General features: G+C 59.8%; 108 protein-coding genes and 2 pseudogenes (2 of these 110 running past the window's edge). 63 read left to right on the forward strand and 47 right to left on the reverse strand.

Annotated elements, in window-relative coordinates:
* The 6 genes from PSJE_RS18900 to dadA all read right to left on the reverse strand — a co-directional run.
* On the reverse strand, positions 1-1,682 hold the 5' portion of the coding sequence (locus tag PSJE_RS18900; protein WP_090452144.1) for an acetyl-CoA hydrolase/transferase C-terminal domain-containing protein. It extends 241 nt beyond the left edge of the window; 1,682 of the gene's 1,923 nt are visible here — the first part of the coding sequence; its start codon is at positions 1,680-1,682; the stop codon falls past the left edge of the window.
* Positions 1,683-1,953: 271 nt separating this feature from the next.
* Positions 1,954-2,376, reverse strand: coding sequence for a c-type cytochrome (locus tag PSJE_RS18905; RefSeq protein ID WP_090452146.1), 423 nt, complete (start codon positions 2,374-2,376; stop codon positions 1,954-1,956).
* Positions 2,377-2,558: 182 nt separating this feature from the next.
* On the reverse strand, positions 2,559-3,107 hold the full coding sequence (locus PSJE_RS18910) for a cupin domain-containing protein (protein WP_008023455.1): 549 nt from the start codon (positions 3,105-3,107) through the stop codon (positions 2,559-2,561).
* Between the two features lie 127 nt (positions 3,108-3,234).
* Positions 3,235-4,308 carry an alanine racemase gene (gene alr / locus PSJE_RS18915; RefSeq protein WP_090452148.1) on the reverse strand — a complete coding sequence of 358 codons (1,074 nt, stop codon included), beginning with the start codon at positions 4,306-4,308 and terminating at the stop codon, positions 3,235-3,237.
* Between the two features lie 99 nt (positions 4,309-4,407).
* A complete protein-coding gene (locus tag PSJE_RS18920; protein ID WP_090452150.1) occupies positions 4,408-4,761 on the reverse strand; it encodes a RidA family protein in 354 nt (117 codons plus the stop codon).
* On the reverse strand, positions 4,733-6,037 hold the full coding sequence (dadA, locus tag PSJE_RS18925; protein WP_057716537.1) for a D-amino acid dehydrogenase: 1,305 nt from the start codon (positions 6,035-6,037) through the stop codon (positions 4,733-4,735). Before dadA ends, PSJE_RS18920 begins: the two co-directional genes overlap by 29 nt.
* Before the next feature lie 157 nt (positions 6,038-6,194).
* Here dadA and PSJE_RS18930 point away from each other — a divergent pair, with 157 nt between their 5' ends.
* On the forward strand, positions 6,195-6,683 hold the full coding sequence (locus tag PSJE_RS18930) for an Lrp/AsnC ligand binding domain-containing protein (protein WP_007975155.1): 489 nt from the start codon (positions 6,195-6,197) through the stop codon (positions 6,681-6,683).
* Between the two features lie 152 nt (positions 6,684-6,835).
* On the opposite strand, the gene PSJE_RS18935 is transcribed toward PSJE_RS18930, so the two are convergent.
* Entirely contained in the window at positions 6,836-7,189 is a 354-nt protein-coding gene (locus tag PSJE_RS18935) for a YkgJ family cysteine cluster protein (protein ID WP_007975156.1), read from the reverse strand.
* Between the two features lie 147 nt (positions 7,190-7,336).
* On the opposite strand from PSJE_RS18935, the gene PSJE_RS18940 reads away from it, so the two are divergent.
* Positions 7,337-8,644, forward strand: a complete 1,308-nt coding sequence (locus tag PSJE_RS18940) for an NAD(P)/FAD-dependent oxidoreductase (RefSeq protein WP_090452152.1) — start codon at positions 7,337-7,339, stop codon at positions 8,642-8,644.
* Between the two features lie 143 nt (positions 8,645-8,787).
* On the opposite strand, the gene PSJE_RS18945 is transcribed toward PSJE_RS18940, so the two are convergent.
* A complete protein-coding gene (locus PSJE_RS18945) occupies positions 8,788-9,033 on the reverse strand; it encodes a DUF1127 domain-containing protein (protein ID WP_090452154.1) in 246 nt (81 codons plus the stop codon).
* 179 nt (positions 9,034-9,212) lie between these two features.
* On the opposite strand from PSJE_RS18945, the gene PSJE_RS18950 reads away from it, so the two are divergent.
* On the forward strand, positions 9,213-10,646 hold the full coding sequence (locus tag PSJE_RS18950) for an aminotransferase-like domain-containing protein (protein WP_090452156.1): 1,434 nt from the start codon (positions 9,213-9,215) through the stop codon (positions 10,644-10,646).
* A 141-nt stretch (positions 10,647-10,787) separates the two neighbouring features.
* On the opposite strand, the gene PSJE_RS18955 is transcribed toward PSJE_RS18950, so the two are convergent.
* Together PSJE_RS18955 and PSJE_RS18960 are read right to left on the reverse strand one after the other, a co-directional pair.
* Positions 10,788-11,930, reverse strand: coding sequence for an MFS transporter (locus PSJE_RS18955; protein WP_090452158.1), 1,143 nt, complete (start codon positions 11,928-11,930; stop codon positions 10,788-10,790).
* A gap of 185 nt (positions 11,931-12,115) precedes the next feature.
* The gene (locus tag PSJE_RS18960) at positions 12,116-13,609 is read right to left on the reverse strand and encodes an aldehyde dehydrogenase (protein WP_057712751.1); all 1,494 of its coding nucleotides are present in this window, start codon (positions 13,607-13,609) and stop codon (positions 12,116-12,118) included.
* 257 nt (positions 13,610-13,866) lie between these two features.
* Here PSJE_RS18960 and PSJE_RS18965 point away from each other — a divergent pair, with 257 nt between their 5' ends.
* Positions 13,867-14,229 (forward strand): cupin domain-containing protein, encoded by a 363-nt coding sequence (locus tag PSJE_RS18965; RefSeq protein ID WP_057712750.1) that lies wholly within the window; start codon positions 13,867-13,869, stop codon positions 14,227-14,229.
* Between the two features lie 189 nt (positions 14,230-14,418).
* On the forward strand, positions 14,419-14,631 hold the full coding sequence (locus PSJE_RS18970) for a hypothetical protein (RefSeq protein ID WP_057712749.1): 213 nt from the start codon (positions 14,419-14,421) through the stop codon (positions 14,629-14,631).
* 141 nt (positions 14,632-14,772) lie between these two features.
* Here PSJE_RS18970 and rpmG read toward each other — a convergent pair whose 3' ends face one another.
* Together rpmG and rpmB are read right to left on the reverse strand one after the other, a co-directional pair.
* On the reverse strand, positions 14,773-14,928 hold the full coding sequence (rpmG, locus tag PSJE_RS18975) for a 50S ribosomal protein L33 (protein WP_003177274.1): 156 nt from the start codon (positions 14,926-14,928) through the stop codon (positions 14,773-14,775).
* An 11-nt stretch (positions 14,929-14,939) separates the two neighbouring features.
* On the reverse strand, positions 14,940-15,173 hold the full coding sequence (rpmB, locus tag PSJE_RS18980; protein ID WP_007975166.1) for a 50S ribosomal protein L28: 234 nt from the start codon (positions 15,171-15,173) through the stop codon (positions 14,940-14,942).
* Positions 15,174-15,619: 446 nt separating this feature from the next.
* On the opposite strand from rpmB, the gene PSJE_RS18985 reads away from it, so the two are divergent.
* A complete protein-coding gene (locus tag PSJE_RS18985) occupies positions 15,620-17,206 on the forward strand; it encodes an ABC transporter substrate-binding protein (protein ID WP_090452160.1) in 1,587 nt (528 codons plus the stop codon).
* 135 nt (positions 17,207-17,341) lie between these two features.
* Here the strand turns inward: PSJE_RS18985 and radC are convergent, their stop codons facing one another.
* Positions 17,342-18,016 carry a RadC family protein gene (radC, locus tag PSJE_RS18990; RefSeq protein ID WP_057712747.1) on the reverse strand — a complete coding sequence of 225 codons (675 nt, stop codon included), beginning with the start codon at positions 18,014-18,016 and terminating at the stop codon, positions 17,342-17,344.
* Positions 18,017-18,151: 135 nt separating this feature from the next.
* Here radC and coaBC point away from each other — a divergent pair, with 135 nt between their 5' ends.
* The 7 genes and pseudogenes from coaBC (at position 18,152) to PSJE_RS19025 (ending at position 23,799) form a co-directional block, all read left to right on the forward strand.
* Positions 18,152-19,360, forward strand: coding sequence for a bifunctional phosphopantothenoylcysteine decarboxylase/phosphopantothenate--cysteine ligase CoaBC (gene coaBC, locus PSJE_RS18995; RefSeq protein WP_090452162.1), 1,209 nt, complete (start codon positions 18,152-18,154; stop codon positions 19,358-19,360).
* A 5-nt stretch (positions 19,361-19,365) separates the two neighbouring features.
* Complete coding sequence (gene dut / locus PSJE_RS19000) at positions 19,366-19,821, forward strand: dUTP diphosphatase (protein ID WP_007975171.1); 456 nt, start codon at positions 19,366-19,368, stop codon at positions 19,819-19,821.
* Positions 19,822-20,087: 266 nt separating this feature from the next.
* Positions 20,088-21,464, forward strand: a pseudogene (locus tag PSJE_RS19005) (phosphomannomutase/phosphoglucomutase); the annotation flags it as partial.
* 17 nt (positions 21,465-21,481) lie between these two features.
* Positions 21,482-22,387 (forward strand): acetylglutamate kinase, encoded by a 906-nt coding sequence (argB, locus tag PSJE_RS19010; RefSeq protein WP_053163877.1) that lies wholly within the window; start codon positions 21,482-21,484, stop codon positions 22,385-22,387.
* Between the two features lie 190 nt (positions 22,388-22,577).
* Entirely contained in the window at positions 22,578-22,838 is a 261-nt protein-coding gene (locus tag PSJE_RS19015) for a hypothetical protein (RefSeq protein WP_057712744.1), read from the forward strand.
* An 18-nt stretch (positions 22,839-22,856) separates the two neighbouring features.
* On the forward strand, positions 22,857-23,429 hold the full coding sequence (locus PSJE_RS19020; RefSeq protein WP_057712743.1) for a hypothetical protein: 573 nt from the start codon (positions 22,857-22,859) through the stop codon (positions 23,427-23,429).
* The gene (locus tag PSJE_RS19025) at positions 23,416-23,799 is read left to right on the forward strand and encodes a hypothetical protein (RefSeq protein ID WP_090452164.1); all 384 of its coding nucleotides are present in this window, start codon (positions 23,416-23,418) and stop codon (positions 23,797-23,799) included. The genes PSJE_RS19020 and PSJE_RS19025 overlap by 14 nt, the downstream gene beginning before the upstream one ends.
* Positions 23,800-23,944: 145 nt before the next feature.
* On the opposite strand, the gene pyrE is transcribed toward PSJE_RS19025, so the two are convergent.
* The gene (pyrE, locus tag PSJE_RS19030) at positions 23,945-24,589 is read right to left on the reverse strand and encodes an orotate phosphoribosyltransferase (RefSeq protein ID WP_027616815.1); all 645 of its coding nucleotides are present in this window, start codon (positions 24,587-24,589) and stop codon (positions 23,945-23,947) included.
* Between the two features lie 81 nt (positions 24,590-24,670).
* On the opposite strand from pyrE, the gene PSJE_RS19035 reads away from it, so the two are divergent.
* The gene (locus PSJE_RS19035) at positions 24,671-25,450 is read left to right on the forward strand and encodes an exodeoxyribonuclease III (protein WP_003229491.1); all 780 of its coding nucleotides are present in this window, start codon (positions 24,671-24,673) and stop codon (positions 25,448-25,450) included.
* Positions 25,451-25,623: 173 nt separating this feature from the next.
* Here PSJE_RS19035 and PSJE_RS19040 read toward each other — a convergent pair whose 3' ends face one another.
* Positions 25,624-25,992 (reverse strand): DUF4870 domain-containing protein, encoded by a 369-nt coding sequence (locus PSJE_RS19040; RefSeq protein WP_057712740.1) that lies wholly within the window; start codon positions 25,990-25,992, stop codon positions 25,624-25,626.
* Between the two features lie 28 nt (positions 25,993-26,020).
* The gene (gene rph / locus PSJE_RS19045; protein WP_057395880.1) at positions 26,021-26,743 is read right to left on the reverse strand and encodes a ribonuclease PH; all 723 of its coding nucleotides are present in this window, start codon (positions 26,741-26,743) and stop codon (positions 26,021-26,023) included.
* 268 nt (positions 26,744-27,011) lie between these two features.
* On the opposite strand from rph, the gene PSJE_RS19050 reads away from it, so the two are divergent.
* From PSJE_RS19050 to PSJE_RS19075, 6 genes are all read left to right on the forward strand, one after another.
* The gene (locus tag PSJE_RS19050; RefSeq protein WP_057712739.1) at positions 27,012-27,875 is read left to right on the forward strand and encodes a YicC/YloC family endoribonuclease; all 864 of its coding nucleotides are present in this window, start codon (positions 27,012-27,014) and stop codon (positions 27,873-27,875) included.
* A gap of 12 nt (positions 27,876-27,887) precedes the next feature.
* On the forward strand, positions 27,888-28,508 hold the full coding sequence (gene gmk / locus PSJE_RS19055; RefSeq protein WP_046038947.1) for a guanylate kinase: 621 nt from the start codon (positions 27,888-27,890) through the stop codon (positions 28,506-28,508).
* A 167-nt stretch (positions 28,509-28,675) separates the two neighbouring features.
* Positions 28,676-28,939, forward strand: coding sequence for a DNA-directed RNA polymerase subunit omega (rpoZ, locus tag PSJE_RS19060; protein ID WP_007921129.1), 264 nt, complete (start codon positions 28,676-28,678; stop codon positions 28,937-28,939).
* A 57-nt stretch (positions 28,940-28,996) separates the two neighbouring features.
* A complete protein-coding gene (spoT, locus tag PSJE_RS19065; RefSeq protein WP_008047084.1) occupies positions 28,997-31,102 on the forward strand; it encodes a bifunctional GTP diphosphokinase/guanosine-3',5'-bis pyrophosphate 3'-pyrophosphohydrolase in 2,106 nt (701 codons plus the stop codon).
* A 24-nt stretch (positions 31,103-31,126) separates the two neighbouring features.
* Positions 31,127-31,507 carry a RidA family protein gene (locus PSJE_RS19070; RefSeq protein ID WP_003229509.1) on the forward strand — a complete coding sequence of 127 codons (381 nt, stop codon included), beginning with the start codon at positions 31,127-31,129 and terminating at the stop codon, positions 31,505-31,507.
* A gap of 67 nt (positions 31,508-31,574) precedes the next feature.
* Positions 31,575-32,315 carry a hypothetical protein gene (locus tag PSJE_RS19075; RefSeq protein ID WP_057712738.1) on the forward strand — a complete coding sequence of 247 codons (741 nt, stop codon included), beginning with the start codon at positions 31,575-31,577 and terminating at the stop codon, positions 32,313-32,315.
* A gap of 138 nt (positions 32,316-32,453) precedes the next feature.
* Here PSJE_RS19075 and PSJE_RS19080 read toward each other — a convergent pair whose 3' ends face one another.
* Positions 32,454-33,311, reverse strand: coding sequence for an SDR family oxidoreductase (locus PSJE_RS19080; RefSeq protein WP_090452166.1), 858 nt, complete (start codon positions 33,309-33,311; stop codon positions 32,454-32,456).
* A gap of 188 nt (positions 33,312-33,499) precedes the next feature.
* On the opposite strand from PSJE_RS19080, the gene exbB reads away from it, so the two are divergent.
* The 6 genes from exbB (at position 33,500) to PSJE_RS19110 (ending at position 40,432) form a co-directional block, all read left to right on the forward strand.
* Positions 33,500-34,471, forward strand: a complete 972-nt coding sequence (exbB, locus tag PSJE_RS19085) for a tonB-system energizer ExbB (RefSeq protein ID WP_090452168.1) — start codon at positions 33,500-33,502, stop codon at positions 34,469-34,471.
* Positions 34,472-34,477: 6 nt separating this feature from the next.
* Entirely contained in the window at positions 34,478-34,906 is a 429-nt protein-coding gene (gene exbD / locus PSJE_RS19090) for a TonB system transport protein ExbD (RefSeq protein WP_057712735.1), read from the forward strand.
* The gene (locus PSJE_RS19095) at positions 34,903-35,652 is read left to right on the forward strand and encodes an energy transducer TonB family protein (RefSeq protein WP_015097375.1); all 750 of its coding nucleotides are present in this window, start codon (positions 34,903-34,905) and stop codon (positions 35,650-35,652) included. The genes exbD and PSJE_RS19095 overlap by 4 nt, the downstream gene beginning before the upstream one ends.
* 283 nt (positions 35,653-35,935) lie before the next feature.
* On the forward strand, positions 35,936-36,865 hold the full coding sequence (locus PSJE_RS19100) for a hydrogen peroxide-inducible genes activator (protein ID WP_008047093.1): 930 nt from the start codon (positions 35,936-35,938) through the stop codon (positions 36,863-36,865).
* Between the two features lie 9 nt (positions 36,866-36,874).
* Positions 36,875-38,950 (forward strand): ATP-dependent DNA helicase RecG, encoded by a 2,076-nt coding sequence (gene recG, locus PSJE_RS19105; protein ID WP_090452170.1) that lies wholly within the window; start codon positions 36,875-36,877, stop codon positions 38,948-38,950.
* A gap of 78 nt (positions 38,951-39,028) precedes the next feature.
* Entirely contained in the window at positions 39,029-40,432 is a 1,404-nt protein-coding gene (locus PSJE_RS19110) for an aminoacyl-tRNA deacylase and HDOD domain-containing protein (protein WP_057712733.1), read from the forward strand.
* Positions 40,433-40,572: 140 nt separating this feature from the next.
* Here the strand turns inward: PSJE_RS19110 and PSJE_RS19115 are convergent, their stop codons facing one another.
* The gene (locus tag PSJE_RS19115; RefSeq protein ID WP_090452172.1) at positions 40,573-40,944 is read right to left on the reverse strand and encodes a helicase; all 372 of its coding nucleotides are present in this window, start codon (positions 40,942-40,944) and stop codon (positions 40,573-40,575) included.
* Between the two features lie 202 nt (positions 40,945-41,146).
* On the opposite strand from PSJE_RS19115, the pseudogene PSJE_RS31695 reads away from it, so the two are divergent.
* Positions 41,147-41,407 (forward strand): annotated as a pseudogene (locus PSJE_RS31695) (DUF6124 family protein); the annotation flags it as partial.
* An 88-nt stretch (positions 41,408-41,495) separates the two neighbouring features.
* Here the strand turns inward: PSJE_RS31695 and PSJE_RS19125 are convergent.
* The 3 genes from PSJE_RS19125 to PSJE_RS19135 form a co-directional block, all read right to left on the reverse strand.
* A complete protein-coding gene (locus PSJE_RS19125) occupies positions 41,496-41,771 on the reverse strand; it encodes an HU family DNA-binding protein (protein WP_003195589.1) in 276 nt (91 codons plus the stop codon).
* 194 nt (positions 41,772-41,965) lie between these two features.
* Positions 41,966-43,114: an NAD(P)/FAD-dependent oxidoreductase gene (locus tag PSJE_RS19130; RefSeq protein WP_008045504.1), complete on the reverse strand. Its 1,149-nt coding sequence runs from the start codon at positions 43,112-43,114 to the stop codon at positions 41,966-41,968.
* Between the two features lie 18 nt (positions 43,115-43,132).
* Positions 43,133-43,303, reverse strand: a complete 171-nt coding sequence (locus PSJE_RS19135) for a rubredoxin (protein ID WP_007995385.1) — start codon at positions 43,301-43,303, stop codon at positions 43,133-43,135.
* A 199-nt stretch (positions 43,304-43,502) separates the two neighbouring features.
* On the opposite strand from PSJE_RS19135, the gene PSJE_RS19140 reads away from it, so the two are divergent.
* The gene (locus tag PSJE_RS19140) at positions 43,503-44,066 is read left to right on the forward strand and encodes a chorismate--pyruvate lyase family protein (protein ID WP_090452173.1); all 564 of its coding nucleotides are present in this window, start codon (positions 43,503-43,505) and stop codon (positions 44,064-44,066) included.
* On the forward strand, positions 44,066-44,956 hold the full coding sequence (gene ubiA, locus PSJE_RS19145) for a 4-hydroxybenzoate octaprenyltransferase (protein ID WP_057712729.1): 891 nt from the start codon (positions 44,066-44,068) through the stop codon (positions 44,954-44,956). Before PSJE_RS19140 ends, ubiA begins: the two co-directional genes overlap by 1 nt.
* 121 nt (positions 44,957-45,077) lie before the next feature.
* On the opposite strand, the gene PSJE_RS19150 is transcribed toward ubiA, so the two are convergent.
* Positions 45,078-45,464, reverse strand: coding sequence for a COG4315 family predicted lipoprotein (locus PSJE_RS19150; protein ID WP_090452175.1), 387 nt, complete (start codon positions 45,462-45,464; stop codon positions 45,078-45,080).
* Between the two features lie 153 nt (positions 45,465-45,617).
* On the opposite strand from PSJE_RS19150, the gene phoB reads away from it, so the two are divergent.
* From phoB to PSJE_RS19165, 3 genes are all read left to right on the forward strand, one after another.
* Entirely contained in the window at positions 45,618-46,307 is a 690-nt protein-coding gene (gene phoB, locus PSJE_RS19155; protein WP_003229608.1) for a phosphate regulon transcriptional regulator PhoB, read from the forward strand.
* Positions 46,308-46,387: 80 nt separating this feature from the next.
* On the forward strand, positions 46,388-47,674 hold the full coding sequence (gene phoR / locus PSJE_RS19160) for a phosphate regulon sensor histidine kinase PhoR (protein WP_219733298.1): 1,287 nt from the start codon (positions 46,388-46,390) through the stop codon (positions 47,672-47,674).
* A gap of 124 nt (positions 47,675-47,798) precedes the next feature.
* Positions 47,799-49,139: a hemolysin family protein gene (locus PSJE_RS19165; protein WP_007975205.1), complete on the forward strand. Its 1,341-nt coding sequence runs from the start codon at positions 47,799-47,801 to the stop codon at positions 49,137-49,139.
* Positions 49,140-49,206: 67 nt separating this feature from the next.
* On the opposite strand, the gene PSJE_RS19170 is transcribed toward PSJE_RS19165, so the two are convergent.
* From PSJE_RS19170 to PSJE_RS19205, 8 genes are all read right to left on the reverse strand, one after another.
* Positions 49,207-50,103, reverse strand: coding sequence for a peptidoglycan DD-metalloendopeptidase family protein (locus PSJE_RS19170; RefSeq protein ID WP_090452177.1), 897 nt, complete (start codon positions 50,101-50,103; stop codon positions 49,207-49,209).
* 221 nt (positions 50,104-50,324) lie between these two features.
* Positions 50,325-51,227, reverse strand: a complete 903-nt coding sequence (locus tag PSJE_RS19175) for a response regulator (RefSeq protein ID WP_090452179.1) — start codon at positions 51,225-51,227, stop codon at positions 50,325-50,327.
* 168 nt (positions 51,228-51,395) lie between these two features.
* Positions 51,396-52,157 (reverse strand): phosphate signaling complex protein PhoU, encoded by a 762-nt coding sequence (gene phoU / locus PSJE_RS19180; protein WP_057712724.1) that lies wholly within the window; start codon positions 52,155-52,157, stop codon positions 51,396-51,398.
* A 121-nt stretch (positions 52,158-52,278) separates the two neighbouring features.
* Positions 52,279-53,112, reverse strand: a complete 834-nt coding sequence (gene pstB, locus PSJE_RS19185; protein ID WP_007971742.1) for a phosphate ABC transporter ATP-binding protein PstB — start codon at positions 53,110-53,112, stop codon at positions 52,279-52,281.
* Positions 53,113-53,277: 165 nt separating this feature from the next.
* Positions 53,278-54,948: a phosphate ABC transporter permease PstA gene (pstA, locus tag PSJE_RS19190; protein WP_090452181.1), complete on the reverse strand. Its 1,671-nt coding sequence runs from the start codon at positions 54,946-54,948 to the stop codon at positions 53,278-53,280.
* Positions 54,949-54,963: 15 nt separating this feature from the next.
* Complete coding sequence (locus PSJE_RS19195) at positions 54,964-56,997, reverse strand: ABC transporter permease subunit (RefSeq protein ID WP_191622239.1); 2,034 nt, start codon at positions 56,995-56,997, stop codon at positions 54,964-54,966.
* A 422-nt stretch (positions 56,998-57,419) separates the two neighbouring features.
* Complete coding sequence (locus tag PSJE_RS19200; protein ID WP_057712721.1) at positions 57,420-58,421, reverse strand: phosphate ABC transporter substrate-binding protein PstS; 1,002 nt, start codon at positions 58,419-58,421, stop codon at positions 57,420-57,422.
* A gap of 202 nt (positions 58,422-58,623) precedes the next feature.
* The gene (locus PSJE_RS19205; RefSeq protein ID WP_057712720.1) at positions 58,624-59,922 is read right to left on the reverse strand and encodes an MFS transporter; all 1,299 of its coding nucleotides are present in this window, start codon (positions 59,920-59,922) and stop codon (positions 58,624-58,626) included.
* 362 nt (positions 59,923-60,284) lie between these two features.
* On the opposite strand from PSJE_RS19205, the gene PSJE_RS19210 reads away from it, so the two are divergent.
* Together PSJE_RS19210 and PSJE_RS19215 are read left to right on the forward strand one after the other, a co-directional pair.
* Positions 60,285-60,689, forward strand: coding sequence for an acyl-CoA thioesterase (locus tag PSJE_RS19210; protein WP_007942704.1), 405 nt, complete (start codon positions 60,285-60,287; stop codon positions 60,687-60,689).
* A 69-nt stretch (positions 60,690-60,758) separates the two neighbouring features.
* Entirely contained in the window at positions 60,759-61,658 is a 900-nt protein-coding gene (locus tag PSJE_RS19215; RefSeq protein ID WP_090452184.1) for a D-hexose-6-phosphate mutarotase, read from the forward strand.
* A gap of 138 nt (positions 61,659-61,796) precedes the next feature.
* Here PSJE_RS19215 and PSJE_RS19220 read toward each other — a convergent pair whose 3' ends face one another.
* From PSJE_RS19220 to purE, 4 genes are all read right to left on the reverse strand, one after another.
* On the reverse strand, positions 61,797-62,333 hold the full coding sequence (locus tag PSJE_RS19220) for a DUF3299 domain-containing protein (protein ID WP_090452186.1): 537 nt from the start codon (positions 62,331-62,333) through the stop codon (positions 61,797-61,799).
* 87 nt (positions 62,334-62,420) lie between these two features.
* Positions 62,421-62,666 carry a GlsB/YeaQ/YmgE family stress response membrane protein gene (locus PSJE_RS19225; RefSeq protein ID WP_007928514.1) on the reverse strand — a complete coding sequence of 82 codons (246 nt, stop codon included), beginning with the start codon at positions 62,664-62,666 and terminating at the stop codon, positions 62,421-62,423.
* 106 nt (positions 62,667-62,772) lie between these two features.
* Positions 62,773-63,855 carry a 5-(carboxyamino)imidazole ribonucleotide synthase gene (locus PSJE_RS19230; RefSeq protein WP_090452187.1) on the reverse strand — a complete coding sequence of 361 codons (1,083 nt, stop codon included), beginning with the start codon at positions 63,853-63,855 and terminating at the stop codon, positions 62,773-62,775.
* Positions 63,856-63,866: 11 nt separating this feature from the next.
* A complete protein-coding gene (purE, locus tag PSJE_RS19235; RefSeq protein ID WP_046038893.1) occupies positions 63,867-64,358 on the reverse strand; it encodes a 5-(carboxyamino)imidazole ribonucleotide mutase in 492 nt (163 codons plus the stop codon).
* A gap of 412 nt (positions 64,359-64,770) precedes the next feature.
* On the opposite strand from purE, the gene PSJE_RS19240 reads away from it, so the two are divergent.
* Complete coding sequence (locus PSJE_RS19240) at positions 64,771-65,367, forward strand: zinc metalloprotease (protein WP_090452189.1); 597 nt, start codon at positions 64,771-64,773, stop codon at positions 65,365-65,367.
* 411 nt (positions 65,368-65,778) lie between these two features.
* On the forward strand, positions 65,779-66,342 hold the full coding sequence (locus tag PSJE_RS19245; RefSeq protein ID WP_090452191.1) for a zinc metalloprotease: 564 nt from the start codon (positions 65,779-65,781) through the stop codon (positions 66,340-66,342).
* A 63-nt stretch (positions 66,343-66,405) separates the two neighbouring features.
* Here the strand turns inward: PSJE_RS19245 and PSJE_RS19250 are convergent, their stop codons facing one another.
* Positions 66,406-67,317 (reverse strand): LysR substrate-binding domain-containing protein, encoded by a 912-nt coding sequence (locus PSJE_RS19250; protein WP_090452193.1) that lies wholly within the window; start codon positions 67,315-67,317, stop codon positions 66,406-66,408.
* A gap of 180 nt (positions 67,318-67,497) precedes the next feature.
* Between PSJE_RS19250 and PSJE_RS19255 the strand changes: the two genes are divergently transcribed.
* From PSJE_RS19255 to PSJE_RS19290, 8 genes are all read left to right on the forward strand, one after another.
* Positions 67,498-68,922 (forward strand): aspartate ammonia-lyase, encoded by a 1,425-nt coding sequence (locus PSJE_RS19255; protein WP_046038891.1) that lies wholly within the window; start codon positions 67,498-67,500, stop codon positions 68,920-68,922.
* Positions 68,923-69,423: 501 nt separating this feature from the next.
* A complete protein-coding gene (locus PSJE_RS19260; RefSeq protein WP_090452195.1) occupies positions 69,424-70,875 on the forward strand; it encodes an alanine/glycine:cation symporter family protein in 1,452 nt (483 codons plus the stop codon).
* A gap of 167 nt (positions 70,876-71,042) precedes the next feature.
* Positions 71,043-72,047: an asparaginase gene (locus tag PSJE_RS19265; RefSeq protein ID WP_057712712.1), complete on the forward strand. Its 1,005-nt coding sequence runs from the start codon at positions 71,043-71,045 to the stop codon at positions 72,045-72,047.
* 174 nt (positions 72,048-72,221) lie between these two features.
* Positions 72,222-73,214: an AraC family transcriptional regulator gene (locus tag PSJE_RS19270; RefSeq protein ID WP_090452197.1), complete on the forward strand. Its 993-nt coding sequence runs from the start codon at positions 72,222-72,224 to the stop codon at positions 73,212-73,214.
* 268 nt (positions 73,215-73,482) lie between these two features.
* Positions 73,483-74,511, forward strand: coding sequence for a histone deacetylase family protein (locus PSJE_RS19275; protein WP_090452199.1), 1,029 nt, complete (start codon positions 73,483-73,485; stop codon positions 74,509-74,511).
* Positions 74,512-74,526: 15 nt separating this feature from the next.
* On the forward strand, positions 74,527-75,627 hold the full coding sequence (locus PSJE_RS19280) for a polyamine ABC transporter substrate-binding protein (protein WP_090452201.1): 1,101 nt from the start codon (positions 74,527-74,529) through the stop codon (positions 75,625-75,627).
* Positions 75,628-75,784: 157 nt separating this feature from the next.
* Positions 75,785-80,368: a dermonecrotic toxin domain-containing protein gene (locus PSJE_RS19285; protein ID WP_090452203.1), complete on the forward strand. Its 4,584-nt coding sequence runs from the start codon at positions 75,785-75,787 to the stop codon at positions 80,366-80,368.
* Between the two features lie 377 nt (positions 80,369-80,745).
* Positions 80,746-81,078: a hypothetical protein gene (locus PSJE_RS19290; protein WP_090452205.1), complete on the forward strand. Its 333-nt coding sequence runs from the start codon at positions 80,746-80,748 to the stop codon at positions 81,076-81,078.
* Positions 81,079-81,113: 35 nt separating this feature from the next.
* Here PSJE_RS19290 and pdxR read toward each other — a convergent pair whose 3' ends face one another.
* On the reverse strand, positions 81,114-82,667 hold the full coding sequence (gene pdxR, locus PSJE_RS19295; protein WP_090452207.1) for a MocR-like pyridoxine biosynthesis transcription factor PdxR: 1,554 nt from the start codon (positions 82,665-82,667) through the stop codon (positions 81,114-81,116).
* 92 nt (positions 82,668-82,759) lie between these two features.
* Here pdxR and PSJE_RS19300 point away from each other — a divergent pair, with 92 nt between their 5' ends.
* Genes PSJE_RS19300 through PSJE_RS19310 form a run of 3 tightly spaced genes read left to right on the forward strand, consistent with a single transcriptional unit; the run spans position 82,760 to position 84,528 of the window.
* Complete coding sequence (locus tag PSJE_RS19300; protein WP_090452209.1) at positions 82,760-83,383, forward strand: FMN-binding negative transcriptional regulator; 624 nt, start codon at positions 82,760-82,762, stop codon at positions 83,381-83,383.
* Between the two features lie 10 nt (positions 83,384-83,393).
* Positions 83,394-83,840, forward strand: coding sequence for a GNAT family N-acetyltransferase (locus tag PSJE_RS19305; RefSeq protein WP_090452211.1), 447 nt, complete (start codon positions 83,394-83,396; stop codon positions 83,838-83,840).
* 16 nt (positions 83,841-83,856) lie between these two features.
* Positions 83,857-84,528, forward strand: coding sequence for a GNAT family N-acetyltransferase (locus PSJE_RS19310; protein WP_090452212.1), 672 nt, complete (start codon positions 83,857-83,859; stop codon positions 84,526-84,528).
* Between the two features lie 255 nt (positions 84,529-84,783).
* On the opposite strand, the gene oadA is transcribed toward PSJE_RS19310, so the two are convergent.
* Together oadA and PSJE_RS19320 are read right to left on the reverse strand one after the other, a co-directional pair.
* Positions 84,784-86,592 carry a sodium-extruding oxaloacetate decarboxylase subunit alpha gene (gene oadA, locus PSJE_RS19315; RefSeq protein ID WP_090452213.1) on the reverse strand — a complete coding sequence of 603 codons (1,809 nt, stop codon included), beginning with the start codon at positions 86,590-86,592 and terminating at the stop codon, positions 84,784-84,786.
* An 11-nt stretch (positions 86,593-86,603) separates the two neighbouring features.
* Positions 86,604-88,019: an acetyl-CoA carboxylase biotin carboxylase subunit gene (locus tag PSJE_RS19320; protein ID WP_007971702.1), complete on the reverse strand. Its 1,416-nt coding sequence runs from the start codon at positions 88,017-88,019 to the stop codon at positions 86,604-86,606.
* A 190-nt stretch (positions 88,020-88,209) separates the two neighbouring features.
* Here PSJE_RS19320 and PSJE_RS19325 point away from each other — a divergent pair, with 190 nt between their 5' ends.
* A complete protein-coding gene (locus PSJE_RS19325; RefSeq protein WP_090452215.1) occupies positions 88,210-89,172 on the forward strand; it encodes a LysR family transcriptional regulator in 963 nt (320 codons plus the stop codon).
* Here the strand turns inward: PSJE_RS19325 and PSJE_RS19330 are convergent.
* The 3 genes from PSJE_RS19330 to PSJE_RS19340 all read right to left on the reverse strand — a co-directional run bounded on the left by PSJE_RS19330 (position 89,114) and on the right by PSJE_RS19340 (position 93,480).
* On the reverse strand, positions 89,114-89,323 hold the full coding sequence (locus PSJE_RS19330; protein ID WP_085723603.1) for a PA3496 family putative envelope integrity protein: 210 nt from the start codon (positions 89,321-89,323) through the stop codon (positions 89,114-89,116). The two genes, PSJE_RS19325 and PSJE_RS19330, sit on opposite strands and share 59 nt — an antisense overlap.
* 219 nt (positions 89,324-89,542) lie before the next feature.
* On the reverse strand, positions 89,543-90,409 hold the full coding sequence (gene hexR / locus PSJE_RS19335; RefSeq protein WP_007954250.1) for a transcriptional regulator HexR: 867 nt from the start codon (positions 90,407-90,409) through the stop codon (positions 89,543-89,545).
* A gap of 200 nt (positions 90,410-90,609) precedes the next feature.
* Positions 90,610-93,480: an EAL domain-containing protein gene (locus tag PSJE_RS19340; protein ID WP_090452217.1), complete on the reverse strand. Its 2,871-nt coding sequence runs from the start codon at positions 93,478-93,480 to the stop codon at positions 90,610-90,612.
* A 256-nt stretch (positions 93,481-93,736) separates the two neighbouring features.
* On the opposite strand from PSJE_RS19340, the gene uvrD reads away from it, so the two are divergent.
* From uvrD to PSJE_RS19365, 4 genes are all read left to right on the forward strand, one after another.
* The gene (uvrD, locus tag PSJE_RS19345) at positions 93,737-95,920 is read left to right on the forward strand and encodes a DNA helicase II (protein WP_057712700.1); all 2,184 of its coding nucleotides are present in this window, start codon (positions 93,737-93,739) and stop codon (positions 95,918-95,920) included.
* 138 nt (positions 95,921-96,058) lie between these two features.
* The gene (locus PSJE_RS19355; RefSeq protein WP_090452221.1) at positions 96,059-96,499 is read left to right on the forward strand and encodes an EamA family transporter; all 441 of its coding nucleotides are present in this window, start codon (positions 96,059-96,061) and stop codon (positions 96,497-96,499) included.
* Positions 96,500-96,678: 179 nt separating this feature from the next.
* A complete protein-coding gene (locus PSJE_RS19360; protein ID WP_057712698.1) occupies positions 96,679-97,557 on the forward strand; it encodes a Tim44 domain-containing protein in 879 nt (292 codons plus the stop codon).
* Positions 97,558-97,695: 138 nt separating this feature from the next.
* Positions 97,696-98,103: an SMI1/KNR4 family protein gene (locus PSJE_RS19365; protein WP_003187120.1), complete on the forward strand. Its 408-nt coding sequence runs from the start codon at positions 97,696-97,698 to the stop codon at positions 98,101-98,103.
* Between the two features lie 22 nt (positions 98,104-98,125).
* Here PSJE_RS19365 and PSJE_RS19370 read toward each other — a convergent pair whose 3' ends face one another.
* Positions 98,126-99,889 (reverse strand): cation:proton antiporter, encoded by a 1,764-nt coding sequence (locus tag PSJE_RS19370; protein WP_057712697.1) that lies wholly within the window; start codon positions 99,887-99,889, stop codon positions 98,126-98,128.
* 289 nt (positions 99,890-100,178) lie between these two features.
* Between PSJE_RS19370 and PSJE_RS19375 the strand changes: the two genes are divergently transcribed.
* Positions 100,179-100,661 carry an acyl-CoA thioesterase gene (locus PSJE_RS19375; protein ID WP_090452223.1) on the forward strand — a complete coding sequence of 161 codons (483 nt, stop codon included), beginning with the start codon at positions 100,179-100,181 and terminating at the stop codon, positions 100,659-100,661.
* 126 nt (positions 100,662-100,787) lie between these two features.
* Here the strand turns inward: PSJE_RS19375 and pdxY are convergent, their stop codons facing one another.
* The gene (gene pdxY / locus PSJE_RS19380) at positions 100,788-101,660 is read right to left on the reverse strand and encodes a pyridoxal kinase PdxY (RefSeq protein ID WP_057712695.1); all 873 of its coding nucleotides are present in this window, start codon (positions 101,658-101,660) and stop codon (positions 100,788-100,790) included.
* Between the two features lie 119 nt (positions 101,661-101,779).
* Here pdxY and PSJE_RS19385 point away from each other — a divergent pair, with 119 nt between their 5' ends.
* Entirely contained in the window at positions 101,780-102,193 is a 414-nt protein-coding gene (locus PSJE_RS19385; RefSeq protein WP_057712694.1) for a DUF3301 domain-containing protein, read from the forward strand.
* 4 nt (positions 102,194-102,197) lie between these two features.
* Here the strand turns inward: PSJE_RS19385 and PSJE_RS19390 are convergent, their stop codons facing one another.
* The gene (locus tag PSJE_RS19390; RefSeq protein WP_090452225.1) at positions 102,198-103,169 is read right to left on the reverse strand and encodes a CobW family GTP-binding protein; all 972 of its coding nucleotides are present in this window, start codon (positions 103,167-103,169) and stop codon (positions 102,198-102,200) included.
* Between the two features lie 27 nt (positions 103,170-103,196).
* Between PSJE_RS19390 and PSJE_RS19395 the strand changes: the two genes are divergently transcribed.
* Positions 103,197-103,553 carry an NADH:ubiquinone oxidoreductase gene (locus PSJE_RS19395; RefSeq protein WP_090452227.1) on the forward strand — a complete coding sequence of 119 codons (357 nt, stop codon included), beginning with the start codon at positions 103,197-103,199 and terminating at the stop codon, positions 103,551-103,553.
* Positions 103,554-103,568: 15 nt separating this feature from the next.
* On the opposite strand, the gene zigA is transcribed toward PSJE_RS19395, so the two are convergent.
* Positions 103,569-104,774, reverse strand: coding sequence for a zinc metallochaperone GTPase ZigA (zigA, locus tag PSJE_RS19400; RefSeq protein ID WP_090452228.1), 1,206 nt, complete (start codon positions 104,772-104,774; stop codon positions 103,569-103,571).
* 142 nt (positions 104,775-104,916) lie between these two features.
* Between zigA and PSJE_RS19405 the strand changes: the two genes are divergently transcribed.
* The 7 genes from PSJE_RS19405 to PSJE_RS19435 all read left to right on the forward strand — a co-directional run bounded on the left by PSJE_RS19405 (position 104,917) and on the right by PSJE_RS19435 (position 110,383).
* On the forward strand, positions 104,917-105,294 hold the full coding sequence (locus PSJE_RS19405) for a glutamine synthetase (RefSeq protein ID WP_090452230.1): 378 nt from the start codon (positions 104,917-104,919) through the stop codon (positions 105,292-105,294).
* Between the two features lie 135 nt (positions 105,295-105,429).
* On the forward strand, positions 105,430-106,326 hold the full coding sequence (gene folE2 / locus PSJE_RS19410; RefSeq protein ID WP_090457716.1) for a GTP cyclohydrolase FolE2: 897 nt from the start codon (positions 105,430-105,432) through the stop codon (positions 106,324-106,326).
* Positions 106,323-106,991, forward strand: a complete 669-nt coding sequence (locus PSJE_RS19415) for a metal ABC transporter ATP-binding protein (RefSeq protein WP_057712688.1) — start codon at positions 106,323-106,325, stop codon at positions 106,989-106,991. Before folE2 ends, PSJE_RS19415 begins: the two co-directional genes overlap by 4 nt.
* Positions 106,991-107,857 (forward strand): metal ABC transporter permease, encoded by an 867-nt coding sequence (locus tag PSJE_RS19420; RefSeq protein ID WP_090452232.1) that lies wholly within the window; start codon positions 106,991-106,993, stop codon positions 107,855-107,857. The genes PSJE_RS19415 and PSJE_RS19420 overlap by 1 nt, the downstream gene beginning before the upstream one ends.
* An 11-nt stretch (positions 107,858-107,868) precedes the next feature.
* The gene (locus PSJE_RS19425) at positions 107,869-108,744 is read left to right on the forward strand and encodes a metal ABC transporter substrate-binding protein (RefSeq protein WP_057712686.1); all 876 of its coding nucleotides are present in this window, start codon (positions 107,869-107,871) and stop codon (positions 108,742-108,744) included.
* A complete protein-coding gene (locus tag PSJE_RS19430) occupies positions 108,741-109,301 on the forward strand; it encodes a gamma carbonic anhydrase family protein (RefSeq protein WP_090452234.1) in 561 nt (186 codons plus the stop codon). The genes PSJE_RS19425 and PSJE_RS19430 overlap by 4 nt, the downstream gene beginning before the upstream one ends.
* Positions 109,302-109,495: 194 nt before the next feature.
* A complete protein-coding gene (locus PSJE_RS19435) occupies positions 109,496-110,383 on the forward strand; it encodes a His/Gly/Thr/Pro-type tRNA ligase C-terminal domain-containing protein (protein WP_057712684.1) in 888 nt (295 codons plus the stop codon).
* An 89-nt stretch (positions 110,384-110,472) separates the two neighbouring features.
* Here the strand turns inward: PSJE_RS19435 and PSJE_RS19440 are convergent, their stop codons facing one another.
* Complete coding sequence (locus PSJE_RS19440) at positions 110,473-110,994, reverse strand: DUF3617 domain-containing protein (protein ID WP_090452235.1); 522 nt, start codon at positions 110,992-110,994, stop codon at positions 110,473-110,475.
* Positions 110,995-111,126: 132 nt separating this feature from the next.
* On the opposite strand from PSJE_RS19440, the gene cls reads away from it, so the two are divergent.
* Complete coding sequence (gene cls / locus PSJE_RS19445; RefSeq protein ID WP_093999533.1) at positions 111,127-112,566, forward strand: cardiolipin synthase; 1,440 nt, start codon at positions 111,127-111,129, stop codon at positions 112,564-112,566.
* Here cls and cfaB read toward each other — a convergent pair.
* Positions 112,563-113,172: the 3' portion of a C17 cyclopropane fatty acid synthase CfaB gene (cfaB, locus tag PSJE_RS19450; protein ID WP_090452237.1), read on the reverse strand. The gene runs 575 nt beyond the window's last position; the window shows 610 of its 1,185 coding nt (coding positions 576-1,185); its start codon lies off the right edge, out of view; its stop codon occupies positions 112,563-112,565. The genes cls and cfaB overlap by 4 nt on opposite strands.

Here is a 113,172-nt window from a genome sequence, read left to right on the forward strand (position 1 = left end):
TCTGGAAACAACTGCGGATGCCGCGCCTGAATCTCCTGCAAACGCTGCGGGCTGTTATCGGTAAAGAGCGGATCGAGACGGAAGTCCTTGGGCAGTTTGCCGACTTTCTGTGCCTGCGCGATCAGCCCCGACTGGAAACGTGAGTCGCTGATATTTAACAGTGCTTCAATCACCGCCGCATCGGTCTTGCCCCGCAGATCGGCAATGCCGTACTCGGTGACCACGATGTCCCGCAGATGCCGCGGAATCGTGCAGTGACCATACTCCCAGACGATGTTCGAGCTGATGTCACCTCCAGACTCACGCCAGCTGCGTAGCAGCAACACCGAACGCGCGTCTTGCAACGCATGCCCCTGCACCACGAAGTTGTATTGCCCGCCTACGCCGCTGAGCACACGTCCGTCTTCGAGCTGATCCGCCACCGCGGCACCGAGCAAGGTCACGGTGAACGCGGTGTTGATGAACCTCGCATCGAGACGTTGAAAGCGCTTGAGTTCTTCCTGGCCGTAGAGCTCGTTGATGTAGCTGATGCGGGTCATGTTGAATTCAAGCCGCTTGCTCTGCGGCAACTCACGCAAGCGTTCATAGAAGCTGCGCGGCCCGAGGAAGAATCCGCCATGCACCGAGATGCCATCGGCTTGCGCAGCCTCGTCGAGGGTGCCGGCATTCGCCTGCTGTTGGGTCGCCGCGTCCGGATAAACCTTACGCCGCACGATCCCGGCATCGGCCAGCACCAACAAGCCGTTGACGAACATTTCGCTGCAGCCATACAGGCCTTTGGCGAAGGGCTCGATGCCGCCTTCGCGCTCAATCAGTTGCGCCCAGTGGCTGAGGTTTACGTCTGCCAGCAAAGCCCTGTATCCGTCGTTGTCGGCTTGCCGCGCCAGCAGCGCCGCCGTCAGCGCATCACCCATGGAACCGATGCCGATCTGCAAGGTGCCGCCGTCACGCACCAGAGTGCTGGCGTGCAGGCCGATGAAATGGTCCTGAAAGCCCACCGGCATGTTTGGCGTGGAAAACAGCGTGGTGTTGTCCTTCTCATCGATCAGCAGGTCAAAGGTGTCGATGCCCAGTTCCGCATCGCCGGGCATGTAAGGCAGATCGTTGTGTACTTGGCCGACCATCAGGATGGTTTCTCCGGCGGCGCGGCGCTTGGCGATCATCGGCAATAGGTCGAGGGTGATGTCCGGGTTGCAGCTGAGGCTCAAGCGGTCGGGATGCTCGGCATGGCTGGCCACCAGTTGCGCCACCAGATTCAACCCGGCGGTGTTGATGTCCCGGGCCGCATGGCTGTAGTTGCTGCTGACGTAATCCTGTTGCGCCGTAGCACTGTTGAGCAGGCTGCCAGGCTGCATGAAGAACTGCTGGATGTGGATGTTGCCCGGTAAACCGTCGCGACGCAGGTCGGCGAGAAATTCCAGCTCCGGATAATCGCCGAACACCCGTTCGACAAAGGGTTCGAGAAATCGCTTTTGCAAACCATCGCCCAAGGGTGGGCGCCCCAGACACAACGCGGTGTAGATCGTCAGTCGTCGCTCGGGCGACTGTGCGATTCGTCGATACAGCGCGTTGACGAAGTGATTGGGTTTGCCCAACCCCAGAGGCAGGCCCATGTGGATATGCGTCGGCAACCGTGCCAAGACGTCATCGACCGCTTGCTCGATTGAACACAGCTGCACCATCAGGTCCTCCCTTACATTCCATGACGTGGGGTTAGACCGAGCTTGCCGGGGATTCGCTGCAATGAACAGCCCGTTAATGCCAATCGGCTGCCACAAAAACCTTGTAGGAGCGAGCTCGCTCGCGAAGAACCTGAGAACACCGCGGGGTGCCAGGTTTCCAGCGTTATCGTTGACGACCATCGCGAGCGAGCTCGTTCCTACAAGGGTCAGCGCGGAATTTCAGGCACAAAAAAACCGTCCTGGGACGGTTTTTTGCAAACGATGCGGCGCCTTATTTCAGGCCGGACATCTTCTGGATGGCGCTTTTGAGCTCGGCGTCTGCACAATCGGCGCAGGTGCCTTTTGGCGGCATCGCGTTGATGCCGGAGATCGCCTTGGCGAGCAAGCCGTCAACACCACCTTCTTTCTTGGCACGTTCGCCCCAAGCAGCGGCATCACCGATTTTCGGCGCACCCAACAGGCCTGAACCGTGGCAAGCGTTGCAATGTTTTGCAATCACTTCATCCGGGGTTTTCGCACCACCACCGCCGCCAGCGGAAGCGGCCACTTCCATGCCCTTGCACTCTTTACCCTGAACACAAACCTGGCCGACTGGCTCAAGGCGTTTGGCAATATCGTCGTTGGTCGCAGCCTGAGCGCTGACACTGACAGCCCATAGGGCCAATACGGTTGCTGGTGCAGCCAGCATTTTCATAATTAGGTTCACGCGTTCACCCTCAATGGTGGCTAGTCACGCCTACGGCCACGGTTCGCAGGCGGGCGCAAGTATAGCGGTAAGCCCGCCGCACTGAAACAACCCCAAAGTCGGAGGGGTCTTAGGCCGCGACGGAAAAACAGCCCGGGCACCTCTGCGATGCTGGCAGGACGCCTCTTTTCTTAGAAATTCGCTGGTGTGGCTGCGCTGATTAGTCGCGCCGGCACATCGAACGGATTACGGAAACGGTGTGGCTTGGTACTTTCAAAGTAGTAGCTATCGCCGGCTTCGAGGACAAAAGTTTCGAGACCGACCACCAGTTCCAGTTTTCCTTCGACCAGGATGCCGGTTTCCTCGCCCTCATGGGTGAGCATCTCGTCACCGGTGTCGGCGCCTGGCGGATAGATTTCATTGAGGAATGCGATGGCCCGGCTCGGGTGCGCCCGGCCGACCAGTTTCATGGTCACTGCGCCATCGGAAATGTCGATCAGCTCATTGGCCTTGTAGACGATCTGAGTCGGTTTTTCCTGCAGGATTTCTTCGGAAAAGAACTCGACCATGGACATGGGAATCCCGCCCAGCACTTTACGCAGCGAACTGATCGAAGGGCTCACGCTGTTCTTTTCGATCATCGAAATCGTGCTGTTGGTGACCCCCGCCCGTTTGGCGAGCTCACGCTGGGAAAGGCCTTTGAGCCTACGGATGGATTGCAGTCGTTCACCGACGTCCAAAGCTTGCGCCTCCAGGATTCAGATTGTTGGAATATTGAGCGTTATCATGGCGACAGCGTTCAGTATTTACAACACCTTGACCTGAATCCTGCTCAGCGAGGCGACTTCCGGTCTGGAGCCCTGCTCACTAAGCCCCGGAATAGAGCAGTGGCACTCGGCGCAAGTTGCAGAAGATCTGGTAAGGAATCGTGCCGGCAGCCATGGCCACATCACTGGCGAGGATGTTTTTGCCCCACAACTCGACGGTCGAACCGAGACCGGCCTGCGGCACATCGGTCAGGTCGATACAGAGCATGTCCATCGATACCCGGCCGATCAACTGGCTGCGCTGCCCGGCAACCAGCACTGGCGTGCCGGTCGGTGCCAGTCGTGGGTAGCCGTCGGCGTAACCCATGGCCACCACGCCAATGCGCATCGGTTTGGGGGTGATGAATTTGGCGCCGTAACCGACGGGCTCGCCGGCCGGCAACTCGCGCACACTGATCACCTTCGATTCCAGGGTCATGACCGGTTGCAGCCGCGATGCTACTTCGTTGGCCTCTTCGAACGGCGTGGCGCCATAGAGCATGATGCCTGGGCGCACCCAGTCACTCGGTATCTGCGGCCAACCGAGCACCGCCGGCGAGTTACGCAGGCTGACCTCGGCGGACAAGCCTTTGCGCGCCGCTTCAAATACCGCCACCTGCTCCGCGCTGGCCTGTTCGTGCAGTTCATCGGCACGCGCAAAGTGGCTCATCAGCACCACTTTCGCGACCTTGCCGCTGGCCAGCAGCCGTCGATAGGCCGCTTGATAATCCGTCGGGTGCAGCCCCACGCGATGCATGCCCGAATCGAGCTTCAGCCACACGGTGATCGGTTTGCTCAACGCTGCTTTCTCGATGGCTTCGAGCTGCCACAGCGAATGCACCACGCACCAGAAATCATGCTCGACGATCAGCGCCAGCTCGTCGGCTTCGAAAAAGCCTTCCAACAGCAGGACCGGCGCACGAATGCCCGCTGCCCGCAGCTCCAACGCCTCTTCGATGCAAGCCACGGCAAACCCGTCCGCCTCGGCTTCCAGCGCCTGGGCGCAACGCACCGCGCCATGGCCATAGGCATCGGCCTTGATCACCGCGAGGGCACGAGCCCCCGTGAGTTCACGGGCGATCCGGTAGTTGTGACGCAGGGCTTGAAGGTCGATCAGGGCACGGGCAGGACGCATGGCGGCAGACTTCTGGTCGGGTTATCGGGAAGAAAAACCGGCGCTGGCTGGTAGCGTGAACCGCCAACAGCGCCGGGAGAGGGATCTTTTCTGACAGGCTTATGGCAGAGCGGCGACAACCGACAACTCGACCAGGATTTCCGGTTCGCACAATTTCGATTCAACGGTGGCTCGGGCGGGAGCGACGCCTTTTGGCAGCCACTTGTCCCACACCGCGTTCATGCCTTCGAAATGCGCGTCGATGTCCTTCAGGTAAATCGTCACCGACAGCAGATTGTGCTTGTCGGTGCCGGCCAGATCGAGCAACCGCTCGATGTTGGCGAGAGTTTCACGGGTCTGCTGTTCAATCCCGGCGTTCATGTCGTCGCCCACCTGTCCGGCCAGGTAAACCGTGCCGTTATGGGTGACGATCTGACTCATGCGCTCATTGGTGAGCTGGCGCTGGACTGACATGCTTAGCAGACTCCTGGGTTTTGTTGCCATAACGGGAAATATCGAGGCCTTCGGCGCTGATCTGCGGCTTTCTCTTGGCCATCAGGTCAGCCAGCAAGCGACCGGAGCCACAGGCCATGGTCCAGCCGAGCGTGCCATGACCGGTGTTCAGGAACAGGTTCTTGAACGGTGTGGCGCCTACGATTGGCGTGCCATCTGGAGTGGTCGGGCGCAGGCCGGTCCAAAAGCTCGCTTCGGCCAGATTGCCGCCCTGAGGATAAAGGTCGTTGACGATCATCTCCAGGGTTTCGCGCCGGCGCGGATTCAGCGACAGGTCAAAACCGGCGATCTCCGCCATGCCGCCAACGCGGATGCGGTTGTCGAAACGGGTGATCGCGACCTTGTAGGTCTCGTCGAGAATGGTCGAAGTCGGGGCCATTGCCGGGTTGGTGATCGGCACGGTCAGGGAGTAGCCCTTGAGCGGGTACACCGGCGCCTTGATCCCTAGTGGTTTGAGCAGTTGCGGCGAGTAGCTGCCAAGCGCCAGGACGTAGCGGTCGGCGGTTTCCAGCTTGCCGTCGATCCAAACGCCGTTGATGCGGTCACCGGCGAAGTCGAGGCGCTGAATGTCCTGGCCGAAACGGAATTGCACACCGAGGTTCGCGGCCATCTCGGCGAGCTTGGTGGTGAACATCTGGCAGTCGCCGGTCTGGTCGTTCGGCAGGCGCAAGGCACCGGCGAGGATGTCAGTGACGCTGGCCAGCGCCGGCTCAACGCGGGCAATACCTTCGCGGTCGAGCAATTCGAACGGCACGCCGGACTCTTTCAGCACGGCGATGTCTTTCGCGGCGCCGTCCAGTTGAGCCTGGGTGCGGAACAGTTGAGTCGTACCAAGGCTACGGCCTTCGTAGGCAATGCCGGTTTCGGCACGCAGTTCATCGAGGCAGTCACGGCTGTACTCGGACAGACGGACCATACGCTCCTTGTTCACCGCGTAACGGCTGGCGGTGCAGTTGCGCAGCATCTGTGCCATCCACAGGTACTGGTCGATGTCGGCCGTGGCCTTGATCGCCAGTGGCGCGTGGCGCTGCAACAGCCACTTGATGGCCTTGAGCGGCACGCCCGGCGCGGCCCACGGCGAGGCATAACCCGGCGAGACCTGCCCGGCATTGGCGAAACTGGTCTCCATGGCAGCGGCCGGCTGCCGGTCCACAACCACCACTTCAAACCCGGCACGGGCCAGATAATAAGCACTGGTGGTACCGATGACGCCGCTACCCAAGACCATGACGCGCATTTTCATATCCCTCATCGCGGCTAACCGCTGACGTTTGTTATTCAGAGCTTCAGATGTGCGCAGTGTAAAAAAGATTTGCCAGTGCATTTCACTATATAAGCGCCTATATTTGGCGACAATTCTCGGCAAAAACCCTTTTCGCGGAGGCGCATCCCCTATGCGTACCAACACTCAGACCAAACGTGAGCTGGACAAGATCGACCGCAACATCCTGCGGATCCTGCAAGCGGACGGGCGGATTTCCTTTACCGAGCTTGGGGAAAAGGTCGGGCTCTCGACCACGCCCTGTACCGAGCGGGTCCGGCGTCTGGAGCGCGAAGGGATCATCATGGGCTACAACGCCAGGCTCAATCCGCAGCATCTGAAGGGGAGTCTGCTGGTGTTCGTCGAGATCAGCCTGGACTACAAGTCCGGCGATACTTTCGAAGAGTTCCGGCGTGCGGTGCTGAAGTTGCCCCATGTGCTGGAGTGCCACCTGGTGTCAGGGGATTTCGACTACCTGGTGAAGGCGCGGATTTCCGAGATGGCCTCGTACCGCAAATTGCTGGGCGACATCCTGCTCAAGCTGCCCCACGTGCGCGAGTCCAAGAGTTACATCGTGATGGAAGAGGTGAAAGAGAGCCTGACTCTGCCGATTCCGGATTGAAGATTTTCCGGTGTCTGTTCCGACCCCATCGCGAGCAAGCTCGCTCCCACAATGAACCGGTTTTGAACACAAAATTCAGGCAGACTCAAATACCTGTGGGAGCGAGCTTGCTCGCGATTGAGGCAACTCGGTCCACCTGAAGACCCGCTGTTTTAAACCAACACCTGCCGGGTACTGGCCATGTACTCGAACACCTGCTTCTCCACCCGCGGATGAATCAACTCCACTGGCCCCCGCCCATTGGGGCACGGCAAAGTCTTGGTGGTGCCGAACAACCGGCAGATCAGCGGCCGCTCGTCATACACCGTGCAACCATTGGGCCCCAGGTGCACACAGTTGAGTTCTTCCATGGCGGCATCCTGCTCGGCGCGAGTCTTGCGCGGCAGGCGTGACATTTCTTCCGGCGAGGTAGTCACCGGCCCGCAGCAGTCATGGCAGCCGGGAACACACTCGAACGAGGGAATCTGCTGTCGCAATGTGCGGATTGTCTGACTGTTGCAGCTCATTGAAGCGGTGACCAATAGCGGAATAGAGTGCGATTCTGACGCAAAAGCCCCGATCCAGACAGCAGCAGCCGACCAATGTTGCCCGTCCGGGAAGGTCCGGCTTATGCTCCGTCAAGTTTTCTAAACATCAACACCAGGATCACGCACATGAACCCTCGTGCTCAGCAGCCTGCTCCGGACCACATCGCCTCCTACTACGCCGCCAGCAGCCTGCCGCAGCCCGAACTTCCGGCGCTCAAAGGCGAAGTGCTGGCCGATGTCTGTGTGGTGGGCGGTGGGTTTTCGGGGTTGAACACGGCGCTTGAGCTGGCCGAACGCGGCCTCAGCGTAGTGTTGCTTGAAGCCCATCGAATCGGCTGGGGCGCCAGTGGACGCAATGGCGGGCAACTGATTCGCGGCGTCGGCCACGGCCTCGATCAGTTCACCAACATCATCGGTGTCGAAGGTGTTCGGCAAATGAAACTCATGGGCCTGGAAGCCGTGGAAATCGTCCGGCAACGGGTCGAGCACTTCCAGATCCCCTGCGACCTGACCTGGGGTTACTGCGACCTCGCCAACAAACCCCGTGATCTTGAAGGTTTCGCCGAGGATGCCGAAGAGCTGCGCAGCCTCGGTTATCGCTACGAGACCCGTTTGCTGCAAGCCAACGAGATGCACACCGTGGTCGGCTCTACGCGTTACGTCGGCGGCCTGATCGACATGGGCTCGGGGCACCTGCATCCACTGAACCTGGCCTTGGGCGAAGCATCCGCGGCACAACGACTGGGGGTCCAGTTATTCGAGCACTCGGCCGTGACCCGCATCGACTATGGCCCAGAGATTAAGGTCCATGCCGCCGAGGGCTCGGTGCGCGCCAAGACCCTGGTACTGGGTTGCAATGCTTACCTCAATGACCTCAACCCGGAACTCAGCGGCAAAGTCCTGCCCGCCGGCAGCTACATCATCGCCACCGAACCACTGAGCGAAGAACAGGCCCACGCCCTGCTGCCGCAGAACATGGCGGTCTGTGACCAGCGCGTGGCGCTGGACTACTACCGGCTCTCGGCGGACCGGCGCCTGCTGTTTGGCGGTGCCTGCCATTACTCCGGCCGCGACCCCAAAGACATCGCTGCGTACATGCGTCCGAAAATGCTGGAGGTCTTCCCGCAACTGAGTGCAGTGAAGATCGATTACCAATGGGGCGGCATGATCGGTATCGGCGCCAACCGCCTGCCGCAGATCGGGCGACTCAAGGACCAGCCGAATGTGTATTACGCCCAGGCCTATTCCGGTCATGGCGTGAACGCCACACACCTGGCCGGCAAGCTGTTGGCCGAAGCCATCAGCGGCCAGCACAGCGGCGGCTTCGATCTGTTTGCCAAGGTGCCGCACATCACATTCCCGGGTGGCAAGCATTTGCGTTCACCGTTGCTGGCATTGGGGATGTTGTGGCATCGGTTTAAAGAGTTGGTCTGAAGGTTTAGCTGGGCCTGTACCGACGCCATCGCGAGCAAGCTCGCTCCCACAGTGTTTGGCAGTGTTCACAAAATTTGTGTTCACCACCGTTCCTTGTGGGAGCGAGCTTGCTCGCGATGAGGCCCTGAAGAACACCGCAAAACTCAGATCCGCCAGAAAGGCTTCAGCCCCTCCTCCCGCGCCTGCTCCCGCGTCAGCCCGATGTCCTTGAGCTGGTCAGCCGTCAGGGCCAGCAACGCCTTGCGCGTGTGCAGGCGACGCCAGAACCGGTCCCAGCGATTCAGGCCGGACGACGCATTGCCCATGCCCCCCTCCCGCGTGCCGTTGTTCTGCCCGGTCGCCAGCTCCTGACTGTGTAACGTCAGCCGCACATCGCTCAAACCGTTCATCTTGGATGCTCCTGTTTACTTGGGTAGCCAGAGGTTCCATGATGCGTGGGCGCGCAAGAGCATTACAGATTCAAAACAACTGTATTAACTCCATACAGTTTTGCCGATTCCGCCACTGAATCCCGATTTTTCGCCCGATCTGTACTGGTTAACCGAATCACCCTTATCGAGGCTGCACCATGACCCTTTACGTCAACCTCGCCGAATTGCTCGGCACACGTATCGAACAGGGCTTCTATCGCCCCGGTGACCGGCTGCCTTCGGTTCGGGCGCTGAGCGTCGAGCACGGCGTCAGCCTGAGCACAGTGCAGCAGGCCTATCGGGTGCTGGAGGACAGCGGGCTGGCCATGCCTCGGCCCAAGTCCGGGTACTTCGTCCCGGCCAGCCGCGAACTGCCGGATTTGCCGGCAGTCGGCCGCCCGGCCCAACGACCGGTGGACATTTCCCAATGGGATCAAGTGCTGGAGTTGATTCGCGCCGTTCCACGCAAAGACGTGGTGCAACTGGGTCGCGGCATGCCGGACATCACCAGTGCGACCATGAAACCGCTGCTGCGTGACCTGGCGCGAATCAGCCGTCGGCAGGACATGCCCGGCCTGTATTACGACAACATCCACGGCAACCTTGAACTGCGCGAACAGATCGCTCGCCTGATGCTCGATTCCGGCTGCCAGTTGAGTGCCAGCGAACTGGTGGTGACCACTGGATGCCATGAAGCGCTGTCCACCAGTATTCGCGCGACCTGCGAGCCCGGCGACATTGTCGCGGTGGACTCGCCGAGCTTTCACGGCGCGATGCAGACCCTCAAGGGCCTGGGCATGAAGGCCCTGGAAATCCCCACCGACCCACTGACCGGCATCAGCCTCGAAGCGCTGGAACTGGCCCTGGAACAGTGGCCGATCAAGGTCATACAGTTGACCCCCAACTGCAACAACCCGTTGGGCTACATCATGCCGGAGTCGCGCAAACGCGCGTTGTTGACGCTTGCGCAGCGCTATGACGTGGCGATCATCGAGGACGATGTGTATGGCGAGCTCGCCTACACCTACCCGCGTCCGCGCACGATCAAGTCCTTCGACGAGGACGGTCGCGTCCTGTTGTGCAGTTCGTTTTCCAAGACCCTGGCACCCGGCCTGCGCATCGGCTGGGTCGCGCCCGGTCGCTATCTGGAACGGGTACTGCACATGAAATACATCAGCACCGGATCCACCGCGCCACAACCGCAGATCGCCATTGCCGAATTTCTTAAAGGTGGCCACTTCGAACCGCATTTGCGGCGGATGCGTACGCAGTACCAGCGCAATCGCGACATGATGATTGATTGGGTGACCCGCTACTTCCCGGCCGGCACCCGCGCCAGTCGCCCACAGGGCAGCTTCATGCTGTGGGTCGAACTACCGGAAGGTTTCGACACCCTGAAACTGAATCGTGCATTGCACGACCAAGGCGTACAGATTGCCGTGGGCAGTATTTTTTCCGCCTCGGGCAAGTACCGCAATTGCCTGCGCATGAACTACGCTGCCAAGCCAACACCGCAGATCGAAGACGCAGTACGCAAGGTCGGTACGACAGCGATCAGACTGCTGGCGGAAAACGATCAGCTCAGCGACTGACCTTTCTTCGGGAATCAGCGTACATATGCCTATCTGCGCCGCCAAACGGAGTTGGTGGCGGCGCTTCAATGCCTGGCTGAGCAATTCGGTTGGCTGGGGACGATGTTGTAAGACTCGACCGCCACAGTCCTGCGATGCTCATCAGGCTGGCTGAGCGGTGCCAAACGCCCCTTGCCGCGACACCACAATCAGCACGCCCAAGGCCCCCACTGCCATCAGCAACGGCAACGCATGGCCGTTGATCCACTGGCTGCCGGCACCCGCCAGCAGCGGCCCGACCAAGCAACCAATCCCCCACAGCTGTGCAATATGCGCGTTGGCCCGCACCAGTGCATCGTCGCGATAACGCTCGCCGATCAGGATCAGTGACAAGGTGAACAAGCCACCGGCACTGGCGCCAAACAAGACCCACAGCGGCCAGATCAGCAGCGTGTCGATCAGCATCGGAATCGCCAGGCTCGACACCAGCAAGACGACTGCGCAGCCGGTAAACAACGCCCGCCGCGACAAACGATCGGCCAACGCACCAATCGGCAATTGCAGCACCGCATCGCCGACGACCACCGTACTGACCATCGCCAGAGCGATCTCCGTGGTGAAGCCCTGGCGCAGGCAGTAGACCGGCAACAGCGTCAAAATCATCGCCTCGAACGCGGCGAACAGCGACACCGCCCAGGCAATCGCCGGCAGGCCACGACAAAACTCAAGCAAATCACGCAGGGTCACGCTGCTGGCTTCACTGCTCGGCGCGCCACTGCGGCCCAGCAACAGGAACGGAGCCCCCATCAGCAAACCGACGCCCACCCAAAAGCCATAGTCATGCTCGGTACCGAGGAAGCCCAACAACACCGGCCCCGCCAACTGACTCAATGCGTAGCTGCTGCCATACAGCGCCACCAGCCGCCCGCGCCATTGCTCGACCACCAGTTGATTGATCCAGCTTTCACCGATGATGAATACAAGGGTCAGGATCACCCCGATCATCAGCCGCAGCACCAACCAGATCGGATAGCTCGGCAACAGCGCCAGCAAACCGATCGAAATCGCCCCGGCCCACAGGCACAGGCGCATCAGATTGGCCGTGCCGAATCGCGCCGCCAGATGGCTGGAGATTTTCGCCCCCAGCAGGACGCCGATGGCTGGCATCGCGGCCATCACGCCAATGGCAAACGAGCCGTAGCCCCAGCTTTCCAGACGAAACGACACCAGCGGCATGCTGACACCCAAGGCCAGGCCGACACTCAGGACAGATGCCAAAACGGCGAAATAAGTCGCCCAACGCATGTTCCACGCTCCTGTGGATATTTTTATGTACAACACAAAACATTGTGGGAGCGAGCTGCTCGCGATGACGGAGCAACATTCAACATTGAAGTCGACTGTTACACCACTATCGCGAGCAAGCTCGCTCCCACAAGGGATCTGTGTCGTTCGGGAGGCCTGCTCTACAACAGACCTCCCTTAACGGCTTACAACTTGATCCAGGTCGCCTTCAGCTCGGTGTATTTGTCGAACGCGTGCAGGGATTTGTCGCGACCGTTGCCGGACTGCTTGAAGCCACCGAACGGAGCGGTCATGTCGCCGCCATCGTACTGGTTGACCCACACGCTACCGGCACGCAGTGCGCGGGCGGTGAGGTGGGCCTTGGAAATGTCGGCCGTCCAGACCGCAGCGGCCAGGCCGTACGGTGTGTCGTTGGCAATCGCGATGGCTTCTTCGGCGCTGTCGAATTCGATGACCGACAGTACCGGGCCGAAGATTTCTTCCTGGGCGATTTTCATCGCATTGCTCACACCATCGAAAATCGTCGGCTCAACGTAAGTGCCGCCAGTTTCCTGGAGCGTACGCTTGCCACCGGCCACCAACCTGGCGCCGTCGGCATGACCGGACTCGATGTAGGACAGTACGGTGTTCATCTGCTGGGTATCGACCAGCGCGCCAACATTGGTCGCCGGATCCAGCGGATTGCCCGGCTTCCAGGCCTTCAGCGCCTCGATCACCAGCGGCAGGAATTTGTCCTTGATCGAACGCTCCACCAGCAGGCGCGAACCGGCGGTGCAGACTTCGCCCTGGTTGAAGGCGATGGCGCCAGCAGCGGCTTCGGCAGCATCCTGCAGGTTCGGCGCATCGGCGAACACGATATTCGGGCTCTTGCCGCCGGCTTCGAGCCAGACGCGCTTCATGTTCGACTCGCCGGAGTAGATCAGCAATTGCTTGGCGATTTTGGTCGAGCCGGTGAATACCAGGGTGTCGACGTCGTTGTGCAGGGCCAAGGCCTTGCCGACGGTGTGACCGTAACCCGGCAGCACGTTCAGCACGCCTTTCGGGATGCCGGCTTCGACAGCCAGTTCAGCGATGCGAATGGCGGTCAGCGGGGATTTTTCGGACGGCTTGAGGATCACCGAGTTACCGGTGGACAGCGCAGGACCGAGTTTCCAGCACGCCATCATCAGCGGGAAGTTCCACGGCACGATGGCGCCCACAACACCCACCGGCTCACGGGTCACAAGACCCAACTGATCGTGCGGAGTGGCTGCCACTTCGTCGTAGATCTTGTCGATGGCTTCGCCGCTCCAGCTCAAGGCTTGTGCCGCGCCGGGAACGTCGATGTACAGGGAATCGCTGATCGGCTTGCCCATGTCCAGGGTTTCAAGCAGGGCCAGCTCTTCGGCGTGCTGTTTCAGCAGGCCGGCAAAACGGATCATGGTGGACTTGCGTTTGGTCGGCGCCAGACGCGACCAGACACCGGAATTGAACGTGGCGCGAGCGTTTTCCACGGCGCGCTGGGCATCGGCGGCGTCACAACTGGCAATCTTGCCGAGCAGACGGCCATCGACCGGGCTGATGCACTCGAATGTCTCGCCGGAAACGGCGTCGGTGTATTCGCCATTGATATAGGCGCGGCCTTCGATTTTCAGGTCGCGGGCACGTTGTTCCCAGTCGGCACGGGTCAGGGTGGTCATGCGAGTGTCCTCCTCTTATTGATACGACACCCGCGTTCTTCGCGGGCGCTGTCAGGAATTCTGCCCGGCCAGCCTGCTTTTCGGCCCAAGGCATCCACCACCCTAAACCAGCGGCAGGTGAAGTTTCAATATATTTGACATAACACCGGCAAACGGCCTTGCGATGTTCATTTTAATAAACATAGACTTTGGCGATACCCGTGTCCGGTCTGACCGGACACCCACCACTCGCACCGCAATGACGGGGGAATACAACAATGAGCATCCAGAATATCGTCGACTTCAGCCAGGCCACCACCGCCGCCGAACGCTATCGCCCGGATCCGACCAAAGTACTGAAGGGTGATCCCGAGCAAGCGGTGTACAACCACTACAACAGCCCTTGCGGCCAATTGAACGCCGGCGTGTGGGAAGGGGCTGTCGGCCAGTGGACGGTAAACTTCACCGAACACGAATACTGCGAAATCGTGCAGGGGGTTTCCGTGATACGTGACCTCGACGGCAACGCCAAGACGCTGCGTGTGGGTGATCGCTTCGTGATCCCGGCAGGCTTTCGCGGCACCTGGGAAGTGCTGGAGCCATGCCGCAAGATCTATGTGGCGTTTGAACAGAAGGCTTGAAGCAAGATCATCGAAATACCCCAAAGCCCGTCCCCGGTGACGGGCTTTTTCACGGGCGGGTCCCGGCAAACATCGCGACACAGTACAACAGGTGATAAATGACCGGAGCTGCTCCAGTATTTCTTCACGGCATCCAAGACGGATGACGGGAGCAACTTCGCTCACTCACCAATTGCAAGGAAGCGGTAAATGACCATTGATTTGAAACAACACCTGGATACAGCCATTCAATACATCGGCCGACAATACTCCGAAGAGCTGCGTGGAGAGCTCGCCAACAAAACCGGGCTGGCGGTACGTCCGAGGGGCATCGGGTTCATCATGACCAAAGACTACAATCCCGCACGGATCAATCTGCTGGTTGAAAACGAAATCATCACCCATGTCACCATGGGCAATTGATTTGCGCCAAACCATGCATCGCTCTACTCAGCACTGAAGCGCAATGACTTGATCAGGCTGAAAAGCTGTCCGTTTTTCAAGCACAACAAAAAAGGCCCGTATCTCGCGATACGGGCCTTTTTCGTAAGAGGGAAAAATCAATTACTTGATTTTGCCTTCTTTGTAGATCACGTGCTTGCGAACAACCGGATCATATTTCTTGATCTCGATTTTGTCCGGAGTAGTACGCTTGTTCTTGTCGGTAGTGTAGAAGTGACCAGTACCGGCGCTCGAAATCAAACGAATCAATTCACGCATGATTAGCTCCCTTAAACCTTGCCATCGCGGCGAAGTTCGGCCAGCACGACAGTGATGCCACGCTTGTCGATGATACGCATGCCTTTGGCAGATACGCGCAGACGCACAAAACGTTTCTCTTCTTCAACCCAGAAGCGGTGATGCTGCAGGTTCGGCAGGAAACGACGACGGGTTTTGTTGTTTGCGTGGGAAATGTTATTCCCAGTCACCGGACCCTTACCGGTAACTTGACAGACTCTAGACATGCCTCAGCCCTCTAAAACCACATGCCCAACCCGGCATGGGTTGGCCGCTTAATCTCTCAGTCATTTGGCGCCAGGCGCCGCGTTTCTTTAGAGGTCTTACCGGCTACACCTACAGTGAAGGAACCGGGCCCCTAGAAAAGAGCGCTGCTTTATACCAGAAAGACTAGAGAGCAACAACATTCAGTGTGCGTTGAATTCACAAAAACCCCGTTTTTCTGGCTCCGAGCGCCTTGGACAAAGGCTATCGTCGATGGCGACCGCTCGTCGCAGAAAATCGTTCAGCGAGCCATCCAGGGGGTTTGCTCAACCGCTGCACAGCAAAATCAGTCGCCTATAGTCCCCTTAAAATGAAAAAGGGGATAGTCATTTGCAAAAGAGCCCACTAGGGTAAGCCTTTTCCAGACTGCACTTGCAGATGGGCCTTCGACCTGTATAGGAAGCCGACCATGCGCCTTGCTGCCCTACCGCTGTTGCTCGCCCCGCTTCTGCTGAGCCCACAGGCATTTGCCGCCGCCCTGAGCGTCTGCACCGAGGCCAGCCCTGAAGGGTTCGACGTGGTGCAGTACAACTCGCTGACCACCACCAATGCCTCGGCCGATGTGTTGATGAATCGCCTGGTGGACTTTGACACGGCCAGTGGCAAAGTGGTCGCCAGCCTCGCCGACAGCTGGGAAGTCAGCCCCGATGGCCTGATCTACGTGTTCAAGTTGCACCCGCAGGTGAAATTCCATCGCACCGAGTACTTCACCCCGACGCGTGACCTGAGCGCTGAAGACGTGATTTTCAGCTTCGACCGTATGCTCGATCCGGCCAATGCGTGGCACAAAGTCGCCCAGAGCGGCTTCCCGCATGCGCAATCGATGCAGTTGCCTGCATTGATCAAGAAAATCGACGCCCTCGATCCGCAGACCGTGCGCTTCACCCTCGACCACCCGGATTCGACCTTCCTGGCGACCCTGAGCATGGGTTTCGCCTCGATCTATTCGGCCGAATACGCCGACAAACTGATGAAGGCCGGCACACCCGAGAAGCTCAACAGCCAGCCGATCGGCACAGGGCCGTTCGTTTTCACTCGCTTCCAGAAGGACGCCTCGGTTCGCTACAAAGCCAACCCCGACTACTTCGGCGGCAAACCCTCTGTAGATCCACTGATCTTTGCCATCACCCCGGACGCCAACGTGCGCCTGCAGAAATTGCGCCGCAACGAATGCCAGATCGCCCTGTCGCCCAAGCCTCTGGACGTACAGGAAGCGCTGAAAGAGCCGACGCTGAAAGTCGAAAAGACTGACGCGTTCATGACCGCATTCGTCGGCATCAACAGTCAGCATCCGCCACTGGACAAGCCTGAAGTCCGCCAGGCCATCAACCTTGCCTTCGACAAGGCCAGCTATGTCAAAGCCGTGTTCGAAGACACTGCCGAGGCGGCCAACGGTCCGTATCCGCCCAACACCTGGAGCTACGCGAAAGGCCTGCCGGGTTACCCTCACGACATCGCCAAGGCCAAGGCCTTGATGGCCAAGGCCGGACTCAAGGACGGCTTCCAGACCACCATCTGGACCCGCCCTTCCGGCAGCCTGCTTAACCCCAACCCAAGCCTTGGCGCCCAACTGCTGCAGTCTGACCTCGCGGAAATCGGCATTCAGGCCGAAATCCGCGTGATCGAATGGGGCGAACTGATCCGCCGCGCCAAGGCCGGTGAGCACGACTTGCTGTTCATGGGCTGGGCCGGTGACAACGGTGACCCGGACAACTTCCTCACGCCGCAGTTTTCCTGCGCGGCGGTCAAGTCCGGCACCAACTTCGCCCGCTACTGCAATCAGGACCTGGACAAGCTGATCAGCGCCGGCAAGACCACCGGCGAGCAAGGTGTGCGTAGCAAACTCTACGAACAGGCCCAGGCGCAGATCCAGCAGCAGGCGCTGTGGCTACCACTGGCTCACCCGACGGCCTTCGCGCTGACGCGCAAGGATGTCGAGGGGTATTCGGTCAGCCCGTTCGGCCGGCAGGACTATTCCAAGGTCAACCTCAAATAATCTGACACAACACAAAACCTGTGGGAGCGAGCTTGCTCGCGATAGCGGACTTTCAGGCAACATCAGTGCTGAATGTGCCGACGCCATCGCGAGCAAGCTCGCTCCCACATGGAAAGCGTGCTTCTCACATCCTGCCTACATCCAGCCATACTCCGCCATCGACAACGGGTCGCCATCACCGATGATGAAATGGTCGAGCACCCGCACGTCAATCAACTCCAGCGCCTTTTGCAGGCGCTTGGTCAGCACCCGGTCGGACTGACTTGGGTCGGTGTTGCCCGAAGGATGGTTGTGACAGAGGATCAATGCCGCTGCGTTGTTGGCCAGGGCGCGCTTGACCACCTCTCGCGGATGAACGCTGGTGTTGTCGATGGAGCCGCGGAACAGCGTCTCGAACGCCAGTACCTGATGCCTGGAATCGAGAAACAGGCAACCAAACACCTCGTGTGGCTCGTGGCGCAGCATCGATTTCAGATACTCGCGAACCGCGTGCGGACTCTCCAGTGCCGACTTATGGCGCGCACGCTCGGCCAGATGACGCCTGCTCATTTCTTGCGCAGCCTGCAACTGCGCAAATTTCGCCGGCCCAAGTCCCAACTGCTTGCTGAACGCTTCCTGATCGGCTTCAAGCAACAAACGCAGGCTGCCAAACTGATTCAACAGGTGTCGCGCCAGATCTACTGCACTTTTACCCACCACGCCGGTGCGTAAAAAGATCGCCAGCAATTCGGCATCCGAAAGGCTTCCCGCGCCCCGCTCAAGCAACCTCTCCCGCGGCCGTTCCGCCGCCGGCCAATCGCGAATACTCATAGCACCTCCCTGTCTGTGGGCACCGCTGTTCCGTAGCGGTCGCTGTGATATCGTAGCCCATCTTTTTTGCGGGCGAATTCACCCTGGGGAGGGGGTTTCGCCACGTATGTCACCAACGAATTGAAAGGCAGGCCTATGCAGCGGCTGTATCGGAAACGCATTGTTCTGGGCGTCGGCGGCGGTATCGCTGCCTACAAGAGCGCCGACCTGGTTCGCCGCCTGATCGATCAGGGCGCCGAAGTGCGCGTGGTCATGACCCGTGGCGGCGCAGAGTTCATCACCCCGTTGACCATGCAGGCCCTGTCCGGGCACCCGGTCCACCTGGACCTGCTGGACCCTGCGGCCGAGGCGGCCATGGGCCACATCGAACTGGCCAAATGGGCCGACCTGGTGCTGATCGCCCCCGCCACGGCGGACCTGATCGCCCGCCTGGCCCAAGGAATCGCCGACGATCTGCTGACCACGCTGGTGCTGGCCACCGACGCAGTGGTCGCCGTCGCGCCGGCAATGAACCAGGCCATGTGGCGCGATCCGGCGACCCAGGCCAACCTGCAAACCCTCGAAAGCCGCGACATCAAGGTTTTCGGCCCGGCTTCCGGCAGCCAGGCCTGCGGCGACGTCGGCCTGGGGCGCATGCTCGAAGCCCTTGAACTGGCCCAGTGCGCCGCCGACTGCTTCCAGCGTCAGGCACTGACCGGCAAACACGTGCTGATTACGGCCGGCCCGACCCAGGAAAACATCGACCCGGTGCGCTACATCACCAACCACAGCTCCGGAAAAATGGGCTTTGCCCTGGCCGAAGCCGCTGTGGAGGCTGGTGCCCGCGTAACCCTGATCACCGGCCCCGTGCACCTGCCGACTCCGGATCGCGTCAACCGTATCGACGTGGTCAGCGCCCGCGACATGCTGGCCGCGTGTGAAGCGGCGATCCCTTGCGACCTGTTCATCGCCTCGGCAGCGGTCGCGGATTACCGTCCGGAAGTCGTCGCCCCACAGAAACTCAAGAAAGATCCTACGAACGGCGACGGCTTGTTGCTACAGATGGTGCGTAACCCGGACATCCTGGCCACCATCGCCACCCGCCCCGACCGCCCGTTCAGTGTCGGTTTCGCTGCCGAGACCGAACACCTGCTCGATTACGCTGCACGCAAGTTGAAAGACAAGAACCTCGATCTGATCGTCGCCAACGACGTCGCCAACCCGAGCATTGGCTTCAACAGCGAAGAAAACGCCTGCAGCGTCATCGACCGCGAGCTTCACGCCACACTTTTCGCCCAGACCAGCAAGAGCAAGATTGCTCGCCAGCTGATCACTTTTATCGCCGAACGTCTGAACCAGGTTTAATTTACATGCACGCTTTGCAAGCCAAGATCCTCGACCCCCGCATCGGTACCGAATTCCCGCTGCCGCAATACGCCACACCGGGCTCCGCCGGCCTCGACCTGCGCGCCATGCTGGAACAGGACACCGTGATCAAGCCGGGTGAAACCGTGCTGATCCCCACCGGCCTTTCGGTCTATATCGGCGACCCGAACCTGGCAGCGCTGATTCTGCCGCGCTCGGGGATGGGCCATAAGCACGGCATCGTGCTGGGCAACCTGGTGGGGCTGATCGACTCTGACTACCAAGGCCCATTGATGGTTTCCTGCTGGAACCGTGGCCAGACCGAGTTCACCATGCCGGTTGGCGAGCGCCTGGCGCAACTGGTGCTGGTACCGGTGGTGCAGGCTCACTTCGAGATGGTTGAAGAGTTTGTTGAAACCGAGCGCGGCACCGGCGGCTTCGGCCATACCGGCACCCGCTGATCCAGTCTTGCTCTTCTTGTGGCGGGGGATCTGGCTCCCTCGCCACAAAATTCAAATTGTCATCTGCAAGGTTTAGCTCCGGAAATCAAGGCATTGCCCGGTCAAACCCTTGTCGTCAGGGGCGTCATGGCCCTTTCACACCACGAACTCTCTGTGGAAAACGCCGTCATACCCTTCAGTTTGAACCTGCCGCCGAGTGAATCGGCGGCCTGTCCAGCCACTTTCGAGATGGAGCATTTCCACAGATGAACACCCCGGCCAAAATCGCACCCAAGTTCCCTGACAGCATCTTCCGCGCCTACGACATCCGCGGTACCGTCCCGGAATTCCTGAACGCCGAAACCGCTTACTGGATCGGCCGCGCCGTCGGCTCCCAAAGCCTGGCCCAGGGCGAACCGAACGTGTCCGTCGGTCGCGATGGCCGCTTGTCCGGCCCGGAACTGGTCGCGCAACTGATCAAAGGCATCGCCGACAGCGGCTGCCACGTCAGTGATGTCGGCCTGGTCCCGACTCCGGCGCTCTACTACGCCGCCAACGTACTGGCCGGCAAATCCGGCGTGATGCTCACCGGCAGCCACAACCCGTCGAACTACAACGGTTTCAAGATCGTCATTGCCGGCGACACCCTGGCCAACGAACAGATCCAGGCCCTGCACGACCGCCTCAAGACCAATAACCTGAGCAGCGGCCAGGGCAGCATCACCCAGGTCGAGATTCTCGACCGCTACACCACCGAAATCGTCCAGGACATCAAGCTGGCCCGTCGCCTGAAAGTGGTCGTCGATTGCGGTAACGGCGCGGCCGGTGTGATCGCTCCGCAACTGATCGAAGCGCTGAACTGCGAAGTCATCCCGCTGTTCTGCGAAGTGGACGGCAACTTCCCGAACCACCACCCGGACCCGGGCAAGCCTGAAAACCTCGTGGACCTGATCGCCAAGGTCAAGGAAACCAACGCTGACATCGGCCTGGCCTTCGACGGCGATGGCGACCGCGTCGGCGTGGTGACCAACACCGGCAGCATCGTCTACCCAGACCGGTTGCTGATGCTGTTCGCCCGCGACGTCGTGGCACGCAACCCGGGCGCCGAGATTATCTTCGACGTCAAATGCACCCGCCGCCTGATCCCGCTGATCAAGGAATACGGCGGCCGGTCGCTAATGTGGAAGACCGGTCACTCGTTGATCAAAAAGAAAATGAAACAATCCGGCGCCCTGCTGGCTGGCGAAATGAGCGGGCACATCTTCTTCAAGGAGCGCTGGTTCGGTTTCGACGACGGCATTTACAGCGCCGCGCGGTTGCTGGAGATCCTCAGCAAGGAAAAATCCTCGGCCGAAGAGTTGTTCGCGACCTTCCCGAACGATATTTCTACGCCGGAAATCAATATCCATGTGACCGAAGAGAGCAAATTCAGCATCATTGATGCATTGCACGACGCGCAGTGGGGCGAAGGCGCCGACCTGACCACCATTGACGGCGTGCGAGTCGACTATGCCAAAGGCTGGGGCCTGGTACGCGCATCCAACACCACACCGGTGCTGGTGCTGCGTTTCGAGGCCGATGACGAGGCTGAATTGCAGCGCATCAAGGACGTTTTCCACGCCCAGTTGAAGCGTGTTGCACCTGATCTCCAACTACCGTTCTGATTCACCCGGAGCCCTGAATGACCCTCGAACGCGAAGCCGCCGCCAACACCGCCAAGGTCCTGTCCGAAGCGCTGCCTTACATCCGCCGTTATGTCGGCAAGACACTGGTGATCAAATACGGCGGCAACGCGATGGAAAGCGAGGAGCTGAAAACCGGCTTCGCCCGCGACATCGTGCTGATGAAGGCCGTGGGCATCAACCCGGTGGTGGTTCACGGTGGCGGCCCGCAAATCGGTGACCTGCTCAAGCGCCTGTCGATCGAGAGCCATTTCGTCGACGGCATGCGCGTCACCGACGCCGCGACCATGGACGTGGTTGAAATGGTCCTCGGCGGCCAGGTCAACAAGGACATCGTCAACCTGATCAACCGTCATGGCGGCAGCGCCATCGGCCTGACCGGTAAAGACGCCGAGCTGATTCGCGCGAAGAAGCTCACCGTTACCCGTCAGACGCCGGAAATGACCACCCCGGAAATCATCGACATCGGCCACGTGGGCGAAGTAGTCGGCATCAATACCGACCTGCTGAACCTGTTGGTCAAGGGCGATTTCATCCCGGTGATCGCGCCCATCGGCGTCGGCGCCAACGGCGAGTCGTACAACATCAACGCTGACCTGGTGGCCGGTAAAGTCGCCGAGGCATTGAAAGCCGAGAAGTTGATGCTGCTGACCAACATCGCCGGCCTGATGGACAAGTCGGGCACGGTCCTGACCGGCCTGACAACCCAGCAAGTCGACGACCTGATCGCCGATGGCACCATCTATGGCGGCATGCTGCCGAAGATCCGTTGCGCACTGGAAGCAGTCCAGGGCGGCGTGGGCAGCTCGCTGATCATCGACGGTCGCGTGCCGAACGCGATCCTGCTGGAAATTTTCACCGATACCGGCGTGGGCACCCTGATCAGCAATCGCAAGCGTCACTGATTCAAGAACGTCATAAAGATCGCAACCTTCAGCGGCACCTACGGAAGTATGAATTTTCCGTAGGTGCTGACGAAGTCTGCGATCTTTTTTATGCGTGCAGGAAATGCCTCACTTCAGATAACGAAACGTCCGACATCATTAAGGAATCAATCTGCATAGGATCTTCCCTGCATCCACAGGAGATCTACCCATGCAAAAAGACCATGTTCCATACGGCAGTGACATTTCAGCAGGCACCTACGCCTGCGTAGACTGCGGATTTGAGTATTCAGGCCCGTCGCAAACATCAATGCCACCCTGCCCTGATTTCAAAAAGACCCCTCACACGCGCAAAGCCTGGAAAGTATTGACCGGCCAGGGCGACGCCCCGAATGACCCGTATCCGGAAAAAACCGACAAATCCGTCGAGAACAAAAAGGCCGAGACAACCAGCCCTGCGAGCAAAAAATAGCCACGGAGGCACTGAGCCATGCAGATCTCGTTCACGATCGACGCCCAGGCTTTCGAGCAGGAGCAGAAGGAACCGGTCAAGAAAACCCTGAAGATTTCCGACACGGAAATTGCTCATGCCTTACAGCGTATAGCCAAGGCGAGCCTGACTGAATACTTGAAAATGCTGGTTGAGGGCGGCATGCCGAGCCGGGCCGATGAAGCAAAACAGGACCGTTTGCTGTATCTGATTCAAAGCTACTTCGGGCAGACCCTGCCAACCGAATCGCAGATATCGACGATTTTCCAGCTGACTCAGAGCCAAAGCAAAACCTTGCTGAAAAACACGGTTTCACGCTTCCGCAATCAATTGGACGAGATCCTGCAGCACAGCATGCGAGCCGTGATCGAGTCTGCGGAACACGCGCAGACCGTGTATCTGGTGGTGATCAGCTCGGACGTCATCCGCGATGAACTGAACATGCTGATCACCCAGAACGAGCCGACTTTCAAACCCATCATCAAACGCAAAGGCAGTGCCGGGCAGTTCGAAATCAGCGAGGATTCCCACGCGCTGCTGTGCCGGACACTGGGCCTGAATGCCGTTCAGTGACATCGTCGCGGTCAGTGGTTTGCTGCTGACCCTGACCACATTCATGTTCAACCTGGCATGGCCAAAATTGCATGAAGCGTTGGAACTGGATGAAAAACAACCAGGCCCACTGGCCAGAAAACGTAGCCGAGAGAAGGTTTCAGGCGTTTTGCTCGGTTGCGCCCTGCCCCTGACCGGCGCCTTCACAGCACTTTTTTACGTCAACCTGCCGGCCGCCGCTCGAATCATGCGTGGCAGCAGACTGGATCTGTGGGATTTCGATGTGGACCGCACGCTTTACGTTCTAGTCGTCGTGGCACTGCTGGGGTTCGCGCTATTCAATCTGGGATTGGCACTAAAACTGATAGGAAAATGGCGAAGACTGCACTGACAGCACAAACAAAAAGCCCCTTGTAGGAGCAGCCGGTCGACGCTCGATTGCTCGCGATGGGCGCCAGAGCAACGCGGGCTGCCAGGCACTCCGCATTATCGTTGACGTTTTTCGCGAGCAAGCTCGCTCCTACAGGGTCGGTGTGTCAGACGCCGAACTGGGCGCGGTAGGCTTCCACAGCTGGCAGATGCTGCTTGAGCTGCGGATCGTCCGCCAGGAATTCCAGCACCTGGTTCAGCGAAACGATGCTGATGACCGGGATGCCGAAGTCACGCTCGACTTCCTGGATCGCCGACAACTCGCCGTTGCCACGCTCCTGACGGTTCAGGGCGATCAGCACGCCTGCCGCCTTGGCGCCGTCCTGGGAGGCGATGATCTGCATCACTTCACGGATGGCGGTGCCAGCGGTGATCACGTCGTCGATGATCAGCACTTCACCGGTCAGCGGTGCGCCAACCAGGCTGCCGCCTTCGCCGTGGGCCTTGGCTTCCTTGCGGTTGAAGCACCATGGCAGGTCACGGTCGTGATGCTCGGCCAGGGCCACGGCGGTAGTCGCCGCCAGCGGGATGCCTTTGTAGGCAGGGCCAAACAGCACGTCGAACGAAATGCCGCTCTCGGCAATGGCGGCGGCGTAGAAACGACCCAGCTGTGCCAGGGCTGAACCCGAGTTGAACAGGCCGGCATTGAAGAAGTAAGGACTGGTGCGCCCGGACTTCAGGGTGAACTCACCGAAGCGCAAAACGCCGCGATCGATGGCAAAACGGATGAAATCGCGCTGATACGCTTGCATGAAAAAACCCCAAATACCACGGATTTAGCTAATTAGCTTGACGCCGTGTATCATACACGCACGCGATTTTTGGGGCCATTTATGCGGATCATCAGTGTGAACGTCAATGGTATTCAGGCTGCAGTCGAGCGTGGTTTGCTCAGTTGGCTGCAAGCACAGAATGCCGACGTCATCTGCCTGCAGGACACCCGTGCCTCCGCCTTTGAACTGGATGACCCAGCCTTCCAACTGGATGGCTACTTCCTTTATGCCTGCGATGCTGAAGTCCCTGCCCAAGGCGGCGTGGCTTTGTATTCGCGGCTGCAACCGAAGGCTGTCATCAGCGGTCTCGGTTTCGAGACGGCCGACCGCTACGGGCGCTACCTGCAAGCAGATTTCGACAAAGTCAGTATTGCCACCTTGCTGCTTCCTTCGGGGATGAACGGCGATGAGGACTTGAACCAGAAGTTCAAGCTCATGGACGACTTCGGCAAGTACCTGGACAAGCAGCGGCGCAAACGCCGCGAGTACATTTATTGTGGCTCGCTGTACGTGGCGCAGCAGAAGCTCGACATCAAGAACTGGCGCGACAGCCAGCAATCTCCGGGCTTCCTGGCACCTGAACGTGCCTGGATGGACGAGATTGTCGGCAACATGGGTTATGTCGACGCCCTGCGGGAAGTCAGCCGGGAAGGCGACCAGTACAGCTGGTGGCCGGACAACGAACAGGCGGAGATGCTCAACCTCGGTTGGCGCTTCGACTATCAGTTGCTGACCCCTGGCCTGCGCCGCTTCGTACGCAGCGCACGCCTGCCGCGCCAGCCGCGGTTCTCGCAACACGCGCCGCTGATCGTGGACTACGACTGGACGCTGACCATTTAAGCGTCGTTTCGCAGACACAAAAAAGCCGACTTCAGGGTCGGCTTTTTTGTGGGCGACGCTGGCGCCGCCCTCTGTAGGAGCGAGCTTGCTCGCGATGGTGTGTCAGTTGACACCAATGTGGCTGACACACCATCGCGAGCAAGCTCGCTCCTACAAGGGGATCCTGCTGATCGTTATTTGATCAACCGCCATGTGAACGGATACCGATAAGGCTGCCCTTCATTGGCCTTCACCCCGGCAATGATCGTTAGCACCAGCGCACCGATCGCGATCAGGCCAAACAGGAAGAACCCGATAATCACCAGCATCAGCAAGAAGCAGATAGCCGAGGCGATCGCCACCGTTATCTGAAAGTTCAGCGCTTCCTTGCCCTGGGCATCGATGAACGGGTCCATCTCGCGCTTGATCTGCCAGAGAATCAGCGGGCCGATGATCGTACCGAACGGAATCCAGATCCCCAGCAAGGCGGACAAGTGGCAAAACATGGCCCACTGACGCGCCTCTTGGCTCGGCGTGGGCAGCGGCAGTTGCTCGTCACTCATGGTGTCCTCCTTGTCTGGAGCAGCCCGGTCAGTCGGCCAGGGCGGCCTTTTGCAGTTCGAAGATCTCGTTCATGCCTTTCTTGGCCAGTTCGAGCATGGCGTTCAGCTCTTCAGGCTGGAACGGCGCGCCTTCGGCAGTGCCCTGGACTTCGATGAAGCCGCCAGCGCTGGTCATTACCACGTTCAGGTCAGTCTCGGCGGCCGAGTCTTCCAGGTAATCGAGGTCGAGCACCGGTTCACCCTTGTACATGCCCACGGATACAGCGGCGATCATCTGTTTGACCGGGTCGCCGCCCTTCAGGCCACCACGCTTCTTGATCACTTTCAAGGCATCGATCAGCGCAACCATGGAGCCGGTAATCGAAGCCGTGCGGGTGCCGCCATCAGCCTGGATCACATCGCAGTCGACGTACAGGGTGATATCGCCCAGTTTGGACATGTCCAGCGCAGCGCGCAGGGAGCGACCGATCAGACGCTGGATTTCCAGGGTGCGACCGCCTTGCTTGCCACGGCTGGCTTCACGCTGGTTACGCTCGCCGGTAGCACGCGGCAGCATGCCGTACTCGGCAGTCAACCAACCCTGGCCCTGGCCTTTCAGGAAACGCGGTACGCCCGGTTCAACGCTGACGGTGCAGATGACCTTGGTATCACCGAATTCGACCAGCACAGAACCCTCGGCGTGCTTGGTGTAGTTGCGGGTGATGCGGATCGAGCGGAGCTGATCGGCAGCGCGACCACTTGGACGTATCATAGGGAGTACCTGTACTGGGGACGGAAAACTGCGGAGCATTATAGAGCCGACGGCCGCCACTGGGCACTTCTAAAAAAATCCGCCGACGACCGAGGGCTCTGTACCGCGCGCCGGTGCAGGCCTGCCGCTCTTTGTCACACTGTGTGTTTGGGCGCATCCGCGCCACTGCGCTACAATCCTGCGCCTTTGCTGCCAGTCGGCTTTAATTCATTGATATCGGATTCCCGGAACCTCGGTTCTGTGCCGATCTGCCTTGCGAGGTACCTCCATGGTGCACAGCATGACCGCCTTCGCCCGCGTCGAGAAAGCCGGCGTCCAGGGCACCCTGAGCTGGGAACTGCGCTCGGTCAACAGCCGCTACCTGGAACCCCACCTGCGCCTGCCGGAGTCCTTTCGCGACCTCGAGGGCGCTGTTCGTGAAGCCCTGCGCCAGGGTGTATCGCGGGGCAAGCTTGAATGCACCCTGCGCTTCACCGAAGAAAACACCGGCAAGGCGCTGCAAATCGATCAGGAGCGCGCCGCGCAACTGGTCGCCGCCGCCGAGACCATCGCCAGCCTGATCAAGAACCCGGCAGCGCTGAACCCGCTGGAAGTCCTTGCCTGGCCCGGCGTACTGGTAGGCGACGCCACCGACCCGCAAGCCTTGAACGCCGAAGCGCTGGCACTGTTCAATCAGGGCCTCAAGGAGCTGAAGGCCGGCCGCGAGCGCGAAGGCGCGGAGCTGGCGCGGCTGATCAACGAGCGCCTGAGCGCCATCGAAGAAGACGTGGTGACCTTGCGCGAACTGGTCCCGCAAATGCTCGCCACCCAGCGCCAGAAAGTCCTCGACCGTTTCGCCGACATGAAGGCCGAGATGGATCCGCAGCGCCTGGAGCAGGAAATGGTCATGCTCGCGCAAAAAAGTGACGTCGCCGAAGAACTGGATCGCCTGAGCACTCATATCATCGAAGTTCGCCGGGTGCTCAAATCCGGCGGTGCCGCCGGTCGGCGCCTGGACTTCCTGATGCAGGAACTCAACCGCGAAGCCAATACACTGGGCTCCAAAGCCTTCGACCCGCGCAGTACCCAGGCTGCGGTCAACCTCAAGGTGTTGATCGAGCAGATGCGCGAACAAGTGCAGAATATTGAGTAAGGCTACCCCGACATGACACACAGCACCGGCACCCTGTACATCATTTCCGCTCCTTCGGGCGCGGGCAAGAGCAGTCTGGTCAAGGCTTTGACCGACGCAAATCCGGAGATCCGCGTCTCGGTCTCCCACACCACCCGCGCCATGCGCCCCGGTGAAGTGAATGGCGTGAACTATCACTTCGTCGACCGCAGCGAGTTCGTGAAGATGATCGAGCACGGGGACTTCCTCGAGCGCGCCGAAGTGTTCGGCAACCTCTACGGCACCTCGCAAAGCCACCTGCAGCAAACCCTGGACGAAGGCCACGACCTGATTCTGGAAATCGACTGGCAAGGTGCCGAGCAAGTGCGCAAGCTGATGCCTCAGGCCCGCTCGATCTTCATTCTGCCGCCGTCATTGCAGGCCCTGCACCAGCGCCTGACCAATCGCGGCCAGGACAGTGACGAAGTCATTGACGGCCGGATGCGCGAAGCCGTCAGCGAAATGAGCCACTACGTCGACTACGACTACCTGATCATCAACGACGATTTCGCCCACGCGCTGCACGATCTGAAGGCGATTTTCCGCGCCAATCAGCTGATTCAAAAGCGTCAGCAACAGCGTCACGGCAAATTGCTGGCTGAATTGCTCGGTTAATCAGCTCTTCCCAAAACCGCTGCAAGGGCTTTACATTGGTACTTGCAGCGCGTTGAAGGGCTTGGTCAAAAAATCAGCGCTTCCCTAAACGCTGGTGATTTTTTAAACTGTCGAGTCCGCTCGCCCATCCGGGCAGCGCGCATATTGCATTTGCTACGAGGAAGACCATGGCCCGCGTAACCGTTGAAGACTGCCTAGAACACGTGGATAACCGCTTTGAGCTGGTCATGCTCTCTACCAAGCGTGCCCGTCAACTGGCCACCGGCGGCAAAGAGCCGAAAGTAGCATGGGAAAACGACAAGCCTACCGTCGTTGCCCTGCGCGAAATCGCTGAAGGCCTGATCGACTACGCAGCTATCGCCGAAGCCGAAATCGTTGAAGATGAACCGCTTTTTGCTGCATTCGAGGACGAGTCCAACGAGGCCGTCTAAGCCTATGCCTGGTCGACGTAGCACGGCGCGGGATAAAAGCTTACGGCAGGAGACATCATGCCGAGCATAGACGCCCTCGCCGATCGCTTATCGACCTACCTCGGCAAGGACCAGGTCAACCTGGTCCGCCGAGCGTATTTCTACGCCGAACAAGCCCACGACGGCCAACGCCGCCGTAGCGGCGAGGCGTACGTCACGCACCCACTCGCGGTTGCGAATATTCTTGCCGACATGCACATGGACCATCAGAGCCTGATGGCCGCGATGCTGCATGACGTGATCGAAGACACCGGCATTGCCAAGGAAGCGCTGCAAGCGCAGTTCGGCGAAACCGTGGCCGAACTCGTCGACGGGGTCAGCAAACTGACCCAGATGAATTTCGAGACCAAGGCCGAGGCCCAAGCCGAAAACTTCCAGAAAATGGCCATGGCCATGGCCCGCGACATTCGCGTGATCCTGGTCAAGCTGGCCGACCGCCTGCACAACATGCGCACGCTGGAAGTGCTGTCCGGCGAAAAACGCCGGCGCATCGCCAAGGAAACCCTGGAAATCTATGCGCCCATCGCCAACCGGCTGGGCATGCACGCCATCCGCATAGAGTTCGAAGACCTCGGTTTCAAGGCCATGCACCCGATGCGTTCCGCGCGGATCTACCAGGCCGTCAAACGCGCCCGGGGCAACCGCAAGGAAATCGTCAACAAGATCGAAGAGTCCCTGAGCCACTGCCTGGCCATCGATGGCATCCAGGGCGAGGTCAGCGGTCGCCAGAAACACCTCTACGGCATCTACAAGAAAATGCGCGGCAAGCGTCGGGCCTTCAACGAGATCATGGACGTCTACGCGTTCCGGATCATCGTCGACAAGGTCGATACCTGCTACCGCGTGCTGGGTGCTGTGCATAATTTGTACAAACCGTTGCCGGGGCGCTTCAAGGATTACATCGCGATCCCCAAGGCCAACGGCTATCAGTCGCTGCACACCACGCTGTTTGGCATGCACGGTGTGCCGATCGAGATCCAGATCCGCACCCGCGAAATGGAAGAGATGGCCAACAACGGCATCGCCGCCCATTGGCTGTACAAATCCAGCGGCGACGAGCAGCCGAAAGGCACCCACGCCCGCGCCCGCCAGTGGGTCAAAGGCGTGCTGGAAATGCAGCAACGCGCCGGCAACTCGCTGGAATTCATCGAAAGCGTGAAGATCGACCTGTTCCCGGACGAGGTCTACGTGTTCACGCCAAAAGGCCGGATCATGGAGCTGCCAAAGGGCTCCACGGCGGTCGACTTCGCTTATGCGGTGCACACCGACGTCGGCAACAGCTGCATCGCCTGCCGGATCAACCGTCGACTCGCGCCGCTGTCCGAACCACTGCAAAGCGGCTCCACGGTCGAGATCGTCAGCGCTCCCGGCGCACGGCCTAACCCGGCCTGGCTCAACTTCGTGGTCACCGGCAAGGCGCGCACACACATACGCCACGCACTGAAGCTGCAACGCCGCTCCGAATCCATCAGCCTCGGCGAGCGCCTGCTGAACAAGGTCCTCAATGGCTTCGACAGCTCGCTGGAGAAAATCCCGGCCGAGCGCGTCAAGGCCATGCTGGTCGAGTACCGCCTGGAACTGATCGAAGACCTGCTGGAAGATATCGGCCTGGGCAATCGCATGGCCTATGTAGTGGCCCGCCGGTTGCTGGGCGAAGGCGAACAGTTGCCAAGCCCTGAAGGCCCGCTGGCGATTCGCGGCACCGAAGGCCTGGTGCTCAGCTACGCCAAGTGTTGCACCCCGATCCCGGGCGACCCGATTGTCGGCCACCTGTCCGCCGGCAAGGGCATGGTCGTGCACCTGGACAACTGCCGCAATATCAGCGAAATCCGCCACAACCCGGAAAAATGCATCCAGCTCTCGTGGGCCAAGGATGTCACCGGCGAATTCAACGTCGAGCTGCGCGTCGAGCTGGAGCACCAGCGCGGCCTGATCGCCCTGCTGGCCAGCAGCGTCAACGCCGCCGACGGCAACATCGAGAAAATCAGCATGGATGAACGCGATGGTCGCATCAGCGTGGTCCAGTTGGTGGTCAGCGTGCACGACCGCGTGCACCTGGCCCGCGTGATCAAGAAACTGCGCGCCTTGACCGGGGTGATTCGCATCACCCGCATGCGCGCCTAAGCCCCTAATTACAAGGAGTCCTACATGACCAAGACTGTTATCACCAGCGACAAGGCCCCGGCCGCCATCGGTACTTACTCCCAGGCGATCAAGGCTGGCAACACCGTTTACATGTCGGGTCAGATTCCCCTGGACCCAAAAACCATGGAACTGGTTGAAGGCTTCGAAGCCCAGACCGTCCAGGTATTCGAGAACCTCAAGGCCGTGGCTGAAGCTGCCGGCGGTTCGTTCAAGGACATCGTCAAGCTGAACATCTTCCTCACCGACCTGAGCCACTTCGCCAAGGTCAACGAGATCATGGGCAAGTACTTCGACCAGCCTTACCCTGCACGCGCCGCCATCGGCGTAGCCGCCCTGCCAAAGGGTTCGCAGGTCGAAATGGATGCCATCCTGGTCATCGAGTAATGCGTACGGCGCAGCCTCGGGCTGCGCCGACTGCTCTGCTGTAAAGAAAGCTTGAAAGGATTCCACCATGCGCAACGCGCTTGTTCTCTCGCTGCTTGCCCTGTTCCTGGGCGGATGTGCCAGCAACCCTGCCGACCGCGACATCAGCGGCACCTGGATCAACCAGGTGGCGATCGATGCTGCCGCCAAAGGCGTCCCCCTGCGTGAAGCGCTCCAGGCCTATGGCCCGAACCTGGAATGGGACATCAACACCAAGGCCGGTCAGGCCCGCTACACCAACGGTTTTGAAAATGTCGATGGCAAGCTGCTGGGTGAAGAGTCCGGCGCCTGGAAAGTCGACTTTTATGGCAGCTCGGCCAGTGAACTGAAGCGTGACGGCAAGCAACTGAGCCAGTCCGCCAGCGACAATGAGCCTGAGCAAGTCTTCGACCGCGTACAGATCCAGGTACCGGATGGCGCACCGATGGGTGCCACCTTCGAACGCGCCCTGTATTCAGCCTACATGGGCGGCGGCTGGACAATCGTCAACGGCCCGGGCGAAGGCAACACGGTTCAATTCCAGGCCGACGGCCAGGTGACCGGCCTGCCGGGCAGCGACCGTTATGCGTTGTGCCTGGCCGGCGATTGCGCATCCATGAGCGGCGGCAATGACAACATGTGGCTGCAACTCAATGGCCAGGGCAACGCCTGGATCTTTGCGCGCAAGGGCAAAGAGCTGGAGATTTTCCAGACCGTGAACACGGCGCAGGCGGACGAGATGCCTCAATACACGCCGGGTGATCGCAAGTGGTTGCTGGAGAAGCAATAAGCGTCCCTTGAAAGCACCACGAAACACTGTGGGAGCGAGCTTGCTCGCGATGAGGCCATAACATCCAACATTATCGTTGACTGTTATGCCGCCATCGCGAGCAAGCTCGCTCCCACAGGTGTTTACGGTGCCTGGAAGTCAGCAGCGCCCTTCAATGATCGCCGCATACCCCTCGCGAAAACTCGGATACTTCGGCGTCCAGCCCAACGCTTTGGCCCGCGCATTACTGCAGCGCTTGCTGCCAGTGCGACGCACGCTGTCGTCATCGGACCATTCGGTCACACCCAGATATTCGCGCAACCAGCCCACCACATCGGCCAGCGCTGCCGGCGCATCATCGACGCCGATGTAGACATCATCCAGCGCCACCCCACGCCGATCCGCCTCAAGCAGACACGCGATCAACCCTGCGGCATCGTCGGCATGAATCCGATTGGCATACAACGGTGGCTCGACCGCCACGCGATAACCCCGGCGCACCTGGGTCAGCAGCCATTCACGGCCGGGACCGTAAATGCCGGTCAGGCGCACGATACTGGCCGGAATGCCGCTCTTGAGGGCAAGTTGCTCGGCTTCGAGCATCACACGTCCGGAGTAGCCCGCCGCCACGGCCGGTGAAGCCTCGTCGACCCATTCGCCATTCTGCTGACCGTAGACACTGCTGCTGGAAACGAACAACAGGCGATTGGGCATCTGCCCGTAGTCGTCCAGCCACTCCAGCACATGCTCCAGCCCCTGAACATACGCAGCGCGGTAACCGGCTTCGTCGTGATCGGTGGCCGCCGCGCAATACACCAGGTAATCCACGGCGCCGATTGGCCAAGTGTCCGGGCAGTCTTTGTTAAACAGGTCACCGGCCACGCCGATGACGCCCTTGGGCAGCCGTGAAACGTCGCGTCGCAGACCATGGACCTCCCATCCCGCCGCCAGCAATTGTGTGGCCAGGCGGCTGCCGACATCACCGCAGCCGGCGATCAAAACAGTAGGCGCAGACATCAGAAAACTCCCATCGGAAAGCCACAGACTAGCGCCGGCAACAGACAGGCGGCTAGTAATGCAGGAAAAAAAGAGACGCTATTACTTCTGTTAACAAGAATTACTTGCAATAATGCCTCCCCACTTTTGTTCTCGGCCTTCGAGGCCTGGAAGAACATCACCCGTTTTTTCTCTCAGGTCCGGCCAGCATGACACGCAATCAACTCTCCGCTTCGCCAACCAAACGACCTCGCGCCTGGAGCGCGGTGGCCGCCCTGTTCTTCAGCCTGATGCTCGCGCCAGTCGCCGCTTTCGCCGATGCCCAGGCGCCAGCCACACCAGCCGCCACCGCGCCTGCTCCGGCCGATCACGCCGCCCCGGCCGTTGCTCCGGTCGCGACCGATCCTGCCCAGGCCGCACCGACAGAAGCGTTGGGTGAAGACGTCCCTGAAGTCCTCGAAGCCGACAACACCCTGGGCATGGCCCACGACCTGTCGCCGTGGGGCATGTACAAGAACGCCGACATCATCGTGAAAATCGTGATGATCGGCCTGGCCATCGCCTCGATCATCACCTGGACCATCTGGATCGCCAAGGGTCTTGAGCTGATGGGCGCCAAGCGTCGTCTGCGCGGTGAAATCGCCCAACTGAAAAAATCCGCCTCCCTCAAGGAAGCCAGCGCCACCGCGGCGAAGGAAGGCACCCTGGCCAACCTGCTGGTACATGACGCCCTTGAAGAGATGCGCCTGTCGGTCAACAGCCGTGAGAAAGAAGGCATCAAGGAACGCGTCAGCTTCCGTCTTGAGCGCCTGGTCGCGGCCTGCGGTCGCAACATGAGCAGCGGCACCGGCGTGCTGGCCACCATCGGTTCCACCGCGCCGTTCGTCGGCCTGTTCGGTACCGTGTGGGGCATCATGAACAGCTTCATCGGCATCGCCAAGACCCAGACCACCAACCTCGCCGTCGTCGCCCCCGGTATCGCCGAAGCCCTGCTGGCTACCGCGCTGGGCCTGGTTGCAGCTATCCCTGCGGTCGTGATCTACAACGTCTTTGCCCGCTCCATCGCCGGTTACAAGGCTCAGGTGTCCGATGCGTCGGCACAGGTCCTGCTGCTGGTCAGCCGCGACCTCGACCACCAGCCTGAGCGCAGCTCGCAACCGCACATGGTGAAAGTGGGGTAATCGGCCATGGGCCTGCATTTGAAAGAAGGGGCAGACGACGATCTGTCCGAAAACCACGAAATCAACGTTACGCCGTTCATTGACGTGATGTTGGTGCTGTTGATCATTTTCATGGTGGCGGCCCCGCTGGCCACCGTGGACATCAAGGTCGACCTGCCCGCCTCGACCGCCAAGCCGGCTCCGCGGCCAGAGAAACCGGTGTTCCTCAGTGTCAAGGCTGACCAGCGCCTGTTCCTTGGTGAAGACGAAGTGAAGGCCGACGCACTCGGCGCCACCCTCGACGCCAAGACCCAGGGCAAGAAAGACACGACAATCTTCTTCCAGGCCGACAAAGGCGTGGATTACGGCGATCTGATGAGCGTGATGGACAACCTGCGTTCCGCCGGTTACCTGAAGGTAGGTCTGGTCGGACTCGAGACGGCAGCCAAGAAATGATCACGACGCGCCATAAGCTGACGCGTTACAGCGGTAGCCTGGCCGTGGTGCTGGGCGTTCACGCGCTGGCCATCGCGCTGGCGTTGAACTGGTCCGCCCGTCCGCCCATCGAATTGCCCCCTCAGGCAATGATGGTCGAACTGGCACCGGTTCCTGCCCCGCCACCGCCTGCTCCGCCGAAGGTCGTCACCCCGCCGCAGCCACCGGCTCCGGTTGAAGAACTGCCGATACCCAAGCTCGCTGAAGCGCCAAAAGCTGAAATTGCCGTGCCCAAGCCGGTCAAACCCAAGCCGAAGCCGCAACCGCCCAAGCCGGTAGAGAAAAAACCCGAACCGCCGAAGGAAAAACCGGCCGAGGAAAAGCCTGCCGAAACGCAACAGACTCAGGCACCAACGGAGAAATCCGCCCAGCCTGCGCCGGGTCCATCGCCTGCTCAATTGGCGGCCAAGGCCAGTTGGCAAGGCACGCTGTTGGCACACCTGCAGAAGTACAAAAAGTACCCTGCAAGTGCCCAGGCGCGGGGCAAGGAAGGCATGAACCGTCTGCGCTTCGTCGTGGATGCCGAAGGCAATGTGTTGTCGTTTGAGCTGGTAGGAGCCTCGGGCACTGCCGATCTGGACCGGGCCACTCTGGAAATGATCCGTCGCGCCCAACCGCTGCCCAAGCCACCGGCCGACATGCTGACCAATGGCTCCATCGAAATCGTTGCACCGTTTGTTTATTCGCTGGAAAAACGCCGCCGTTAAAACTGTACTGCCCCTGTGGGAGCGAGCTTGCTCGCGATAGCGGTCTAACATTCAACGCAGATGTCGAATGCTGGGCCCTCATCGCGAGCAAGCTCGCTCCCACAGAGATTTCTGCCAGCAGGAAGCTCGCGTTCCAAGCCCAAAAGGCACCGAAAGGTGCCTTTTGCATATCTGCCAGCGGCAAACTGGGATTACCCGGTGTCACTCGACACACTCAGTCTGATAACGTGCGTCTATCGATTGCAGCCGGTATGCTTGGCCCGCAACTACATGGACGCTTGCTATGACCCTCACAGAATTACGCTACATCGTTACCCTCGCCCAAGAGCAGCACTTCGGCCACGCGGCCGAGCGTTGCCACGTCAGCCAGCCGACCCTGTCGGTGGGTGTGAAAAAGCTTGAAGACGAACTCGGTGTGCTGATTTTCGAGCGCAGCAAAAGCGCCGTGCGCCTGACGCCGGTCGGCGAAGGCATCGTGGCCCAGGCCCAAAAGGTATTGGAACAAGCCCAAGGCATCCGCGAACTGGCCCAGGCCGGCAAGAACCAGCTGACCGCCCCACTCAAAGTCGGCGCGATCTACACCGTCGGGCCGTACCTGTTTCCGCATCTGATTCCACAACTGCACCGGGTCGCCCCGCAGATGCCGTTGTACATCGAAGAAAACTTCACCCACGTGCTGCGCGACAAACTGCGCAACGGCGAGCTCGACGCGATCATCATCGCCCTGCCGTTCAATGAAGCCGACGTGTTGACCCTGCAGCTCTACGACGAGCCGTTCTACGTGCTGATGCCGGCGCAGCACCCGTGGACACAAAAGGAATCCATCGACGCCAGCCTGCTCAATGACAAGAGCCTGCTGCTGCTCGGCGAAGGCCACTGCTTCCGCGATCAGGTATTGGAAGCCTGCCCGACCCTGACCAAAGGCAACGACGGCGCCAAGCACACAACCGTGGAATCCAGCTCCCTGGAAACCATTCGCCACATGGTCGCCTCGGGTCTCGGGATTTCGATCCTGCCGTTGTCGGCGGTCGACAGCCATCACTACGCCCCCGGCGTGATCGAGGTGCGTCCGTTGTCGGCACCCGTACCGTTCCGCACCGTGGCCATTGCCTGGCGCGCCAGTTTCCCGCGCCCGAAAGCGATTGAAATCCTCGCCGACTCCATTCGCCTGTGCTCGGTGGCCAAGCCAGCGGCGCAAGTCGCTGCGGGCTAAGCAACGGTCATGAGCGAGTTGTCGCAAGTGTCGGTGACGGCACTCAAGGGTGTCGGTGAAGCCATGGCCGAGAAACTGGCCAAGGTCGGCCTGGAAAACCTCCAGGACGTGTTGTTTCACCTGCCCCTGCGTTATCAGGACCGCACTCGCGTGGTGCCGATCGGCGCACTGCGGCCCGGTCAGGATGCGGTCATCGAAGGCACTGTCAGCGGTGCCGATGTGGTCATGGGGCGTCGGCGCAGCCTGGTGGTCCGGTTGCAGGATGGCACCGGCGGACTCAGCCTGCGCTTCTACCATTTCAGCAACGCGCAAAAGGAAGGCCTCAAACGCGGCACGCGGATTCGCTGCTACGGCGAAGCGCGGCCCGGTGCTTCGGGGCTGGAGATCTACCACCCGGAATACCGCGCCATCACCGGCGACGAACCGCCGCCAGTGGATGAAACCCTGACCCCGGTCTACCCGCTCACCGAGGGCCTGACCCAACAGCGCTTGCGCCAGTTGTGCATGCAGACCCTCACCCTGCTCGGCCCCAGCAGCCTGCCCGACTGGCTGCCGAGCGAACTGGCCCGCGACTACCAACTGGCGCCGCTGGCCGATGCGATCCGCTACCTGCACAACCCGCCCGCCGATGCCGACGTCGATGAACTGGCCCTCGGTCACCACTGGGCGCAGCACCGTCTGGCTTTCGAAGAACTGCTGACCCATCAACTGTCGCAACAGCGCCTGCGAGAAAGCATGCGCGCCCTGCGTGCTCCAGCGATGCCCAAGGCAACGAAGCTGCCAGCCAAATACCTGGCCAACCTCGGCTTCAGCCCGACCGGTGCCCAGCAGCGGGTCGGCAACGAAATCGCCTATGACCTCAGCCAGCACGAACCGATGCTACGGCTGATCCAGGGCGATGTCGGCGCCGGCAAAACCGTGGTCGCCGCCCTTGCCGCACTTCAAGCGCTGGAGGCCGGTTATCAGGTCGCGCTGATGGCGCCCACCGAGATTCTCGCCGAGCAGCACTTCATCACCTTCAAGCGCTGGCTCGAGCCGCTGGGCATTGAAGTCGCATGGCTGGCCGGCAAGCTCAAGGGCAAGAACCGCGTCGCCGCGCTGGAGCAAATCGCCAACGGCACGCCGATGGTGGTCGGCACCCACGCGCTGTTCCAGGACGAAGTGCAATTCAAGAACCTGGCACTGGTGATCATCGACGAACAGCACCGTTTCGGCGTACAGCAGCGTCTGGCCCTGCGGCAGAAAGGCGTCGGCGGGCGCATGTGCCCGCATCAGCTGATCATGACCGCCACGCCGATTCCGCGCACGCTGGCCATGAGTGCCTACGCCGACCTCGACACCTCGATCCTCGACGAACTGCCCCCCGGCCGAACCCCGGTCAACACCGTACTGATCACCGACACCCGGCGGGTCGAAGTCATCGAGCGAGTGCGCAGCGCTTGCGCCGAAGGGCGTCAGGCCTATTGGGTGTGCACGCTGATCGAAGAGTCGGAAGAGCTGACCTGCCAGGCCGCCGAAACCACTTTTGAGGACCTTACCGCCGCCCTCGGCGAACTGAAAGTCGGGCTGATCCACGGCCGCATGAAGCCTGCGGAAAAAGCCGCGGTGATGGCCGAATTCAAGGCCGGCAACCTGCAATTGCTGGTCGCGACCACGGTGATCGAAGTCGGCGTGGACGTGCCCAACGCCAGCCTGATGATCATCGAGAATCCTGAACGCCTGGGCCTGGCGCAATTGCACCAGTTGCGCGGCCGCGTCGGCCGGGGCAGCGCCGTCAGCCATTGCGTGCTGCTCTACCATCCGCCGCTGTCGCAGATCGGCCGCCAGCGCCTGGGCATCATGCGTGAAACCAACGATGGTTTCGTCATCGCCGAAAAGGATCTGGAACTGCGCGGCCCCGGCGAAATGCTCGGCACCCGGCAGACAGGTTTACTTCAATTCAAGGTCGCCGACCTGATGCGCGATGCCGATTTGCTGCCCGCCGTGCGGGATGCCGCCCAGGCATTGCTCGAGCGCTGGCCGACCCACGTCAGCCCGCTACTCGATCGATGGCTGCGTCATGGCCAACAATACGGCCAAGTGTGACAACCGTCACGGTTTCTGAGGCGTGGCCCCAAGCAAGCTGGTTATACTCCTGCAATTGTTTAAGTCCGGATACAGACCATGACCGACGTTGCCTTCGCACCCGACACCCCGCACGCTCCGTCGGTTATTCGGCTGATGCTGGGCAAGTTGGGCATTGCCTACGAAGAAGTGCTGGACCGTCACGGTCTCAATGCCGCGCGCAAAGTGCAGGCTGTTCTCCTGGATGACAGCATTGGCGTATTGATGGTGCTGTTCCCGCAGAGCCAATTGCTGGACCTCAATCGCCTGACCGAACTCACCGGTCGCCGCCTCGCCGCCGTACCCACCGAACGCCTGACAAAAATGCTCGGCAAGCACAATCTCAGCTTGCTGCCGGGCTTGCCGGCGCTGACCAGTTCACCGTGCCTGTATGACGAAAGCCTGCTGCGCGAGCCGAAGTTGCTGATCAACTCCGGTGAGCCGGGCGTGCTGCTGGAAATCACCAGCGAAGACTTCAAGGCGACCATGCTGACCAAGGCCAGCGCCGCCAACTTCGGCGAAAACCTGACCAGCATCCGTCCCAACCTCGACCGCCCCGATGACGACCGCGAGGAAATCACCCAGGCCGTCCAGGCGTTCACCGCACGGCGTATCCAGCAGCGTCTGGAAGCGACCATCGAAATTCCGCCGCTGGCCGAAACCGCGCAAAAAATCATCAAGCTGCGCGTCGACCCCAACGCCACCATCGACGACATCACCGGCGTGGTCGAAACCGACCCGGCGCTGGCCGCACAAGTGGTGAGCTGGGCGGCATCGCCCTACTACGCGTCGCCGGGAAAGATCCGCTCCGTTGAAGACGCCATCGTGCGCGTGCTGGGCTTCGACCTGGTGATCAACCTGGCGCTGGGCCTGGCCCTGGGCAAAACCCTGAGCCTGCCCAAGGACCACCCGCAACACTCCACCCCGTACTGGCAGCAATCGATCTACACCGCCGCCGTCATCGAAGGCCTGACCCGCGCCATGCCGCGCGCCCAGCGTCCGGAAGCCGGCCTGACCTACCTCGCCGGCCTGCTGCACAACTTCGGCTACCTGCTGCTGGCCCATGTGTTCCCGCCGCACTTCTCGCTGATCTGCCGTCACCTGGAGGTCAACCCGCACCTGTGCCACAGCTACATCGAGCAACACCTGCTGGGCATCAGCCGCGAACAAATCGGCGCATGGCTGATGCGCCACTGGGACATGCCCGAAGAACTGTCCACAGCGCTGCGCTTCCAGCACGACCCGGCCTACGACGGCGCCTACGCCGAGTACCCGAACCTGGTCTGCCTGGCCGTGCGCCTGCTGCGCAGCCGTAACATCGGCTCCGGCCCCGACGAAGACATCCCCGACGCCCTGCTCGAACGCCTCGGCCTGAGCCGCGAAAAAGCCAACGACGTGGTAAGCAAAGTGCTGGAAGCCGAGATGCTGCTGCGCGAATTGGCATCGCAATTCACTCAAGGCTGAAAAGCATCGCGAGCAAGCTCGCTCCCACAAGGATCACCAAAACCTTGTAGGAGCGAGCTTGCTCGCGAAAGTCGTCAACGATGACGCGTGCATCCTGGATAACCGCGGGGGGCTTGAGTTTCTCGCGAGCAAGCTCGCTCCTACACCTTCTTCGGCTTCAAATACTTCGTCAGCCCCTGGAACCAGATCACCAGCGCCGGGTTGCCCTTGATCTGAATCGACTTGTCCTGAATCCCCGTCATGAACGCCAGCTGCTTGTTCTTCGCCTGCATCGTGGCAAAGCCATACGCGGCGTCTTTAAAGGCAATCGCAAACGCAGGCTCGGCATGCACACCCGATTGACTGGTGATGCGCTGGTCCTTCACGCGGAAATGCCGCGCCACTTTCCCGTCCAGGGTCTGCAGCTGAAACACCAGGTCCTTGTCACCCAGCTGCTGCTGAAACGCCGGATTATTCCGGCTGGCCTTACCCATCAACAAACCCAGCATCCACAGCAGAAAACGAAATTTCATGCGCACAGCCTCAGAAGGAAAATGAACGGCTGGGGCAGTTTAACGGCTTCAGGCGATAACACCAGTATCTGCTTGCGTTAGAAGAAGATCAGAACTATTACCCTCACGATGACCACCAAGTCACAATTATCAAAACTTCCTTCAAGACCACTCCACACACCACTCCTACACCAAACGAAACACATTCTGTAGGAGCTCAACGAAACGCAGCGGCCAACTCTTCAGCGTCTGCCCGGACATCAACACCGAAGCACTCCTGGCCAACGCCTCGGAAGATCTGCTGTCCATCAGCGCCATTGCCGCTGACCTGGCCGATGATGTAGACGGCTCACGCCGCTCAGTAGCCTTGGCGATCAGTCGAGTGGCTGAGGGGGCGCATTTGCTGGTAGAGCGGGCGCTGGATCATCTGGATGAGCCGGAAATGGCGGCGGTTCTCGCCAAGCAACAAAGCGGGCTTGGCTGATTCGCACCCACAAAAAATGGGCACCCAACCCTGGTTGGCGTGCCCATTTTTTATTCCACTCCCCCGCTACGCGGAAGGTGAAAACGGATTACGGATTAACGCTGTCTTTCAACGATTTCCCAGGCTTGAAAGCAACGGTGTTGCTGGCCTTGATTTTGACGGGTTCACCGGTTTGCGGGTTTTTGCCGGTGCGGGCACCGCGATGGCGTTGCAGGAAGGTGCCGAAGCCCACCAGCGTCACGCTGTCTTTGCGGTGCAGGGCACCGGTGATTTCTTCAAGAACGGCGTTGAGAACGCGGTTGGCTTGTTCTTTGGTGAGGTCTGCTTTTTCAGCAATGGCTGCAGCGAGGTCTGGTTTACGCATGTGAGTGAAGCCCCTTTGACGGTTTGTTGTTGTTATGTCCGTGCTGCTCTCTACGGAGCAGCGCCCAAAGCGCCGCAGATGCTCTACTCTGCGGCAGACGGGAGTGAGGATGGCACGCAGTGAGGCCCCGCGCCAGTATCGGCGCGGCCATTGTTAGGGCAAAAGGGGGGTGATTCCGACAGAACGACCGGTATTTATGCCAACAGGGCCGGAAGCTCTTTGTTCAGGGCCAGTTTTTCCATCACGGCGGCACCGGTGAGGGCGTAACCGAGCAGCTTGCCCGCGGCATCGCGGCATAAAACCTTGATGTCGGCGCCCTGCCCTTCGACTGTCCAGATGCCCTCTGCGCCCCGTGGCGGCGGGGACACCACCAACGGGCAAACCGGGGTCTTGACGGTGATCGGCATCGGGCCATAGGTGACGGCGGTCGGGTTGCCGGCCAGGGTTTGCGCCAGCGCTCGCGCACAGCTCATCAGGGGCATCACGTACAGCAGGTTCAGCCCGTCGACCTCGGCGCAGTCGCCCAGGGCGTAGATGTTGGCGTGGGAGGTCTTCAGGTGCCGGTCGACCATGATGCCGCGGTTGACCTGCAGACCGGCCGCAGCCGCCAGGTCGACGCGCGGTCGCAGGCCAATGGCCGAGACCACCACGTCGCACGGGATCACCTGGCCATCGGACAGGTGCGCTTCCAGGCCGTCAGCCACGCGCTGCAGGCGGTTGAGCACCGGCCCGAGGTGGAAGCGAGCGCCAAGGCTTTCGAGCCCTGCCTGCACCGCAGCGGCGGCCGCCGGGTGCAACAGGGTCGGCATGACTTGTTCGCACGGCGCAACCAGCTGCACTTCGTAGCCACCCAGGGTCAGGTCGTTGGCGAACTCGCAGCCGATCAGGCCGGCGCCGAGCAGCAGCACGCGGCGCTTGCCGGCCGCCGCCGCACGGAAGCGTGCGTAGTCTTCCAGGTCGTTGATCGGGAACACGCAGTCTGCCGCGTCGCCTTCAATGGGTACTCGCACGGTTTCGGCGCCCCAGGCCAGGATCAGGTCGCGGTAGATCACCGCTTCTTCACCGATCCACAAGCGCTTGTGGCCCGGGTCGATGCCGCTGATGCGCGTGTGGGTGCGTATTTCAGCCTTGAGCTGTTCGGCCATGGCGCCGGGTTCGGCCATGCTCAGGCCGTCGGCATCCTTGTTTTTGCCGAAGCCGGTGGAGAGCATCGGCTTGGAGTAGGAGCGCCCGTCATCGGCGGTAATCAGCAGCAGCGGGGTTTCGCTATCGAGTTTGCGAAACTCGCGGGCCACGTTGTAGCCAGCCAGGCCGGTGCCAATGATTACGACAGGTGCGTTCATTCCTTACTCCTCAATTATTCAGGCAGCGATTTCGATCATTTCAAAATCCATTTTGCCCACACCGCAGTCCGGGCACAGCCAGTCTGCCGGGACGTCTTCCCAACGGGTGCCCGGCGCAATGCCGTCATCCGGCCAACCGTCGGCTTCGTTGTAGATCAGGCCGCAGACGATACATTGCCACTTTTTCATCAGGTACTTCCTCAGGGTTCAGGCGTTTTGCCGGCCGGACGGTCGATGGTTGTAGCACTGCCGTCCAACTCAGCGCGTTTTGTACTGATCGGAGCCATCGGATGCAAGCCTGTTCGGCGCAACGGCAGGCCATTTCAATCGATATCGGCGGCTGACATGTTAAGCTCGCCGCCTCATTTGCTGCCAATAATGACTCATTGTGCATCACACAGAATCCCCCTCTCCAGCTCCTCTCTGGCTCTCGCGCAGCGAACTGGCGCCCCTCCCCGATGCCTCCACCCTCGACTGGCTGTTCGACGAAGGCTCGCTGACCAGACGTCTGATTCATCTGTCGAATGACGCCTTCAGCGTCTCGCCGATGTTCGAAGGCTGGCAGCCCCTGCGTGCCGACGAATGCGCAGCACTGGACATGGCCGATGGCAGTGAGGGCTGGGTCCGCGAGGTGTATTTGCGTGGTCATGGCCAGGCGTGGGTGTTTGCGCGCAGCGTGGCGTCACGCAGTGCATTGCAAGGCGACGGCTTGCACATGGACGAACTGGGCAGCCGCTCGCTGGGCGAATTGCTGTTTTGCGATCAGGCCTTCCAGCGCCGGGCCATCGAGGTTTGCCATTATCCGCAAGCGTGGCTGCCCGCCGAGGTGCAATCGCCTGGACTGTGGGGCCGCCGCTCGCGCTTCGACCGCGGCGCCTTGAGCGTTTTGGTGGCCGAAATTTTCCTGCCTTCCCTGTGGGACGCCGCCTGCGCCCAATCGGAGAACCGTTGATGTACCAAAGCCTGCTCAAGTCCTTGAACCGCTTGAACCCTCGGGCCTGGGATTTCATTCAGCTGACCCGCATGGACAAGCCGATCGGCATTTACCTGCTGCTCTGGCCTACGCTGTGGGCGCTATGGATTGCCGGCAAGGGTTCGCCCTCCCTGGCCAACATTGTGATTTTCGTCCTTGGCGTGGTACTGACTCGCGCTGGCGGCTGCGTGATCAACGACTGGGCGGACCGCAAGGTCGATGGTCATGTGAAGCGTACCGAGCAGCGGCCGCTGGTGAGCGGCAAGATCAGCTCCAAAGAGGCACTGGTATTCTTCGCACTGCTGATGGGCGTGAGTTTCCTGCTGGTGCTGTGCACCAATGCCGCGACCATTTGGTTGTCGTTGGGCGGCCTGGCACTGGCGTTCAGTTACCCATTCATGAAGCGCTACACCTATTACCCGCAAGTGGTGCTGGGCGCTGCATTTTCGTGGGGGATGCCGATGGCGTTCACCGCAGAAACCGGTGAATTGCCGGCTGTCGCATGGCTGCTGTGGATCGCCAACCTGATGTGGACCGTGGGTTACGACACGTATTACGCGATGACCGACCGCGATGACGACCTGAAGATCGGCGTGAAATCCACGGCGATTCTGTTCGGCGACGCGGACCGGGCGATCATCCTGACCCTGCAAGGGCTGGCGCTGGGTTGCCTGTTGCTGGCGGGTTCGAAGTTCGACCTCGGTGGCTGGTTCCACCTTGGATTACTGGCGGCCGCGGGCTGCTTTGCCTGGGAGTTCTGGTACACCCGCGACAGGGACCGCATGCGTTGCTTCAAGGCGTTTTTACACAACCATTGGGCAGGGTTGGCGATTTTTGTGGGGATTGTTTTGGATTACGCGGTGCGTTGACGCCATATCGTGTGTAGGGGCGAGCCCGCTCGCGATGAATTTGAAAGCGACGCGGTTATCCAGACAGCCCGCATAATCGTTCACGCTCATCGCGAGCAAGCTCGCTCCTACATGAGATGTCTTACATCTTCGGCCCTTGGAGGACGTGCCAGACCTTGTTCTTCATGTCGCCCGTCTTGTCTCCGGGCTTCTTGTCGTCGTCGTAGTAGTACAGCGGCTTGCCGTCGTAGGCCCATTGCATCGTGCCATCGTCACGCTGGACGACTGTCCATTTACCTTCAGCCTTGGCACCCGCTTCAGCCTTGAGCGGCGGCCAGTGTTTTGCACACTCACCGGTGCATACCGACGTGCCGCCAGTGTCCTTGTCGAACGTGTACAAGGTCATGCCCTTATGGTCGACCATCATGCCGTCTTTCATCATCGCCGGCTCAGCCGCGAAGGCCATGGTCGGCAAGGAAAACGCCGCGACCAGTAGCAGAGCCTTGAAGGATTGCGAGATTTGCTTCATGGAAACCTTCCTTTTGTGGTTGTCAGGATTCGGACTTAAAGCTTAGCCCAGGATCCCGCCAATCGCCGACCGACTAAAATACTGTCACACGACTGCAATAATTCCGTTATCTAATGCGGCGCAAGACAGTTAAATGACAAGAGGATTAAGGGCATGGTTGGCAGGAGCATTCTGATCGTCGACGACGAAGCGCCTATTCGCGAAATGATCGCCGTTGCGTTGGAAATGGCCGGCTATGACTGCCTGGAGGCTGAAAACTCCCAGCAGGCCCACGCCATTATCGTCGACCGCAAACCGGACCTGATCCTGCTCGACTGGATGCTGCCCGGCACGTCCGGCATCGAGCTGGCCCGTCGTCTCAAGCGTGATGAATTGACCGGGGACATCCCGATCATCATGCTCACTGCCAAAGGTGAAGAGGACAACAAGATCCAGGGCCTGGAAGTCGGCGCCGACGACTACATCACCAAGCCGTTTTCCCCCCGTGAGCTGGTAGCGCGCCTGAAGGCCGTGCTGCGCCGTGCCGGCCCGACCGATGGCGAGGCGCCAATCGAAGTCGGCGGCCTGCTGCTGGACCCGATCAGCCACCGGGTGACCATCGACGGCCGTCCTGCCGAGATGGGCCCGACCGAATACCGCCTGCTGCAATTTTTCATGACCCACCAGGAGCGCGCCTACACGCGTGGCCAGTTGCTGGATCAGGTCTGGGGCGGCAACGTCTACGTTGAAGAGCGTACCGTCGACGTGCACATTCGTCGCCTGCGCAAAGCCCTCGGCGATGCTTACGAAAATCTGGTACAAACCGTGCGCGGCACCGGTTACCGCTTTTCTACCAAAGCCTGACCCGGACCTTTACCGCCCGACAAGCTGACAAGGACGCGCGTCAAGTGAACCAAAACTGGCATGGCACCCTGATTCGCCACATGCTGCTGCTGGTCACCGCCTGCCTGGTGATCGGCCTGATTACCGGCTATTACGGCTGGAGCCTCGCCGCAGGCCTGGGTCTTTACCTGGCCTGGACCCTCAAGCAATTGCTGCGTCTGCACGAGTGGCTGCGCCTGCACAAACCCGATGAAGCGCCACCCGACGGCTACGGCCTGTGGGGCGAGGTGTTCGACAGCATCTACCACCTGCAACGCCGCGACCAACGGGTACGCGGGCGCCTGCAAGCGGTGATCGACCGGGTTCAGGAGTCCACCGCCGCGCTCAAGGATGCGGTGATCATGCTCGACACCGACGGCAACCTGGAATGGTGGAACCGCGCCGCCGAAACTCTGCTGGGCCTCAAGACGCCACAGGACAGCGGCCAACCGGTGACCAACCTGGTGCGCCATCCGCGCTTCAAGGAATACTTCGAGCAAGACAGCTACGCTGAGCCGCTGGAAATCCCTTCGCCAACCAACGACCGCGTGCGCATTCAGCTGTACATCACCCGCTACGGCAACAACGAACACTTGATGCTGGTGCGCGATGTGACGCGCATCCATCAGCTTGAGCAAATGCGCAAAGACTTCATCGCCAACGTTTCCCATGAACTGCGCACACCGTTGACGGTGATCTGCGGTTACCTGGAAACCTTGCTCGATAACGTCGACGAGGTGAACCCGCGCTGGGGCCGTGCCTTGCAGCAGATGCAGCAACAAGGCGGACGCATGCAGACCCTGCTCAACGACCTGTTGTTGCTGGCCAAGCTGGAAGCCACCGATTATCCGTCGGACAACCAGCCGGTACCGATCGACGGCTTGCTGCAATCGATCAAGAGTGACGCGCAGCAGTTGTCCGGCCAGAAAAACCAGAACATCACCCTGGAAGCCGACCCGACGATTCTGCTCAAGGGCAGCGAAGCGGAGTTGCGCAGCGCGTTTTCCAACCTGGTGTTCAACGCGGTGAAATACACCCCGGCCGAAGGCAATATCCGTATTCGCTGGTGGGGCGATGACCAGGGGGCGCACCTGAGCGTGCAGGATTCCGGGATCGGCATCGATAACAAACACCTGCCGCGCCTGACCGAACGCTTCTATCGCGTCGACTCCAGCCGCAACTCCAACACCGGGGGCACCGGCCTGGGGTTGGCGATCGTCAAACACGTCTTGTTACGACATCGGGCACGCATGGAAATCAGCAGCGTGCCGGGCCACGGCAGTACCTTTACCTGCCACTTTGCCCCGGCCCAGGTCACCAAATCACGGGTTATCAGCACCGCTGACTGATACCGGCCAGCACGCGCCACTAGGCAACTGGCCGGTCAGCCGCTACATTGGCTGACTTGTGCCTGCCTTTCAGGCGCGGTTTTTTACTTCCCACTCGAATATACGGAACCCGCAAAACTCCATCATGGACCCTTCCCCTGGCTTGACCCTCGCTACAATTTTCGCCGACTTCGGCATGATTCTTTTTGCTCTGATCCTGGTTTTGCTCAACGGATTTTTCGTTGCGGCGGAATTTGCCATGGTCAAATTGCGCTCGACCCGGGTCGAGGCCATCGCTGACAAAAACGGCTGGCGCGGGCACATCCTGCGCACCGTGCACAGTCAGCTCGATGCTTACCTGTCGGCTTGCCAATTGGGTATCACCCTCGCCTCCCTGGGCCTGGGTTGGGTCGGTGAACCCGCGTTTGCCCACATTCTTGAGCCGGTGTTGAGCGCAGTCGGCGTCGAGTCGGCCGAAGTGGTCAAAGGCATCTCGTTCTTCACCGCCTTCTTCATCATTTCGTACCTGCACATCGTGGTCGGCGAACTGGCCCCCAAATCCTGGGCCATCCGCAAACCCGAGTTGCTGTCGCTGTGGACCGCCGTGCCGCTGTACCTGTTCTATTGGGCCATGTACCCGGCCATCTACCTGCTCAACGCCAGCGCCAACACTATCCTGCGCATTGCGGGGCAAGGTGAACCCGGCCCGCATCACGAGCATCACTACAGCCGGGAAGAACTGAAACTGATCCTGCACTCCAGCCGTGGCCAGGACCCGAGCGACCAAGGCATGCGCGTGCTGGCCTCGGCAGTGGAAATGGGTGAACTGGAAGTGGTCGACTGGGCCAACTCCCGCGAAGACCTGGTGACCCTGGAGTTCAACGCACCACTCAAACAGATCCTGGCGATGTTCCGTCGCCACAAGTTCAGCCGCTACCCGGTGTACGACAGCGAGCGCCAGGAGTTCGTCGGCCTGCTGCACATCAAGGATCTGCTGCTGGAACTGGCGGCGCTGGACCACATTCCCGAGTCGTTCAACCTGGCCGAACTGACTCGCCCGCTGGAGCGCGTGTCGCGGCACATGCCGCTGTCGCAGTTGCTGGAGCAGTTCCGCAAGGGCGGCTCGCACTTCGCCGTGGTCGAAGAGGCCGACGGCAACATCATCGGCTACCTGACCATGGAAGACGTGCTGGAAGTGCTGGTCGGCGACATCCAGGACGAACACCGCAAGGCCGAACGCGGGATCCTCGCGTATCAGCCGGGCAAGCTGCTGGTGCGGGGCGATACGCCACTTTTCAAGGTTGAAAGGTTGCTGGGCATCGACCTCGACCACGTCGAAGCCGAAACCCTTGCCGGGCTGGTCTATGAGAGCCTCAAGCGCGTTCCGGAAGAGGAAGAAGTGCTGGAAGTCGAAGGCCTGCGGATCATCATCAAGAAGATGAAAGGGCCGAAGATCGTTCTGGCCAAGGTGTTGATGCTGGATTGATCTGCGGCTGAAGGGCATTTTGTGGCGAGGGGGCTTGCCCCCTCGCCACAGTTGATCACCGAAAACTTCACTTCCCGCCCAACGCAAAGTTGGGCAGCGCACCCACCGGCTGGTTGAACTGGTACGGAATCGATACCAGCCCCAGCCCGGTATTGCGCTGCACCACGAAGTGCAAATGCGGCCCGGTGCTGTTGCCGGTGTTGCCGGACAACGCCAACGCACTGCCTACCGTTACCCGCTGACCTTCCCGAACGCAGACCGAACCTTTCTTCAGGTGCAGGTAAACACCCATGGTCCCGTCATCGTGCAGCACCCGCACGAAATTGCCGGAAGCGTCGGTGCCGCGCCCGCTCTGCCTGTTCTCGGTTTTCACCACCACCCCGCCTCGCGCGGCAATGATCGGCGTGCCCTCAGGCATTGCGATGTCTATGGCATATCGGCTCTTGGGCCCGAAGTGGCTGTAGGGGCCATTGGCGCCCTGACTGATCCGGAATGGTCCACCACGCCAGGGCAACGGGTACCGATAGCCCACCGTGGGCCCAGAGGGGTCGCCCAGGGAGTATTTGAACTTCGGGACGTATGCGAGGGGCCTCCCGCCTTTAGTCGCCGTGAGCCGCGCCAGACGAACGCTGCTGCGTAGCGGTATCACCCGCCGAATCGTCCCGCCCGGCACGCCGCTGGCGTTCTTCACCCCGGCAAAACTCAATTCGACTTCTACCGGCGCATACAGGTCATTGCGCACGTACACGCTGTGCACGCCGTTCTTCTTCATGATGATGAGGCGCACCTGACGCTCAAGGTGCTCGACCATGCCATCGCGAAAAACGAACACATGGGCGCCCTTGCTGGGGCGGTCGCTGTAGGAAACCACGCCATAGGCGTCCTTGGACTTGTAGATGGTCATGGCCACGGCCGAGGTGGCGACCATGAACAAGCCACATAAAAACAGCAGGCGCGTGAACATGAGCAAGGATTCTGTCGAGTGAGATCTGGGATTGAGCCTAGCAGCTGCAATGGACCCGGGTAGTCGGCAGTTGTTTCAGAAAAGGTGTTCAGCAGATGTGCGGTAACAGTGATGGCCCATCGTCGGATCGCCGCCCGGAGCAAGCTCGCTCCCACAAGAGAACGCATTACAAATGTGGGAGCGAGCCTGCTCGCGAAAGCGGACTGTCAGGCGACCTTATATCAAGCGCCAGGAATAAAGTGCTTCTGCGCCGTACCCCGTGCAATCAGGCGGGAGATGTAATCGAGCTTCTGCGCATCCTGGTCGACAAAGCGGAAGGTCAGTTGCAGCCAGTCGCTGTCGGGCTTCGGTTCGTGGGCCACGACGGCGTGCAGGTAACCGTTGAGGCGGGCGATTTCGGCGTTGTCGCCCTGCTCAAGGTCCAGCACGGCGCTGTCGAGGATCTGCGGCAGGGTCTCGGTGCGTTTGACCACCAACAGGGCTTCCTTGAGGCTCAAGGCCTTGATCACACATTGCGCGATGCCGTTCGGCAAACGCAGTTGACCCTGGCCACGGCCACTGGTGGGTGCCGAGGAGGTCGCAGGCGTCTTGACCGGTGGACTGTTGAGCAAGCCTTTGGACGGTGCGGGTGCGACCGTTGGGGTCGCTACGGGTGCCTTGCCACCGGTCAAGGCGGCAAGGGAGTCGTTACCGAAGGCAGGGCTGGTTTTGGTTGCGGCTACGTTGATCAAGGCGTCGAGTTTGCCGACCTTGTGCAGCGCCTGCTTGACCTTGGTGATCAGTTGCTCGTTGGTGAACGGCTTGCTGACGTAACCGGAAACTCCGGCCTGGATCGCCTGGACAACGTTCTCCTTGTCGCCACGGCTGGTGACCATCACGAAGGGCATTGTTTTGAGGGTGTCTTGCTCGCGGCACCAGGTCAGCAGTTCCAGGCCGGACATTTCCGGCATTTCCCAGTCGCACAGGACCAGGTCGAAGGCTTCCTTGGCCAGCATGGCCTGGGCCTTTCTGCCGTTGATCGCGTCTTCAATCCGCATGCCCGGGAAATAGTTGCGCAGGCACTTCTTCACCAGGTCACGAATGAACGACGCGTCGTCCACGACCAACACATTGACCTTACTCATCCAAAACCCCTTTAAAAAATCCCGGCCAGCATACCGCCTTGCTGATGGCACATTGCCAAAAACCTTCAGTCACGCCGGACTTTTCGTTCGCGGGGTGCTGCTTTTCGAATTCGTGAAGCTCAAACAAAAACGCCCGGCCAAAAGGCCGGGCGCTTTACTTGGGCAACCTTACTTATCGTCAGTTTTGCCCGGAACATTAGCGCTTTCGCCGGTTGTTCCTTCGACTTCTTCCTTCATGCGCTTGAGACCCAGGTGCCGCACGTCGGTGCCGCGTACCAGGTAGATCACCAGCTCCGAGATATTGCGCGCGTGGTCGCCGATACGCTCCAGCGAACGCAGCACCCAGATAATGCTCAGAACCCGCGAAATGGAACGCGGATCTTCCATCATGTAGGTAGCCAGCTCACGCAGGGCAGTCTTGTATTCGCGGTCGATGATCTTGTCGTACTGCGCCACCGACAAGGCCAGTTCGGCGTCGAAACGGGCAAAGGCGTCCAGTGCATCGCGGACCATGTTGCGCACCTGGTCGCCGATGTGACGCACTTCGACGTAACCGCGCGGCGCTTCGCCTTCTTCGCACAGCTGGATGGCACGACGGGCGATCTTGGTCGCTTCGTCACCGATGCGCTCCAGGTCGATCACCGACTTGGAAATGCTGATGATCAGGCGCAGGTCGGACGCTGCCGGCTGACGACGGGCCAGAATGCGCAGGCATTCTTCATCGATGTTGCGTTCCATCTGGTTGATCTGGTCGTCGATCTCGCGCACCTGCTGGGCCAGCCCGGAGTCGGCCTCGATCAGCGCGGTCACCGCGTCGTTGACTTGCTTTTCCACCAGCCCGCCCATGGCCAGGAGGTGGCTGCGCACTTCCTCAAGCTCGGCGTTGAATTGCGCGGAAATGTGGTGGGTAAGGCCTTCTTTACTAATCATCTTTTTCGCTCCGCGAAAGTTGCAAGCTTCAAGCTGCAAGCTTCAAGCAGTTATGTACAAGTCCTGGAATCGCACCGCTTCTTTCTTGCCGCTTGCAGCTTGTAGCTCGCGGCGGCCTCAACTAGCCATACCGACCAGTGATGTAGTCTTCGGTCTGCTTCTTCGCCGGATTGGTGAACAGGGTATCGGTGTCGCCAAACTCGACCAGCTTGCCCATGTACATGAAGGCGGTGTAGTCGGACACCCGCGCCGCCTGTTGCATGTTGTGGGTCACGATCACGATGGTGAACTTGGATTTCAGTTCGTAGATCAGCTCTTCGACTTTCAGCGTGGAGATCGGGTCGAGTGCCGAGCACGGTTCGTCGAGCAACAGTACTTCCGGTTCCACGGCAATGGTGCGGGCGATCACCAGACGTTGCTGCTGACCACCGGACAGACCCAGTGCCGACTCGTGCAGACGGTCCTTGACCTCGTCCCACAGTGCCGCGCCTTTCAAAGCCCACTCGACGGCTTCGTCGAGGACGCGCTTCTTGTTGATGCCCTGGATACGCAGGCCGTAAACCACGTTTTCGTAGATGGTTTTCGGGAACGGGTTGGGCTTCTGGAACACCATGCCGACGCGACGACGCAGTTCGGCCACGTCTTCGCCCTTGCGATAGATGTTGTTGCCGTACAGGTTGATCTCGCCTTCAACGCGGCAGCCGTCAACCAGATCGTTCATGCGGTTGAAGGTACGCAGCAGCGTGGACTTGCCACAGCCGGACGGGCCGATGAAGGCGGTCACGCGCTGTTTCGGGATGTTCATGCTGACGTCGTACAGCGCTTGTTTTTCGCCGTAGAACAGGCTCAGGCCCGGCACTTCGATGGCTACGGTTTCCTGCTCGAGGTTCAGGCTCTGTTTGTCGCGACCCAGCGCCGACATGTTGATGCCGTGGGTATGTGCTTCGTGCTGCATGGGAGGCTCCCTGTGCTAACAAATTCGGTTCGGTTGCCACTGGCCAAGGCCCGCGGTTACACAATTCTTTCTGTAGGAGCGAGCCTGCTCGCGATGGTCGTTCAGACACAGAAAATGTGTCGGATGTACCTTCTTCGCGAGCAGGCTCGCTCCTACAGGGTGTTATCAGCTATCCAGCGCCTTGTACTTCTCGCGCAGGTGGTTACGGATGTACACCGCCGACAGGTTCAATGTCGCAATCACCAGCACCAACAGCAACGCCGTGGCGTACACCAGCGGTCGCGCGGCTTCGACGTTCGGGCTCTGGAAGCCGACGTCATAGATGTGGAAGCCCAGGTGCATGATCTTCTGGTCCAGATGCAGGTACGGGTAGTTACCGTCCACCGGCAGCGACGGCGCCAGTTTCACTACACCCACCAGCATCAGCGGCGCCACTTCACCCGCGGCGCGAGCCACGGCGAGGATCATGCCGGTCATCATCGCCGGGCTGGCCATCGGCAGCACGATCTTCCACAAGGTTTCAGCCTTGGTCGCGCCGAGGGCCAACGAGCCTTCACGCACGGTGCGAGGAATCCGCGCCAGGCCTTCTTCGGTGGCCACGATCACCACAGGCACCGCCAGCAGCGCCAGGGTCAGCGAGGCCCAGAGCAGACCCGGCGTACCGAAGGTCGGTGCCGGCAGTGCTTCCGGGAAGAACAGACGGTCGAGCGAGCCGCCCAGCACATAGACGAAGAAGCCCAGGCCGAACACGCCGTAAACGATCGCCGGAACACCCGCCAGGTTGTTCACCGCGATGCGGATGATTCGGGTCAGCGCGTTCTGCTTGGCGTATTCACGCAAGTAAACCGCTGCCAACACGCCGAACGGAGTCACGATCATCGCCATGATCAGGGTCATCATCACGGTGCCGAAAATCGCCGGGAAAATCCCGCCTTCTGTGTTTGCTTCACGCGGGTCGTCGGACAGGAACTCCCAGATCTTGCTGAAATAAAAACCGATCTTGGTGAAGGTGCTCATGGCGTTCGGCTGGTAGGCGTGAACCACTTTGCCCAGACCGATTTCGATTTCTTTGCCATTGGCGTCGCGGGCTGTCAAAGCGTCGCGGTTGAACTGTGCATGCAAGTCAGTCAGACGTGCTTCGATATCCTGATAGCGGGCGTTCAGCTCAGCGCGCTCGGATTCCATGTCCGCTTGTGCGGTTGCGTCGAGTTTACCTTCCAGCTCCAGCTTGCGGCCGTGCAGACGGATGCGCTCCAGACCTGCGTTGATCGCACCAATATCACTCTTTTCCAGTGACTTCAGTTGCGCAGCAAGCTTGTTGACGCGGTCGACACGGGCCTGCAACTCAGGCCATGCAGCTTCGCCTTCAGCGACGACTTTGCCATCCTGTTTGACGTTGACCAGGTAACCGTAGAAGTTACCCCACTCACGACGCTCGATGGCCATCAACTCCGGCGGCGTCGTTTGCTGGGTCAGCCACTCGCCGACGATCCAGGTGAAGTCGTTGCCGTTCAGATCACGGTTGCCGACCTTGATCAGCTCGCGGGTCATGAACTCCGGGCCTTCGTCAGGCACCGGCAGGCCGGCGCTCTTCAGTCGGGCACGTGGCACTTCTTCTTTCTGCACCACTTCGCCAATGACCAGGTGTTGGCCCTGGCCCGGCACGTCATAGCTGGCGTGGATCAGATCCGCCGGCCAGAAGTGACCCAGGCCACGCACGGCAATCACTGCCAGCAGGCCAATGGTCATGATGACCGCGATGGACACCGCGCCACCGCTGATCCAGACGCCGGGGGCGCCGCTCTTGAACCATCCTTTCAGGGAGTTCTGTTTCACAGACTTCTACCTTTCTTAAAGCGACGAGTATTTCTTGCGCAGACGCTGACGAATCAGTTCTGCGAGGGTGTTCATGACGAAGGTGAACAACAGCAGCACCAGCGCCGAGAGGAACAGCACGCGGTAGTGGCTGCCGCCGACTTCCGATTCGGGCATTTCCACTGCAACGTTGGCCGCCAGGGTGCGCAGGCCTTCGAACAGGTTCATTTCCATGACCGGGGTGTTACCGGTGGCCATCAACACGATCATGGTTTCACCGACCGCACGACCCATGCCGATCATCAGCGCCGAGAAGATGCCCGGGCTCGCGGTGAGGATCACCACGCGAGTCATGGTCTGCCACGGTGTGGCACCGAGGGCCAGGGAGCCCAGGGTCAGACCGCGAGGCACGCTGAACACGGCGTCTTCGGCGATGGAGTAGATGTTCGGGATGACCGCGAAGCCCATGGCCAGGCCCACTACCAGGGCGTTGCGCTGGTCGTAGGTGATGCCCAGGTCGTGGGAGATCCACATGCGCATGTCGCCACCGAAGAACCAGTTCTCCATGAACGGGCTCATGTACAGCGACAGCCAGCCCACGAACAGGATCACCGGAATCAGCAGCGCACTTTCCCAGCCATCCGGGACTTTCAGGCGGATCGACTCAGGCAGGCGGCTGAAGGTGAAACCGGCGACCAGGATGCCGATCGGCAGCAACATCAGCAGGCTGAAGATGCCCGGCAAATGCCCTTCCACATAGGGCGCGAGGAACAGGCCAGCGAAGAAACCGAGGATCACCGTCGGCATCGCTTCCATCAGCTCGATCACCGGCTTGACCTTGCGGCGCATGCCGGGAGCCATGAAGTACGCGGTGTAGATCGCAGCGGCAACGGCCAGTGGAGCGGCCAGCAGCATGGCGTAGAACGCGGCTTTCAGGGTACCGAAGGTCAGCGGTGACAGGCTCAGCTTGGGTTCGAAGTCGGTGTTGGCGGCGGTCGATTGCCAGACGTATTTAGGCTCGTCGTAGTTCTCGTACCAGACCTTGCTCCACAGCGCGCTCCACGAGACTTCCGGGTGCGGGTTGTCGAGCAGCAGCGGGTGCAACTTGCCGCCAGCTTCCACGATCACACGGTTGGCGCGCGGCGACAGACCGAAAATGCCCTGGCCTTCAGCGACCGGTTCCACCAGCAAAGTGCGGTGGGCAGTGCTGTGGAACACGCCGAGCTTGCCGGAAGCGTCGAGGGCGACGAAGCCCTTGCGGCGCTCTTCGGCTGTGATTTCAACGATAGGCGTGGTGCCCATCTGGAAGGTGCGGATCTGCTTCAGGCGTTGCTCGCCATCGGGGTCGCGCGCCATGAACCACTGGGCCAGGCCGCCTTTGGAGTCACCGATGATCAGCGAGATGCCGCCCACCAGTTGGGTGCTGGCGGTGACTTGAGCCTCACCGTCTTCAAGCAGTTTGTAGCGACCGTTGAGGCTCTTGTCGCGCAGGCTGAACACGTCGGCCTGGGCACGCCCGTTGACCACGTAAAGCCACTGCTGACGCGGGTCGACGAAAATATTCTTCACCGGCTCGGTCATTTGCGGCAGTTCGATGCGTTTCTGCTCGTTGGTGACTTCGCCGGTCATCATGTTCTCTTCGCTGGTCAGCGACAGAACATTGAGTTGCGAACCGGTGGAGCCGACCAGCATCAGGGTCGAATCATTGGCGTTGAGGCTGACGTGTTCCAGCGCACCGCCGGCTTCGTTGACCGCGATTGGCGTTTCGCCGTACGGGTACTCGACGGCCGGGGTGATGGTTTTCTTGCCTTCCGGGTAGCTGACTTTATAGGTGTGACGGAACACCAGGGCCTGACCGTTGGACAGACCTACGGCCACCAGCGGGTGACCTGGCTGGTCTTCACCGATGGAGGTCACGGTGGTGCCGGCCGGGATCGACAGATCGACGCGCTTCAATTCAGCGCCACTGTCGATATCGAAGAACAACGCCTGGCCCTTGTCGGAAACGCGCATGGCCACCTGATTCTGCTCTTCGAGCGAGATCATCAGTGGCTTGCCAGCGTCCTGCATCCAGGCCGGGGTAATGGACTCTTTCGCGGTCAGGTCGGCACCCTGGAACAGCGGCGCAACAACATAGGCGAGGAAGAAGAAGATCAGGGTGATGGCTGCCAGCACCGCCAGGCCGCCGATGAGGACGTACCAACGGGTGAAGCGATCTTTGAGCGCGCGAATGCGGCGCTTGCGTTGCAGCTCAGGCGTATTGAAGTCAATTCGCTTGGGGGGATTAGTAGTCATGTTGGAATTGGCCAGATCATTCATGCGCTCACCCTAGCGATCCTGTATGACAGAAAGATGACAATGCAGTGACGCACCAAATCCACCGCCAGCGGGACTGGCAGAGGATCGAAAATTTGAGGTGTGTAAAAGGCCGGCCTGCAAGCAGATCCGGCCTTTTACTTGAGTCCGGAAGGATTCACCCCGGACTCAATTTGTTACTTTTTTACGACTGCAGTGCCGCCTTCCGCCAGACCCAGGTCAGCCAGTGCCTTTGCAGCAACCTTGGCTGGCAGTGGGATGTAGCCGTCTTTCACCACAACTTCCTGGCCCTGTTTGGACAGAACCAGCTTCACGAACTCAGCTTCCAGCGGAGCCAAAGGCTTGTTCGGGGCTTTGTTGACGTACACGTACAGGAAGCGCGACAGCGGGTACTTGCCGTTCAGGGCGTTTTCTTCAGTGTCTTCAACAAACTCGGTGCTGCCTTTCTTGGCCAGGGCCACCGTCTTCACGCTGGCAGTCTTGTAACCGATACCCGAGTAACCGATGCCGTTCAGCGAGGAGCTGATCGACTGCACAACCGAAGCCGAGCCTGGCTGTTCGTTGACGTTTGGCTTGAAGTCACCTTTGCACAGGGCTTCTTCCTTGAAGTAGCCATAAGTGCCGGATACCGAGTTACGACCGAACAGCTGAACCGGCTTGTTGGCCAGGTCGCCGGTCACACCCAGGTCACCCCAGGTTTTGACGTCAGCTTTGCCGCCGCACAGACGGGTGGACGAGAAGACCGCATCGACCTGTTCCATGGTCATATGCTTGATCGGGTTGTCCTTGTGCACGAATACGGCCAAGGCATCCACGGCAACCGGAATAGCGGTTGGCTTGTAACCGTATTTGGTTTCGAAGGCCTGCAGCTCGTTGTCCTTCATTTTGCGGCTCATCGGACCCAGGTTAGCGGTGCCTTCGGTCAGCGCAGGTGGCGCGGTAGAAGAACCGGCGGCCTGAATCTGGATGTTTACGTTCGGGTATTCTTTTTTGTAGTTCTCAGCCCAGAGGGTCATGAGGTTGGCCAGGGTATCGGAGCCGACGCTGGACAGGTTGCCCGACACACCAGTGGTCTTGGTGTAGCTCGGGATAGCAGGGTCAACAGCGGCAACCGCGTTGGCAGTCGCAACGCCAGCAGCGACAAAAGTCATTGCCGCCATCAAACGCTTCAGTTTCATGCCTTACTCCTAGCAGATAGGGTGTGTTAAGTCGGGGCCAAGTATCAGCAGGCCGTGTGAACACTCTATGGCTGAAATATGACAATTGGATGAAAGGCCAGCATTCCGCTCGGAAGGCTGGCCTTTCAGTTGTAACTGTAAATGTTGGAATTGGCTGGATTTAGCCGAGAGCGCAGCGCCCGCCGTTGCCACTACTAACGGATCAACGGCCTTTCTTCCATAGCCAGGCGCCGACCAGGATCCCCACCCCGCACAGCACCGCCACATAATAGGCAGGCCCCATCGCACTTTCCTTGAGCAACAGGCTGACGATCATCGGCGTCAGACCACCGAAAATCGCGTAGGCGACGTTGTAGGAGAACGACAGGCCGCTGAAACGCACCACCGGCGGGAACGCCTTGACCATCACATACGGCACCGCGCCGATGGTGCCGACCAGCAGACCGGTCAGGGCATACATCGGGAATAGCCAGTCGGGATGATCGGCCAGGCTGTGGTAGAAGGTCCAGGAACTGGCCAGCAATGCGGTACAGCCGATCACGAAGACTCGTCCCGCACCGAAGCGATCGGCCAGTGCGCCGGCAATGATGCAACCAAAACTCAGGAACACGATCGCCACGCTGTTCGCCTGCAGGGACGTGGTTGGCGAGAAGTGATAGACCGTCTGCAACACAGTCGGTGTCATCAGGATCAACACCACGATGGCGGCCGACAGCAGCCAGGTCAGCAGCATCGAAATGGCGATGGCGCCACGATGGTCACGCAACACCGCACGCAGCGGCACTTCTTCGGCCAGGGCCTTGCGCTGTTGCAGCTCGGCGAACACCGGGGTTTCGTGCAGCCAGCGACGCAGGTACACCGAGAACAGACCGAACACGCCACCCAGCAGGAACGGAATTCGCCAGGCGTAATCCGCTACTTCCACCGGGGTGTAGATACTGTTGATCGCCGTGGCGACCAGCGAACCGAGCAGGATGCCCGCCGTCAGGCCGCTGGTCAGGGTCCCGCAGGCATAGCCGATATGCCGTTGCGGCACGTGTTCGGAAACGAAGACCCATGCACCCGGCACTTCACCGCCAATGGCCGCGCCCTGGATCACCCGCATCAACAGCAGCAGGATAGGCGCCCACATGCCGATCTGCGCATAAGTCGGCAGCAAACCCATGATCAAGGTCGGCACCGCCATCATGAAAATGCTCAGAGTGAACATTTTCTTGCGGCCCAGCAGGTCACCGAAGTGCGCCATCACGATGCCGCCCAGCGGCCGCGCCAGGTAGCCGGCGGCGAAGATGCCGAAGGTCTGCATCAGGCGTAGCCACTCAGGCATGTCCGCCGGGAAGAACAACTTGCCCACCACCGTAGCGAAGAACACGAAGATGATGAAATCGTAGAACTCCAGCGCGCCACCCAGGGCCGACAGCGATAGAGTCTTGTAGTCGTTGCGCGTCAGCGGACGTGCGGGTTGGTCTGGCTGCGCGATGCTCGAGGGCGCTGTGGTCATGGCAAGGGCTTCTCTTATAGTCGGATCTGCTACCTCAACAACGCTGGCTGAGGTTTGGGCAGGTCCGGCACGATAGCAAATTGTTCGAAAAAGCACATAGAGGTGCGTTTTTGACAGTCAAAATGAGAACCGGACGGTCGTCGCGGAGTCTACCGACCGATATACTCAAAGCCTGCTCCGGTTTTTGAGGGGTTGCTGTGCGAAAGCGCCTGTCAGGTTCATAGGCGATTTCGCAGAGTTTCCCTTTAGGCGCCTGATGGAAAACGTGACGAACGTAGTATGTTCGGTGCTGAATCGTTTTTCCCGAAGACGGCTACCACCAGCAATACCAACGAAGAGTCACGGGTCAGAGGCCCCCCGGCATGATAGAACTCGAACAAGAAGATCCGATCCCGCAAGGCGACCTGGCCTTGCAAATCACCGCGCTCCCACGCGAAACCAACGGCTTTGGCGATATTTTCGGCGGCTGGCTGGTGGCGCAGATGGATTTGGCAGGCACCGCGATGGCCAGCAAGGTCGCCGGCGGACGCGTTGCCACCGTTGCAATCGACCGCATGGCGTTTCTGGTTCCGGTGGCGGTGGGCGCTCAGCTCTCCTTTTATACCCAGGCCCTGGAAATCGGCCGCAGCTCGATCAAGATGATGGTCGAGGTCTGGAGCGACGACCCACTGTCCAGCGAGTGGCGTAAAGTAACCGAAGCGGTGTTTGTGTTCGTTGCCATCGACGGCAGCGGTCGCACCCGTTCGGTTCCACCCCGGGCTCGCTGAAAGAACTTCTAAACCTGGTAGCCGTTTTGCGGTCGATAGTCGTCCACGTTACTGATCGAGAGCTGTCCCATGAGCACGCCCAATGTTGAAGCCGTAAAACTGGATGAACTGAACTGCTGGCGAATTCGCCACGGTCAGGCTGAATTACTGGTGGCCCAGCAAGGCGCGCACATCCTCAGCTATCAACTGGCCGGCCAGCCGCCGCTGATCTGGCTCAATGACGAGGCCGTATTCAAGACCGGCAAGAGCATACGTGCCGGCGTGCCGGTGTGCTGGCCGTGGTTCGGCGTCTTCGACCGTAACCCGCAAAGCGTGCAGGCGATGCGCGTCAGCAATGAAGCGCCGTCGGCTCACGGCTTCGTGCGAGCGATGGATTGGGAGCTGGGCGGCATCGAAGCCGAAGGCGAAAGCCTGAAAGTCGAATTCCTCCTGCCCTACCCCGACGGCGGCTTTCCTGGCTGGCCGCACCAGGTGGACTTGACGCTGAGCATTCGCCTCGACGAGCAGTTGCACATCCACCTGACCAGCCATAACCGGGGCGCTGAAACCGTCAGCATCAGCCAGGCGCTGCACAGCTATTTTGCCGTCAGCGATGTGCGCGAGGTGCATGTCGAAGGTGTGGGCGGTCTCAAGTACATCGAAACCCTGGATAACTGGAAAACCGTAACCCAGACCGGTGATTTGCGTTTTACCGGCGAAACCGACCGCATCTATCTCGATGCCCCGCCACTGCTGAGCATCGTCGATCCGGCCTGGGAGCGACGCATCGAACTGACCAGCATGGGCTCGCGCACCGCGGTGATCTGGAACCCATGGATCGACCGCGCCGCCGCGTTCAGCGACATGGCCGACGACGGTTGGCAGCGCATGCTGTGCATCGAGACAGCGAACGTGATGGACGATGTGGTGAACCTGAAACCAGGGGCCAGCCATACCCTGGGTGTGAGCGTCGGTAGCAAGCCGCTCTAAGCAACACCACAAAACCAATGTGGGAGCGAGCTTGCTCGCGATGGCGGTGTAACAGGCAACATGAATGTTGAATGTTATGGCCTCATCGCGAGCACGCTCGCTCCCACAGTTTTTTGTGCCATGCCATCTGACGGCGCGTTACAAATCCGACTCTTTCACCACCCGTACCGTCGCCGCATCCAGCGCATACGCCGCATCCGCCAAGTCATTGCTGACCTTCTCGACCTTCAGCGTGCCGGTGACCCACAGCGGCGTGTAGATATCGTTCAGTTTCAGGCCCTTTGGATAGCGCACCAGCACCAGTTGGTTGGGCGGCGGCGGCGGCACGTGGATGCACGCGCCCGGGTACGGCACCAGGAAGAACAACGTACTGCGGCCCTTGGCATCGGACTCCAGCGGCACGGGGTAACCGCCAATGCGGATGTTCTTGTCGTTCATCGACGCAACGGTCTTGGTCGAGTACATCACCGCCGGCAAGCCTTTGGCCTGCTTCATCCCACCCTTGTCGGTGAAAGTGCCATTGGCTTCAGGGGAGTTGTGGTCGATTTCAGGCATGGCCTCGAGGGCCTTCTGGTCCGACTTGGGCATCAATTCGAGCCAGTCGGTTTCCGGCAGTTCACCGGCATGGGCAAGGCCCGTTCCCAACAAAAGTAGAGTCAGCAGAAGACGGCGCATGAAGGTGCTCGGTATAGGAAGGATCAGGAAACGCCGAGCATTCTAGCCCTCCCGGCTTGTGCGGCCGAGAGGACTTTGTCGCCTGGATCAGTTCTTTTTGACTAGGCCGTAGATCACCAGCAACACAACGGCGCCCACCAGCGCACCGATGAAGCCTGCGCCTTGGCCGGCCTGATAGATGCCCAGGGCTTGACCGCCGTAAGTGGCCGCCAGCGAACCGCCGATGCCGAGCAGGATCGTCATGATCCAGCCCATGCTGTCATCGCCCGGTTTCAGGAACCGTGCCAGCAGACCGACGATCAAGCCGATAAAGATGGTTCCGATAATTCCCATGGCATTCCCCTCTCAATGAAGTCGCTATTGGAAAGCCTAGTCAGACTTTCGTGACCTGCCATGAGAGAACGGTGCAACCTGAAGGTTCCACCGTTGCACATAAATACTATTCGGCTATCAGTGCTTCAACCTTGAGAATCTGGGCCGTCAGCGTCTCGCGGTCTGCACAACGAAGGTTGGCGTGACCGACCTTGCGACCGACCTTGAACGCCTTGCCATAGTGATGCAGATGGCAATCGGCGATGGTCAGGACCTTCTCGGTCTCAGGCACTTTGCCGATGAAGTTGAGCATCGCGCTTTCGCCGACCTTGGCCGTCGAACCCAACGGCAGCCCGGCAACGGCCCGCAGGTGGTTTTCGAACTGGCTGCACTCGGCGCCTTCGGTGGTCCAGTGCCCGGAGTTGTGCACTCGCGGGGCGATTTCGTTGGCCTTGAGGCCGCCGTCGACTTCAAAGAACTCGAACGCCATCACGCCCACGTAATCCAGTTGCTTGAGCACACGGCTGGAGTAGTCTTCGGCCAAGGCTTGCAGCGGGTGATCGGTGCTGGCCACGGACAGCTTGAGGATGCCGCTGTCGTGGGTGTTGTGTACCAGCGGATAGAAGCGGGTTTCACCGTCGCGGGCACGCACGGCGATCAGCGAGACTTCACCGGTGAACGGCACGAAGCCTTCCAGCAGACAGGCCACGCTGCCCAGCTCGGCAAAGGTGCCAACCACATCTTCTGGCGTGCGCAGGACTTTCTGACCCTTGCCGTCGTAACCCAAAGTACGGGTCTTCAGCACTGCCGGCAGGCCGATGGAAGCCACGGCGGCGTCCAGGTCAGCCTGGGACTGAATGTCGGCGAACGCCGGGGTAGGAATCCCCAGGTCCTTGAACATGCTCTTCTCGAACCAACGATCGCGGGCGATGCGCAGCGCTTCGGCGCTCGGATAGACCGGGACGAATTGCGACAGGAAGGCCACGGTCTCGGCCGGAACGCTTTCGAACTCGAAGGTCACCAGATCGACTTCATCGGCCAGCTGGCGCAGGTGATCCTGATCGCCGTAATCGGCTCGCAGGTGTTCGCCCAACGCGGCTGCGCAAGCATCCGGAGCCGGGTCCAGGAAAGCGAAGTTCATGCCCAGCGGAGTGCCCGCCAGCGCCAACATGCGACCCAACTGGCCGCCACCGATTACACCGATCTTCATCGTCAACAACCTCAGGCGATGCGTGGGTCTGGATTGTCCAGGACACTGTCTGTCTGCTCAGCACGGAAGGTTTTCAGCACCGCGTGGAACTGCGGGTGCTTGGCGCCAAGGATACTCGCCGACAGCAGCGCCGCGTTGATCGCGCCCGCCTTGCCGATGGCCAGGGTGGCGACCGGAATGCCCGCCGGCATCTGCACAATGGATAGCAGCGAATCAACGCCCGACAGCATTGCCGATTGTACTGGTACGCCCAGCACCGGCAGGTGGGTCTTGGCCGCACACATGCCAGGCAAATGGGCCGCGCCACCGGCACCGGCGATGATCACCTCGATGCCACGCGCCTCGGCTTCTTCAGCGTACTGGAACAGCAGGTCCGGGGTGCGGTGGGCAGAAACCACTTTCACCTCGTAGGGGATGCCGAGCTTTTCCAGCATATCGGCGGTGTGGCTAAGGGTGGACCAATCGGACTTGGAGCCCATGATCACGCCAACCAGTGCACTCATCGTCGTGCCTCTTCTCTCTGGGCGCCCGCAGGCGCATCAAAAAACAACAAGCCACGCAGGATGCGTGGCTTGATTGTACGAATTATGGCCGGTCGTAACCGGCCGAAGGCCGCGCAGTATACCGCAATACGACAGATAAACAGCCCCTGTCGCGACCATCTGTCATTCACCTTGCCGGAGTTATTAACTGACTCAAAAGTCAGCCGAGACAGCTATTTCAGATGACGACTTGATTACTCACAATAAGATCCAAAACTTCCAGTGCCTAAAATTCTATAAATATTAATTCCATGCAATAGAACGCAACAATCCCCAACTCGCAAAAACAAAACACCGCCATTAGATTAAACTTATAGAAACCTCAAAACAAACCAAACCTGCAACAACCCCAAGACAACTAAAGGATTCACGGATGAACCCAATTAGCGCTCCCACTGAGAAAAAAGCAATTACTATTTTCGTGATCATTCATGATGACGTACCGGAATCAACACGAAAAAACCTTTATGCTGACCATTTCCAGCCATTCACAACCGAACTGCAAAGTTTTATCGAGCGAAAAGTCCACGTAGTTTTTGGCCGACTCGCGCCCTACAGCAACTTTGATTATAAGAACGAAAACGAGCAAATGACCTCGTCGCGCTGGGAAAACATGTGCTTCGGCTATTTAGAGGAAAGGCGTGCAGAAGGGTTCAAAACGGACCGACTGACCAAAGTGCTTTTAGTCACCAACGAAAGCTTGAACAGCAAGATAGCGGGCATCGCTCGTGTTTACCCACCGTTTTTTTCCGGAAATAGCGCAATTGCATCACTGATCAACTACATAAATGTCGCCCATGAAATTGGACACTTACTGGGTGCAAGGCATGAGGACTATGAAACTCAATTCAACGGCTGGTGGTGTGAAACTTATATGACACCAAAGCCCGGAGGTATTACATCAAACTGTTATATATTCAGTCCTGCCAACCGACAGAACATAAAAAATTATTTGGCGAGCGTAAACTGATAACTCCTGGATTATCCATCAAGAAAACCCCTGAAAGTTTTGCGCACTTCGTCGCCCGCAGGCGCGTCAAAAAACCTGCAAGCTACGTATTATGCATGTCTTGAGTACGAATGATGGATGGAAATAATCAGCTTCTAGCCAAAAGCTATAAATTCCGACAACAACTCTGCACCGATCCAAAGTCCTTTGAAAGACAACTGCTCAATACCATCCTGAATATAAACCTTGAAAAACAACCACACATACGTAAATCATGATTCCCCACAAGTGATGATGCCTTCAGCATCGTCGAACTGAGAACAAAATTATTCTGTATTATTTAATTCACACTGAACTCACACCTTATTAATCGACCACTTCACCAACTTCAATTCAGCCACTTATGTCTTGATAAACCCAATGGAACCCATTATGTCAAAACGACCGATCAAGCTTAACGTCTTCCTGCACGAAGATCTGAAAGGCATTAACGAAGACTTGCTCCACCAAGATTATTTCGACTGGCTGGCAGATACGGTCTCCCGAATCTCAGGCCGCACAATGGACGTTAATTTAATACAACCTTCAGACGCCTTAACATTAAGCAGCTTCAACTATAAGTCGGATAATATTGAGCGCTTGATGGATAAATTTCAGGATGCTCTTCTTACCCATCTGGGAAATCAAGATCGCACCACTTACGATGCCTCCATCGATTTGTATTTGCTATTAACGCGCGACGACATCAATAAAACTACGCTGGGTGTTGCTCAACAACCGGGCGTGATGGGTATTGCCTCGATTACATCGAAATTAACTGCATCCCATGAGGTTGGGCATATGCTTAACGCTGCTCATGAAGACAGCGATGAAAACGTTTCGACCTACTACGGAACCTACAAATCGATAATGTACAAAACTGCACGCAAGTCAGCTTTTACCTTCAGCAAGAAAAACGAAGAGAACATTCGCAATTACCTCAATCAGTACCCTTGATCTGATTGACGCCGTTTTCGACAGATCAAGGCCAACTCGATTGGCCTTGATCACGCTTCGCCCTCAGGAAGCAGAACCCGCCGCTCCGCCTTCCAGTTTGCGCCACAACAACCGCACATTGGCCTTGCGCACAAGGGCGCAGCGGTAGAGACGAATTTCCAGCGGCACATGCCATTGCGGCCCTCCGCAGACCACCAGTTCACCGCGCGCCAGTTCGGCACGCACGCTCAGTTGTGGCACCCAGGCAATGCCCAGGCCTTCAAGAGCCATGCTTTTCAGGCTGTCGGCCATCGCAGTTTCGTAGATGGTGGTGAAGCGCAGCGCCCGTTGGCGCAGCAACATGTTCACCGAACGACCGAGGAACGCACCGGCGCTGTAGGCCAACAGCGGCACGCTGCCCTCGCCTTCCAGATCGAACAGCGGCTTGCCCTCGGCGTCTGCCGCGCAGACCGGCAGCATCTCGGTGTGGCCAAGGTGTAGCGAGGGGAAGATTTCGGGGTCCATCTGCATCGCCGCATCCGGATCATAGAACGCCAGCATCAGATCGCAGCCGCCTTCGCGCAAGGCATGCACGGCGTCACCGACGTTGGTCGCCACCAGCCGCGTGGCGATGTTCAAACCTTCGTTGCGCAACTGCGCGATCCAGCGCGGAAAGAAACCGAGCGCCAGGGAGTGCGCGGCAGCGACCTGCATCACTTCGCCCTGCCCGCCCTCCAAGTGATGCAGATGGCGCAATACTTCGCCCAGCTGTTCGACCACGGTGCGCGCGGTGACCAGAAACAATTGCCCTGCCGCCGTCAGCTCCACCGGCGTGCGCGAACGGTTGACCAGGGTCAGCCCCAACGCGGCTTCAAGGCTGCGGATTCGCCGACTGAACGCCGGCTGCGTCACAAAACGCCGCTCGGCGGCCTGGGAGAAACTGCGGGTGGCGGCCAGGGCACTGAAGTCCTCCAGCCATTTGCTTTCCAGATTCATCACGTCCTCCCGGACACGCACCAATTTAGGTCACACGTTCGCCGTCAAGCCGGCGTCACACGGGCATTATGCCGAATGTGCATAGGCTAGTGCTTAACAGCATTGGCCCAAAATTCTACACAAGCCTAGCATTCACAGCGTTCCGGCACAGACCGGGTCCATATTGAGATGATTTCTATCATGTCCTCCGCTGCATCATTCCGCACAGAAAATGACCTGCTTGGCGCCCTCGAAGTACCGGCTCAAGCGTATTACGGCATCCAGACCCTGCGAGCGGTGAATAACTTCCGCCTTTCGGGCGTTCCGATTTCGCACTATCCGAAACTGGTTGTCGGTCTGGCCATGGTTAAACAGGCCGCTGCCGACGCCAACCGTGAGTTGGGTCACCTGAGCGAAGCCAAGCACGCCGCCATCAGCGAAGCTTGTGCACGTTTGATCCGCGGCGACTTCCACGAAGAGTTCGTGGTGGACATGATTCAAGGCGGTGCTGGCACTTCGACCAACATGAATGCCAACGAAGTCATCGCCAACATCGCACTGGAGGCCATGGGTCACCAGAAAGGCGAGTATCAGTACCTGCACCCGAACGACGACGTGAACATGGCGCAGTCGACCAACGACGCCTACCCGACGGCGATCCGTCTGGGTCTGTTGCTCGGTCACGACGCCCTGCTCGCCAGCCTCGACAGCCTGATTCAGGCGTTCGCGGCCAAGGGTGAAGAATTCAACCACGTCCTGAAGATGGGTCGTACCCAACTGCAAGACGCCGTTCCGATGACCCTGGGTCAGGAATTCCGTGCGTTCGCCACTACCTTGGGTGAAGACCTCGCACGCCTGAAGACTCTGGCACCGGAAGTGCTGACGGAAGTTAACCTGGGCGGCACCGCGATCGGCACCGGCATCAACGCCGACCCGCGTTACCAGCACCTGGCCGTTCAGCGTCTGGCAGTAATCAGCGGTCAACCGCTGGTACCGGCCGCCGACCTGATCGAAGCCACCTCCGACATGGGCGCCTTCGTGCTGTTCTCCGGCATGCTCAAGCGTACCGCGGTCAAGCTGTCGAAGATCTGCAACGACCTGCGCCTGCTGTCCAGCGGCCCACGCACCGGCATCAACGAGATCAACCTGCCGGCGCGTCAGCCAGGCAGCTCGATCATGCCAGGCAAGGTCAACCCGGTTATTCCGGAAGCGGTCAACCAGGTAGCGTTCCAGATCATCGGTAACGACCTGGCCCTGACCATCGCGGCCGAAGGCGGCCAACTGCAACTGAACGTGATGGAGCCGCTGATCGCCTTCAAGATCTTCGACTCGATCCGCCTGCTGCAACGCGCCATGGACATGCTGCGCGAGCACTGCATCGTCGGCATCACCGCCAACGAAGCACGCTGCCGTGAACTGGTCGAGCACTCGATCGGCCTGGTCACCGCACTGAACCCGTACATCGGCTACAAAAATGCCACCCGCATCGCCGGCCTCGCCCTTGAAAGCGGCCGTGGCGTGCTGGAACTGGTGCGCGAAGAAGGTCTGCTCGACGAAGCCATGCTCGCCGACATCCTGCGCCCGGAAAACATGATTGCTCCGCGTCTGGTGCCTCTGAAGGCATAACCCGACGCGTTACTTGTAGCACCGCTCACCAGGTCGAGGGACTAGACACCTCTCACCTTTTGAGGGCTTGGGGATTTAGTCCCCAGGCCCTTTTTTTTAACTGTTTGAAAGGACACACGTCTACTGTGGGAGCGAGCCTGCTCGCGATGAACGATGACACGGTGCAGCTGTAAAACCGTGGCGCCTGCATCGCGAGCAGGCTCGCTCCCACAAGAGCCTGACAGCAAAAATGTCAGGTGTTTCAAAGGCTTCGTTTCACCGCATGCACCACAACCGTGCAGACGGACGGCACTGTCATCGGTATAGTGCCGCCCCTCTTCGCATGAGCGGTCGTCGGTAGCGAGGCCACAACCCATGCGAAACCCGAACTAATAACAAACCCGCGATATGAAACCGGGACGAACTTCGTACCGCCCATTGTGCCGTGCGCCAAGGGGTGTAACTCGATGTGTCTGTCCGGCCAGCATTGTTGCCTACACAAAAAACAGCGAGGAATAATCCATGCTCGAAGTCATTAACGACTTCCTCTCAGGGAAAGTACTGATCGTGCTCATTGTCGGGCTCGGTAGCTACTTCACGATCCGCTCGCGTTTCGTTCAATTGCGTCACTTCTTCCATATGTTCGCGGTGTTCCGCGACAGCCTCAAAAGCAGCGCCGGGCAACTGAGCTCGTTCCAGGCCCTGATGCTCAGCCTCGCCGGCCGCGTCGGTGCGGGCAACATCGCCGGTGTCGGCATTGCCGTGACCCTCGGTGGCCCAGGTGCGGTGTTCTGGATGTGGGTGACCGCGCTGGTCGGCATGTCCAGCAGTTTCTTCGAATGCTCCCTCGGCCAGCTCTACAAGCGCTGCGATTCCGAAGGCCAGTTCCGCGGTGGCCCGTCCTATTACATCCAGCACGGTTTGCAAAAACGCTGGTTGGGCATGCTGATGGCGTTCCTGTTGCTGGTGACGTTCGGCTTCGCCTTCAACGGCCTGCAAGCCCACGCTGTGACGCACTCGCTGAACAACGCGTTCGGCCTCGACACCACTTACACCGGCATCGGCCTGGCCGTACTGCTGGGCCTGGTGTTCATCGGCGGGATCAAGCGCATCGCCAAGGTCGCCGACCTGTTGGTGCCGGTGAAAACCCTGGCGTACATCGGCGTGACCATCTACGTGATCGTGCTGCAGTTCGACCAGGTGCCGGACATGCTGATGACCATCGTCAAGAGCGCCTTCGGTCTGGACCAGGCTTTCGGTGGCCTGATCGGCAGCGCCATTATCATGGGCGTGAAGCGTGGCGTGTTCGCCAACGAAGCAGGTCTGGGCAGTGCACCTAACGTGGCGGCGGTTGCAGCGGTCGAACACCCGGTGGCGCAAGGCGTGGTCCAGGCGTTCAGCGTGTTCCTCGATACCTTCGTGATCTGCACCTGCACCGCGTTGCTGATTCTGCTCTCCGGTTTCTACACCCCAGGCTTCGAAGGCGACGGCATTGCCCTGACCCAGAACTCGCTGGCCGCCGTGGTCGGTGACTGGGGCCGGATGTTCATCTCCGTAGCCCTGGCGTTGTTCGTGTTCACCTCGATCCTCTACAACTACTACCTGGGTGAGAACAACCTGCGCTTTTTGATCGGTGAAAACCGCAAAGCGCTGATGGGCTATCGCGCGCTGGTACTGGTGCTGATTTTCTGGGGCGCCATCGAAAACCTCGGCACCGTGTTCGCTTTCGCCGACATCACCATGACCATGCTCGCGTTCGTCAACCTGATCGCGCTCTTCCTGCTGTTCAAGGTCGGCATGCGCATCCTGCGTGACTACGATGACCAACGCGCCGCCGGGATCAAGACTCCGGTGTTCGACTCCGCCAAGTTCCCGGATCTGGATCTGGATCGCCAGGCGTGGCCGGCCAACCCGCCTGCCGCTGTCGGCAAGACTGAAGTTGAGCCGCAAGGCGTACCCGCAGCGCAACGCTGACAGGTGAATGACGGGCGCATCGCGTGCGCCCGTCAGTTAAAGTTCGAAAAACTGTGGGAGCGAGCTTGCTCGCGATGGCGCACTGTCAGTCAATAGAGCGATGTCTGACATACCGCTATCGCGAGCAAGCTCGCTCCCACAGGAACTCTTCCTTTCGGAGAATCTTCATGAATTCGTCGACCTACCCCGCCGCCCAGCACGTCATGGTGCTCTACACCGGTGGCACCATCGGTATGCAGGCCAGCGCCAACGGCCTGGCCCCGGCGTCCGGCTTCGAAGCGCGGATGCGTGACTATCTGCACAGCCAGCCTGAGCTGGTGGTACCGCAATGGCGTTTCCGTGAAATGTCGCCGCTGATCGACAGTGCCAACATGACTCCGACGTACTGGCAGCAGTTGCGTGAAGCAGTGGTCGATGCGGTGGATGTTCAGGGCTGCGACAGCGTGCTGATCCTGCATGGCACCGACACCCTGGCCTACAGCGCGGCCGCGATGAGTTTCCAGTTGCTCGGCCTGCATGCCCGCGTGTGCTTCACCGGCTCGATGCTGCCGGCAGGTGTAACTGACAGCGACGCCTGGGAAAACCTCGGCGGCGCGCTGGTTGCGATGGGCCAAGGCCTGGCGCCGGGCGTGCATCTGTACTTCCATGGCGAACTGCTGGACCCGACCCGTTGCGCCAAGGTGCGCAGTTTTGGCCGTCATCCCTTCAAGCGACTGGTGCGTCAGGGCGGCGGTGTGAAAGCGGCCTCGATTCCGGCACAACTGAACTACAACCAGCCGAAGCAATTGGCGAAGGTCGCGGTATTGCCACTGTTTCCCGGCATTAGCGCCGAGGTGCTGGATGGTTTGCTCGACAGCGGCATTCAAGGTCTGGTGCTGGAGTGCTACGGCAGCGGCACCGGGCCGAGCGACAATCCAGAGTTCCTCGCCAGCCTCGGCCGTGCACGGGACAACGGCGTGGTGGTGGTTGCCGTTACCCAATGCCATGAAGGTGGCGTGAAGCTCGACGTGTATGAGGCAGGCAGCCGCCTGCGTGGCGTTGGCGTGCTGTCCGGTGGCGGCATGACCCGTGAGGCGGCGTTTGGCAAGTTGCATGGCTTGCTGGGAGCCGGACTCGAAGCGGCCGAGGTTCGCCGTCTCGTTGAACTCGACCTCTGCGGCGAATTGAGCTGACACACCACACCACGTGTAGGAGCGAGCTCGCTAGCGATGGTCGTTAACGATAACGCCGGGAGCCTGGCACCCCGCGGCGCTCTCAGGCTTTTCGCGAGCGGGCTCGCTCCTACAGTTTCCAGCGCTCGGCATATAACTTGCTGTGTTCCAGCTATCCCAAGGCTGGAAGTCCTTATGCTCCACTCCCACCTCACCACCCTCAATGCCGTCTCCCTGGTACTCGATGCCTTCAAGGCACAAGGCTTGTCCAGCGAAGCACTGCTGGCCGGAAGCGGCATCAGTGCGGCAGATCTGAACCGTGCCGACACGCGTATCACCACCAATCAGGAAATGCAGGTCTGTGCCAACGCCGTCGCGCTCAAGCGTGACATCGGCCTGGAACTGGGCCGGCGGATGCACGTCTCCTGCTACGGCATGCTCGGTTACGCCTTGCTCACCAGTGCCACCTTCGGTGACGCTTTGCGTCTGGCGATGCGTTATCCGGCGCTGCTGGGAACACTTTTCGAACTGAGCCTTGAAGACGATGGTGAGCGCATCTGGTTCGCCGCCGCCGATTACCGCGAGAGCCCGACCATGGCGGTGTTCAACGCCGAGTTCTGCCTGGTGTCGCTGAAAGTCACCTGCGACGACCTGCTCGGCCATCCTTTGCCCTTGCTCGGCGCACGCTTCGAACATGCCGCGCCCGACTACGAGACAAGCTACGCCGAACACTTCGATTGCCCTGTGCACTTCGGCGCGCGCAACAATGCCTTCGCCTTTGACAAGCGCTGGCTCGACCAGCCGTTGCCGCTGGCCGATGTGATCACCCATCAGGCCATGGCCGAACGTTGTCGCAAACAGAACATCGAGTTCACCGGGCGCCAGGCCTGGCTCGGGCGGATCCGCCAATTGCTCAGCGCGCAACTGAATGCCGCGCCCGGGCTGGAGGGGCTGGCCGAGCAAATGAACTGTTCGGCGCGGACCTTGCGCCGGCATCTCAAGGACATGGGTTGCAGCTACCAGGAGCTGCTCGACGAACTGCGCTTCGAGCAGGCCAAGCAAATGCTTTGCGAGGATCAATTGCCGATCTATCAGATTGCCGAAGCGTTGGGCTTCAGCGAGACCGCGAGTTTTCGCCATGCCTTTGTGCGCTGGAGTGGTGTGGCGCCGAGTCAGTTCCGGCCCTGAGGGCTGTAGTGAGCGATCTGCCGCCATCGCGAGCAAGCTCGCTCCCACAAGGGGTATGCGTCTTGCAAAAAATCGCGGACGCTGAGGCTCACCTGTGGGAGCGAGCTTGCTCGCGAAGGCGGCCGCGAGAGCTCCGCATTATCAAGGGGCGAATTTCGGTCAAATGTTTTGGCCATATCGATCCCCTTTTGGCCTTTCCTGCCGTTCTCCGATTCGCCGTACGCCGCAACACTGGGGGCAACCGAATCAGCCCTGCGGAGAACAACAAATGCTGACGATCTACTCTGACGATCACCACCTGCACCATGGCCGCTGCGAACTCATCGACGGCCAGCTCAAGCCGTGCTTCGAGATGCCATCGCGCGCCGATCATGTGCTGCAACGCGTGCAGAACCAGAACCTTGGCCCAGTCGAAGCGCCAAAGGATTTTGGTCTTGAACCCATCGCCCGCATTCACAGCCGCGACTACCTCGACTTCTTCAAAGGTGCCTGGGCACGCTGGACCGAGTTCAACACCGACGGTGACCTGCTGCCCTACACCTGGCCTGCACGCACCTTGCGTGCGATCAAACCGACCAGCCTGCACGGCCAACTCGGCTATTACAGCTTCGACGGCGGCGCCCCGATCACCGCCGGCACCTGGCAAGCGGCGTACAGCGCAGCACAAGTCGCGCTCACCGCCCAAGCTGAAATCCAGCGCGGCGCCCGTTCTGCTTTCGCCCTGTGCCGTCCACCGGGACACCACGCCGCCAGCGATTTGATGGGTGGTTATTGCTACCTCAACAACGCCGCCATCGCTGCCCAGGCGTTCCTCGATCAGGGCCACAAAAAAGTCGCGATCCTCGACGTCGATTACCACCACGGCAACGGCACCCAGTCGATTTTCTACGAGCGAAGCGATGTGCTGTTCACCTCGATCCACGGTCACCCGGAAGCCGAGTTTCCGTTCTTCCTCGGCTATGAAGACGAGCTGGGCGAAGGTGCCGGCGAAGGCTTCAACTTCAACTACCCCTTGGCCGCCGGCTCAGGCTGGGATACCTGGAGCGCAGCGCTGGAGCAAGCCTGCAAAGAGATCAAAAGCTACGGCGCCGACATCGTCGTGGTGTCCCTTGGCGTCGATACCTTCAAGGATGATCCGATCTCGCAATTCAAACTCGACAGCCCGGATTACCTGGCCATGGGCAAGCGCATCGCGGCGCTCGGCAAACCCACGCTGTTCGTCATGGAAGGCGGCTATGCCGTGGAAGAAATCGGCATCAATGCCGTGAACGTTCTCGAAGGTTTTGAAAGCGCTTGATGAGGAAGTAGAAGAATGAAAAGTCTTAAGCGTTTTATTTTTCCAGCGCTGTGCGCCACGGTGCTCAGTGGCGCCGCCCACGCTGAAGAGCGAACCCTGCGCGTCTACAACTGGTTCGACTACATCACTCCCAAGGCCCTGGAAGACTTCAAGGCCCAGAACGCCCAGACCAAACTGGTCTACGACATCTTCGACACCAACGAAGCACTGGAAGCCAAGCTGCTGACCGGCAACTCCGGCTACGACGTGGTGGTGCCGTCCAACGTGTTCCTTGCCAAGCAAATCGAAGCCGGCGTATTCCAGCCCCTGGACCGCAGCAAGCTGCCGAACTGGAACCACCTCGATCCCAAGCTGATGAAGCTGATCGAAGCCAACGACCCGAGCAACAAGTTCGCCGTGCCTTACATGTACGGGACCATCCTGATCGGCTTCAACCCGGACAAGGTCAAGGCAGCCCTGGGCGCCGACGCGCCGGTAGATAGCTGGGACCTGATCTTCAAGGAAGAAAACATCAGCAAGCTCAAGCAGTGCGGCGTCGCCCTGCTCGACTCGCCCTCGGAGATCCTGCCGCTGGCCCTGCAACACCTCGGCCTGGACCCCAACAGCAAGAAGCCTGCGGACTATGACAAGGCTGAAGCACTGCTGATGAAGATCCGTCCATACATCACCTACTTCCACTCGTCCAAGTACATGGCCGACATTGCCAACGGTGACATCTGTGTCGCAGTCGGCTATTCCGGCAGCTTCTCGCAAGCCGCCAATCGCGCCAAGGAAGCCAAGAATGGGGTGGTCGTCGACATGCGTTTGCCGAAGGAAGGCGCGCCGATCTGGTTCGACATGCTGGCGATTCCGAAGGGGGCGAAAAACCCCGAAGACGCCTACACCTTCATCAACTACCTGCTACAGCCGCAGGTGATTGCACCGGTCAGTGACTTTGTCGGTTACCCGAACCCGAACAAGGACGCCACGGAGCTGGTCGACCCGGCGATCCGCAACAACCCGAACCTGTACCCGACCGATGCGGCGATGGGTACGCTCTACACCCTGCAACCGCTGCCGCGCGATGCCGAGCGCGCGCGGACCCGGGCCTGGACCAAGATCAAGTCGGGCACCTGATAACCGACGCGGGTTTATCCTGACCTGCGCTTGCGCAGGTCTTTTTTTTGCCCGCGATATTTATTTACCGCCAACGCCGCTATACCCGTCGCTACTTTGCAATGGACCGCGCACCGAACCTTCCACGGTGCCTGCTACCCTCACAAAGGATGTGACCATGACAAGTACCTCCAGCCCTTCGTCTGAAACCAGCCTCCCCTCTGATCAAGATGCCCTTCTCACCCAATTGGTAACCGGCCCCTCGATCAGGGAAGTCGCCACACATGCGCTGCAACCAGCCCTGAAAGCGCTGTACCCGAATTTGCAAATCGATCCCCGCCTGGCCATGGTGGTGACGCCGACCTGGATCTTGCACAATGGCAGTGTCGAGCCCGGGCCAAGGCACTTCGAGTCGCTGACAGACGCACTGGTGCGCCATGGCGTAGCGCGAACACCCGTGGTCTACCTCGACGGCGAGCACTACCTCACGCTGCAACCCCAGGAGCAGACACCGGCGCAACTGCCCGTCAGCATCGATGCCATCGGGCGTCTGCTCAACGAGTTGGCGCCGCTGCTGTTTGTCGCGTTTCAAGAGCAGCAGGTCGATTACTGGAACCAGTTCACCCGCGCATCGGCTCCACGCTGGCAGGCACTGTCCAAATCCTTGCGCGACCTGTGGAACATCGAAGCCAACCCGGACTGGGACAGCGACCAGCACGCCATGGCCCGCAAGCTTTTCGCCTACCCGGACAAAAACGCACGTCGTGCGCATGACCCTTATCAGTCACGCGCCTGCCTGATTGACCTGGACGGCCAAAGCGACGTGGCTTCGACGCACATTAACATCGTCGACACGGCGGTACTGATCGGGACGCTGGGTAGCCGTACCCTGGTTCTCACTCACACCATCACCCGTGGCTTCCAGGCGTTTGACTCCTTGCAGGAACTGGGCGCGTCGTTGCTGGCGGACACCGATGGGCAAGTACCGGGAAATGTCCTGCATTGGCGCCTGATCGAACCGCCGGGCAATTATTTCGACCGCCTGGCGTGCAACCTGATAGCCCTGCAGGCCGATGCAATCGGTGCGCTGGCCAACGAACCCGCGGCGGCAAACCCGGACCTGGCGCCCCACGTCAGCCGTACGACCAACGAGCTCGACCCGACGGACAAACAGTCATCCTCGCGATTCAATCAGGTCGAGCAATCGCTGCCAGACTGGATGGCCGATGCGTCATCCACCGATCTCACCGCTTACAGCCGTCATCTGATGGATCTGGTGACGGTGCGCAATCAGAACGCCGGGAAGTCCTTTCTGGACGGGCTCAAACCGATCCGCGAATTTGCGCTGGATCGACTGCGCGAAGCCATGCTCGCGCAACATGCCGATGCCGCACATCTGAACCTGGCGGACATCGAAATCGTGGTCGACAGCGTGGTGGTCTGGGGCAGCTTTGTGCCAACGGTGGACCCTGAGCGCACCACCCTGAGCCTGGTCGACCTGGCGCTGCAAAACCTGACTGCCCTGCCGCAAGGCAACAAATTCGTACGCAGTTCCAGCGCCGCCGCGCTGCCGCAGTGGATGACGGTGAGCTATCTGGAGGAGCTGATTACACGCGTCGACATCGGCCAGCACTACCCGGCGCTGATCAAAAGCAAGCTGCTCGCCGAACCCGTGGACAGCCTGCGGCGTCAGAACCTGTTCACCAGCCATTTGCGCGTCGAGTTACCGCTGCTGGCCTTACAGCTGAAGATTCGCAAGCAGCACGGCATCGACGAGACCGGTTACCGCTATGTCGCCGCCGTGGTGCAAGTGCTCGACGCCAATCGCTGGGTGGATGGCCAGGAGATCGTGATTCGCCCACTGGCATTCGCGCCCGGCTGGCGCATCGGTGGCGCCACCGATGAAGTGACCAACATGTTCGTGATCGGGCCCCGCCAGATGGACAAGGGGCCTTGCCTGCTTTACCGGCCAATGCTTGAACAACCGCTGAGCCAGTATCCAACGCCGGCCAACCTGGTCTACACCATCAAACACTCGCCGACGTTGCGCCAGTCCGTACTCGCCTGGCTGCCGGACGGTGCCCGCGCCAACTATGCCAACTATGTGTTCACCGGTGACCGACCTTCGGTCTGGAGCATTTCTCAACTGTTGGGCGACCCGCTGACCTCCCTGCAAATGAGCGGCCCGATTTCCCTCGGCTCGCGGGTTCTCAGCGGCAATTACCTGGCCGTCCTGTACAAGGCCAACGTCAATGCGCTGGTCGAACTGGCGCAACGGCAATCGCTTTCCAACGCGCAAAATCGCTGGGCGACTTTCAAGCGTACAGCCTGGACGCTGCTCAACGCGGCGCTGCCCTTTCTTGGTCGAACCGTCGGGACGGCCGCCTGGATCTGGCAAGTGCTGGATGACTTGCAGCAAACCCTCGATGCTGCCGACAGTGGCGACCATCAGCAGCAGAAATCCGCCATGACCGACCTGTTGCTGACCCTGGCCATGGTGCTTGCCCATCACGCCAGTACGCGTAATCCGCCTGCGCGCAGGGTCCAGGAAAAGCCCATTGCAAAAGCGATCGAGCAACAGGAAAAACCGGCCCGACAACCTGTGACCGTCGTGCAATTACCCGACATCGTCAGCGAGCCCCCTCCTGTGCAACATCGCCAGACAGTGGCAACCGATGCGGCCTTGGACCTGACAAAAACCCTGGATCAGTTCAAGGTCACTCCACCCGAACAGCTCACACCGCCCGATAGTGGCAACGGCGTCTATCGCCACCTCTACCGAAAAGAAAAGAGCTTTTATGCGCCGGTGGGCGAGCGCTGGTTCGAGGTGGCCGTCGAGGACACGGGCGAAGTGTCGATCATCGACTCTCGACAGCAGCCCGTGCGCAGCGGTCCGGCACTGATCAGCAACCAACGCGGTGACTGGTTCGTCGACACGCGCCTGCGCCTGCGCGGCGGCGGTCTGTCGAGCCGACGCAAGGCACTGAAGCAACAAAACCGTGCACGCATCGCCGAACTCAAGAAGCAACTGGCCGAGTTTGACAATGAACGCGAGCGGGCACGTACAGAGCTGACGGACGCCCACAACGCCATGAAAAAATCAGTCGGTGACGAAGCACTGTCGGCCGCGCAAACGCAGTTCCTCGAGAAGCTCGAGCGCCGTACCCAAGAATACGCCGCCCCTATCGAGCAGTTGAAGTCGCTGAACCTGCTCGAAACGGTGCCCAACTACCGAACCGCCATGGTCGAGATGCTCGGCACTCAATTGTTCTTCAACCAGACGTGGCTCGATCAGCACAATGCAACGTTTACGCAGACCTTGAGGGAAACCCTGGCGCTGCTCGATGCCGAGGAAACGACAGGCGGGACCGGTAATTCTGCAACCTACCGGAAAATGGTCGACCTGACCGAGGGTGTGATCGGCAAAATAGAGTTTGCCCAATCGCGGCTCCATGACTTGAGTCGACTCGGTAGAAATGCTGCTGAAGTGGCCAGTACCTACCGGGCAAAACTGCCCGCTTTCAGTGTTAACGATCTCAAGGCGCTCCAGGTTTCGCTGGCTCGCGACGTCTGCTTGAAAGAAGGAAACAGTGCCGCGCTGATCGACGCCCGGGGCGCATTCGAGCGCTTGCTCGATACCACCAACCTGGTCATACAGACCTCGCAAGAACTGATGCTGCAAAACAGTGCCTGGGCGGCAGGCGAACGTATCGAAGGCCTCAACGGCATGCTCGAACAGTTTGCCGCTATCGACCAGGCCTTTGAAGACTTCAGCCTCACCCACAAGGACGCGGTTCTGGAGCAACCGTTCAAACACGTACGTACACGGATCAGTGAATTCCAGCAGGACACCGAAGCCAATCTGGCGCAACTGCTGCGCGAACAACGGCCGGTAGAACCCCGGCCCGGTCCGTCAAAGCCCGCATCGGCATCGCGTAAACGAGTGGTCAAGACACGCTTCAAGGGTACGGTTGTGGGCGAAGTGCGTCCCTCGGCATCGGGAGAGCCGGTCCTGCTGGATGTGAAATCGCCCTTGACCGGCAAAGTGATCGCCACCTTTCACGAAAAAACACCCGGCGTCTGGATTGAGCGCGTGCAACCCAGACGTCGCCGCCCAGCGGTACAACTACCGGACCTCGCCACACAAATCACTCAAGGTCAGGAGCTGCTCGATGGCGTGGAAAGCTTCATCCAGAAAACCGAAGCGAGTGCAAAAAAACCCGGCCGCATCCCGGTGGAAATCGAAGAGTTGTTCCAGCACAAAGCCGAACAGCTCGACAAAAGCGCGAAGACACTCGAGCAAACCCTGACCGCTTCGAATACGACCGTCGCTGCGACAACACTGGGCGCGGCCTTGAACACGGCACGTGTTCGACTGTACGCCGAGGGCTACCGGATTCGCGTCCAGATGATCAAGCAACAGCCGCCCACGGCCGCCCGCATCGAATGGCTATCAAGCAAAAATGAAATCGATGTCGTGCGCAGTGGTGAACGACGCCGACTCAAAGGCCCGCGCAAGGATTACCTGCAGGAGTACGAAATTCGCGAGCGAGGCACCGGGCAACCGTTGTGGTACGCCCATTTTCACTACGCCGCTTCTGATACGCCTGTCGAGGCGTTTACCGCCGCCCATTTGAAACTGCGTGATCAACGGATGATGGCCGGAAGGGGCGACCTTAATTCCGCCTCCAGCAGCCAGGTGATCGCCATTTATCGCAGCGCGATCAGCCCGCAACTGGCGGGCTCGCTGTTCTTTTCGTAAGCCGCCACGTCAAAAAGGAAAATGACGATGACAGATCACCCAGAGAATACCCAAACCCCCGGCTTGCTAAAAAAGAGCCAAGTGAATTACCAGACCAGCAGGGGTCCCACTGTCGATAGCGTCGCCGCCCTTCTACTGCGCCAAGCGCTGAAGGCGCTGCAACCCGAGCGCAAGATCGACCCTGACCAAACCATGATCGGCACGCCTCAATGGCGGGTCCGCGACGGCACGCTCGTGGCCATGCCCACACAGTTCGAATCGCTGACCCAGGCGCTGGTCCGAGCTCGGAGCTCAATGGTGCCGCCGTCCAGCTACGCGCTCAAGGCATCGGTATTCGCGCCAGCCTACTCAAGGATCGACAGCCCCGACAGGCGTACTTGCAGTGGCTGCTGGACAACGACCAGGTCCGTATCGTCCGCAACGAACAGGGACGAATCAAGACCAAAAAGCACAGGGATTATTTCCAGGAGTACCAGGTGCTAGACACCACCAACAAGGATCAGCCTCTGCGGCTTGCGCACTTTCACTACGATTCGCTTGATGCGCCGATGGAGCAGTTCACGGCGGCGCACCTGAAAATCGCCGAAGCGCATCTGCAGCAGTTCACGACCGAACGCCGCCAGGTACTCACGACTCTGGCGCCAATCGACTACGTGCTGCGGCGTATCAGCGACCCGAATCTGTTCCTCAAACTCGAAACTCAACCCTGATGAACGACTGCGGGCGGACTGCTGGTCCGCCCGCTTCATCGACCGCGCCACGCCTCTCGCAATCGCTCCAGCGCCGCCTCGACCGACTTTTCGGGCACCGCCGCAAAGCCCAGTACCAACCCGGCGCGTTGATCGAAGGGCGTGGTGGATTCCGGCAGCCAATAGCTGCTCAAACCGTTGATCTCGACATCGACACTGCGCGCCAATTCGATCAGTTCCTGTTCGCGCGCCACGCTTTCGACTGACACGGTCATGTGCAGCCCGGCAGCGACTGTGGGCAACGGGCCAACGCCGGGGATATCCAGCGGCCAACCACTGAGCAGCGTATTGCGCCGACTCAGTGCCGCACGGCGCATGCGGCGGATATGCCGCTGGAAGTGTCCGGCTGCCATGAACTCGGCCATGACTGCCTGCGTGCTGACCTCGGAGTGGCGCACATCCACGGCACGACGCTGGGAAAACGCGTCCACCAGCCCCATTGGCAACACCAGATAACCCAGGCGCAACGCCGGAAACGCGACCTTGCCGAACGTGCCGACATACAACACTCGCCCGTGACGATCGAGTGCCGCCAAAGGCGCCAATGGCGCACCGCTGTAGCGGTACTCGCCATCGTAATCATCCTCGACAATCCAGCCTTGAGTGCGCTCGGCCCAGGCCAGCAACTCCAGACGGCGAGCGAGGCTCATCACCACGCCAGTCGGGTATTGATGTGACGGCGTGACATAGGTCAGGCGGCAATCACTGAGCCCCGCCAGCTCACCGCAGTCGATACCCTCGCTATCCACCGCTACCCCGTGCAAGCGCGCCCCGGCCACGGCGAAGGCATGACCCGCCGCGCGGTAGCCAGGATTTTCGATCGCCACCCCATCACCCGGCTCCACCAGCAGCTGTGCACAAAGGCTGATTCCCTGCTGCGCGCCACTGGTGATCACAATTTGTTCAGCCGTACACTGCATGCCCCGCGAGCTGCGTAGATACGCCGCGATCATCCCCCGCAAGCGCGCATCACCTGCAGGGTCGCCGTAGCACAGCTGCTGGAAATCCGGTTTACGCCAGAAAGCCGCATTCAGCTTGGCCCAGACCTCGAACGGAAACAGATCGAACGCCGGAACACCAACCCGAAAAGCCTTGGGCGGACCACTGGGCGGCATGGGTAAATGGTTCTTTTCGACGCGAGTCAATGCACCACTGTGGATAACTTTGCTGGATGAATCCACAGGTAAATCGAGCCGATTTGTGGATAAGGTTGTGGGTAACCCTGTTGAAAACCCTGTGGATACTTTTGTGGATAGTTTTTTTGCCGGCACGGTTGCCTGGGGCAGTTGCGCGACATAAGTCCCATCGCCTACCCGCCCTTCGATAAACCCTTCGGCGTACAACTGATCATAAGCGCGCACCACGCTGTTACGGGAAATCGCCAGCGCGGCTGCCAGATCACGACTGGCAGGCAGACGCGTACCGCTGGCCAGTCGCCCGTCCAACACACGCGTGCGCAATGCCTGGTAGAGCTGACGACTCAGCCCCTGGCGACGATCAAGTTCGATACCTGCCGGGTTGAAGGTCAGGGACAGTGGTTCGCTAGTCATCACAATGGACCTATGAAATTGGTCATTAATGGCTCTTACAACAGACCAATAGCCTGCCTAGGATGCAGACATTCGCCAAGGAAAATATCTCCATGTACACGCCACGTGCTTTTGCCATCGACGAGTTGTCCCAACTGCATGAACTGATCCTCGCCAGCCGTCTCGCCATATTGGTGACCCACGGTGAAAGCGGCCTGCAAGCCAACCATGTACCGGTGCTGCTGCATTGCGAGCAAGGCTCGAACGGCACGTTGTACGGGCATCTGGCCAAAGCCAATCCACAGTGGAAAGACCTGCGCGACGGCGCCGAAGCCCTGCTGATTTTTGCCGGTGCCGACGCCTACGTCAGCCCTGGCTTCTACCCGAGCAAGGCCGAACACGGCAAAGTCGTGCCAACCTGGAACTACGTCGCCGTACACGCCTATGGCCGAGCCGAAACCTTCAGTGATGGCGGGCGGCTGCTCGACATCGTCAGCACCCTCACCGATCGTCATGAAGCTGGCCGCGCCCAACCGTGGTCAGTGGCCGATGCCCCCGCCGATTACATCGACGGCATGCTCAAGGCCATCGTCGGTTTCGCCATTCCCATCGACCGTCTGGAAGGCAAGCGCAAGCTCAGCCAGAACCGCAGCCCCGCCGACATCGCCGGCGTGCGCGAAGGCCTGGCCGCCAGCCCCGACCTCAACGACCAAACCCTCGCCCAATTGATGCGCTAAGGAAATCACCATGAGTCAGATCGACATTCGCCAAGTCACCGCCGGTGATCACGCGGCATGGTTGCCGCTGTGGCACGCCTACCTGCGCTTCTACAACACCGAACTTGCGGATACCGTCACTCAAAGCACCTGGCAGCGCATGCTCGATCCGAACGAGCCAACCCACGCCGCTCTCGCCTGGACCGACGGCAAAGCGGTGGGCATGGTGCATTTCATCTACCATCGTTCGAACTGGGCCATCGAAAACTCCTGCTACCTGCAAGACTTGTTGGTGGTCCCGCAAACCCGTGGTACCGGCGTCGGCCGCCAGTTGATCGAGTTCGTCTACACCACAGCCAAGGCCGACGGTTGCAACAAGGTCCACTGGCTGACCCACGAAACCAATGCCACCGCGATCCAGCTCTACGAGCGCATCGCCGAACGCCCCGGTTTCATCCAGTTTCGCAAAGCCATCTAGGTTCAAGGAGAACAGCATGTCGATTTCACTCGCCGACTGGAAAGGCGTTCCGCCCCCCACGACTCAACTGATCGAAGGGCGTTACATCCGCCTGGAAAGACTCGACCCGGCGCGCCACGGCGACGACCTGTTCAAGGCCCTGCAAGGCCCGGGCGCTGACCCGAAGTTGTGGGACTACCTGCCTTACGGCCCCTTCCCGGAGCGCAGCGTCTTCAACGACTGGCTGAACAACCACGCGACCAGCAGCGATCCGTATTTCTTCAGCGTGATCGACCGCGTCAGCGGCGAGGTCCAGGGCATTCTCAGCCTGATGTCCATCGTCCCGGCCCAGGGCCGCATCGAAATCGGCCACGTCACCTTCGGCGCCCCGATGCAGCGTTCGCCGAAAAGCACCGAGGCGGTTTATCTGCTGGCCAGAGAATCCTTCGCCCTCGGCTACCGTCGCCTGGAATGGAAGTGCAACAACGGCAACGCCCGCTCCAAATATGCGGCTGAGCGACTGGGTTTCAGTTTTGAAGGGGTGTTCCGCCAGCACATGGTGGTCAAGGGGCAGAACCGGGATACGGCGTGGTATTCGATCCTGGATTCGGAGTGGCCGGCGATTGGTGCGGGGTTTGAAAAGTGGCTGAGCGATGAGAACCAGACCGGTTCGGGGCAGGTGAAGTCGTTGGTGGAGTGTCGCGGGTAATCGTCAGCGCCTGGAATTACGCCATCCCGAGCGAGCTCTTGATCAATTAACACCCGCTTCACTGATGGGACACAGTACCTGTGGGAGCGAGCTTGCTCGCGATGGCGGCATCACATTCAGCAATTGTTGAGACTGATGCTCCGCTATCGCGAGCAAGCTCGCTCCCACAGGTTGTTCAGGCACGGATTTGCAGGCATAAAAAAAGGGGAGCACATGCCCCCCCGAGGTATAAAGCGTTGTATCGAGGCTGTTAACTCAGCCTTCGATCTCGATCAGGATCTCGCCCGGGTTTACCCGGTCGCCCTTGGCCACGTGAATGGCGGTGACTTTACCGGCGATGGCTGCCTGGACTTCTGTTTCCATCTTCATCGCTTCGGTGATCAACACGGCCTGGCCTGCCTTGACGGTGTCGCCCTCTTTTACCAGCACGTCGACGATGTTGCCCGGCATGGTGGTGCTGACGTGACCCGGTGCAGTGGCTTGCTTGCGCTTGCTGCTGCCGCCGCTGACGAATTCGTTGAGCGGCTCGAACACCACTTCTTCCGGCATGCCGTCGATGGACAGGTAGAAGTGACGCTTGCCTTCGGCCTTGACGCCAACACCGGTGATGTCGACGCGGTAGGTTTCACCGTGCACGTCGATGACGAACTCGGTCGGCACACCTTCGCCACCGGCAGAGGCCACGCCACCCGCTTCAGGAATCGGCAGCAGAACCTCTGGCGTGAGGGTGCCGGCAGCGCGTTCCTCGAGGAACTTGCGACCGATGTCCGGGAACATGGCGTAGGTCAGCACGTCTTCTTCAGACTTGGCCAGTGCGCCGATGTCGGCACGCAGCTTGGCCATTTCCGGCTTGAGCAGGTCGGCCGGGCGAACGTCGATCACTTCTTCGCTGCCGATGGCCTGGCGACGCAGTTGTTCGTTCACGGTGCCCGGCGCCTTGCCGTAGCCGCCTTGCAGGTACAGCTTCACTTCGTTGGTGATGGTCTTGTAGCGCTCGCCGGCCAACACGTTGAAGAACGCCTGGGTACCGACGATCTGCGAAGTCGGGGTCACCAGCGGCGGGAAGCCGAGGTCTTCACGAACGCGCGGGATTTCGGCCAGCACTTCGCTCATGCGGTTGAGCGCGCCCTGCTCTTTCAACTGGTTGGCCAGGTTGGAAATCATCCCGCCCGGTACCTGGTTGACTTGCACACGGGTGTCGACGGCGGTGAACTCGCTTTCGAACTGGTGGTACTTCTTGCGCACCGCGTAGAAGTACAGACCGATCTCTTGCAGCAGTTCCAGGTTCAGGCCGGTGTCGAACTCGCTGCCTTTAAGGGCGGCGACCATCGACTCGGTACCCGGGTGGCTGGTGCCCCAGGCGAAACTGGAGATCGCGGTGTCGATGTGATCGGCGCCGTTTTCGATGGCCTTCATTTGGCACATCGCGGCCAGGCCAGCAGTGTCGTGGGAGTGAATGAACACTGGCAACGATTGCTCGGCTTTCAGAGCCTTGACCAGTTCGCCGGTGGCGTACGGGGTCAGCAGGCCAGCCATGTCCTTGATCGCCACCGAGTCGCAACCCATGGCTTCCATTTGCTTGGCCTGGTTCACGAACGCCTCGATGGTGTGCACCGGGCTGGTGGTGTAGGCGATGGTGCCCTGGGCGTGTTTGCCGGCGGCTTTCACCGCTTCGATGGCCACGCGCAGGTTACGCACGTCGTTCATGGCGTCGAAGATGCGGAACACGTCGATACCGTTGACCGCTGCCTTGGCCACGAAGGCTTTGACCACGTCGTCGCTGTAGTGGCGGTAGCCCAGCAGGTTCTGGCCGCGCAACAACATTTGCAGGCGGGTGTTAGGCAGCGCGGCGCGCAGCTGGCGCAGACGCTCCCACGGATCTTCTTTCAGGAAACGTACGCAGGCGTCGAACGTCGCGCCGCCCCAGCACTCCAGCGACCAGTAGCCGACTTTGTCGAGCTTGTCGCAGATCGGCAGCATGTCTTCGGTGCGCATGCGGGTCGCGAGCAGCGATTGGTGGGCGTCGCGCAGGATAGTGTCGGTAACGTGGATTTGTTTGCTCATTGTTCTATTCCTCACAGGCCTGCGTGGGCGGCGATGGCGGCGGCGATGGCCAGGGCCAGCTCTTCGGGTTTGCGCTTGATCGAGTAGTTGGTCAGTTCAGGGTGGCTTTCAACGAAGCTGGTGTTGAACTGGCCGCTACGGAATTCCGGGTTACGCAGGATTTCCTGGTAGTACGCGGCGGTGGTCTTGACCCCTTGCAGACGCATGTCATCCAGGGCGCGCAAGCCACGGTCCATCGCCTCTTCCCAGGTCAGCGCCCACACCACCAGTTTCAGGCACATGGAGTCGTAGAACGGTGGAATGGTGTAGCCGGTATAGATCGCCGTGTCGGTTCGCACGCCGGGGCCGCCGGGAGCGTAGTAACGGGTGATCTTGCCGAAGCTCGGCAGGAAGTTGTTCTTCGGGTCTTCGGCGTTGATCCGGAATTGCAGGGCGAAGCCGCGGTGCTGGATGTCTTCCTGTTTCACCGAAAGCGGCAGACCGGAGGCAATGCGAATCTGCTCGCGGACAATGTCGATGCCGGTGATTTCTTCGGTGATGGTGTGTTCCACCTGCACCCGGGTATTCATCTCCATGAAGTACACCTCGCCCTCGGCGAGCAGGAACTCCACGGTGCCGGCGTTCTCGTATCCCACGGCCTTGGCTGCGCGCACCGACAGATCGCCGATATAGGCGCGCTGTTCCGGGGTCAGCTGTGGGCTTGGGGCGATTTCGATCAGCTTCTGGTTGCGGCGCTGGATCGAGCAGTCACGTTCGAACAGGTGCACCACGTTGCCGAAGCTGTCGCCAAGAATTTGCGCTTCAATGTGCTTCGGATTGACGATACATTTTTCCAGGAACACTTCCGCCGAACCAAAAGCCTTGGTGGCTTCGGAAATGACCCGTGGGAAAGCCTGTTCGAGCTCTTCACGGCTGTTGCAGCGACGAATGCCGCGACCGCCACCACCGGAAGTGGCCTTGAGCATCACCGGGTAACCGATACGATCGCCTTCGGTCAGGGCTTCTTCGATGCCCGACACGTTGCCTTCAGTGCCCGGGGTCACCGGTACACCGGCCTTGATCATGCTGCGACGGGCTTCGGTCTTGTCGCCCATGCGGCGAATCACTTCAGCCGACGGGCCAATGAACTTGATCCCGCGCTCGGCGCAGATCTCCGCCAGCTCGGCGTTTTCCGAAAGGAAGCCATAGCCTGGGTGCAGTGCATCGCAACCGGTTTCCACAGCCAGGTTCACCAGCTTGCGCGGGTTCAGGTAACCGGCCAGTGGCTCGGCACCAATGCTGTGGGCCTCGTCCGCTCGCTTGACGTGCAAGGCATGACGGTCGGCATCGGAGTAGATCGCGACCGAGCGAATGCCCATTTCGGCACAGGCACGTACGATTCGTACGGCAATCTCACCACGGTTGGCGATCAGGATCTTTGTTATCACTTGGAAATTCCCTTGAGCCGGTGGTACCCACGACCTGCTAGACCAGGTCGACGCGTGACCAAATGTTTCAATTTGGTCGCAGGTCCACACTAGCGCTCACAAGGGATTAACAAAAATGAATAATTATTGGGTCACGCATAAGTAAAGACTTATAGTTGATTCACCAGCCAGCGACGAGAGTGATCAAAAAATGCGTAAGTCATTGATGCGTATGACTTTACGGCAATTGCAGATCTTCAACGAGGTCTGTGATTTGCGGTCGTACAGTCGCGCGGCCGAGGAAATGTCGCTCACACAACCTGCCGTCAGCCTGCAGATTCGTCAACTTGAGGAGCTGATTGGCCAGCCTTTGTTCGATTACGTCGGCAAAAAACTCTACATGACCGAAGCGGCTGAAGCGTTACAGCGGGCCAGCCGGGATATTTTCGGACGCCTGGAAAACCTCGACATGCAGCTGTCGGACATGCAGGGTTCGTTGCAGGGGCAATTGAAACTGGCGGTGGAATCCAGCGCCAAATATTTCGTGCCGCACTTGTTTGCCGCATTCAAACGCCAGCACCCGGAGGTGAACCTGCAACTGACGGTGGTCAATCGCGGTCAGGTCATTCGGCGCCTGTCGGACAACCGCGATGACCTGGTGATCATGTCCATGGTGCCTCAGGACATGGGCCTGGAATTCCTGCCGTTCCTGAACAACCCGATCGTCGCCGTGGCGCCACCGGATCACCCGCTGTGTCATATGGGGCCGCTGCGCTTGCAGGATCTCGAACCCTACACACTGCTGCTGCGTGAGCCAGGCTCCGGGACGCGGCTGGCGTGCGAAGAATACTTCAAAGAGAAACGCGTGCACTTCAACCAGACTCAGGAAGTCTCGTCTGCCGAAGCCCAGCGAGAATGTGTACTGGCAGGCCTGGGCGTTGCGCTGTTGACGCGCCACGCCCTGAACCTTGAGCTGGCAACCGGTGGGCTGATCGAATTGCCGGTCGAAGAACTGCCGCTATTCCGTAGCTGGTGCCTGGTGCAGGCCAAGGCAAAGCGCCTGTCACCGGTGGCTCATGCCTTCCTGGCGTTTATCCGTAGCGAACGGATTCAGATCAGCGCGCTGGTTGAGCGTTTCGACGGGAAGCTACGGGAGACGTCTGCCAAAAGTTAAGTTCCAGCTCTGGAAAATCGCCAATCTCGGCCAGAAGCTGACGGCGTTCGCAGCGATCTTCGATGGCGCGACGGAATTCCATGCGGCGCTGATCTTCTTGCTGACGACGGGTTTTGACAGCGCTGTTGCGTTCTTCGTAGGGCATGGCCATTTCGAGTCTCCCAAGGCGAGTACGGGAGTTTCAAGATAGGCGCGGGGGATGACGGTTTGGCGGCTTGGGGGTTACAAACTGATGAAAATTGCGGTGCATTCGAGGCCGCCATCGCGAGCGACCTCGCTCCCACAGGTTTTGCGGCGTGCATGATCAAATGTGGGAGCGAGCTTGCTCGCGATAAGGTCGGAACGACCTTCATGCAATCTCAGGCCTGGCTCAATCGTCCAGCGCTTTCACCGACTTGGGCGACAACCGCAAGCTGCGCAGGCTGCGCTTGACGCTCTTGAGGTGGTTGACCAGGCTCGGGCCACGCGCCATGGCCACGCCCATCGCCAGCACGTCGATCACCACCAGGTGGGCAATACGCGAAGTCAGCGGCGTATAGATTTCAGTGTCTTCATGCACATCGATCGCCAGATTGACCGTAGACAGTTCGGCCAACGGCGTCTGGCTCGGGCACAAGGTGATCAACGAGGCACCGCTTTCACGAACCAGGTTGGCAGTGATCAGCAGGTCCTTGGAACGCCCGGACTGGGAAATGCAGATCGCCACGTCGGTTGGCTTGAGCGTCACGGCCGACATCGCCTGCATGTGCGGGTCGGAATACGCCGCAGCTGTGAGCAGCAAGCGGAAGAACTTGTGCTGGGCGTCCGCCGCGACCGCACCCGAGGCACCAAAGCCATAGAACTCGACACGCTGGGCCTGGGACATCAGCGTCACCGCCCGCTGCAATTCCAGCGGATCGAGTTTCTCGCGAACCTCCATCAGCGTATGCAGGGTGGTGTCGAAGATTTTCAGGCTGTAGTCAGCGACCGAATCATCCTCATGGATCGCAAACTGGCCGAAACTCGCACCTGCCGCCAGGCTCTGGGCCAGCTTCAGCTTCAGGTCCTGAAAGCCGGAACAACCGATGGCACGGCAAAAGCGCACGATGGTCGGCTCACTGATGCCCACGCTGTGGGCCAGGTCGGCCATGGAGCTGTGCATCACGGCCGCAGGATCAAGCAGCACATGGTCGGCGACCTTGAGCTCCGACTTGCGTAACAGGTGGCGAGACTGGGCGATGTGTTGCAGCAGATTCAAAGGGCTGGACTCTTTGTTATTGGCAGGTGCCGGGGATGTAGCACGCTTGTAGTTATACTACATGAATCGGCTTTTTGCCTGCTCAATGCGTTACCGAATCCCTCGATTTCAGGTGCCCGCGCTTCATGTAGCACTCATGGCGCCTGTCCAGGTGTGCCGGGTGCACGTTTTAAAGGACAAAAGCTACTTACGTATCCTCGTCAGCTTGCGGCTTGCGCGTGCAGCAAACCTGCCAACGTCTCAGCCTCAACCGGGCGGCTGATCAAATAGCCCTGTACCTCATCGCAGCGCTCGGCTTTCAGGAACTCAAGCTGTTCTCCGCGCTCCACTCCTTCCGCCACGACCTTAAGCTTCAGGCCGTGAGCCATGGCAATGATTGCCCGGGTAATCGCCGCGTCTTCGCTGCCCTCACCCAAGCCACGGATAAACGCCTGATCAATCTTCACGTAATCCACCGGGATCCGCTTGAGATAGCTCAGGGATGAGTAACCAGTGCCAAAATCGTCAATGGCCAGTTTCACCCCGAGATCACGCAACTGCTGGAAGGTTGCGATGATGTGTTCGACGCTGTCCAGCAACTGGCTTTCGGTGAGTTCCAGCTCCAGCAGTTGCGGCGCCAGCCCGGTCTCTTCCAGCACCTGCCGCACCAGACTGACCAGCTTGCCTTGGCGCAATTGATGCACCGACAGATTGACCGACACCCGAATTGCTTCGAGTCCCTGCCGTTGCCACTCACAGGCTTGCCAGCAGGCCTGACGCAGCACGAACTCACCGATCGGGCCGATCAATCCGGTTTCTTCAGCCAGGCCAATGAAATCCCCCGGCGGCACGCGGCCCATGGTCGGATGATCCCAACGCACCAAGGCTTCGGCGGCATTCAACCTGCCAGTGGCCAGGCACAGTTTCGGTTGGTAAAACACCTTCAGTTGTTTGTCTTCGATGGCTTTGCGCAAGTGGTTTTCCAGCTGTAAACGCTCCAACGTGCTGGCTTGCAAGCTGTCGGTGTAAAACTGGAAATTATCGCCACCCAGGTGTTTGGCGTGCTGCATTGCCATGTTCGACTGACTGACCAGTGCCGATACTTCCCGCGCGCTGTCCGGCAACAAGCTGATGCCCATCGACGCGCTGAGCACCAGCTCATGCCCGTCAATGCTCACCGGCAAACGCAACTTGTTCGCCAGACGAGTCGCCACTCTCGCCAGGCTCGAAAGGTTGCCGTAGGAATTGAACAGCACGGCAAACTCATCACCGGAAAGGCGCGCGATGGTGTCTGCTTCAGGCAATGCATTCACCAGTCGCCGGGCCATTTTCTGCAATAACTGATCGGCGACTTCATGCCCCAGGCTGTCGTTGAGTTGCTTGAACCGATCGAGATTGATGTGCAGCAACGCCAGGCTGCGATAACCGCCCTGCCGCACTCGTTGATGAGCCTCGTTGAGTCGTTCGCGAAACATCGCGCGGTTGGCCAGACCGGTAAGTTCGTCGTAATGGGTCAGATAGCGCATACGCTGTTCGGACTCTCGACGAGCCGAGAGATCAGCGAAGAAGCCCACAATATGGCTCACATTTCCCCGGGCATCGCGCACGGCATTCAGTTGCAGCCATTGCGGATACATCTCGCCGTTCTTGCGGGTTTCCACCAATTCGCCCTGCCAGCTGCCTTGCTGCTCCAGCGCCTGATGTATCGCGGCGTAATGCCTACGCGCATCGCGACTGCATGGCAACTCAACGACATTGCGTCCGATCATGTCGTCGATGTCATAACCGGTCACCCGACTGAAGGCTTGATTGATCGCGATCAGGACGTAGTTAGGATCGAAAATCACGATCCCTTCGCTGGCCGCCTCGAACACGGTCGCCGCCAATTGCCGCTGCTCTTCCAGACTTTTGCTGGCGCTGATATCGCGGCGAGTGCCGACCATGCGAATCACCCGGCCGTTGTCGGCACGCTCGACTGCCCGCCCGCGGTCCTCGATCCAGACCCAGTGGCCGTCGCCATGCCGCACGCGATACTCGATTTGATAGTCCTCGGTGCGGCCCTTCAAATGCTCGACCAGCGCCCTTTTCAGCGCAGGAAGATCCTCGGGGTGAAGGCGCGGCTTGAGGTGACGCAATATCGCCGTGACCTGTTCCGGCTCCAGGCCGAACAATTCCTGAATTTGTGTGTGATGGACTTCGTCGGTTTGCAGATTCCAGTCCCACAACCCCAACTCGCTGGCCTTCAATGCCAGCGCCAGGCGCGCCTCACTCTTGCTCAGTGCCTGGTTGGCGGCGTCCAGTTCCAGGCTGCGCTGAGCGACTCGGTTTTCCAGGTCGACCTGGATCTCTCGCAATTCGTCCTCGGCACGTCGGCGCTGTTCTATCTCCTTGGCCAGCTTCTGATTGAGCTGATCACTGCAGCTTTGCGCCTGCTGCAGATGCTCGATCAGTGCCTGGTTCTGAAAGCGTCGCATCAAGCCCCGATCGATCAATCGATTGACTTGCCAGGCAACCACGCTCAACGCACCGAGCAGGATCAGCCCGAACCAGCCCCAACCTTGCTGCTGTTCGTCAGCCCCCCAAAACATATAGGCGATGGCCGGCAACAGGCAGGGCAAGGTGAATGACAGGAAGGCCGGCAAGCTGACCGCATAAGCCACGCTGGCCGAGAGCGCTGCGGCACCGATGAGGCCGAAGACCCAGGCTTGCTGAATGAAGTTATCGGCCGGAACCAGGGCGATGCCGGCACCGGCCAGGGTCAGACCGGTGAGGCCGGAGCCCAGCAAAAACATCCGCCGCCAGATGGGATGGGCCTGACGGTTGGGAATGGCCGAATCAAAGGCTGCGACCTGAATCACCCGCAATGCCACCAATGACAACAACCACACCAGCCAGACACTGACCAGGAAATAGCGCTGCGGGCTCCAGAGCAAACCGGCACAGACCAGGCCATTGATCAGCATGAACAACGTGGGCAGCAGCGAGCCTTGATACAACAGGCGCGTGCGTTCGACCGCCATTTCCATGGCGTACTGTTTACGGATCACCCGGGGTTCCACAGTGGGGCCCGACAGGTCGAAGCTGAGGGTCATAGGCGATGTTCTTGTTCTTATAATGATGAGCATGTGCCCGAAACTGCTCGGAGCATACACAAGCAATTGCCCGGACCAAACTGCTGCTGATCAATAAATCGCCAAATTTTTCGGACGCCGATGCCACTGAAAATGCTGAAGGCACGTCCCGACAATGCCTGCAGCCGATGACTGACCGGTCGTCCTTCGCATAACTTTCATCGGTTAAAGCGAAGCGGGGTTTGCCCGGTGTGTCGCTGCCCCCTAGAATGCCCCGATGCGCGATGATCTCTCCCTTCTGCTGAACTCCCTCAACGATGCCCAACGCCAGGCCGTAGCGGCCCCCGTGGGTCGTCAGTTGGTCCTGGCCGGTGCTGGTTCCGGTAAAACCCGAGTGCTGGTGCACCGTATCGCCTGGTTGATCCAGGTCGAAAACGCCTCGCCCCACTCCATCCTGTCGGTGACCTTCACCAACAAGGCCGCTGCCGAGATGCGCCAGCGCATCGAGCAGTTGATGGGCATCAACCCGGCCGGTATGTGGGTTGGCACCTTCCACGGCCTGGCGCACCGCCTTCTGCGGGCACACTGGCAGGAAGCGGGCTTAAGCCAGACCTTCCAGATTCTCGACAGCGATGACCAACAGCGGTTGGTCAAGCGGGTGATCCGCGAGCTCGGCCTGGACGAACAGCGTTGGCCGGCCCGTCAGGCCCAATGGTTCATCAACGGCCAGAAAGACGAAGGCCTGCGCCCGCAACACATTCAAGCCAGCGGCGACCTGTTCCTGGCAACCATGCGCGGTATCTATGAGGCCTACGAGGCCGCCTGCCTGCGTGCCGGTGTCATCGACTTCTCCGAATTGCTGCTGCGCGCACTCGATCTGTGGCGCGATCACCCAGGCCTGCTCGCTCATTATCAAAAGCGCTTCCGGCACATTCTGGTAGACGAGTTCCAGGACACCAACGCCGTGCAATACGCCTGGTTGCGACTGTTGGCCAAGGGTGGCGACAGCCTGATGGTGGTGGGCGACGACGACCAGTCGATCTACGGCTGGCGCGGCGCCAAAATCGAGAACATCTACCAGTATTCCGAAGACTTCCCGGACGCCGAAACCATTCGCCTGGAGCAGAATTATCGCTCCACCGCCGGCATCCTGAAGGCTGCCAACGCCTTGATCGCCAACAACACCGGGCGCCTGGGCAAAGAGCTGTGGACTGACGGCGGCGACGGCGAAGCGATCAACCTGTACGCCGCCTTCAACGAGCACGACGAAGCACGCTACGTTGTCGAAACCATCGAAAGCGCGCTGAAAACCGGCTTGTCTCGAAGCGATATCGCGATTCTGTACCGCTCCAACGCCCAGTCGCGGGTTCTGGAAGAAGCCTTGCTGCGCGAGCGCATTCCCTACCGCATCTATGGCGGTCAGCGCTTCTTCGAACGCGCCGAAATCAAGAACGCCATGGCCTACATGCGCTTGCTCGAAGGCCGCGGTAACGATGCTGCGCTGGAACGGGTCATCAACGTACCGGCCCGTGGCATCGGCGAGAAAACCGTCGAAGCGATCCGCGACCATGCGCGCCACAGCGATGTGTCGATGTGGGAAGCGATGCGCCAACTGGTGGCCAACAAAGGCCTGACCGGTCGTGCGGCCGGCGCTCTGGGCGCGTTTATCGAGCTGATCGAGAACCTCGCCGCCAAGTGCATGGAAATGCCGCTGCACCTGATGACCCAGACCGTCATCGAGCAGTCGGGGCTGATCGCCTATCACGAAGCGGAAAAAGGCGAGAAAGGCCAGGCCCGGGTAGAAAACCTTGAGGAACTGGTCAGCGCCGCGCGCAACTTCGAAAACAGCGAAGAAGACGAAGACCTGACGCCATTGGCGGCGTTCCTCGGTCACGCATCGCTGGAGGCCGGCGACACGCAGGCCGACGAGCACGAAGACAGCATCCAACTGATGACCCTGCACAGCGCCAAAGGCCTGGAGTTCCCTTACGTGTTCCTGGTGGGCATGGAAGAAGGCCTGTTCCCGCACAAGATGAGCCTGGAAGAACCCGGTCGCCTGGAGGAAGAGCGTCGTCTGGCCTACGTAGGCATCACCCGGGCCATGCAGAACCTGGTGATGACCTTCGCCGAAACCCGGCGCCTTTATGGCAGCGAGACCTACAACAAGGTGTCGCGCTTCGTACGCGAAGTTCCGAAAGGCCTGATTCAGGAGGTGCGGCTGTCCAACAGCGTCAGCCGTCCGTTCGGTGGCAACCAGTCGATGAGTGGCAGCAACCTGTTCAGCGGCAGCGAGATTCCGCAGACCGGCTTCAGCCTGGGCCAGACTGTGCGCCACTCGATCTTCGGTGACGGTGTGATCCTCAACTTCGAAGGCGCCGGGGCTCAGGCCCGGGTGCAGGTGAACTTCAGCGAAGGCAGCAAGTGGTTGATGCTGGGTTATGCCAAACTGGAAGCAATCTAGCCTTTCTGTGGGAGCGAGCTTGCTCGCGATAGCGGTAGGTCAGTCGACATTATTTCTGGCTGTCAGTCCGTCATCGCGAGCAAGCTCGCTCCCACAGGGTTCTGTGCTGGCCCTGACTGATCCGGGAGACGCAAACACATGGGCTCAGGCTTTTTTTCCTCCTGGACATTCTGGGCCCTGTTATCCGCGGCATTCGCGGCAATAACCGCCATTTTCGCGAAAGTCGGCATCGAAAACGTCAACTCCGACTTCGCCACCCTGCTGCGTACGATAGTGGTATTGGTCAGCCTGGCCTTGATTTTGTACGCCACGGGCCAATATCAGTCCTTGGGATCGATCTCTGCGAAGAGCTACCTGTTCCTGCTGTTGTCGGGCCTTGCCACCGGTGCATCGTGGATCTGCTATTTCCGCGCACTCAAGGTCGGTCCGGCGTCACTGGTTGCTCCAGTGGATAAACTCAGCGTGGTGCTGGTGGCTGTCCTTGGCGTTGTCCTGCTGGGTGAAAAACTCGACTTGCGCCAATGGGGCGGAATAGGCCTGATCACGGTCGGGGTGGTCATGCTTGCCCTGCGACGCTAGGCAAGCGTCCTACAAGCCCTGTCCACTCATCTGACAGATCAAAGTCAAAAGGCCTTATTGCACGGACTGGAGCTGAACACGACCTGTCAGGCAAAAGCCCGAAACACTCTGCCGCTAGCCAGCAACACTTCACCTGTGCAACATGGCGCGCGTGCCTTCCACAAATGGGAATTCCCTTTATGAAACGTTTTCTTAGCATCGCCATGGCGTTGTGCATCGGCCTGACGATGAGTCTCGACGTCAATGCCGCCAAGCGCTTCGGTGGTGGCAAAAGCGCAGGCGCTGCGCCGACTCACCAGACCAGCCAGATGGCTCCTTCTTCTCCAGGCATGGGCGGCGCTGCGGCGACCGCTGGTGCTGCCGGTGCCGCTGGCGCTGCTGCCAAGGCCGGTGGCGCATCGCGCTGGCTCGGCCCACTGGCCGGTATCGCGGCCGGTGGCCTGCTCGCATCCATGTTCATGGGTGACGGCTTCCAGGGCATGCAGATCTTCGACATCCTGATCATGGCCGTCATTGCGTTCCTGGTCTTCCGTTTTATCGCCGCCCGTCGTCGCAAGCAGCAGGAGCAGTACGCTCCGGCTGGCCACGCGCCGATGCAACGTGAGGCGTTCGAACAAAAGCCTGCCGGCGGTTCGATCTTCGGTGGTTCGGCAGCGCCTGTTGCCGCTCGCCCGGTGATCAACGCCCCAGCCTGGTTCAACGAAGGAAACTTCGTCGAAGCGGCACGCAATCACTTCCAGTCCCTGCAACAGCACTGGGACGCCAACGAAATGGACAAGATCGCCGAGTTCGTGACTCCGCAAATGCTGGAGTTCCTCAAGCGTGAACGTGCTGACCTGGGCGACGGCTTCCAGTCCACCTACATCGATAACCTCAATGTACAGCTGGACGGTGTGGACGATCGCGCCGACAAGACCATCGCCACCCTGACCTTCACTGGCCTGTCGAAAACCTCGCGTTTCGACCAGGGCGAAGTCTTCAGCGAAAGCTGGAACATGGAACGTGCACAGGGCGAAAACCAGCCTTGGCTGGTAGCCGGTATCCGCCAGAACGGCTGATCACCCTCCGCGTTTCACTTGTTGTAAACAAAACCCCGGCCCAGGCCGGGGTTTTCTATTTCGCGGTTGCATCTATAGCAAGCTACTGTATAAACCGCCCCATATAAACCGCGCCATACAAGCAAGAGGATCCCGGACGTGGAAGAAATCATCGAACAACTGCGTGAAGCCAACGAACCGGTACCGGTCCCCTTGGAGTTGCCCGACGAAGACCTGCTGGTCGAAATCGAAGAACAACTGTTCATCGACATTCCGTTCGTCTTCAGAGAATTTCTGCTGACCGTCAGCGATGTGGTCTACGGCAGCCTGGAACCGGTCACCGTGACCGACCCGCAATCCCACACCTACCTGCCCGACGTTGCCGCCAACGCCTGGGACGCCGGCGTCGATCGCAGCCTGATCCCGATCTGCCAGGACGGTGATGACTACTATTGTGTCGAAGAAGACGGCACCGTGGTGCTTTGGCAGGCCGAAGAAGAACTGATCGCCGAAGAGACCTGGGAGTCGGTTTGGCACTGGGCACGGGACGTCTGGCTGGAAAGCTGATCCAGTCAACGTCGCGGGGTGGTCAATGCCCGGACGACTCCTTGTGATTGTCGAGGGTTTCCAGCAACGCCACCTGCATCCGCGTATGCACACGAATGAACCAGCGCCACAACAGCGCCGCCACGGCGGCCGCGACCACGGCGATCAGTACCAGCAACTTGTTGGTCGGCAGAATACTGGCCGACAAGGCTGCCAGCAGAAAAAAGATCACCAGCAGCGACAGGATCGGGATCACTTCGGCGATCACCCGGCGCACTCGCTGCGTGTGGCGCCCGGCCATCTCCGGCTTCACGCCCATTTCCGCGAGCAACATCGACAGCGCCTTTAGCTTGCGGTACGCCGCAATCAAAAAAGGCAGCGATAACAACAGCGCCCCGCCCCAGATCAACGCCTTTTGCCAGCTCGGATCGCTGATCCAGCCTTGCAGGTAAGCCGACATGCGTTCGGCGAAGTACGCGCCCGAGAAGAAGATCGCGATCACTAGCGCCAGATTGACGCCCACCTGCAGCAAGATCCTGCGAATCATGGATGCCAGTAACGCGCCCTCACCCTGCGGCTGGATGCTGCGCAGCCATTCGCCATACATCCCCAGCACTCGTCCCAAGCGTTCTGGCATCGCGCTGGCGAGCTTGATCGACAATGGATCGGCCGCACGGATCAGATAAGGCGTCAGCAAGGTCGTGATCACCGAAACCGCCACAGCCACGGGGTATAAAAAGTTACTGGTGACCTGCAACGTCATGCCCAGTGCCGCGATGATGAAAGAGAATTCGCCAATCTGTGAAAGACCCATCCCGACTCGCAGCGAGGTACGTCCGTCATTGCCGGCGATAAATGCACCAAGGCCGCAGGACAACATCTTGCCGAGCACCACGGCTACGGTGATTACCGCGATTGGCCAGGCGTACTGAAGCAGGATCGCCGGATCGAGCATCAGCCCGATGGCCACAAAGAAAATCGCACTGAAAAGATCGCGAACCGGTTCAATCAAACGCTCGATTTTCAGCAGTTGCCGGGATTCCGCCATGATCGCGCCGATCAGGAATGCACCGAGGACCATGCTGTATTCAAGCTTGACCACTAGCAGGCAGAAGCCAAAACACAGGCCCAGCACCGTGATCAGCAGCATTTCGTTGCTTTCGAATCTGGCGACGTAGGCCAGCAACCGCGGCACCATCAGGATGCCAATGACCAAGGCGACGATCATGAACAGCGACAGCTTGCCGACCGTGGAAAACACTTCGCCGGAGCTGACCGTACCGCTGACCGCGATGCTGGACAGCAGTGCGATGATGCCGATGCCCAGAATGTCTTCGACGATCAGCACTCCGAATATCAACTGGGCAAACCGCTCGTTCTTCAGCTTCAGATCGTTGAGCGCCTTGACGATGATGGTGGTCGAGGAAATCGCCAGGATCGCGCCGAGGAACAGTGAATCCATGGTGTTCCAGTCGAACCAGCGACCGATCTCGTAGCCGATCCAGATCATCAGCACGATTTCCAGGAATGCCGCGATGAATGCCGTGGCACCGACCTTGAACAACTTGCGCAGGCTGAACTCCAGGCCCAGGCAGAACATCAGGAATATCACACCGAGCTCGGCCAGGGTCTTGATGGTTTCTTCGTCGTGGATCAGGCCGAATGGCGGGGTGTGCGGGCCAATGATGAAACCGGCGACGATGTATCCCAGTACCACCGGTTGCTTCAGGCGATGAAAGACCACGGTGACCACGCCTGCGATCAACATGATCACTGCCAGATCCTGAATGAAACTGATGGCATGCATGGCGTGAGACTCCCTGGGTGGTATTGCTCGATCCCCGGACGCAGGAAAAGTCTGATCGAGCAGAACAAAAATCGGAATTGCACGTAGGAAATGCCCTTGAGGCGGGGCTTTTTTGCAGGGTAACACCGCGACTTCAGACAGAAAGGCGGTGCAATATATGGAAACAGATCGATCCGGCGTGACGGCGACCCGGCACCCGGCGTCCCGATAACTGTTGGTTTGAAAAAAAACCGCCGAGGCACCCGCAGAGGTGCATCCCTCAAACCTGGCCTTGACCCGTGAGAATGCTATGGAACCCGGAAACGCCCAGCTGTCGATGACGGTATTGATGACCCCCGACATGGCCAATTTCTCTGGCAATGTTCACGGCGGCACCCTGCTCAAATACCTCGACGAAGTGGCCTACGCCTGCGCCAGCCGTTATGCCGGCCGCTATGTGGTGACCTTGTCGGTGGATCAGGTCATTTTCCGTGAGCCGATCCATGTCGGCGAACTGGTGACCTTCCTGGCCTCGGTCAACTACACCGGCAACACCTCCTTGGAGGTGGGCATCAAAGTGGTGACCGAGAACATCCGCGAACGCTCGGTGCGCCATACCAACAGTTGCTTCTTCACCATGGTCGCGGTGGATGAGCAGCGTAAACCTGCATCGGTACCACCGCTGCAACCGCAGAACAGCGAAGACAAGCGCCGCTATATGCAGGCCCAGCAGCGTCGGCAGATTCGTCAGGAGCTGGAAAAGCGCTATCAGGAAATCAAGGGCGACGCCTGAGCTGGTCTGTCAGGCTGATGGTGTTCGTTAGATAGCCATTCGCGAGCAAGCCCGCTCCCACACTGGATCTATGCAATACCGAAGATCAAATGTGGGAGCCTGCTCGCGAATGGGGGCAACGCAGAATCAAAGGCTGATCGAGGTCGCCTCGAACCGCACCCGCGGATGGGCAATCCGGTCCTGAGCCCGAACCAGTTCCAACTCGTAGCTGGCACAAGCCTGGGTTTCCAGCAGCACTTCATGCACCGCCGATGCCGTGAACTCGAACGCGGCCACCAGGCTGTCGCCCAGCAGCACACGCGCCAGGAACAGGCCGGACGTCAGATCGCCCACGCCCACCGGCTGACGCGGGAACGCCAGCAACGGGCGCTGCAAATGCCAGCTGCCTTCGGCCGTCACCAGCAGCATCTCGAAGACCTCAGCAGACTTGCCTGGGTAGTCCAGATGCTTGACCAGCACCGCTTTCGGACCGCGCACCAGCAATGCACGCGCCATTGCCAGGCAATCGAACAGCGATTGCGGCTTGCGTCCGGAGAAGCTGTCCAGCTCCAGCTGGTTCGGGCACATGAAGTCCGCCACGGCGGCGGCCTCCTCCAGCAGAAAATCACTGACCTCCGCCGGAACACTGCAGCCCTTCTCCGGATGCCCCATGACCGGGTCACACAGGTACAGCGCCTTGGGGTTCATCGACTTGATCCGCTCCACCCCCGTCAGGATCGCCCGGCCCTGGGCCGCACTGCCGAGGTAACCGGAGAGCACCGCATCGCAGTTGCCCAGCTCGCCAATCGCCGCGATGCCCTCGACCAGGTCAGGTATCTGGTGCGGCGCCAACACTTCACCGGCCCACTGACCGTACTGGGTGTGATTGGAGAACTGCACGGTGTTGAGCGGCCAGACATTCACCCCGACCCGTTGCATCGGGAAAACCGCGGCACTGTTGCCGGCGTGACCGAATACCACGTGGGACTGGATAGCGAGCAAATGCGGTGTACGTTTCATGCGGTGGATTTCCGTAAAACGATTGAAATTCTAGCCGCGCAGTATGCGACTAAACGCAGCCTGTACGACAGACCAGCGACACAGTTAAGCTGACACTATCTTGTTGGAGCACCCTGTTGATGCTGACCCTTGGAAATATATTCGTGCTGATGCTGTTCGCCACTGCCGGCGCATGGCTATGGCACAACCACGGCTTGCGCGAGCGCGCGCTGGAGCGGGTCAAGCAGCATTGCGGCAAACTCGGGATCGAATTGCTCGACGGCAACGTGGCCTTGAAAAGAATCGCATTCATCAGGGATGCCAGTGGTCGGCGACGCCTGGCCCGTGTGTATAACTTCGAGTTCACCGTGACGGGCGAAACCCGCCACAACGGTACCATCACCCAGTTCGGCGCTCACAGCGCACAGATTGAGCTGGCGCCCTACCCGGTCCCGTTCGACGAAACCGAACCGGTGGTCGAAGTGGCGAAACCTCGCGCTGAAGTGATCGAGCTGAGCCAGTGGCGTCAGGAACACACCAAGTGGCGACCTTGAGTCATTAACCCGATCCGGATCGACATGCTGCCAGCTCACGCTGCAGTCGTTCTGCATTCTGCGTTTCACTGAAAATCAGCTCGATACGCGAATCCTGCCGCCATTCACTGGGCTGCCAGTCCAGCACCGAGTTATCCACAGCGTTCGCCGAGACCCACCCGTGGGCGCTGTGGATAACCAGCTTCGCCCGCTTCCAGCCAAGGCAGTCAAGCCACCGGCCAACCAGAGCGGCATCAAACACCTGGCTTGGGTGCCAACGCCATCCGATGCTCCAGCCTCCGTCCTGTTCCTGACTCAAGCAAATGGGCAACGCGGGATCACTCCAGACCGCCGGCAGCTGCGCCAATCCCTTGGGCAAGACGAAGTTATCCACACCTGCCAGCGCTTTGGCATTCAGCCCCGGCAACTCGCTCAAGGGTAAAGCCGCCTGCTGCGTCCAGTGCAGGGGGAGCGGCGGCAATTGCCCGGTGATTCGCTGGCGGCTTTCTTCTTCGAGCCCTTCAGACTTGTTCAACAGTAATAATCCCGCATGGCCCAGCGCTTGCTGTTGAACATCCGGCAGCGGTTTGCCCGCGGCGAGCGACTGGGCATCCAACACCAGCACACAAGGCTGGACAGCCAACACGCCTTGCCACGGCGCTTCGCTCAATTGCCTGAGCAACTGCGCCGGATGCCCCAGCCCCGAGGGTTCGATGAACAGCCGATCCGGTTGTGCCTTGCGCAACAAGCGCCCAAGACCAATCTGAAACGGCGCACCGTTGACGCAACACAAGCAGCCCCCGGCCACTTCCCCCAGTGCGATACCATCGGCGTCCTGGGTCAGTAGCGCAGCGTCGAGACCGATCTGGCCAAACTCGTTGATCAACACCGCCCACCGCTCGCCAGCCGGGCGCTGGGCCAGCAGGTGCTTGATCAGGCTGGTCTTGCCGGCACCCAAGGGGCCGGCAATGACATGAGTGGGGATATTCTGCAGCATGGTTGATGATTTCTGAGGAGGTGATGGATGCGGTTGATTGGCTTGGCATTGCTCCTGGCACTCGTTTCAGGCGAAGCGCTGGCCCAGGCTTGTGTGGTTCATAGCCAAGGCGAGCGGCTTGATGTCCAGGTTTGCCAGCAGAACCGCAACATCCCGCCAAAACTCTTCGCCGATGGTTTCTGCCAACCGAACCTGGCTGGGCAGAACGTCGATGTGCAGTATGTCGATCAATGTCCCGGTGGCGCATTTGGTATCTGCAGCAACGCCCAAGTCGCCAATATGCCCTACCGACAGGATATTCACTATTACGGCGTTGCCACCGACGCGGCGTATTTGCAGCCGTACTGCGAGGCCCAGAACCAAGGCGCCTGGATCAGGCCCTGAAGCGCCAGCAGAGGATCAGGCAGCCTCTTCGTACCAAGGGCCGAATGGATCAGGCAGCAAATGCCAGCCCTCTACGCCCAGCGCCATTTCCTCATCGGTCAGCAGGCATGCGTCCAGCTCGGCCGCAAGCTGCGTGAAGTCGATGTTCTGGCCGATGAAAACCAGTTCCTGACGACAGTCCCCGCTGTCAGCGGTCCAGTTTTTCATGATCCCGGCGGTACTTTCTTCGTCTTGCGGCCATTGGTTTTTCGGTACGAAACGCCACCAGCGTCCGGCGAAGCCGTAGCGCATCAAACCACCGGCCTGAGACCAGCTGCCGGCATCCATGTGCTTGCTCGCCAGCCAGAAAAAGCCCTTGGAGCGCAGCAGTTTGCCGTTGTCCCAAGGACCGTCGATGAAGTTGAAGAAACGCTGTGGATGGAACGGTCGGCGAGCCCGGTAAGCACTGGAAGCAATGCCGTATTCTTCGGTTTCCGGCACATGTTCGCCGCGCAGCTCCTGCAACCATCCCGGTGCCTGGGCAGCCTTTTCGAAGTCAAAACGACCGGTGTTGAGAATCTTGTTCAAGGGGATTTCACCCATCGACATCGCAATGATTTCCGCCCTGGCGTTGAGCCGTTCAAGTATGGCGATCAACTCCTCACGCTGGTGGCTGCTGATCAAGTCGATCTTGCTGAGCAAAATCACATCGGCGAACTCGACCTGCTCAATCAACAGATCGGTAATCGAACGTTCGTCTTCCTCCCCTAGTGTTTCTCCTCGGGAAGCCAGGCTATCGGCAGCCTGGTAATCGAGCAGGAAGTTCATGCCATCGACCACCGTGACCATGGTGTCCAGACGTGCGATGTCGTTGAGGCTCTGGCCGTTTTCATCGCGGAAGGTGAAGGTTTCCGCCACCGGCAGCGGTTCGGAAATACCGGTGGACTCGATCAGCAGGTAGTCGAAGCGACCCTCCCTGGCGAGTTGGCTCACTTCCTCCAGCAAATCTTCACGTAACGTACAGCAAATACACCCGTTACTCATTTCCACTAACCGTTCTTCAGCGCGATTAAGGCTGACATCGCGCTGGACTTCGGTGCCATCGACGTTGATTTCGCTCATATCGTTGACGATGACTGCAACCCGCAAGCCATCGCGATTACGTAGTATGTAATTAAGAAGTGTACTTTTTCCGGCACCAAGAAAGCCGGAGAGAACGGTCACGGGGAGTCGATTGGACATCTGCATATTCCTCACAGGGATGCCCGGTCGCTGTGTCGGGCTTACATAATGTTATACTGTAACAACACAAATAAACCATCCCCTCTTGCTCAGCAGGGCGAACGACAGGATGCTGAACGCCGCGACCCTCGTGAGAAAACCCATGCGCAACACCCTTAAACCCGCATTGATCATGCTCTCCCTGCTGGTGGCTGCCGACGCGATGGCACAGGTCCCGAGCCTGGCCAAGTGCACTCGCAGCGCCAACCTGCTGGCCTGCGTGGATGCAGATGGCAACGCCTACAGCGTCAATACCGCCGGAAGCACGATCTATTTGCGGGGTTTCGAAGTAGCCGGAAAACGCTATTGGGCACAGACCAGCAGCCGCTACGGCCAGCTTACGTTTTTCACCGGTATCGCTTCCGACGGCGAGACCTGGGTTGGCTACAACCGGCGCGTCGGCTGGACCACGATCAACCGGTTTTCCAGCTCCGGCGGAAGCAGCGCCAGGTTCACCTGCAGCCGGATCGCTGGCTGTTAGGCCGGCTTGTTTTTCTGCTCTTGCTGCCAGGCAAATGACGTCTGTGCATGATGAAGACCTGTTCATGAAAAAGGCATCGTCGACTTGATCGTAATACTATAACATTACCAATCAACTCCCACGATGGACCTGCTCATGAATGCGCTGACTCTGCCGGATATCGCCGCGCAGGCCTCACGCCAAGCCCTGCCACTGGAGTGGGTGGGCATGTGCGGCATTGCGCTTCCCGTTTTGTTTGAGGGCCAACGACTGAATGCAAAGGCCGATGCCGGCGTGAGCCTCGACGATGGCAACGCGCGTGGCATTCACATGTCACGGCTCTATCTGGCACTTGAATTGTTGGAACAGGAAAGCCTTTCAGCGGCTTTATTGCGGCGGGTTTTGCAGCGTTTTCTTGAGAGCCATGAAGGGCTTTCCAGCAGCGCTCACTTGACCCTTCACGCCGATTTGTTGCTGAAAAGGCCCGCGCTAATTAGTCCATTGGCTGGCTGGAAAAGCTATCCAGTCAGCATCGAAGCACGTTTAAAAAACGCAATGTTCCACGTGGAACTAAAAATCGAGGTGCCTTATTCCTCAACCTGCCCGTGTTCTGCTGCTCTTTCTCGACAGTTGATTCAGCAGCAGTTCGTCGATGATTTCGCCAACAAGCCACTGCAACACGCCGACGTTTTAGCGTGGCTCGGCTCCACGAATGGCATCGTCGCCACACCTCACAGCCAACGCAGCAGCGCAAAGTTGCGCGTACGGCTGGCTGATTTTTTAGACGAGTTGCCTCTGATCGCCGTCATCAATGACGCCGAAGCCGCACTCGGCACAGCCGTTCAAACAGCGGTAAAACGCGCCGACGAACAGGCCTTCGCCCTCGCCAATGGTCAGAACCTGATGTTCTGCGAGGACGCCGCACGCCGCTTGAATCTGGCCCTGAAGCGCTCCACGGGCATTAACGCCTTCCACATTCGTGTGATCCACGCCGAAAGCCTGCACGCCCACGACGCCGTAGCCGAAAGCCGTTTCAACTGGGAGGTCGCATGATCGGTTGCCACGCCTTGCGCTGGGGCGCACCGGGGCAGCCACTGACGCCAGCGCTGGACTTCGAACTGTCGAAGGGCAGCCTGACCGCCATCATCGGTGCGAACGGCTCCGGGAAAAGCAGCCTGCTGAAGGTCATCGCCGGCTTGCAAAAACCGTTGGCCGGAAAGGTTCGACTGGATGTTCCACTCAAGGGCGGTGTGTCGTTCCTGCCCCAGCAACAACACTTGGACAGGCAATTTCCGATCAGCCTTCAGGCATTGGTCGCCGCCGGTTTCTGGGGCAACAAACAATCACCGGTAATCCGTAGCCAACGACTGGCAACCGTCCTCGAAAACTGGTGCCTGAATGGCCTGGAAGATCGACCCTTGATGGCCCTTTCCGGCGGCGAATTGCAACGCGCCCTGCTCGCCCGATTGAGCCTGACAGACGCACCCGTGCTGTTGCTCGATGAACCCCACGCGGCCCTCGATGAGCTCGGTCAGGCATTACTCTGGAAACACATACACGATTGGCACCTCGACGGCCGGACACTGGTGGTCGTGTGCCATGACCTCGCCGCTGTTCGCGAGCACATCCCACATACATTGCTGATCAAAAGCAACGGTTGTGTATTCGGCCCGAGCGCCGAACTGATCCGCCAACAACCTCAATCGCAGGTGGCCTGATGATCGCTGCCGCGCATCTCTGGCAACCGTTCCACGAATTCGTGTTCATGCGCCGAGCGCTTCTCGGTGGATTGGTCCTGGCATGCAGCACGGCGCCCCTGGGGGTATTTCTGATCCTCAGACGCATGAGCCTGATCGGTGATGCCGTCGCCCACGGCATCCTCCCCGGTGCGGCGTTAGGTTTCTGGTTTGCCGGGTTGAGCCTCCCGGCGTTGACCATCGGTGGCCTCGGCGCGGGCCTGAGCATGGCAGGCCTCGCAGCCTGGATTACGCGACGCACCGGCCTGCGAGAGGACGCCAGCCTCGCGGCGATCTACCCGATTTCCCTGGCCGGTGGCGTGCTGATTCTCGGCATCGCCGGCAAACGCCTGGACCTGTTGCACCTGCTGTTTGGTTCCGCGCTGGCAGTCGACGGCCCGACCTTGACCGGCATGCTTTGGGTCTCAGGCCTGAGCCTGATGGCCATGGTACTAATCTACAAACCACTGCTGCTCGACACCCTCGACCCGCTTTTTCTGCAAACCGTCAGCCGGCTCGGCCCACTGGCCCACGGCGTATTCCTGACGCTGGTGGTGTTGAATCTGGTCATCGGCTTCCAGGCGATCGGCGCGTTGATGGTAGTCGGCCTGATGATGTTGCCTGCCGCCGCGGCACGTTTCTGGAGTCGCCGCCTGCCAATACTGATCGTCGTCGCCGCAGTGCTCGGCAGCCTCTCGGTATGGCTCGGTTTATTGATCTCATTCTATTACTCGCTGCCCAGTGGCCCGGCAATCGTGCTGGTGGCCGGCGGTGGATATCTGTTGTCCGTGGTGTTTGGGCCGGTGCACGGCTTGCTGCGCCGCCCGCCTTTGCTCACATCCCAATGAGGTGTTAACCGATGCGCGCTTTACTTGTGCTGTTCAGCTTGATGGTGTCGATGTCACTATCTGCCGCCGAAAAACTTCAGGTGGTCACCAGCTTCAGCATCCTTGCCGACATGACCCGGCAGGTTGGCAAGGATCATATCCAGATCACCAACATGGTCGGCCCGGACGCGGATGCCCACACCTACGAGCCGACACCGGACGACGCCAAAGCGCTGCTCAAGGCCAGGCTCATCATCAAGAACGGCCTGGGTTTCGAGCCCTGGCTGGATCGCCTGGTGACGAGCACGGAGACTCGGGCGCCGGTCATCAGCGCAAGCCACGGTGTCATACCCCGTAGCCTGGATGAAGACGGCGAAACCGTTCCCGACCCGCACGCCTGGCATAACCTAGCGAACACCGAGCTGTACATCACCAACATCACCAAAGCGCTGATCGCCGCTGACCCGGCGAACACCGCCGACTATGAGCGCAACAGCCAGCTGTACCTGAAACAGGTCTACGCCCTGCTCGCCGAAGCCAAGGCCAAACTCGGCTCACTGCCACCGGGCAACCGCAAGGTCGTGACGTCCCATGATGCCTTCGGTTATCTCGGCCAAGCCTACGGCATCGAGTTCATGGCGCCTCAAGGCCTGTCCACCGAGCGCGAGCCTTCAGCCGCCGAAGTGGCCGCACTGATTACCCAGATTCGTCAGGCCAAGGTCAAGGCGGTGTTCATGGAAAACATCAAGGACGCCCGCCTGCTCAAGCAGATCGCCGATGAAAGCGGCGCTCAGATCGGCGGCACGCTGTACTCCGATGCCCTGGCGGCGAGTGGTCCGGCCAGCACCTTCACAGGGTTGTTCGAGTACAACCTCAACACCCTTTACAACGCGTTGAGCAAGCCATGATCCGCAAGAACCCCTCTGGAGATTTACCGCTGATTGCCGAATCGGCCTACGTCGACAAGACGGCAATCATCTGCGGCAAAGTGGTGATCGGCGAGAACGTGTTCGTCGGCCCCTACGCGGTGATACGCGCTGACGAGGTCGATGACTCGGGCGACATGCAGCCGATCAGCATCGGCGCCAACTCGAACATCCAGGACGGCGTGGTGATCCATTCCAAATCCGGTGCGGCGGTGACCATTGGCGAGTTCAGTTCCATCGCCCACCGCTCGATCGTGCATGGCCCCTGCACCGTGGGCAATCGAGTGTTCATCGGCTTCAACAGCGTGCTGTTCAACTGCGTGGTCGGCGACGGTTGCGTGGTGCGGCACAACTCGGTGGTCGATGGTCGTGACCTGCCTGAAGCTTTCTACGTACCTTCCACCACGCGGATCGGCCCAAACACCGACCTCTCGCAATACCCGCCGGTGAGCGTCAGTGCTTCGGAATTTTCCGAAGATGTGGCGCGCACCAACGTCGACCTGGTACGCGGCTACAAAGCCCTGCAAAACGAGTTCTGAGCATGAGTAGCGTGCTGATTCGCAATGCCCGCGTTGCTGGAACCGGTCGCGGAACAGATTTTACCGATCAGCACACTGGCGGCCAGAACCAGCCATCGTGTCAGGACAAATTACCTGGCACGACAAACGTCTTAATGAAGCACCCCTACGGTTTATGCGATAACGCTCGTTAGAAGCACCAGAGTACGCCGACCATGATCCAGATCACCCTGCCCGATGGTTCATTGCGTGAGTACGATCAGCCGCTGTCCGTGCACGAAGTGGCCGCCAGCATCGGCCCCGAACTGGCCATCGCGGCCGTCGCGGGAAGGGTCAATGGTGTACTGGTGGACTGCGAATACCTGATCGAGGCGGATGCCCGGGTCAGCATTGTCACCCCCCGGGAGCCGGACGGCCTGGAGATCCTGCGTCGCTCCTGTGCATTGATGCTGGCCATGGCGGTCAAGCAACTCCACCCTCATGCGCAATTGCGTGCGGGAAAGGAACTGGGTGACGGTTTCTATTACGAGTTTGCAGTCGAGCAACCGCTGACCCCCGCAGACCTGCCTCTAATCGAAGCGCGCATGCAGTCATTGGCAGCAACCAATCACTCGATCCGTCGTCGGCCGGCGCGCGAAGCCGTGTCGCTGTACCGTCTGGGGGACGCCGAGTACCAGAGCCATGGACCGCACGTCCCAACCACCAAAGTCTTGCAGGCGTTTGCCCTCGATCACATCAGCGGCACGTTGCAACAACGGATCTACGGCACCTGCTGGTCCAGCCATCAGGAGCTGCAACACTGGCGCGTTCCACCCCATGTGGTCGTCGTGAGCATGGATGAACGCCAGGCGACTTATGCACAAGCGGTGACCGAGTCCTTGCGCCAAAAAGGCGTGCATGCAAAGGCCGACCTGCGAAACGAAAAGGTCCGCTACAAGATTCGCCAGCACAGCCAGACCGTGCCGTTCCTGGTCGTGGTTGGCGAAATGGAACAGGCTGGGGGGTTCGTCAGTGTGCGCAGTCGCACGGGGGAGGATTTTGGCCGGATGGCTGTCGAGGCGGCGTGTGAGTGGTTAAGTCGGCCGGGGATTCAGGGCGGCTGAACGGACGCTTTCGCGAGCAGGCTCGCTCCCACAGGGGATTTGTGTTCGACACATAACCAATGTGGGAGCGAGCCTGCTCGCGAAGCTTTTTAAGCTCTTGGCTTCACCGTGCCACAATCCTGCCCCAACCAGACGGCGCGGGATTCGAGGCTGCCCTTCTGCTGAATGCCGGTGGCGTTGAACGTCCCGTTGACCTTGGTGGTGAATTCGCGATCACTGAGGAACGTCGCCACGCCGGCTCCCTGGGCTTTCGGGCAGCTGAAACGGAATTTCCACTGATTGCCGGAGCGGTCGGTGATTTCCTGTTTGCAGCCCGACTGCGGATCGGTCAGCGGAATGTCGTCGGTCTTGACCTGTTCAGGGGTCAGGCACGCCCGGATCCCTTTGCCGCCCATGGTGATGCCCTGCTTTTCCAGCTGCGCACGTTGCTCGGGGGTCATCTGGTTCTGGATCTGGCCGAGGATCAATTGCAGGTCCGGCATATTCTGCTCGTCGACCTTCATGTTGCTCGTGGTCAGCTCCCACAATCCTGGTTGCAGCATTTGCGCGTGAGCGGCCACAGGAAGTGCCAAACCCAGTGCCATGGCCAAACCCAGCAGACGAACGTTCATCGAGTAACTCCTGATCAGTAGTGGCCGTTAGACGTCAGCCGCGGGCTTCGGTTCATGGTCGAATTAATTAGCGACATTCTGCACGGAACATGGTCTGTTAGGCACTGAATCTTCAGGAGCAAGGCAGCCCCCATGGATTACTTCGGACCACATATTTTCGGTTATACCATCGCCCTGTTGCACTCGCTGGGCATGATTGCGGCCATACACGCCGTGTTGACCGTCCGTACCGCCCAAGGCTCGATCGCCTGGGCCCTGTCGCTGTTTTTCATCCCTTACCTGACGCTGATCCCTTACCTGATGTTCGGCCGCAGCACCTTTGATGGCTACATCAAGGCCCGGCGGCAGGCCAACGACGAGATGCGCAAGGCTGTTTCCGAACTCAACTGGCGACCCTGGGTAGAAGAAGCCCTCACCGCCCGCGCTTCGTCTGCCTACGCCTCACTCAGAGCGATGCCCAAGCTCGGACACATGCCCTGCCTGGCCAATAACCAGATGCGGTTGCTGATCAACGGCCAGTCGACGTTCGAGGCCATTTTCGATGCCATCGGCCAGGCGAAAGAGGCCGTGCTGATCCAGTTTTTCATCGTCCACGACGACCGTCTCGGTCAACGCCTGCAGACTTTGCTGTTGAAGAAAGCCGCCGAAGGCGTAGCGATCTATCTGTTGTATGACCGAATCGGCAGCCATTCCCTACCCAACGGCTACGTGCAGGCCTTGCGTGATGGCGGGGTCGAGGTCAAGGCTTTTGGCCCCCGTAATGGCTGGTTCAATCGCTTTCAGGTGAACTTCCGTAACCATCGCAAAATTGTGGTGGTGGACGGCATTCTCGGCTTCGTTGGCGGGCACAACGTCGGTGATGAATACATGGGCGAGAAACCGCCCCTGGCCCCTTGGCGCGATACCCACGTGCAAGTGCGCGGGCCAGTGGTGGCGTGCATGCAGGAGTCTTTCGCTGAAGACTGGTTCTGGGTGGCTCATGCCCTGCCGCCACTGATCCTGCCCGAGGTTTATCCGGAAGACGGCGTGCTGTGCCAGTTGCTCGCCAGCGGGCCGGCAGACGCCTACGAAACCTGTTCTCTGTTCTTTGTCGAAGCGATCCATGCAGCGACGGAACGGATCTGGATCACCAGCCCGTACTTCATCCCCGATGAAGCCGTATTCGCAGCGTTGCGTCTGGCGGTCCTGCGGGGTGTGGATGTGCGGCTGCTGTTGCCGTCTCGACCCGACCATCGAATCGTCTACGCCGCCTCCAGCCTCTACGCCTTCGAAGCCGTGCGCGCCGGTGTTCGGGTGTTCCGTTACGAGCCCGGTTTCCTGCACCAGAAAGTGGTGTTGATCGACTACGAAATCAGCGCCATCGGCAGCGCCAATCTGGACAACCGTTCGTTCCGGCTGAATTTCGAAGTGATGTTGCTGACCGTCGACAGCGCCTTTGCCGCAGAGGTGGAACAGATGCTCAACGATGATTTCGCCAACGCCCACGAAATCGCCAAAGGAGAAGGCCGGGAGACTCACCGCCTGCAGCAGGTCGGCATGCGGGTCGCCCGGCTTATTTCGCCGGTTCTCTAGAGGTAGATATCGTCACGGGTCCATGGCAGTTCATGACTGCCATCGGCGTGGGCCTTCACCGCGAGAATCTGATGCAGGTTGATCCAGCCCCGGGCAAAGGCGTAAGCGCAACCGGCCAGGTACAACCGCCAGATACGCAGGGCTTGTTCCGGTACGAGTCTAGAGGCCGCTTCGAGGTTGTCCTCCAGGCGTTCGCTCCAGTGATCGAGCGTACGTGCGTAGTGCAGACGCAAGCTCTCGACGTCGACGATTTCCAGCCCTGCCTCACTGATCTCGGCAGAGATCATCGACAGGTGCGGCAGCTCGCCGTTGGGGAACACATATTTTCCAATGAATTCACCGGCACCGCGTCCCACCGGACGGCCATCGGTGTATTTGGCGGTGATCCCGTGGTTCATCACCAGGCCACCGTCTTTCACCGCACCGAACAGGGTCTTGCAGTACTCGGCAAGATTGGCGTGGCCGACGTGTTCGAACATGCCGACGCTGACAACCTTGTCGAAACGGCCATCCTGCGGCAGATCGCGATAGTCGAGCAGTTGCAGTTCGACCAGGTCCTCCAGGCCCTCCGCTTTTACGCGCTCCCGGGCCAGGGCCAACTGCTCC

Source organism: Pseudomonas jessenii (assembly GCF_002236115.1).
In the GTDB taxonomy this organism is placed as follows: Bacteria; Pseudomonadota; Gammaproteobacteria; order Pseudomonadales; family Pseudomonadaceae; genus Aquipseudomonas; species Aquipseudomonas jessenii.

What these genes read in the sequence shown, in the direction of transcription:
- PSJE_RS18905 (WP_090452146.1), bottom strand. Translation starts at nt 2,376, where the DNA reads ATGAAAATGCTGGCTGCACCAGCAACCGTATTGGCCCTATGGGCTGTC.
- alr (WP_090452148.1), bottom strand. Translation starts at nt 4,308, where the DNA reads ATGCGTCCTGCCCGTGCCCTGATCGACCTTCAAGCCCTGCGTCACAAC.
- PSJE_RS18920 (WP_090452150.1), bottom strand. Translation starts at nt 4,761, where the DNA reads ATGTCAGTCCAGCGCCAGCTCACCAATGAGCGCATGAGTCAGATCGTC.
- dadA (WP_057716537.1), bottom strand. Translation starts at nt 6,037, where the DNA reads ATGCGCGTCATGGTCTTGGGTAGCGGCGTCATCGGTACCACCAGTGCT.
- PSJE_RS18930 (WP_007975155.1), top strand. Translation starts at nt 6,195, where the DNA reads ATGCGTACCAACACTCAGACCAAACGTGAGCTGGACAAGATCGACCGC.
- PSJE_RS18935 (WP_007975156.1), bottom strand. Translation starts at nt 7,189, where the DNA reads ATGAGCTGCAACAGTCAGACAATCCGCACATTGCGACAGCAGATTCCC.
- PSJE_RS18940 (WP_090452152.1), top strand. Translation starts at nt 7,337, where the DNA reads ATGAACCCTCGTGCTCAGCAGCCTGCTCCGGACCACATCGCCTCCTAC.
- PSJE_RS18945 (WP_090452154.1), bottom strand. Translation starts at nt 9,033, where the DNA reads ATGAACGGTTTGAGCGATGTGCGGCTGACGTTACACAGTCAGGAGCTG.
- PSJE_RS18950 (WP_090452156.1), top strand. Translation starts at nt 9,213, where the DNA reads ATGACCCTTTACGTCAACCTCGCCGAATTGCTCGGCACACGTATCGAA.
- PSJE_RS18955 (WP_090452158.1), bottom strand. Translation starts at nt 11,930, where the DNA reads ATGCGTTGGGCGACTTATTTCGCCGTTTTGGCATCTGTCCTGAGTGTC.
- PSJE_RS18960 (WP_057712751.1), bottom strand. Translation starts at nt 13,609, where the DNA reads ATGACCACCCTGACCCGTGCCGACTGGGAACAACGTGCCCGCGACCTG.
- PSJE_RS18965 (WP_057712750.1), top strand. Translation starts at nt 13,867, where the DNA reads ATGAGCATCCAGAATATCGTCGACTTCAGCCAGGCCACCACCGCCGCC.
- PSJE_RS18970 (WP_057712749.1), top strand. Translation starts at nt 14,419, where the DNA reads ATGACCATTGATTTGAAACAACACCTGGATACAGCCATTCAATACATC.
- rpmG (WP_003177274.1), bottom strand. Translation starts at nt 14,928, where the DNA reads ATGCGTGAATTGATTCGTTTGATTTCGAGCGCCGGTACTGGTCACTTC.
- rpmB (WP_007975166.1), bottom strand. Translation starts at nt 15,173, where the DNA reads ATGTCTAGAGTCTGTCAAGTTACCGGTAAGGGTCCGGTGACTGGGAAT.
- PSJE_RS18985 (WP_090452160.1), top strand. Translation starts at nt 15,620, where the DNA reads ATGCGCCTTGCTGCCCTACCGCTGTTGCTCGCCCCGCTTCTGCTGAGC.
- radC (WP_057712747.1), bottom strand. Translation starts at nt 18,016, where the DNA reads ATGAGTATTCGCGATTGGCCGGCGGCGGAACGGCCGCGGGAGAGGTTG.
- coaBC (WP_090452162.1), top strand. Translation starts at nt 18,152, where the DNA reads ATGCAGCGGCTGTATCGGAAACGCATTGTTCTGGGCGTCGGCGGCGGT.
- dut (WP_007975171.1), top strand. Translation starts at nt 19,366, where the DNA reads ATGCACGCTTTGCAAGCCAAGATCCTCGACCCCCGCATCGGTACCGAA.
- argB (WP_053163877.1), top strand. Translation starts at nt 21,482, where the DNA reads ATGACCCTCGAACGCGAAGCCGCCGCCAACACCGCCAAGGTCCTGTCC.
- PSJE_RS19015 (WP_057712744.1), top strand. Translation starts at nt 22,578, where the DNA reads ATGCAAAAAGACCATGTTCCATACGGCAGTGACATTTCAGCAGGCACC.
- PSJE_RS19020 (WP_057712743.1), top strand. Translation starts at nt 22,857, where the DNA reads ATGCAGATCTCGTTCACGATCGACGCCCAGGCTTTCGAGCAGGAGCAG.
- PSJE_RS19025 (WP_090452164.1), top strand. Translation starts at nt 23,416, where the DNA reads ATGCCGTTCAGTGACATCGTCGCGGTCAGTGGTTTGCTGCTGACCCTG.
- pyrE (WP_027616815.1), bottom strand. Translation starts at nt 24,589, where the DNA reads ATGCAAGCGTATCAGCGCGATTTCATCCGTTTTGCCATCGATCGCGGC.
- PSJE_RS19035 (WP_003229491.1), top strand. Translation starts at nt 24,671, where the DNA reads ATGCGGATCATCAGTGTGAACGTCAATGGTATTCAGGCTGCAGTCGAG.
- PSJE_RS19040 (WP_057712740.1), bottom strand. Translation starts at nt 25,992, where the DNA reads ATGAGTGACGAGCAACTGCCGCTGCCCACGCCGAGCCAAGAGGCGCGT.
- rph (WP_057395880.1), bottom strand. Translation starts at nt 26,743, where the DNA reads ATGATACGTCCAAGTGGTCGCGCTGCCGATCAGCTCCGCTCGATCCGC.
- PSJE_RS19050 (WP_057712739.1), top strand. Translation starts at nt 27,012, where the DNA reads ATGGTGCACAGCATGACCGCCTTCGCCCGCGTCGAGAAAGCCGGCGTC.
- gmk (WP_046038947.1), top strand. Translation starts at nt 27,888, where the DNA reads ATGACACACAGCACCGGCACCCTGTACATCATTTCCGCTCCTTCGGGC.
- rpoZ (WP_007921129.1), top strand. Translation starts at nt 28,676, where the DNA reads ATGGCCCGCGTAACCGTTGAAGACTGCCTAGAACACGTGGATAACCGC.
- spoT (WP_008047084.1), top strand. Translation starts at nt 28,997, where the DNA reads ATGCCGAGCATAGACGCCCTCGCCGATCGCTTATCGACCTACCTCGGC.
- PSJE_RS19070 (WP_003229509.1), top strand. Translation starts at nt 31,127, where the DNA reads ATGACCAAGACTGTTATCACCAGCGACAAGGCCCCGGCCGCCATCGGT.
- PSJE_RS19075 (WP_057712738.1), top strand. Translation starts at nt 31,575, where the DNA reads ATGCGCAACGCGCTTGTTCTCTCGCTGCTTGCCCTGTTCCTGGGCGGA.
- PSJE_RS19080 (WP_090452166.1), bottom strand. Translation starts at nt 33,311, where the DNA reads ATGTCTGCGCCTACTGTTTTGATCGCCGGCTGCGGTGATGTCGGCAGC.
- exbB (WP_090452168.1), top strand. Translation starts at nt 33,500, where the DNA reads ATGACACGCAATCAACTCTCCGCTTCGCCAACCAAACGACCTCGCGCC.
- exbD (WP_057712735.1), top strand. Translation starts at nt 34,478, where the DNA reads ATGGGCCTGCATTTGAAAGAAGGGGCAGACGACGATCTGTCCGAAAAC.
- PSJE_RS19095 (WP_015097375.1), top strand. Translation starts at nt 34,903, where the DNA reads ATGATCACGACGCGCCATAAGCTGACGCGTTACAGCGGTAGCCTGGCC.
- PSJE_RS19100 (WP_008047093.1), top strand. Translation starts at nt 35,936, where the DNA reads ATGACCCTCACAGAATTACGCTACATCGTTACCCTCGCCCAAGAGCAG.
- recG (WP_090452170.1), top strand. Translation starts at nt 36,875, where the DNA reads ATGAGCGAGTTGTCGCAAGTGTCGGTGACGGCACTCAAGGGTGTCGGT.
- PSJE_RS19110 (WP_057712733.1), top strand. Translation starts at nt 39,029, where the DNA reads ATGACCGACGTTGCCTTCGCACCCGACACCCCGCACGCTCCGTCGGTT.
- PSJE_RS19115 (WP_090452172.1), bottom strand. Translation starts at nt 40,944, where the DNA reads ATGAAATTTCGTTTTCTGCTGTGGATGCTGGGTTTGTTGATGGGTAAG.
- PSJE_RS19125 (WP_003195589.1), bottom strand. Translation starts at nt 41,771, where the DNA reads ATGCGTAAACCAGACCTCGCTGCAGCCATTGCTGAAAAAGCAGACCTC.
- PSJE_RS19130 (WP_008045504.1), bottom strand. Translation starts at nt 43,114, where the DNA reads ATGAACGCACCTGTCGTAATCATTGGCACCGGCCTGGCTGGCTACAAC.
- PSJE_RS19135 (WP_007995385.1), bottom strand. Translation starts at nt 43,303, where the DNA reads ATGAAAAAGTGGCAATGTATCGTCTGCGGCCTGATCTACAACGAAGCC.
- ubiA (WP_057712729.1), top strand. Translation starts at nt 44,066, where the DNA reads ATGTACCAAAGCCTGCTCAAGTCCTTGAACCGCTTGAACCCTCGGGCC.
- PSJE_RS19150 (WP_090452175.1), bottom strand. Translation starts at nt 45,464, where the DNA reads ATGAAGCAAATCTCGCAATCCTTCAAGGCTCTGCTACTGGTCGCGGCG.
- phoB (WP_003229608.1), top strand. Translation starts at nt 45,618, where the DNA reads ATGGTTGGCAGGAGCATTCTGATCGTCGACGACGAAGCGCCTATTCGC.
- phoR (WP_219733298.1), top strand. Translation starts at nt 46,388, where the DNA reads ATGCTGCTGCTGGTCACCGCCTGCCTGGTGATCGGCCTGATTACCGGC.
- PSJE_RS19165 (WP_007975205.1), top strand. Translation starts at nt 47,799, where the DNA reads ATGGACCCTTCCCCTGGCTTGACCCTCGCTACAATTTTCGCCGACTTC.
- PSJE_RS19170 (WP_090452177.1), bottom strand. Translation starts at nt 50,103, where the DNA reads ATGTTCACGCGCCTGCTGTTTTTATGTGGCTTGTTCATGGTCGCCACC.
- PSJE_RS19175 (WP_090452179.1), bottom strand. Translation starts at nt 51,227, where the DNA reads ATGAGTAAGGTCAATGTGTTGGTCGTGGACGACGCGTCGTTCATTCGT.
- phoU (WP_057712724.1), bottom strand. Translation starts at nt 52,157, where the DNA reads ATGATTAGTAAAGAAGGCCTTACCCACCACATTTCCGCGCAATTCAAC.
- pstB (WP_007971742.1), bottom strand. Translation starts at nt 53,112, where the DNA reads ATGCAGCACGAAGCACATACCCACGGCATCAACATGTCGGCGCTGGGT.
- PSJE_RS19195 (WP_191622239.1), bottom strand. Translation starts at nt 56,997, where the DNA reads ATGCAGGACGCTGGCAAGCCACTGATGATCTCGCTCGAAGAGCAGAAT.
- PSJE_RS19200 (WP_057712721.1), bottom strand. Translation starts at nt 58,421, where the DNA reads ATGAAACTGAAGCGTTTGATGGCGGCAATGACTTTTGTCGCTGCTGGC.
- PSJE_RS19205 (WP_057712720.1), bottom strand. Translation starts at nt 59,922, where the DNA reads ATGACCACAGCGCCCTCGAGCATCGCGCAGCCAGACCAACCCGCACGT.
- PSJE_RS19210 (WP_007942704.1), top strand. Translation starts at nt 60,285, where the DNA reads ATGATAGAACTCGAACAAGAAGATCCGATCCCGCAAGGCGACCTGGCC.
- PSJE_RS19215 (WP_090452184.1), top strand. Translation starts at nt 60,759, where the DNA reads ATGAGCACGCCCAATGTTGAAGCCGTAAAACTGGATGAACTGAACTGC.
- PSJE_RS19220 (WP_090452186.1), bottom strand. Translation starts at nt 62,333, where the DNA reads ATGCGCCGTCTTCTGCTGACTCTACTTTTGTTGGGAACGGGCCTTGCC.
- PSJE_RS19225 (WP_007928514.1), bottom strand. Translation starts at nt 62,666, where the DNA reads ATGGGAATTATCGGAACCATCTTTATCGGCTTGATCGTCGGTCTGCTG.
- PSJE_RS19230 (WP_090452187.1), bottom strand. Translation starts at nt 63,855, where the DNA reads ATGAAGATCGGTGTAATCGGTGGCGGCCAGTTGGGTCGCATGTTGGCG.
- purE (WP_046038893.1), bottom strand. Translation starts at nt 64,358, where the DNA reads ATGAGTGCACTGGTTGGCGTGATCATGGGCTCCAAGTCCGATTGGTCC.
- PSJE_RS19240 (WP_090452189.1), top strand. Translation starts at nt 64,771, where the DNA reads ATGAACCCAATTAGCGCTCCCACTGAGAAAAAAGCAATTACTATTTTC.
- PSJE_RS19245 (WP_090452191.1), top strand. Translation starts at nt 65,779, where the DNA reads ATGTCAAAACGACCGATCAAGCTTAACGTCTTCCTGCACGAAGATCTG.
- PSJE_RS19250 (WP_090452193.1), bottom strand. Translation starts at nt 67,317, where the DNA reads ATGAATCTGGAAAGCAAATGGCTGGAGGACTTCAGTGCCCTGGCCGCC.
- PSJE_RS19255 (WP_046038891.1), top strand. Translation starts at nt 67,498, where the DNA reads ATGTCCTCCGCTGCATCATTCCGCACAGAAAATGACCTGCTTGGCGCC.
- PSJE_RS19260 (WP_090452195.1), top strand. Translation starts at nt 69,424, where the DNA reads ATGCTCGAAGTCATTAACGACTTCCTCTCAGGGAAAGTACTGATCGTG.
- PSJE_RS19265 (WP_057712712.1), top strand. Translation starts at nt 71,043, where the DNA reads ATGAATTCGTCGACCTACCCCGCCGCCCAGCACGTCATGGTGCTCTAC.
- PSJE_RS19270 (WP_090452197.1), top strand. Translation starts at nt 72,222, where the DNA reads ATGCTCCACTCCCACCTCACCACCCTCAATGCCGTCTCCCTGGTACTC.
- PSJE_RS19275 (WP_090452199.1), top strand. Translation starts at nt 73,483, where the DNA reads ATGCTGACGATCTACTCTGACGATCACCACCTGCACCATGGCCGCTGC.
- PSJE_RS19280 (WP_090452201.1), top strand. Translation starts at nt 74,527, where the DNA reads ATGAAAAGTCTTAAGCGTTTTATTTTTCCAGCGCTGTGCGCCACGGTG.
- PSJE_RS19285 (WP_090452203.1), top strand. Translation starts at nt 75,785, where the DNA reads ATGACAAGTACCTCCAGCCCTTCGTCTGAAACCAGCCTCCCCTCTGAT.
- pdxR (WP_090452207.1), bottom strand. Translation starts at nt 82,667, where the DNA reads ATGACTAGCGAACCACTGTCCCTGACCTTCAACCCGGCAGGTATCGAA.
- PSJE_RS19300 (WP_090452209.1), top strand. Translation starts at nt 82,760, where the DNA reads ATGTACACGCCACGTGCTTTTGCCATCGACGAGTTGTCCCAACTGCAT.
- PSJE_RS19305 (WP_090452211.1), top strand. Translation starts at nt 83,394, where the DNA reads ATGAGTCAGATCGACATTCGCCAAGTCACCGCCGGTGATCACGCGGCA.
- PSJE_RS19310 (WP_090452212.1), top strand. Translation starts at nt 83,857, where the DNA reads ATGTCGATTTCACTCGCCGACTGGAAAGGCGTTCCGCCCCCCACGACT.
- oadA (WP_090452213.1), bottom strand. Translation starts at nt 86,592, where the DNA reads ATGAGCAAACAAATCCACGTTACCGACACTATCCTGCGCGACGCCCAC.
- PSJE_RS19325 (WP_090452215.1), top strand. Translation starts at nt 88,210, where the DNA reads ATGCGTAAGTCATTGATGCGTATGACTTTACGGCAATTGCAGATCTTC.
- PSJE_RS19330 (WP_085723603.1), bottom strand. Translation starts at nt 89,323, where the DNA reads ATGGCCATGCCCTACGAAGAACGCAACAGCGCTGTCAAAACCCGTCGT.
- PSJE_RS19340 (WP_090452217.1), bottom strand. Translation starts at nt 93,480, where the DNA reads ATGACCCTCAGCTTCGACCTGTCGGGCCCCACTGTGGAACCCCGGGTG.
- uvrD (WP_057712700.1), top strand. Translation starts at nt 93,737, where the DNA reads ATGCGCGATGATCTCTCCCTTCTGCTGAACTCCCTCAACGATGCCCAA.
- PSJE_RS19355 (WP_090452221.1), top strand. Translation starts at nt 96,059, where the DNA reads ATGGGCTCAGGCTTTTTTTCCTCCTGGACATTCTGGGCCCTGTTATCC.
- PSJE_RS19360 (WP_057712698.1), top strand. Translation starts at nt 96,679, where the DNA reads ATGAAACGTTTTCTTAGCATCGCCATGGCGTTGTGCATCGGCCTGACG.
- PSJE_RS19370 (WP_057712697.1), bottom strand. Translation starts at nt 99,889, where the DNA reads ATGCATGCCATCAGTTTCATTCAGGATCTGGCAGTGATCATGTTGATC.
- PSJE_RS19375 (WP_090452223.1), top strand. Translation starts at nt 100,179, where the DNA reads ATGGAACCCGGAAACGCCCAGCTGTCGATGACGGTATTGATGACCCCC.
- pdxY (WP_057712695.1), bottom strand. Translation starts at nt 101,660, where the DNA reads ATGAAACGTACACCGCATTTGCTCGCTATCCAGTCCCACGTGGTATTC.
- PSJE_RS19385 (WP_057712694.1), top strand. Translation starts at nt 101,780, where the DNA reads ATGCTGACCCTTGGAAATATATTCGTGCTGATGCTGTTCGCCACTGCC.
- PSJE_RS19390 (WP_090452225.1), bottom strand. Translation starts at nt 103,169, where the DNA reads ATGCTGCAGAATATCCCCACTCATGTCATTGCCGGCCCCTTGGGTGCC.
- PSJE_RS19395 (WP_090452227.1), top strand. Translation starts at nt 103,197, where the DNA reads ATGCGGTTGATTGGCTTGGCATTGCTCCTGGCACTCGTTTCAGGCGAA.
- zigA (WP_090452228.1), bottom strand. Translation starts at nt 104,774, where the DNA reads ATGTCCAATCGACTCCCCGTGACCGTTCTCTCCGGCTTTCTTGGTGCC.
- PSJE_RS19405 (WP_090452230.1), top strand. Translation starts at nt 104,917, where the DNA reads ATGCGCAACACCCTTAAACCCGCATTGATCATGCTCTCCCTGCTGGTG.
- folE2 (WP_090457716.1), top strand. Translation starts at nt 105,430, where the DNA reads ATGAATGCGCTGACTCTGCCGGATATCGCCGCGCAGGCCTCACGCCAA.
- PSJE_RS19415 (WP_057712688.1), top strand. Translation starts at nt 106,323, where the DNA reads ATGATCGGTTGCCACGCCTTGCGCTGGGGCGCACCGGGGCAGCCACTG.
- PSJE_RS19420 (WP_090452232.1), top strand. Translation starts at nt 106,991, where the DNA reads ATGATCGCTGCCGCGCATCTCTGGCAACCGTTCCACGAATTCGTGTTC.
- PSJE_RS19425 (WP_057712686.1), top strand. Translation starts at nt 107,869, where the DNA reads ATGCGCGCTTTACTTGTGCTGTTCAGCTTGATGGTGTCGATGTCACTA.
- PSJE_RS19430 (WP_090452234.1), top strand. Translation starts at nt 108,741, where the DNA reads ATGATCCGCAAGAACCCCTCTGGAGATTTACCGCTGATTGCCGAATCG.
- PSJE_RS19435 (WP_057712684.1), top strand. Translation starts at nt 109,496, where the DNA reads ATGATCCAGATCACCCTGCCCGATGGTTCATTGCGTGAGTACGATCAG.
- PSJE_RS19440 (WP_090452235.1), bottom strand. Translation starts at nt 110,994, where the DNA reads ATGAACGTTCGTCTGCTGGGTTTGGCCATGGCACTGGGTTTGGCACTT.
- cls (WP_093999533.1), top strand. Translation starts at nt 111,127, where the DNA reads ATGGATTACTTCGGACCACATATTTTCGGTTATACCATCGCCCTGTTG.